At 70.5% G+C, this 114,719-nt stretch carries 100 protein-coding genes and 1 pseudogene (2 of these 101 only partly in view); 54 read left to right on the top strand and 47 right to left on the bottom strand.

Annotated features, from left to right (window positions below; genetic code table 11):
• Positions 1-814, top strand: the 3' portion of a protein-coding gene (locus OG385_RS33510) for an MFS transporter (RefSeq protein ID WP_266861493.1). Its footprint begins 521 nt before the window's first position; only the last 814 of its 1,335 coding nucleotides appear in the window; its start codon lies off the left edge, out of view; its stop codon occupies positions 812-814.
• A gap of 58 nt (positions 815-872) precedes the next feature.
• A complete protein-coding gene (locus OG385_RS33515) occupies positions 873-2,342 on the top strand; it encodes an FGGY-family carbohydrate kinase (protein ID WP_266861494.1) in 1,470 nt (489 codons plus the stop codon).
• Between the two features lie 84 nt (positions 2,343-2,426).
• Here OG385_RS33515 and OG385_RS33520 read toward each other — a convergent pair whose 3' ends face one another.
• Positions 2,427-2,864, bottom strand: coding sequence for a protein-tyrosine phosphatase family protein (locus OG385_RS33520; RefSeq protein WP_266861495.1), 438 nt, complete (start codon positions 2,862-2,864; stop codon positions 2,427-2,429).
• Between the two features lie 173 nt (positions 2,865-3,037).
• Here OG385_RS33520 and OG385_RS33525 point away from each other — a divergent pair, with 173 nt between their 5' ends.
• Entirely contained in the window at positions 3,038-3,661 is a 624-nt protein-coding gene (locus OG385_RS33525; protein ID WP_266861497.1) for a TetR/AcrR family transcriptional regulator, read from the top strand.
• Between the two features lie 74 nt (positions 3,662-3,735).
• On the opposite strand, the gene OG385_RS33530 is transcribed toward OG385_RS33525, so the two are convergent.
• Positions 3,736-4,965 carry an aromatic acid exporter family protein gene (locus OG385_RS33530; protein ID WP_266861499.1) on the bottom strand — a complete coding sequence of 410 codons (1,230 nt, stop codon included), beginning with the start codon at positions 4,963-4,965 and terminating at the stop codon, positions 3,736-3,738.
• A gap of 301 nt (positions 4,966-5,266) precedes the next feature.
• Here OG385_RS33530 and OG385_RS33535 point away from each other — a divergent pair, with 301 nt between their 5' ends.
• Together OG385_RS33535 and OG385_RS33540 are read left to right on the top strand one after the other, a co-directional pair.
• Positions 5,267-6,301 (top strand): cytochrome c oxidase assembly protein, encoded by a 1,035-nt coding sequence (locus OG385_RS33535; RefSeq protein ID WP_266861501.1) that lies wholly within the window; start codon positions 5,267-5,269, stop codon positions 6,299-6,301.
• Positions 6,302-6,482: 181 nt separating this feature from the next.
• Positions 6,483-6,842, top strand: a complete 360-nt coding sequence (locus OG385_RS33540; protein WP_266861503.1) for a hypothetical protein — start codon at positions 6,483-6,485, stop codon at positions 6,840-6,842.
• A 33-nt stretch (positions 6,843-6,875) separates the two neighbouring features.
• Here the strand turns inward: OG385_RS33540 and OG385_RS33545 are convergent, their stop codons facing one another.
• The gene (locus tag OG385_RS33545; RefSeq protein WP_266861504.1) at positions 6,876-7,634 is read right to left on the bottom strand and encodes a DeoR/GlpR family DNA-binding transcription regulator; all 759 of its coding nucleotides are present in this window, start codon (positions 7,632-7,634) and stop codon (positions 6,876-6,878) included.
• A gap of 322 nt (positions 7,635-7,956) precedes the next feature.
• Between OG385_RS33545 and OG385_RS33550 the strand changes: the two genes are divergently transcribed.
• The 6 genes from OG385_RS33550 to OG385_RS33575 all read left to right on the top strand — a co-directional run bounded on the left by OG385_RS33550 (position 7,957) and on the right by OG385_RS33575 (position 14,581).
• Positions 7,957-8,799 (top strand): endo alpha-1,4 polygalactosaminidase, encoded by an 843-nt coding sequence (locus OG385_RS33550; RefSeq protein ID WP_266861506.1) that lies wholly within the window; start codon positions 7,957-7,959, stop codon positions 8,797-8,799.
• Between the two features lie 192 nt (positions 8,800-8,991).
• Positions 8,992-10,323, top strand: a complete 1,332-nt coding sequence (locus tag OG385_RS33555) for an ABC transporter substrate-binding protein (RefSeq protein WP_266861508.1) — start codon at positions 8,992-8,994, stop codon at positions 10,321-10,323.
• 13 nt (positions 10,324-10,336) lie between these two features.
• Positions 10,337-11,290 carry a carbohydrate ABC transporter permease gene (locus OG385_RS33560; protein WP_266861510.1) on the top strand — a complete coding sequence of 318 codons (954 nt, stop codon included), beginning with the start codon at positions 10,337-10,339 and terminating at the stop codon, positions 11,288-11,290.
• The gene (locus OG385_RS33565) at positions 11,287-12,183 is read left to right on the top strand and encodes a carbohydrate ABC transporter permease (protein ID WP_266861512.1); all 897 of its coding nucleotides are present in this window, start codon (positions 11,287-11,289) and stop codon (positions 12,181-12,183) included. Before OG385_RS33560 ends, OG385_RS33565 begins: the two co-directional genes overlap by 4 nt.
• Before the next feature lie 134 nt (positions 12,184-12,317).
• Positions 12,318-13,274 (top strand): carbohydrate kinase family protein, encoded by a 957-nt coding sequence (locus OG385_RS33570; RefSeq protein ID WP_266861514.1) that lies wholly within the window; start codon positions 12,318-12,320, stop codon positions 13,272-13,274.
• The gene (locus OG385_RS33575) at positions 13,271-14,581 is read left to right on the top strand and encodes an alpha-glucosidase/alpha-galactosidase (protein WP_266861516.1); all 1,311 of its coding nucleotides are present in this window, start codon (positions 13,271-13,273) and stop codon (positions 14,579-14,581) included. The genes OG385_RS33570 and OG385_RS33575 overlap by 4 nt, the downstream gene beginning before the upstream one ends.
• Positions 14,582-14,692: 111 nt before the next feature.
• Here OG385_RS33575 and OG385_RS33580 read toward each other — a convergent pair whose 3' ends face one another.
• The 3 genes from OG385_RS33580 to OG385_RS33590 form a co-directional block, all read right to left on the bottom strand.
• A complete protein-coding gene (locus OG385_RS33580; RefSeq protein WP_266861518.1) occupies positions 14,693-15,460 on the bottom strand; it encodes a GNAT family N-acetyltransferase in 768 nt (255 codons plus the stop codon).
• Positions 15,457-16,377, bottom strand: a complete 921-nt coding sequence (locus OG385_RS33585; protein WP_266861520.1) for an NADP-dependent oxidoreductase — start codon at positions 16,375-16,377, stop codon at positions 15,457-15,459. Before OG385_RS33585 ends, OG385_RS33580 begins: the two co-directional genes overlap by 4 nt.
• Before the next feature lie 194 nt (positions 16,378-16,571).
• Complete coding sequence (locus tag OG385_RS33590) at positions 16,572-17,414, bottom strand: DUF1206 domain-containing protein (protein WP_266861522.1); 843 nt, start codon at positions 17,412-17,414, stop codon at positions 16,572-16,574.
• Between the two features lie 227 nt (positions 17,415-17,641).
• On the opposite strand from OG385_RS33590, the gene OG385_RS33595 reads away from it, so the two are divergent.
• The gene (locus OG385_RS33595; RefSeq protein ID WP_266861524.1) at positions 17,642-18,790 is read left to right on the top strand and encodes a serine hydrolase; all 1,149 of its coding nucleotides are present in this window, start codon (positions 17,642-17,644) and stop codon (positions 18,788-18,790) included.
• Positions 18,791-18,936: 146 nt separating this feature from the next.
• Here OG385_RS33595 and OG385_RS33600 read toward each other — a convergent pair whose 3' ends face one another.
• Positions 18,937-19,797, bottom strand: coding sequence for a D-alanyl-D-alanine carboxypeptidase family protein (locus OG385_RS33600; RefSeq protein ID WP_266862158.1), 861 nt, complete (start codon positions 19,795-19,797; stop codon positions 18,937-18,939).
• Positions 19,798-19,970: 173 nt separating this feature from the next.
• Here OG385_RS33600 and OG385_RS33605 point away from each other — a divergent pair, with 173 nt between their 5' ends.
• The 4 genes from OG385_RS33605 to OG385_RS33620 all read left to right on the top strand — a co-directional run bounded on the left by OG385_RS33605 (position 19,971) and on the right by OG385_RS33620 (position 24,552).
• The gene (locus OG385_RS33605) at positions 19,971-20,720 is read left to right on the top strand and encodes a YqjF family protein (RefSeq protein ID WP_266861526.1); all 750 of its coding nucleotides are present in this window, start codon (positions 19,971-19,973) and stop codon (positions 20,718-20,720) included.
• 98 nt (positions 20,721-20,818) lie between these two features.
• On the top strand, positions 20,819-21,484 hold the full coding sequence (locus OG385_RS33610; protein WP_266861527.1) for a TetR/AcrR family transcriptional regulator: 666 nt from the start codon (positions 20,819-20,821) through the stop codon (positions 21,482-21,484).
• Complete coding sequence (locus tag OG385_RS33615; protein WP_266861529.1) at positions 21,481-22,245, top strand: SDR family oxidoreductase; 765 nt, start codon at positions 21,481-21,483, stop codon at positions 22,243-22,245. The genes OG385_RS33610 and OG385_RS33615 overlap by 4 nt, the downstream gene beginning before the upstream one ends.
• A gap of 267 nt (positions 22,246-22,512) precedes the next feature.
• Positions 22,513-24,552 carry an NB-ARC domain-containing protein gene (locus OG385_RS33620; protein ID WP_266862160.1) on the top strand — a complete coding sequence of 680 codons (2,040 nt, stop codon included), beginning with the start codon at positions 22,513-22,515 and terminating at the stop codon, positions 24,550-24,552.
• Between the two features lie 77 nt (positions 24,553-24,629).
• Here OG385_RS33620 and OG385_RS33625 read toward each other — a convergent pair whose 3' ends face one another.
• Complete coding sequence (locus OG385_RS33625) at positions 24,630-26,813, bottom strand: phosphocholine-specific phospholipase C (protein WP_266861531.1); 2,184 nt, start codon at positions 26,811-26,813, stop codon at positions 24,630-24,632.
• Between the two features lie 446 nt (positions 26,814-27,259).
• Between OG385_RS33625 and OG385_RS33630 the strand changes: the two genes are divergently transcribed.
• Positions 27,260-27,586: a (2Fe-2S)-binding protein gene (locus tag OG385_RS33630; RefSeq protein WP_266861533.1), complete on the top strand. Its 327-nt coding sequence runs from the start codon at positions 27,260-27,262 to the stop codon at positions 27,584-27,586.
• Positions 27,587-27,749: 163 nt separating this feature from the next.
• Here OG385_RS33630 and OG385_RS33635 read toward each other — a convergent pair whose 3' ends face one another.
• The gene (locus OG385_RS33635; RefSeq protein ID WP_266861534.1) at positions 27,750-28,445 is read right to left on the bottom strand and encodes an SDR family NAD(P)-dependent oxidoreductase; all 696 of its coding nucleotides are present in this window, start codon (positions 28,443-28,445) and stop codon (positions 27,750-27,752) included.
• Between the two features lie 152 nt (positions 28,446-28,597).
• On the opposite strand from OG385_RS33635, the gene OG385_RS33640 reads away from it, so the two are divergent.
• Positions 28,598-29,464, top strand: coding sequence for an XRE family transcriptional regulator (locus OG385_RS33640; RefSeq protein WP_266861535.1), 867 nt, complete (start codon positions 28,598-28,600; stop codon positions 29,462-29,464).
• Between the two features lie 123 nt (positions 29,465-29,587).
• Positions 29,588-30,658: a 3-oxoacyl-[acyl-carrier-protein] synthase III C-terminal domain-containing protein gene (locus OG385_RS33645; protein WP_266861537.1), complete on the top strand. Its 1,071-nt coding sequence runs from the start codon at positions 29,588-29,590 to the stop codon at positions 30,656-30,658.
• Positions 30,659-30,664: 6 nt separating this feature from the next.
• Here OG385_RS33645 and OG385_RS33650 read toward each other — a convergent pair whose 3' ends face one another.
• Positions 30,665-31,345, bottom strand: coding sequence for a class I SAM-dependent methyltransferase (locus OG385_RS33650; RefSeq protein WP_266861538.1), 681 nt, complete (start codon positions 31,343-31,345; stop codon positions 30,665-30,667).
• Positions 31,346-31,637: 292 nt separating this feature from the next.
• On the opposite strand from OG385_RS33650, the gene OG385_RS33655 reads away from it, so the two are divergent.
• Positions 31,638-34,865 (top strand): GH92 family glycosyl hydrolase, encoded by a 3,228-nt coding sequence (locus OG385_RS33655; RefSeq protein ID WP_266861540.1) that lies wholly within the window; start codon positions 31,638-31,640, stop codon positions 34,863-34,865.
• A 25-nt stretch (positions 34,866-34,890) separates the two neighbouring features.
• On the opposite strand, the gene OG385_RS33660 is transcribed toward OG385_RS33655, so the two are convergent.
• From OG385_RS33660 to OG385_RS33695, 8 genes are all read right to left on the bottom strand, one after another.
• Positions 34,891-35,166 (bottom strand): DUF2087 domain-containing protein, encoded by a 276-nt coding sequence (locus OG385_RS33660; RefSeq protein ID WP_266861542.1) that lies wholly within the window; start codon positions 35,164-35,166, stop codon positions 34,891-34,893.
• Between the two features lie 143 nt (positions 35,167-35,309).
• On the bottom strand, positions 35,310-36,308 hold the full coding sequence (locus tag OG385_RS33665; protein WP_266861544.1) for an NAD-dependent epimerase/dehydratase family protein: 999 nt from the start codon (positions 36,306-36,308) through the stop codon (positions 35,310-35,312).
• A 57-nt stretch (positions 36,309-36,365) separates the two neighbouring features.
• Positions 36,366-36,632, bottom strand: a complete 267-nt coding sequence (locus OG385_RS33670) for a hypothetical protein (RefSeq protein WP_266861545.1) — start codon at positions 36,630-36,632, stop codon at positions 36,366-36,368.
• Positions 36,633-36,702: 70 nt separating this feature from the next.
• Positions 36,703-38,973 carry a DUF4838 domain-containing protein gene (locus OG385_RS33675; protein WP_266861547.1) on the bottom strand — a complete coding sequence of 757 codons (2,271 nt, stop codon included), beginning with the start codon at positions 38,971-38,973 and terminating at the stop codon, positions 36,703-36,705.
• A gap of 14 nt (positions 38,974-38,987) precedes the next feature.
• Positions 38,988-40,049, bottom strand: coding sequence for an aliphatic sulfonate ABC transporter substrate-binding protein (locus tag OG385_RS33680; RefSeq protein ID WP_266861549.1), 1,062 nt, complete (start codon positions 40,047-40,049; stop codon positions 38,988-38,990).
• The gene (locus tag OG385_RS33685; RefSeq protein WP_266861550.1) at positions 40,046-40,837 is read right to left on the bottom strand and encodes an ABC transporter ATP-binding protein; all 792 of its coding nucleotides are present in this window, start codon (positions 40,835-40,837) and stop codon (positions 40,046-40,048) included. The genes OG385_RS33680 and OG385_RS33685 overlap by 4 nt, the downstream gene beginning before the upstream one ends.
• Before the next feature lie 2 nt (positions 40,838-40,839).
• Positions 40,840-41,616, bottom strand: a complete 777-nt coding sequence (locus tag OG385_RS33690) for an ABC transporter permease (RefSeq protein WP_266862162.1) — start codon at positions 41,614-41,616, stop codon at positions 40,840-40,842.
• Between the two features lie 116 nt (positions 41,617-41,732).
• Positions 41,733-43,220: a sulfatase-like hydrolase/transferase gene (locus tag OG385_RS33695; RefSeq protein WP_266861551.1), complete on the bottom strand. Its 1,488-nt coding sequence runs from the start codon at positions 43,218-43,220 to the stop codon at positions 41,733-41,735.
• A gap of 252 nt (positions 43,221-43,472) precedes the next feature.
• Between OG385_RS33695 and OG385_RS33700 the strand changes: the two genes are divergently transcribed.
• Positions 43,473-44,765, top strand: coding sequence for an ROK family transcriptional regulator (locus OG385_RS33700; protein WP_266861552.1), 1,293 nt, complete (start codon positions 43,473-43,475; stop codon positions 44,763-44,765).
• Complete coding sequence (locus OG385_RS33705) at positions 44,762-45,736, top strand: formylglycine-generating enzyme family protein (RefSeq protein ID WP_266861554.1); 975 nt, start codon at positions 44,762-44,764, stop codon at positions 45,734-45,736. Before OG385_RS33700 ends, OG385_RS33705 begins: the two co-directional genes overlap by 4 nt.
• Positions 45,737-45,775: 39 nt before the next feature.
• Here the strand turns inward: OG385_RS33705 and OG385_RS33710 are convergent, their stop codons facing one another.
• From OG385_RS33710 to OG385_RS33720, 3 genes are all read right to left on the bottom strand, one after another.
• Complete coding sequence (locus tag OG385_RS33710) at positions 45,776-48,064, bottom strand: FUSC family protein (protein WP_266861556.1); 2,289 nt, start codon at positions 48,062-48,064, stop codon at positions 45,776-45,778.
• A gap of 87 nt (positions 48,065-48,151) precedes the next feature.
• On the bottom strand, positions 48,152-49,792 hold the full coding sequence (locus OG385_RS33715; protein WP_266861557.1) for an APC family permease: 1,641 nt from the start codon (positions 49,790-49,792) through the stop codon (positions 48,152-48,154).
• A 357-nt stretch (positions 49,793-50,149) separates the two neighbouring features.
• Positions 50,150-50,638, bottom strand: a complete 489-nt coding sequence (locus OG385_RS33720) for a hypothetical protein (protein WP_266861558.1) — start codon at positions 50,636-50,638, stop codon at positions 50,150-50,152.
• Between the two features lie 566 nt (positions 50,639-51,204).
• On the opposite strand from OG385_RS33720, the gene OG385_RS33725 reads away from it, so the two are divergent.
• The 3 genes from OG385_RS33725 (at position 51,205) to OG385_RS33735 (ending at position 54,218) form a co-directional block, all read left to right on the top strand.
• Complete coding sequence (locus OG385_RS33725) at positions 51,205-51,969, top strand: GntR family transcriptional regulator (protein WP_266861560.1); 765 nt, start codon at positions 51,205-51,207, stop codon at positions 51,967-51,969.
• Positions 51,970-52,236: 267 nt separating this feature from the next.
• Positions 52,237-53,664, top strand: a complete 1,428-nt coding sequence (locus tag OG385_RS33730) for an MFS transporter (RefSeq protein WP_266861562.1) — start codon at positions 52,237-52,239, stop codon at positions 53,662-53,664.
• Between the two features lie 80 nt (positions 53,665-53,744).
• Complete coding sequence (locus OG385_RS33735) at positions 53,745-54,218, top strand: VOC family protein (RefSeq protein ID WP_266861564.1); 474 nt, start codon at positions 53,745-53,747, stop codon at positions 54,216-54,218.
• 15 nt (positions 54,219-54,233) lie between these two features.
• Here the strand turns inward: OG385_RS33735 and OG385_RS33740 are convergent, their stop codons facing one another.
• Positions 54,234-55,283, bottom strand: coding sequence for a GlxA family transcriptional regulator (locus OG385_RS33740; RefSeq protein WP_266861566.1), 1,050 nt, complete (start codon positions 55,281-55,283; stop codon positions 54,234-54,236).
• Between the two features lie 129 nt (positions 55,284-55,412).
• On the opposite strand from OG385_RS33740, the gene OG385_RS33745 reads away from it, so the two are divergent.
• A complete protein-coding gene (locus OG385_RS33745; RefSeq protein WP_266861567.1) occupies positions 55,413-56,051 on the top strand; it encodes an HD domain-containing protein in 639 nt (212 codons plus the stop codon).
• 71 nt (positions 56,052-56,122) lie between these two features.
• Here OG385_RS33745 and OG385_RS33750 read toward each other — a convergent pair whose 3' ends face one another.
• The 4 genes from OG385_RS33750 to OG385_RS33765 form a co-directional block, all read right to left on the bottom strand.
• Positions 56,123-56,992: a hypothetical protein gene (locus OG385_RS33750; protein WP_266861568.1), complete on the bottom strand. Its 870-nt coding sequence runs from the start codon at positions 56,990-56,992 to the stop codon at positions 56,123-56,125.
• Positions 56,992-58,260 (bottom strand): VWA domain-containing protein, encoded by a 1,269-nt coding sequence (locus OG385_RS33755; protein ID WP_266861570.1) that lies wholly within the window; start codon positions 58,258-58,260, stop codon positions 56,992-56,994. Before OG385_RS33755 ends, OG385_RS33750 begins: the two co-directional genes overlap by 1 nt.
• A 134-nt stretch (positions 58,261-58,394) precedes the next feature.
• Positions 58,395-58,967 carry a hypothetical protein gene (locus tag OG385_RS33760; RefSeq protein WP_266862164.1) on the bottom strand — a complete coding sequence of 191 codons (573 nt, stop codon included), beginning with the start codon at positions 58,965-58,967 and terminating at the stop codon, positions 58,395-58,397.
• 126 nt (positions 58,968-59,093) lie between these two features.
• Positions 59,094-59,912 (bottom strand): methyltransferase domain-containing protein, encoded by an 819-nt coding sequence (locus OG385_RS33765; RefSeq protein ID WP_266861571.1) that lies wholly within the window; start codon positions 59,910-59,912, stop codon positions 59,094-59,096.
• A gap of 336 nt (positions 59,913-60,248) precedes the next feature.
• On the opposite strand from OG385_RS33765, the gene OG385_RS33770 reads away from it, so the two are divergent.
• Positions 60,249-61,610, top strand: coding sequence for an NAD(P)/FAD-dependent oxidoreductase (locus OG385_RS33770; RefSeq protein WP_266861572.1), 1,362 nt, complete (start codon positions 60,249-60,251; stop codon positions 61,608-61,610).
• 27 nt (positions 61,611-61,637) lie between these two features.
• Here OG385_RS33770 and ligD read toward each other — a convergent pair whose 3' ends face one another.
• Complete coding sequence (ligD, locus tag OG385_RS33775; RefSeq protein WP_266861573.1) at positions 61,638-62,663, bottom strand: non-homologous end-joining DNA ligase; 1,026 nt, start codon at positions 62,661-62,663, stop codon at positions 61,638-61,640.
• A gap of 74 nt (positions 62,664-62,737) precedes the next feature.
• Between ligD and OG385_RS33780 the strand changes: the two genes are divergently transcribed.
• From OG385_RS33780 to OG385_RS33800, 5 genes are all read left to right on the top strand, one after another.
• The gene (locus tag OG385_RS33780; RefSeq protein ID WP_266861575.1) at positions 62,738-63,802 is read left to right on the top strand and encodes an ATP-dependent DNA ligase; all 1,065 of its coding nucleotides are present in this window, start codon (positions 62,738-62,740) and stop codon (positions 63,800-63,802) included.
• Positions 63,803-63,934: 132 nt separating this feature from the next.
• Positions 63,935-64,423 (top strand): MarR family winged helix-turn-helix transcriptional regulator, encoded by a 489-nt coding sequence (locus OG385_RS33785; protein WP_266861577.1) that lies wholly within the window; start codon positions 63,935-63,937, stop codon positions 64,421-64,423.
• A gap of 275 nt (positions 64,424-64,698) precedes the next feature.
• Entirely contained in the window at positions 64,699-64,902 is a 204-nt protein-coding gene (locus OG385_RS33790) for a cold-shock protein (protein WP_164265153.1), read from the top strand.
• A 374-nt stretch (positions 64,903-65,276) separates the two neighbouring features.
• The gene (locus tag OG385_RS33795) at positions 65,277-66,821 is read left to right on the top strand and encodes a DEAD/DEAH box helicase (RefSeq protein ID WP_266861579.1); all 1,545 of its coding nucleotides are present in this window, start codon (positions 65,277-65,279) and stop codon (positions 66,819-66,821) included.
• 211 nt (positions 66,822-67,032) lie between these two features.
• The gene (locus tag OG385_RS33800) at positions 67,033-67,566 is read left to right on the top strand and encodes a cupin domain-containing protein (RefSeq protein ID WP_266861581.1); all 534 of its coding nucleotides are present in this window, start codon (positions 67,033-67,035) and stop codon (positions 67,564-67,566) included.
• A 79-nt stretch (positions 67,567-67,645) separates the two neighbouring features.
• Here the strand turns inward: OG385_RS33800 and OG385_RS33805 are convergent, their stop codons facing one another.
• Positions 67,646-68,530: a glycoside hydrolase family 19 protein gene (locus OG385_RS33805; RefSeq protein ID WP_266861582.1), complete on the bottom strand. Its 885-nt coding sequence runs from the start codon at positions 68,528-68,530 to the stop codon at positions 67,646-67,648.
• Positions 68,531-68,728: 198 nt separating this feature from the next.
• Between OG385_RS33805 and OG385_RS33810 the strand changes: the two genes are divergently transcribed.
• On the top strand, positions 68,729-69,490 hold the full coding sequence (locus OG385_RS33810; RefSeq protein WP_266861584.1) for an MgtC/SapB family protein: 762 nt from the start codon (positions 68,729-68,731) through the stop codon (positions 69,488-69,490).
• Between the two features lie 180 nt (positions 69,491-69,670).
• Here the strand turns inward: OG385_RS33810 and OG385_RS33815 are convergent, their stop codons facing one another.
• The 3 genes from OG385_RS33815 to OG385_RS33825 all read right to left on the bottom strand — a co-directional run bounded on the left by OG385_RS33815 (position 69,671) and on the right by OG385_RS33825 (position 71,469).
• Positions 69,671-69,859 carry an antitoxin gene (locus tag OG385_RS33815; protein ID WP_266861586.1) on the bottom strand — a complete coding sequence of 63 codons (189 nt, stop codon included), beginning with the start codon at positions 69,857-69,859 and terminating at the stop codon, positions 69,671-69,673.
• 109 nt (positions 69,860-69,968) lie between these two features.
• Positions 69,969-70,613 carry a DUF6629 family protein gene (locus tag OG385_RS33820; RefSeq protein ID WP_266861588.1) on the bottom strand — a complete coding sequence of 215 codons (645 nt, stop codon included), beginning with the start codon at positions 70,611-70,613 and terminating at the stop codon, positions 69,969-69,971.
• Between the two features lie 151 nt (positions 70,614-70,764).
• Positions 70,765-71,469, bottom strand: coding sequence for a YoaK family protein (locus OG385_RS33825; RefSeq protein WP_266861590.1), 705 nt, complete (start codon positions 71,467-71,469; stop codon positions 70,765-70,767).
• Between the two features lie 313 nt (positions 71,470-71,782).
• Here OG385_RS33825 and OG385_RS33830 point away from each other — a divergent pair, with 313 nt between their 5' ends.
• Both OG385_RS33830 and OG385_RS33835 read left to right on the top strand, forming a co-directional pair.
• The gene (locus OG385_RS33830; RefSeq protein ID WP_266861592.1) at positions 71,783-72,778 is read left to right on the top strand and encodes a PRC and DUF2382 domain-containing protein; all 996 of its coding nucleotides are present in this window, start codon (positions 71,783-71,785) and stop codon (positions 72,776-72,778) included.
• A 231-nt stretch (positions 72,779-73,009) separates the two neighbouring features.
• Positions 73,010-73,444: an SRPBCC family protein gene (locus tag OG385_RS33835; RefSeq protein WP_266861594.1), complete on the top strand. Its 435-nt coding sequence runs from the start codon at positions 73,010-73,012 to the stop codon at positions 73,442-73,444.
• A 120-nt stretch (positions 73,445-73,564) separates the two neighbouring features.
• On the opposite strand, the gene OG385_RS33840 is transcribed toward OG385_RS33835, so the two are convergent.
• The 6 genes from OG385_RS33840 to OG385_RS33865 all read right to left on the bottom strand — a co-directional run bounded on the left by OG385_RS33840 (position 73,565) and on the right by OG385_RS33865 (position 80,820).
• Complete coding sequence (locus OG385_RS33840; protein ID WP_266861596.1) at positions 73,565-74,104, bottom strand: ATP-binding protein; 540 nt, start codon at positions 74,102-74,104, stop codon at positions 73,565-73,567.
• Between the two features lie 335 nt (positions 74,105-74,439).
• Entirely contained in the window at positions 74,440-76,281 is a 1,842-nt protein-coding gene (asnB, locus tag OG385_RS33845) for an asparagine synthase (glutamine-hydrolyzing) (protein ID WP_266861598.1), read from the bottom strand.
• Between the two features lie 665 nt (positions 76,282-76,946).
• Complete coding sequence (locus OG385_RS33850; RefSeq protein ID WP_266862166.1) at positions 76,947-78,209, bottom strand: hypothetical protein; 1,263 nt, start codon at positions 78,207-78,209, stop codon at positions 76,947-76,949.
• 260 nt (positions 78,210-78,469) lie between these two features.
• Positions 78,470-79,243, bottom strand: coding sequence for a Clp protease N-terminal domain-containing protein (locus OG385_RS33855; RefSeq protein ID WP_266861600.1), 774 nt, complete (start codon positions 79,241-79,243; stop codon positions 78,470-78,472).
• Positions 79,244-79,343: 100 nt separating this feature from the next.
• Positions 79,344-80,285: a DUF6397 family protein gene (locus OG385_RS33860; protein ID WP_266861602.1), complete on the bottom strand. Its 942-nt coding sequence runs from the start codon at positions 80,283-80,285 to the stop codon at positions 79,344-79,346.
• Positions 80,286-80,406: 121 nt separating this feature from the next.
• Positions 80,407-80,820: a roadblock/LC7 domain-containing protein gene (locus OG385_RS33865; RefSeq protein WP_266861604.1), complete on the bottom strand. Its 414-nt coding sequence runs from the start codon at positions 80,818-80,820 to the stop codon at positions 80,407-80,409.
• A gap of 154 nt (positions 80,821-80,974) precedes the next feature.
• Between OG385_RS33865 and OG385_RS33870 the strand changes: the two genes are divergently transcribed.
• Positions 80,975-81,403, top strand: coding sequence for a PPOX class F420-dependent oxidoreductase (locus OG385_RS33870; RefSeq protein ID WP_266861606.1), 429 nt, complete (start codon positions 80,975-80,977; stop codon positions 81,401-81,403).
• 183 nt (positions 81,404-81,586) lie between these two features.
• On the opposite strand, the gene OG385_RS33875 is transcribed toward OG385_RS33870, so the two are convergent.
• Positions 81,587-82,123 (bottom strand): DUF4383 domain-containing protein, encoded by a 537-nt coding sequence (locus OG385_RS33875; protein ID WP_266861608.1) that lies wholly within the window; start codon positions 82,121-82,123, stop codon positions 81,587-81,589.
• A 236-nt stretch (positions 82,124-82,359) separates the two neighbouring features.
• Here OG385_RS33875 and OG385_RS33880 point away from each other — a divergent pair, with 236 nt between their 5' ends.
• Both OG385_RS33880 and OG385_RS33885 read left to right on the top strand, forming a co-directional pair.
• Positions 82,360-82,968 carry a class I SAM-dependent methyltransferase gene (locus tag OG385_RS33880; RefSeq protein WP_266861610.1) on the top strand — a complete coding sequence of 203 codons (609 nt, stop codon included), beginning with the start codon at positions 82,360-82,362 and terminating at the stop codon, positions 82,966-82,968.
• Between the two features lie 200 nt (positions 82,969-83,168).
• A complete protein-coding gene (locus OG385_RS33885; protein WP_266861612.1) occupies positions 83,169-84,041 on the top strand; it encodes a hypothetical protein in 873 nt (290 codons plus the stop codon).
• A gap of 125 nt (positions 84,042-84,166) precedes the next feature.
• Here OG385_RS33885 and OG385_RS33890 read toward each other — a convergent pair whose 3' ends face one another.
• Positions 84,167-84,349, bottom strand: a complete 183-nt coding sequence (locus OG385_RS33890; protein WP_266861614.1) for a hypothetical protein — start codon at positions 84,347-84,349, stop codon at positions 84,167-84,169.
• Between the two features lie 77 nt (positions 84,350-84,426).
• Positions 84,427-85,488 (bottom strand): acyl-CoA desaturase, encoded by a 1,062-nt coding sequence (locus OG385_RS33895; RefSeq protein ID WP_266861616.1) that lies wholly within the window; start codon positions 85,486-85,488, stop codon positions 84,427-84,429.
• Between the two features lie 273 nt (positions 85,489-85,761).
• Between OG385_RS33895 and OG385_RS33900 the strand changes: the two genes are divergently transcribed.
• The 11 genes from OG385_RS33900 to OG385_RS33950 all read left to right on the top strand — a co-directional run bounded on the left by OG385_RS33900 (position 85,762) and on the right by OG385_RS33950 (position 103,121).
• Entirely contained in the window at positions 85,762-88,677 is a 2,916-nt protein-coding gene (locus OG385_RS33900) for a DEAD/DEAH box helicase (protein WP_266861618.1), read from the top strand.
• Positions 88,674-89,951 (top strand): SWF or SNF family helicase, encoded by a 1,278-nt coding sequence (locus OG385_RS33905; RefSeq protein WP_266861620.1) that lies wholly within the window; start codon positions 88,674-88,676, stop codon positions 89,949-89,951. Before OG385_RS33900 ends, OG385_RS33905 begins: the two co-directional genes overlap by 4 nt.
• 424 nt (positions 89,952-90,375) lie before the next feature.
• A complete protein-coding gene (xylB, locus tag OG385_RS33910; protein WP_266861622.1) occupies positions 90,376-91,821 on the top strand; it encodes a xylulokinase in 1,446 nt (481 codons plus the stop codon).
• Positions 91,822-91,956: 135 nt separating this feature from the next.
• Positions 91,957-93,534: an APC family permease gene (locus OG385_RS33915; RefSeq protein WP_266861624.1), complete on the top strand. Its 1,578-nt coding sequence runs from the start codon at positions 91,957-91,959 to the stop codon at positions 93,532-93,534.
• Positions 93,531-94,547: an acetamidase/formamidase family protein gene (locus OG385_RS33920; protein ID WP_266861626.1), complete on the top strand. Its 1,017-nt coding sequence runs from the start codon at positions 93,531-93,533 to the stop codon at positions 94,545-94,547. The genes OG385_RS33915 and OG385_RS33920 overlap by 4 nt, the downstream gene beginning before the upstream one ends.
• A gap of 58 nt (positions 94,548-94,605) precedes the next feature.
• Positions 94,606-95,208 (top strand): N-acetylmuramoyl-L-alanine amidase, encoded by a 603-nt coding sequence (locus tag OG385_RS33925; protein ID WP_266861628.1) that lies wholly within the window; start codon positions 94,606-94,608, stop codon positions 95,206-95,208.
• A gap of 75 nt (positions 95,209-95,283) precedes the next feature.
• Entirely contained in the window at positions 95,284-96,537 is a 1,254-nt protein-coding gene (locus OG385_RS33930; protein WP_266861630.1) for a GAF domain-containing protein, read from the top strand.
• Positions 96,538-96,686: 149 nt separating this feature from the next.
• Complete coding sequence (locus tag OG385_RS33935) at positions 96,687-98,156, top strand: aldehyde dehydrogenase family protein (protein WP_266861632.1); 1,470 nt, start codon at positions 96,687-96,689, stop codon at positions 98,154-98,156.
• On the top strand, positions 98,153-99,745 hold the full coding sequence (locus OG385_RS33940; protein WP_266861634.1) for an APC family permease: 1,593 nt from the start codon (positions 98,153-98,155) through the stop codon (positions 99,743-99,745). Before OG385_RS33935 ends, OG385_RS33940 begins: the two co-directional genes overlap by 4 nt.
• 99 nt (positions 99,746-99,844) lie before the next feature.
• Positions 99,845-101,422, top strand: coding sequence for a GMC family oxidoreductase (locus OG385_RS33945; RefSeq protein ID WP_266861636.1), 1,578 nt, complete (start codon positions 99,845-99,847; stop codon positions 101,420-101,422).
• A 175-nt stretch (positions 101,423-101,597) separates the two neighbouring features.
• The gene (locus OG385_RS33950) at positions 101,598-103,121 is read left to right on the top strand and encodes an aldehyde dehydrogenase family protein (RefSeq protein ID WP_266861638.1); all 1,524 of its coding nucleotides are present in this window, start codon (positions 101,598-101,600) and stop codon (positions 103,119-103,121) included.
• Positions 103,122-103,453: 332 nt separating this feature from the next.
• Here the strand turns inward: OG385_RS33950 and OG385_RS33955 are convergent, their stop codons facing one another.
• The gene (locus OG385_RS33955; RefSeq protein WP_266861640.1) at positions 103,454-103,591 is read right to left on the bottom strand and encodes a hypothetical protein; all 138 of its coding nucleotides are present in this window, start codon (positions 103,589-103,591) and stop codon (positions 103,454-103,456) included.
• A gap of 541 nt (positions 103,592-104,132) precedes the next feature.
• On the opposite strand from OG385_RS33955, the gene OG385_RS33960 reads away from it, so the two are divergent.
• The 4 genes and pseudogenes from OG385_RS33960 to OG385_RS33975 all read left to right on the top strand — a co-directional run bounded on the left by OG385_RS33960 (position 104,133) and on the right by OG385_RS33975 (position 107,712).
• Positions 104,133-105,617 (top strand): UDP-N-acetylmuramoyl-L-alanyl-D-glutamate--2,6-diaminopimelate ligase, encoded by a 1,485-nt coding sequence (locus OG385_RS33960; RefSeq protein ID WP_266861642.1) that lies wholly within the window; start codon positions 104,133-104,135, stop codon positions 105,615-105,617.
• 217 nt (positions 105,618-105,834) lie between these two features.
• A pseudogene (locus OG385_RS33965) lies at positions 105,835-106,022 on the top strand (pentachlorophenol monooxygenase); the annotation flags it as partial.
• Positions 106,023-106,273: 251 nt separating this feature from the next.
• Entirely contained in the window at positions 106,274-106,429 is a 156-nt protein-coding gene (locus tag OG385_RS33970) for a hypothetical protein (protein ID WP_266861644.1), read from the top strand.
• A 125-nt stretch (positions 106,430-106,554) separates the two neighbouring features.
• Positions 106,555-107,712: a DUF2332 domain-containing protein gene (locus OG385_RS33975; RefSeq protein WP_266861646.1), complete on the top strand. Its 1,158-nt coding sequence runs from the start codon at positions 106,555-106,557 to the stop codon at positions 107,710-107,712.
• A gap of 54 nt (positions 107,713-107,766) precedes the next feature.
• Here OG385_RS33975 and OG385_RS33980 read toward each other — a convergent pair whose 3' ends face one another.
• The 4 genes from OG385_RS33980 to OG385_RS33995 are packed head-to-tail and all read right to left on the bottom strand — an operon-like array spanning position 107,767 to position 112,002.
• Entirely contained in the window at positions 107,767-108,561 is a 795-nt protein-coding gene (locus OG385_RS33980; RefSeq protein WP_266861648.1) for an enoyl-CoA hydratase/isomerase family protein, read from the bottom strand.
• 32 nt (positions 108,562-108,593) lie between these two features.
• Positions 108,594-109,649, bottom strand: coding sequence for a TIGR03617 family F420-dependent LLM class oxidoreductase (locus OG385_RS33985; RefSeq protein WP_266861650.1), 1,056 nt, complete (start codon positions 109,647-109,649; stop codon positions 108,594-108,596).
• Entirely contained in the window at positions 109,646-110,791 is a 1,146-nt protein-coding gene (locus OG385_RS33990; protein ID WP_266861652.1) for an acyl-CoA dehydrogenase family protein, read from the bottom strand. The genes OG385_RS33985 and OG385_RS33990 overlap by 4 nt, the downstream gene beginning before the upstream one ends.
• Positions 110,788-112,002 carry an acyl-CoA dehydrogenase family protein gene (locus OG385_RS33995; RefSeq protein ID WP_266861654.1) on the bottom strand — a complete coding sequence of 405 codons (1,215 nt, stop codon included), beginning with the start codon at positions 112,000-112,002 and terminating at the stop codon, positions 110,788-110,790. Before OG385_RS33995 ends, OG385_RS33990 begins: the two co-directional genes overlap by 4 nt.
• 461 nt (positions 112,003-112,463) lie before the next feature.
• Between OG385_RS33995 and OG385_RS34000 the strand changes: the two genes are divergently transcribed.
• Positions 112,464-113,633 (top strand): thiolase family protein, encoded by a 1,170-nt coding sequence (locus OG385_RS34000; RefSeq protein ID WP_266861656.1) that lies wholly within the window; start codon positions 112,464-112,466, stop codon positions 113,631-113,633.
• A gap of 207 nt (positions 113,634-113,840) precedes the next feature.
• On the opposite strand, the gene OG385_RS34005 is transcribed toward OG385_RS34000, so the two are convergent.
• Both OG385_RS34005 and OG385_RS34010 read right to left on the bottom strand, forming a co-directional pair.
• Positions 113,841-114,611, bottom strand: a complete 771-nt coding sequence (locus tag OG385_RS34005; protein WP_266861658.1) for an SDR family NAD(P)-dependent oxidoreductase — start codon at positions 114,609-114,611, stop codon at positions 113,841-113,843.
• Positions 114,611-114,719 carry the 3' portion of an enoyl-CoA hydratase-related protein gene (locus OG385_RS34010; protein WP_266861660.1) on the bottom strand. It continues 677 nt past the right edge of the window, so 109 of the gene's 786 nt are visible here — the last part of the coding sequence; the start codon falls outside the window, past its right edge; it ends in the stop codon at positions 114,611-114,613. The genes OG385_RS34005 and OG385_RS34010 overlap by 1 nt, the downstream gene beginning before the upstream one ends.

Genomic DNA, 114,719 nt, shown 5'->3' on the forward strand with positions numbered 1-114,719 from the left:
CGTCACCAACCCGCTGTTCGGGAAGTTCGGCACGCTGTGGATCGCACTCGGCGTGATCGCCGTGGGCGGGGCCTTCTGCCTCTTCGGGGTACGCGAACGCACCGGGTTCTCGCGGCTGGCGCCGCCCGGCGTCCGGCCGGTCCAGTCGCTGACGCGCAGCCTCTCCATCGCGTGGACCCATCCGAAGGTCACCGTCGGCTGCGTCGTCCGCATCATCAACACGGCGCCGCAGTTCGGTCTCTGGGTGATCCTGCCCGCGTTCTTCACCGACGAGATGGGCTTCACGGACGGCGACTGGCTGCGACTGCTGTCGATCATGTTCGCCACCAACATCTTCTTCAATCTGCTCTTCGGAGTGGTCAGTGACCGCATCGGCTGGCGCACCACCATCGGCTGGTTCGGTGCGGTGGGCTGTGCGCTGAGCGTCCTCGCGCTGTACTTCGTGCCGAAGCTGCTGACCGGGAACTACTGGGTCGCGGTCGGTGTCGGCATGGTCTACGGCGCCACGCTCGCCGGGTTCGTGCCCATCTCCGCGCTGATGCCGTCGCTGGCACCCGGGAACAAGGGCGGCGCGATGGCCCTGCTCAACCTGGGCGCGGGCGGCGCCGCCTTCGTGGGGCCCGCGATCGTATCGCTCTTCCTCGGTCCGCTGGGCCGCGACGGAGTGGTGCTGATCTTCGCCGGTCTGTATGTCGTCGCTGCTCTCCTGACGCTCTTCCTGAAGCTGCCGAAGGCGTCCGAGGAGGCCATCCAGCAGGGCAAGTCCCTGCACGATGCCGCCGGCGACGAACCGCTCACCGCCCCGGCCACCTGACCCGCGTAACCGCACACGCCTGCCTGCCTGCCTGCGTACGAAAGGACCCTTCCCGCAGATGAGTTCCGCCACCGGCGCCCGGCCCGCGCCCGTCCCGGTCGTCGTGGGCGTCGACGTGGCCACCGCCGCGGTCCGGGTGGTGTGCGCCGACGCCCACGGCCGGGTACTCGCCGAGGCCCGCGTCCCGATCGCCCCGCCGGAGCGCCACGAGGGCGGCCGCAGCGAACAGGACGCCCGGTCCTGGTGGCCCGCGACTTCGGCCGCTCTGCGGAAGGCGACCGCGGCGCTGCCCGGCGGCGGCCGTGAGGTGACCGCCGTCGCCGTGTCCGCCACCTCGGGGACCCTGGTGCCGGCCGGTCCTGACGGGGAGCCGGCCGGACCGGCCCTGATGTACGACGACCGGAGCGCCGCAGATGTCAACGCCCGCGCCCAGGAGCTGGGCGCACCACGCTGGCGGGCGCTGGGGCTGACGGTCGGGCCGACTGCCGCGCTGGGGAAGCTGGTGGGGTGCGCGGCCCGCGCCCTCCCCGGCCAGTTGGTGCTGCATACCCCGGACCTCATCGGCCTCAAGCTCACCGGGCATCCGGTGGCCACCGACTGGAGCCATGCGCTGAAGTCCGGCTACGACCCGCGCGCCGGCGAGTGGGCCACCGAGGTCTTCGACGCGTTCGATGTGCCCTCCCGGCTGCTGCCCGCCGTCCAGGCCCCCGGCACACGGAGCGGGACGGTTTCGGCGCGGGCCGCCGCCGATACCGGGCTGCCCGTCGGCTGCGAGGTCCGGCTCGGGATGACTGACGGCTGCGCGGGCCAGATCGCCACCGGCGCGGTGGACCCCGGCCGGTTCGTCGGCGTGCTGGGGACGACGTACGTACTCAAGGGCGTGACCCGCGAGCTGGTAACCGACCCGGCGGGCGCCCTGTACAGCCATCGCCACCCGGACGGCTGGTGGCTGCCGGGCGGCGCTTCGAACACGGGTGGCGAAGCCGTCGCCCGGGTGGAAGCGGCCCGGCTGCCGGGTCTGGACGCGGCGGCGCAGGCGCGCGGTCCGGCCGGCTGTCTCGCCTACCCGCTGCGCCGCGAGGGCGAGCGGTTCCCGTTCGTCTCCGGCGCGGCGCGCGGCTTTCTCGTCGGTACACCGCGGGACGAGGCGGATGAGCACCGGGCGGCGCTGGAGGGAGTGGCCTTCCTGGAGCGGCTGGCTGTGGAACGGGTGCAGGCACTGGGGATCGAGGTGCGGGGTCCGCTGTACGCGGCGGGCGGCGGCAGTCGCAGCGCCGTGTGGAACAGCATCCGGGCGACGGTGCTCAACAGGCCGCTGAGCGTGGCGGAACGGGCCGAGACAGCGTTCGGCGCAGCCCTGCTGGCCGCATCGGGCACGCTCCATCCGGACCTTTCCGCGGCTGTGACGGCGATGGCGGGCGCGGGTCGGACGGTCGATCCGGTGGAGCGGGAGCGGGCCGCGCTGGATGCTTCGTACGAACGGTTCGTCACCGAACTGCGGTCACGGGGGTGGCTGGGTACGGGATGAGTGCGGCTCCGGTGCCGGCACGCGGGCCGGGCCCGCTGCACTGCCCTGCCGGGCTGCCGACTTGCCCGGCGTCCCGGCACCGTACTACCGGAAGCGGCGGACGAAGCGGCGCTGCCAGATGGTTTCCACGGCGTGCGGGTTGTAGTGCTCACGGACGTAACCGACGGCATCGGCCGCCGGCACTCCGTCCAGTACGGCGAGACACGCGAGAGCCGTACCGGTGCGGCCGCGGCCGCCGTGGCAGGCGACCTCGACGCGCTCGTGCGCCGCTCGTTCCCATGCCTCGCGCAGGGCGCCCGCCGCGGCCGCGCGGTCAGCCGGCAGCCGGAAGTCGGGCCAGCGGATCCAGCGCGACTCCCAGTCGACGGCGGCAGGTTCACGGCCCAGCAGGTACAGCGCGAAGGTGGGTGTGAGGCCAGCGGGGAGCGGCCTGCTCAGCCCCCGCCCCCGGACCAGGCGGCCCGACGGCAGTCGCAGTACGCCCGCCGCTGACGGGTCCCAGGTCTCGACCGGTTCCGGCACCGCACCTCCATGGATCGGATCGGGCCGCCCCGCAGCGGCACCGCGTACGGTCCATCTTCCCACCGCCCGGCCTAGTCGCAGTCTTGATGCCCGTCTTGTTCCCAACCGCCGGTCGGGGTGAAGTGCTCCCCTGAGCGCCTGCTCGGTTCGGGTCCCTGGGTCGGGCTGAATATTTGACTGATGCGTCAGTCAGCTCTGCCGCGCCAGGCCTTGTCACGGAGGAGGACCGCAGGGAAGCGATCCTGGAGGCCACCTGGCAGTTGATCGCCGAGCGCGGGTTCCACGCCGTGCGGGTCTCGGACATCGCTCGCGTCTGCGGCACGAGTACCGGCACCGTGCACTACTACTTCCCGGGCAAGAGCGATGTGCTCACCGAGGCGCTCAAGTACTGCGTGGAGCAGGCGTTCAACCGGCAGAGCGTCGAGCTGCGCCGTATCACCGGCGCCCATGAGCGGCTGCTCAAACTGATCGACATGCAGCTCCCACGGGTGGGCTTCATCCTCGACGAGTGGTCGATCTGGCTCCAGTACTGGGCGGAATCAGTGGTCAGACCCGAATTCCGGGCCGCGCACAACGAGTTCTACGCCCGCTGGCAGGAGACCGTGATCCGGATCGTGCGGCGCGGGCAGTCACAGGGCGTGTTCCGGGCGGAGGTGGATCCGGAGAACGTCGCGCTGCGGCTCACCGCGCTGACCGACGGGGCGGCGATCCAGGTACTCACCGGGGCGCCCCGGATGACGACGACCGTGATGCGGGAGCTGCTGGTCGACTTCGTCCAGCGGGAACTGGGGGCGTAACGGAGCCGGGCAGTCCGGCGCCATCGAGGGCGTGCAGAACGGGCACCGGCGGTCGGTTCCGAGTCCTGTGCGGGTCAGATCTCGGCGCGGATCTTGCGGGCCACCGCGGTCCCGCGCAGCCGGCGCACGGCAGAGGCGAGCTGCGGATGGCGTTCGCCCACCTGCACGGTGCGGCGGTCCAGCTCCTCGGTGAGCCGCTCGGCACGCTTCTCCACGTCGAGTTCGTCCAGGATGCGGTCGACCTCGGCCAGCAGTGCTCCGTGCAGCTGCCACTGGCGCGGGTGCTGCTGCACGTTCTCCAGGAGGAGATGGGCGACCCGGTCGCGGGTGACCCCGGCGTCCTCAAGTGCGGCCGTCAGCCGGGCCTCGGCGTCCTGGGCGCTCTGCGCGACCGGCGTGGTGATCAGTACGGCGAAGCTCTCGACAGCGTCGGCGAGGTCCCTCATCAGCGCCTGCAGGGCCGAGGCCACGTCGTCCGGGAAGAGCGGCTCGTCGGTGCGCTCCTTCGCCAGGTCGGTCATCGTCCGGGTCAGCACCCGCAGCACGACGGCGCAGATCTCCAGGGTGTCCAGACCGGTGCGCAGCACGACGCGCGACAGCAGCCCCTGGCGTACCCGGGGGTTGAGCAGCAGGCTCTCCTCGGCCTGCCGGAGCGACGCGTCCACCTCGACGATGTCGTGGTCGAGCCTGCGCGCCTCGTGCAGTCGCGCGGCGGCCTGTTCGACCGGGGTGTGGCCCTCCGCCTCCGCGCCGATGGCGCGGAGCATCCTGCCCATCGACTCCGCCATCTCCTCGATGGAGCTGCCGGCGGACTGGACCCAGACCGGCGGTGCCAGCAGCAGGTTGAAGAGCAGTCCCACACCCGCACCGATCAGCGTCTCCAGAATCCGGTCCCAGGCGGTGGCGGCCACCTGGGAGACACCGAGCACCAGCATGGAGCTGATGGCGACCTCGGGTACGAACTCGTACACGCGCACCAACCGCCCCACGATCAGCCCGGTGAAGATCGTCACGCCGAGACTCCACCAGGTCAGTCCGACGAGCGTGCTGAAGCCGCTGGCGAGGAGCACTCCGACGACTACGGCGTTCACCCGCCTGACCCCCGTGGTGATGGTCGAGTAGAGCGTGACCTGGACCACGAGCAGGGCGGTCAGCGGTGCGGTGAGCGGTGCGTGCTGCGGCAGGGCCACCAGCGCGACCACGTACGCGATGACCGCGGCCGCCGTGGACCGGAGCGTCTGTGCCCCGATGGGCTCCACCGTCCGCTGGACGAGCTTGACCACGGGTGCGGACACATCAGGCATTCCATGTTCCTTCCTGCGCGGGTGGTGCCTCCGTGCACCCCGGCGGCGGCGCGCCCGTCCACACACGACAGCGGCCAGTGTGACGGCGCCCGGTACCGACGCGCCGACAGGCGCACCGGGGTGTCGCGGCGGCCGGGCGGGGAGGGAGCGGGAATCATCGGCGGGACGCCGCGCACGGAGCGCGGGCGGGCGGGTGACTCGCGGGGCGCCCCGGACGGAGGCGCCCGATGCCACGGGACTACCGTGGTACGGCCCCCACGGCGGTCTTCGCGGGCGGGTGCGAGAGGTAAGGATGTCTGGAATGAACCTGCCGGATCTGACCTTTTCCCGGTTCCCGGCCATGTGGCAGCTCGACGGTCCGGCTCTGCTGCTGGTCCTGGTTCTGGGCGGGCTCTACGGCTGGGGGGTGGTGCGGCTGCGGCGGCGCGGCGAGCAGTGGTCGACGGGCCGTACGGTCGTCTTCGCCCTGCTGGGTCTCGGCACGATCGTGGTGGCCACGATGTCGGCACTCGCCGTCTACGACGAGGTGCTGTTCTGGCCGGCCGCCGTGCAGAACATCCTGCTCGACCTGATCGCCCCGCTCGGCCTGGCGCTGGGCGACCCCCTGTCGCTGGCCTGCCGTGCTCTGCCGGAGCGCGCGTCGGCGCGGGTGCGCCGTGCGGTGACCGGCAAGTTCGCCCGGCTGCTGGCCTTCCCCCTGGTCAGTTCGCTGCTGGTCCTGGTGTCGGAGCTCTGTGTGTACTTCACGCCGTACTTCGAGACGGCGCTGCGCCATGGGGCGCTGCACCAGCTCATGTATCTGCAACTGCTGCTGGTCGGGTGTCTCTTCGTGCTGCCGGTCCTCACCGAGGAGGCGCTGCTGCCCAGCTGGTGCAGCCATCCGGTACGGGCCGCGATGGTCTTCTTCGACGGGCTCATCGACGCGGTCCCCGGCATCGTGGTGATGACCAGCGGCACCCTGATCGCGGGCACCTGGTACAGCCGACACTCCCCTTCCTGGGCCCCCGGCGTGCAGCGGGACCAGCAGATCGGCGGCGGTGCGATGGTCACGCTCGCCGAACTGGTCGGGGTGCCCTTCCTGCTGGTGATCTTTGCGCAGTGGGTCCGCTCCGAGCGGGCCAGGACGGTGGCACTCGACCGCCGTCTGGACGCCGAACTGATCCCCGCCGCACCTCGCGCCACACCGGTTCCGTCCGACACCTCGGCCGCGTCCCCCGTGGCGTCGGCGTCCGGGATCGCCGCGCAGGAGGACCCGGCCGAGCCGGAGCGGGTCCGTCCCTGGTGGGAGTCCGACGGCGGAATCGTCGGTGACCGGATGCGCCAGGGCCGCCCGTAGCCACCCCGGCCCGTAGCCACCCCGCCGGTGCCGGCCTCTCGGCGGCAGGCATGACCAGCGGTTTCCCGGACAGATATAACGCGGGCGACGGCCTTCAGCAGCACCACGTACCGGGGTGTGCCATGCGGCTGCGGACCACCGCGGCCGGATCACCAGGTCAAGAGGGGTATGGGGCAACGGGATGAGTTCTGATCAGGACCGCGGGACAGGGCGGGGCAGCGGTGACGCGCAGTCGCCCACCGACGAGCAGCGGGCGGGCTGGCATTCCGTACGGCAGCGTGCCGAGGGCCTCACCCATCACCAGGCGAAGGCGGCCCTCGAAGCGGCCCGGCAGACAGTTGAGGCGAACTCGCGGCGCGACGGCCCCCGGCGGGAGCACTCCCGTGCGGAGGCGGAGGTCGAGGAGTGGGAGCGGATCACGGAAGCGCTCGCCGATCACGCCGGGCGCTACGACCCCGATGCCGATCCCTTCGTCCAGGGGGAGCTGGCCGGCCAGGCCGACCGGGAGCCGGGCCTGCCGTCCGAAAACAACGCCGCCTGACGGCCAGGACGCGCCGGGGAACGCGGGACCGTGTCAGGCGACGGTCACGGGGACCCCGGCCTCGGAGATCCGTGCACACTCGCGTTCCGGTGCCTCCCGGTCGGTGACCAGATGGTCGACGGCGGACAGCGGGCAGATCTTCGCGAAGGTGGTCCGTCCGATCTTCGAGTGGTCCGCGACGACGACCGTCCGGCTGCTGTTCGCGGCGAACGCCCGGTCCGTCGCCGCTTCGAGCTGGTCGTACGTCGTGCAGCCCTGCGCCGCGCTGATGCCGTCCACGCCCAGGAACGTCATGTCCATGTGGTAGTCGGCGAGCGTCTTCTCGGCGATGGGACCCACGAGTTCATAGCTCTCGGTCCGCGCGTTGCCGCCGATGACGACCAGCGTGACGTGCTGGTGCAGGACGAGTTCGGCCGCGATGTTCACCGCGTTGGTGACGATGGTGACGGGGCCCCGCTCGGCGAGGAGGCGGGCGATCTCGGTGGCGGTGGTGCCCCCGGTCAGCCCGACGACGGCCCCTTGCGGCACCAGCGCGGCCGCCGCCGTGGCGATCGCCTGCTTCTCGGGCCTGCTGCGCTCCGCGCGGTACTGCACCGGCACTTCCAGGCCGATGCTGCCGACAGCGGCCCCGCCATGTGTGCGGCGCAGCAGATTCAGCGCGCTCAGGTGCTGGAGGTCGCGCCGGACCGTTGCCCCCGAGACACCGAGCAGGCCGGTCAACTCCCCGACATCGACGCTGCCCTTCACGGACACATGCTCAAGTATCCGCGCATGGCGCTCAGTTCTCAGCATGGAGTGAGCATATCCCTGCACAAGATGAGCACATCTCTGAGCGAATGACGCAACTCCGCCCCGCTCCGGACCGGTCGGCGCCCTCTAGGAGCCGGTCGGAGCACCCCCGACTGAGCGAATGTGCGCACCAACTGCTCAGGTTCGCGCTCTTGACATGGTGATTCCTGCTCGATTTACTGCGATCAACGCCGAGTTCGAGCATTCGGCGCCAGAGGTACGCCTAGCCGGTGGGCGGCTCACAAGCCGCAAGCCCGGACAAAGTCGCCAGGATCGCTGTCAGCGTCCGAGGCGGGGACGTACCCCCTCCATCATCTGGAGCTCGATGATGATCACCACTCCCGCAAGGCCGCGCCGGCTGTCCCTGTCATCGGCACGCCGGGCCGCCGCTGTCGCGGCGGTCACCGCTGCGGCTGCCGTCCCGCTGCTCGTGCCGGCCGGCGCCTCAGCGGCCTCCTCCCCCGCCCTGCCGCCGGTGCATGCAGGCTTCGACTACCAGATCGGCGGGGCGTACACCCCGCCGTCCAGGGTGAAGGTGGTCAGCCGTGACCATGAAGCCTCTCCGGCCGCCGGTCTGTACAACATCTGCTACGTCAACGCCTTTCAGGCCCAGCCGGGCGCCGAGAAGGACTGGGACTCCGATCTGCTGCTGCGGAAGGCCAACGGCGACGTCGTCTACGACAAGAACTGGGGTGAGGCGCTGCTCGACCTCCGTACCGCCGACAAGCGCCGGCGGGTGGCCGAGAAGGTCGACGGCTGGATCGACGGCTGCGCCGACAAGGGTTTCCAGGCCGTCGAGCCCGACAACTACGACAGCTACACCCGCTCGTCGAAACTGCTGAGCGCCGCCGACGCCGAGGCGTACATCACCCTGCTCTCCCAGCACGCGCACGACCGCGGCCTGGCCATCGCGCAGAAGAACACCTCGCAGCTGTCCGGCGACCGCGCGAAGACCGGCCTGGACTTCGCCATCGCCGAGGAGTGCGGCACCTGGGACGAATGCGGCGACTACACCGACGCGTTCGGCAGCAACGTGATCGTGATCGAGTACACGGACAAGGGCCTGTCGAAGGCCTGCACGGGCTGGGGTGACCGGCTGAGCGTCGTCGAACGCGACCTGGACGTCTCGCCCAGCGGCAGCAAGGGATACGTACGCAAGACCTGCTGACACCCCACTTCCCCGGTGCGCCCCCCTCGAACACGGCGCACCGGGGTCGCTCCCCCGCCTTCCTGCCTTTCCGTGCTGCGTCTGTCGTCCGTCCTCTCCCGGTCCTGCCGTCGCGCGCACATACCCGGCACGTCCGTCCCCGCAGCCCCGATGCGGTGCCCCGGCGTGCCCTGATTCCCCCTGGAGGTCCCGATGGCTGTCGGCCATCACCGCCACATCGGTCCCTCACGCCGTACGGTGCTGCGGCGTGGCACCGGCCTGGCGTGTGCCGCTTCGGCCGCGCTGACGCTGCCCGGTTGTGGCGCGAGCACCGATGACGGCGTCGGAGCGGACGGACGGGTCACGGTCGAGCTGTGGCACGGCCAGACCGACACCGGCCGTATCGCGATCGAATCGCTGATAGCCGATTTCCAGCGGACCCACCCGCACATCCGGGTCGACTCCGGCGGAGGCGTCCTGGCCGACTCGATGCTGCAGAAGGTGACAGCTGCGCTGGCCTCCGGCTCGTACCCGGATGTCGCCTACGTCTTCGGATCGGACCTTGCAGGAGTCGCACGCAGCCCGCAGGTCGTCGACCTGACCGGCGCCGTGCACTCCGGACCGGTCCCCTGGAGCCAGTTCTGGGCCCCCGCGCGCGAGGCCGTCACGGTGAACGACCGGGTACGGGCCGCGCCGGCACTGCTCGACTCGCTCGCCGTGGTGTGCAACAAGAAGCTCTTCCGCGACGCCGGTATCCCGCTGCCCGAACCCGGCTGGACCTGGCGGGAGTTCCAGGAGACCGCCAAGCGCCTCACCGACCACCGGCGGGGTGTCTTCGGCACCGGATGGCCGGGGGTGGGCGACGAGGACACCGTGTGGCGGCTCTGGCCACTGGTGTGGGACCTGGGCGGAGAGGTGATCGCGCCGAACGGGCACAGCATCGGATTCGCCGATGCCGGTGTGCGGGCGCTGGAGACAGTGGCGGGGCTCGCCCGCGACCGTAGCGTCTACATCGACCCCAAACCGGGCACCGAGCAGATGTACCAGGTCTTCCAGTCGGGCCGGATGGGCATGGTCGTCACCGGACCGTGGCAGCTGCCCGACATCATCCAGGCAGGCGTCGAGTATCAGGTGGTGCCGCTGCCGAGCTACAGCGGCAGACCGGTCACCATCTCGGGACCCGACACCTGGACGGTCTTCGACAACGGCTCCGCCCGCGTCCAGGCGGCACGCACCCTGGTGAGCTGGCTGATGGAGCCGGACCAGGACGTGCGCTGGGACGTCCGGGCCGGGAGCCTGCCGCTGAGCCGGCGTACCCAGAGCCTGCCGCTCTGGAAGGCCAAGGCCGCGAAGACCGAGGGGCTCGCGGTGTTCACCAAGGCGCTGGAGTCCGCCCGGGTGCGGCCCGCGCACCCCGCGTACCCGCAGATCTCCCAGGCGCTGGGAGAGGCGATCGTCGCCGTGCTGCTCGGCCGCAGTACACCCGCGAAGGCTCTGCGCCGCTGCGCGGACGATGCCAACGCCGCCCTGCTCATTCCGCGTTGAGGAGGCTCACGCCATGCCCGGTCTGCCCGCCCCGCTCACTCTCTCCGATCCCGGCCACGAACGGCAGCTGCGCGCCCGGCGCCGCCGGCGCCGCAGCGAATCGGCCACCGCCTGGGCCTTCATCTCCCCCGCGGTCCTCGTCATCCTGGGACTGAGCGTCGTCCCGGTCATCTGGTCCGTGCTGCTGTCCTTCCAGGCCGACGACCTGGTGACACCGAGCCGCTGGGTCGGCCTGGACAACTACCGTGCGCTCACCAAGGATCCGCACTTCAGCCAGGCCGTGTGGAACACCCTGGAGTACACGGGGCTCTACGTGCCCCTGTCCATGGTCCTCGGGCTCGCCCTGGCCCTCGTGCTCAACCGGCGCATCAGACTGGTCGGCCTCTACCGGACGCTGATCTTCGTACCGTTCGTCATCTCGGCGACGGCGCAGGGAGTGCTGTTCTCGTTCATCCTCGACCCGCAGTTCGGCGCCGCCAACTCGGTCCTGCACGCCCTCGGGGTCTCCCCGCAGGGGTTCCTCACCGACCCGGGACAGGCGCTGCTGGTCCTGGTGGCGATCTCGCTGTGGAGCGGCACCGGGTTCTGCGTCGTGGTCCATCTCGCCGCCCTCCAGGACGTACCGCAGTCCCTGATCGAGGCCGCGCGTCTGGACGGCGCCGGCCGGCTGCAACTGCTGCGACATGTCGTCCTGCCGGCTCTGACTCCGGTCAATGTGTTCCTGCTGCTGTGGCAGACCATCAACGCCCTGCAGGTCTTCGACCTGGTGTACGTGACGACGAAGGGCGGGCCGCTCGGCTCCACCACGGTGATCGTCTACTTCATCTGGGAGCAGGCCTTCAAGAACTTCACCGCCGGCTACGGAGCGGCGGCCGCGTACGTCCTCGCGCTGGCCCTGCTCGTGATCGCCGGAGGGACGCGCGTGGTCCGGCGGCGCCGACCCGCCATCGAAGGAGCCGTCCGATGACCGTCACCTCTCCGCTGCCCCCGCGCACCGCCCGTCCTGCCACGGTGGCGGCACCGCCCCCGCAGCGGAAGCCGGGCCTGCGGCTGCCGTTCAGCGCCTGGCATCTGCTGCTCGCCCCGCTCGCCCTGCTCTTCGCGGTGCCGATGATCTGGCTGCTGCTCAGCTCCGTGATGAGCAACGCGGAGATCAACAAGTTCCCGCCCGCCCTCTGGCCCTCGGGAATCCATCTCGGCGGCTACCGCTATGTGCTGGGCAACGCCATGTTCCCGCGCTGGTTCGCCAATTCACTGATCGTGTCCGCGGTGGCGGTGGCGTCCAATCTGCTGTTCGGCTCGCTCGGCGGGTACGCGTTCGCCCGGATGCGGTTCGGGGGTTCCCGCCTGCTGCTGGGGCTGATGCTGGCCACGATGGCGATCCCGTTCCAGCTGACGATGATCCCCACGTTCCTGGTGATGAAGCGCCTCGGCCTGATCGACACCCTCGGCGCCCTGATCGTCCCGTCACTGGTCACGCCGTTCGCGGTGTTCCTGCTGCGGCAGTTCTTCCTGTCGCTGCCCAGGGAGTTGGAGGAAGCCGCGTGGATCGACGGCTGTTCACGGCTGCGGGTCCTCTTCCTCATCGTGCTGCCGCTGTCACGGCCGGCGCTGAGCACCGTGGCCGTCCTGACGTTCCTGTCCACCTGGAACGATCTGACCTGGCCGCTGATCGCCATCAACCACGACACCCAGTACACCTTGCAACTCGGCCTGACGACCTTCCAGGGCCAGCACCACACCCAGTGGGCCGCCGTGATGGCCGGAAACGTGATCACGGTGCTGCCGGTACTGCTGGCGTTCCTGGCGGCGCAGAAGACCTTCATCCAGTCCATCACGTCGAGCGGTCTCAAGGGCTGAAGCCCATCTGAACTCCGCTGCCCCGCAGCCGGGTTCGTCGCGGGCCCCGCAGCCGCGTCCGGACACCCGGCCCCGCTGACCGCTCACGCCTCCCGACCGCTCCTTACCTTCTCACCGCGACTCCAGGAAGCCGTATGCCGCACTCTTTCGACCTTCTCGTCATCGGGGACGCCAACCCCGACGTCATCCTCGGCCCCCTCCGTGCGCCTCTCGCCTTCGGGCAGCGCGAGCAGCTCGTCGACACGGGCGTCCTCACGCTCGGCGGCTCCGGCGCCATCATGGCGTGCGGGGCCGCCAGGCTCGGCCTCAGCGTCGCCTTCGCCGGACGCGTCGGGGACGACGACGCCGGGCGCTTCGTCCGGGGCGCCCTGGCCGCCCGGGGCGTCAACACGGACGCCCTGGTCAGCGACCCGGAACTGGCCACCCCGCTCACCGCGGTGCTGACCGAAGGCGACGACCGGGCCATCCTCACGGCGCCCGGCACCCTGGGCGCGACCTGCGGTGACGACATCCCCGACGCGCTCCTCGCCAACTGCCGCCATGTGCACGCTGCCTCGTACTTCCTGATGCCGGAGCTGGCCCATGCGCTGCCCGGTCTGCTGCGCACCGCACGTGGCCATGGCGCGACCACCTCGCTGGACACCAATGACGACCCGTCCGGGGAGTGGCGGCCGGCCGGTCTGAGCGAGGTCCTGGCGGTCACCGGCATCCTGCTGCCGAACGCCCGGGAAGCGCGTGCACTGGCCGGTCCCCCGGCCGGTTCGCTGGACGAGGCAGCCGCCCGGCTGGCCGCTCAAGGGCCACTGGTCGTGGTGAAGGACGGGGCCGAAGGGGCTCTCGCCCACGACGGCAGCGTCCTGTCGCGCACCCGCGCGATACCGGTCAGGCCGAAGGACACGGTCGGCGCGGGCGACAGTTTCGACGCCGGGTTCGTCGCCGCCTTCCTGGCAGGTCTGCCGACCGCCCGGGCCCTCGAACTCGCCGCGGCCTGCGGCGCTCTGTCCACCCGCGCCCATGGCGGCACCGCCGCGCAGCCCACCTGGGACGAAGCCGTCGCAGCCGTCACCGACAACGGAGAGAACCACTCATGACCACCACGAAGATCGCGTTCATCGGCGCCGGAAGCGTCGTCTTCACCCAGGGGCTGCTGGCGGACCTCTTCGCCTTCCCCGAGCTGACGGACGTCCACATCGCCCTGCACGACATCGATGCGGAGCGGCTGGCCACCGCCGACGGCGCCGCCCGCCACATCGCTGCCGAGCGGGGCGCGGCACCGCGGATCACCTCCCACGCGGAGCGGCGTGCGGCCCTGGACGGCGCCGACTTCGTCATCAACATCGTCCAGGTCGGCATGGGCGAGGCCACCCGTACCGACTTCGAAGTGCCCGCACGCTACGGCCTGCGGCAGACCATCGGCGACACACTGGGCATCGGCGGCATCTTCCGCGCGCTGCGCACCTTCCCCCTCCTCAAGTCCCTCGGCGAGGACATCTCCGAACTCTGCCCCGACGCCTGGCTGCTCAACTACACCAACCCCATGGCGATGAACATCCAGTACCTCACCCAGGCCACCGGACTGACCCGCGTCGTGGGGCTGTGCCACTCGGTGTACTGGACCATGCGGGACCTCTCCGACCTGGTGGGCGTCGCGTACGAGGATGTCAGCTACCTCGCCGCGGGCGTCAACCACCAGGCGTGGGTGCTCCGTTTCGAGCAGGGCGGTACGGACCTCTACCCCCGGCTGGACGCCCTGGTGGCGGACGACCCGCAGCTGCGCCGCCGGGTCCGGGTCGACATGTACCGGCGCCTGGGCCACTATCCGACGGAGACCAGCGAGCACTCCGCCGAGTACGTGCCCTGGTATCTGCACCACGCCGACGAGATCGAGCGGCTGCGGCTGCCGGTCGGCGCCTATCTGGGCATCGTCGACGAGAATGTCGCGGAGTACGAGAAGACGCGGGCCGCCCTCGCGTCCGGGGCGCCGCTCCCCGTCGAGGGAACCATGGAGTACGCCCCGCAGGTCATCCACAGCATCGTCACGGGCACCCCCCGCACCGTCTACGGCAATGTGCCCAACCGCGGGCTCATCGACAATCTCCCCGCTTCGGGGACCGTCGAAGTCCCGTGCCTGGTCGATTCACTGGGCGTGCAGCCCACCCGTATCGGTGCGCTGCCCGCGCAGTGTGCCGCACTCAACCGCACGTATCTGAGCGCGAACGACCTCGTCGTCCGCGCCGCTCTGTACGACGAGCCGCGCCATGTCCGGCAGGCCGCGATGACCGACCCGGCGACCGCCGCGGCCCTGCCGGTCGAACGGATCTGGGATCTGTGCGACGACATGGTGCGGGCCCACGGCGATGCGCTTCAGCCGTCGCTGCGCGCCGTTCTGGGCCACTGAACCCGGGGCCCTTTCCGTTCGGATCAGGCCGCCGGCAGGGCACGGAGCCCCTGCCGGCGGCCGGACCGGGCGGTACGGGACCGGGTGCGGCGAGGCCGGGTTCTGCGGGTCTCAGCGCAGCGCAGTCGTCCGCGCGTCCGGGGCCTCGGTCCCGGACGCGGCCGCTGCCTCGGCGAGGTGCTTCGGCACGAGCGCCGAGAGGAACTCGGGCCGCCGGCGGAGCCGGAACCCCAGGGACTCGTACAGCCGGACGGCGTTCGTGTTGGACGCCGCTGCGTGCAGGAACGGTGTGTCGCCGCGCTCCCTGATCTCGTGCGAGAGGGCGTGTATCAGCCGGGTGCCGAGGCCCTGTCCGCGGGCGGACTCATCGGTGCAGACCGCGCTGATCTCGCTCCAGCCGGGCGGCCGCATCCGCTCACCGGCCATGGCGACGAGTCTGCCCCCGTGCCGGATCCCGAGGTAGGTGCCGAGTTCGACCGTGCGCGGCAGGAAAGGGCCGGGGCGGGTGCGTTCGACCAGGTCGAGCATCTCGGGCACGTCGGCGGGTCCGAGGCGTACGGCCTCCGGGTCGGGCGCCGCGGCCACCCCGTCGTCGACGAGCTGAACGCCCGGCGCGTGGAAGACGACCTCCCAGTCGTCCGGCGGCGGCTCGTGGAACGCGGTGAGGGTCACCACCCCGCCGGGTCCCGCGAGTGCGGCGACGTCGGCCCAGTCCGCGGCGTCGGGGGCCTCGGGCGTGGAGAACCAGGTCGCCACGCCGGCCGGATAGCACAGGACGCGGCCGCGGGAGCGCGCGAAGCCTGCGTGCGGGCCGGTCAGCGCGTTGCGTACCGGATTGTCCAGGGGGTGCGCCGCGGCTGCCGGGTGCGGGACGCTCATCCGGCCACCTCGATCACGATCTTGCCCCGGGTGTGCCCGCCCTCGACGGCGCGCAGGGCTTCGCCGGCCCGTTCCAGCGGGAAGGTCCGGGTGACGCAGGCCCGCAGGGCGCCGTCGACGGCGAGGCGTGCCACGGCGTCGAGGACGGCCGCGTTGCGGGCGCGGACGACCGCCGCGCCGCCCAGCTTCACCACCAGTTCCTTCCCGCCCGCGCTGATGACCCTCGTCCGGTCGGCGACCAGCCCGGCCACCTCCTCCAGCGCCTCGCCGCCGACGAGGTCGAAGACGGCGTCGACACCGTCCGGGGCGGCTGCCCGCACCCGGTCCGCCACGCCGGGGCCCGAGGGGACATGCACAGCGCCGAGCGCCTCCACGAACTCCTTCTTCTCCGCGCTCGCGGTGCCGATGACCCGCACGCCGAGGTGACGTGCGATCTGCACGGCGGCCACGCCCACCCCTCCGCCGGCTCCGTTGACCAGCAGCGTCGAGCCGGGCGCCGGCTTGAGCTGCTCCACTCCGTCGTACGCGGTGGCCGCCGCGACCGGGAGGGCCGCCGCTTCGGTGAACGGCAGCGCGTCGGGCTTGTGCGCGGTGACGGCGACGGGCATCAGCGTGTACTCGGCGTACCCGCCGGTCACCGGGTTGCCGAAGACGGCCTGCCCCGGCTCGAATCCCTCGACGCCCGGTCCTGTCGCCACCACGGTCCCGGCGGCCTCGCTGCCGAATACCTCGGGGAACGACGGCTCCTCGCTGCCGGGCCTGCGGAATCCCGTACGGAGTTTCCAGTCCACCGGGTTCACTCCGGCCGCCCGGACGGCGACGAGCACTTCCCCGGGGCCCGGGACCGGCATCTCCAGCTCGGCCTGAGCCTCGGCCTCGGGGCCGCCGTTACGGGTGAATACGTACGCCTTGGGCATGAACTCCCTCACTCCGGATCAGGGCACCGGCACTGCGCGCTGCCGGTGGCTTCTCCTGCGAAAAGCCCATTCTGCCTGCACGTATTCCCGGGGCTCCAGGGTGTTCACGAGGCCGCAATACAAGGGGCCCCGCAACGCGAGAAGGCCTTCGGCGGGCAGCGCCGCCCCTGCGGGCCGGCGGCGGTGCACCGGCCTCAGACCTTGCGCCACCGTGCGTTCGCCATGGAGAACGCGCCGAAGGCGGCCAGGCCGATCGCCACCAGCACCAGCAGCCACGGCCCCGCCGGGGTGTCCGCGAACGAGCGCAGGGTGTCGTCCATGCCCTTGGCCCTGCCGGGCTGGTGGCTGACGGCCGCGGCGACGGCGAACCCGCCCGCGGCAGCGAAGATGATGCCCCGGGACGACCCGCCGAACACGCCGGTGACGTCGACGACGCGGCGGGTGTTCCTCGACATCCCGGACATCTTGAGATGCTTGCGGTACTTGCGCATGACGGCCCGGGCGGCGATCCACAGCCCGGCACCGGCCACGACGACCCCCGCGATGCCGACGATCCACTGACCGCCCGGCCAGCCGAGTGCCGTCGCGGTGACGTCCTCGGACTTCTTGTCCGTCGATCCGCTGCCGCTCCCGCGGTCCCCGGCCGCGTAGGAGAGCACGGAGTACGAGACGAAACCGTAGAAGACGCAGCGGCCCGCCGCCATGGCCCGTTTGCCGGGCTTGCCGCCGTCCGGTCCTGCCTGGCCGAACAGCGCCTCGGACAGCCGCCAGACAGCCATGCCGAGCAGCGCGATGCCCAGGACCCAGAGGAGGATGTGTCCGAACGGCCGGTGCGCGATCTCGGCGATGGCGCCACCGCGGTCCGCCTGCGCTCCGCCGCCGTCGGAGAACGCGATCCGTGCGGCCAGCACACCGACCAGGACGTAGATCACTCCCCGCGCGGCGAATCCCGCTCGCGCCCCTGCCGCGACCGCGGTGCTGTCCGCCGCTCGCTTCGCCTGTCTGCGACCACGTGCTGATGCCGTACCGGTATTCATGCTCTACCGGTTGCCCCGTGACCGGCCGCCGAAGCCTGGGCTGCGGACTTGCTGCAAGCCATGTGCTGCGGGCTGCGGGCTGCGGGCTGCGGGCTGCGGGCTGCGGCGGAGCACGGCAGACTTCATCGTGTCCGGCCGATGGCTTTCGGACCGATCGCTTTCCGACCGATGACTTTCCGCCGCGCACCGGGTCTCCCATAGGACCGCACGCTCACGAAGGTGGCCCGATGACCAACTTGCCGGCACTTCTCACGACGTACGTCGACGCGGGGACCGTCCCCGGCGCGGTGGCCCTGGTGGCCCGCGGCGACGGGGTCGAGGTCGGAACGGCCGGCTTCTCGGACACCGGGGGCACGTCCCCGATGGCCAGGGATTCCATCTTCCGCATCGCCTCGATCACCAAGCCGGTCACCGCGGCAGCGGTGATGATGCTGGTGGACGAGGGCCGTATCTCCCTCGACGAGCCGGTCGGGCACCGGTTGCCGGAGCTGGCTTCGCTCTCCGTCGTGCGCACACCGGACAGCCCGGTCGACGATGTGGTCCCCGCGGCACGGGCGATCACCGTGCGGGATCTGCTCACCTTCCGCGCGGGATACGGGTTTCCGTCCGACTTCTCGCTGCCTGCGGTCGGGCTGCTGTTCAGCGAGCTGCGGCAGGGGCCACCGCAGTCGGAGGCGGTCCCGGCGCCGGACGATTGGGTGGCCACGCTGTCCCGCATTCCCCTGCTGCACCAGCCCGGTGACGCCTGGCTGTACAACACCTGTTCCGACATTCTGGGGGTGCTGATCGCCAGGGTCTCCGGTCGCTCGCTCCCCGAGTTCCTGGCCGAGCGGCTCTTCGAACCCCTCGGGATGACCGACACGGGATTCGAGGTCCCGCCGGCCGAACGCCACCGGCTCGCCGACTTCTACCAGCCCACCCCGGACGGCCTCGAACCGGTCGCCTCGGCCGACGGTGAGTGGAGCAGTCTTCCCGCGTTCCCGTCCGGCGCCGGCGGACTGGTCTCGACCGCCGACGACTGGTACGCCTTCGCCCGGATGCTGCTCGCCGACGGCGCCGCGGGCGGACGGCAGCTGCTGTCGCCCGATTCCGTGCGGCTGATGACCACCGATCACCTGACGGCCGAACAGCGAGCCGCCTCCACGCTCTTCCTGGAGGGCCAGGGGTGGGGCTTCGGCGGGTCGGTCGATGTCACGGACGCCGATCCGTGGAACGTGCCGGGCCGCTACGGCTGGGTCGGCGGCTTCGGCACCGCGGCGCACATCATCCCCTCCACCGGTACGGTCACGATCCTGCTCAGCCAGGTGGCGATGACGGCGCCGACCCCGCCCCCGCTGATGCGCGACTTCTGGCGGTACGCGGCGGCCGGTGCCTGAGGCAACACGCCGCAGCGCTCAGAGCCCACGGCCGGGACGCCTGACACGTACACACCTGGCACGTACACACCTGCCGCACATACGGATGGGGCCTGTGCGCGACCGCGTGGCCACGCACAGACCCCATCTGCGTTACCTGCGAAGGGCTACTTCTTGAAGGCGTAGTCCATCAGCTTCTTCGCGTCCGCGGTGCGGTTCGCCTCCGAGGAGGACGCGAGGACCGTACCGATGACGGTCTTGCTGCCGCGGGTGGCGGCGAAGACCAGGCAGTACTTGGCCTCCGGGCCCGACCCGGTCTTGAGGCCGATGGTGCCCGAGTAACTGCCGAGCAGTTTGTTGGTGTTGGTCCACGACATGTAGCGGTAGCCACCGCTCTTCGTCGTGACCTTCTGCTTGGTCGACTTCGTCTTCACGACCGTGCGGAAGGTGGAGTACTTCATCGCGTTGCTGGCGAGCTTCGTCAGGTCACGCGGGGTCGAGTAGTTGGCACCACTCCCTATGCCGTCGAACGAGTCGAAGTGCGTGTTCTTCAGGCCGAGCGTCTTCGCGGTGGAGTTCATCTTCCCGATGAACGACTTCACTCGCGCCGCCCGGGTGGAACCGCTGCCGAACTTGTCGGCCAGCGCGTACGCCGCGTCACAGCCGGACGGCAGCATCAGGCCGTACAGCAGTTGCCGGACCGTGACCTTGTCGCCGACGATCAGCCGGGCCGACGACGCGTTCTTGGAGACGATGTAGTCGCTGTACGCCTTCTGGACCGTGACCTTGGAATCCAGGTTGAGGTTCTTCTGTCCGAGCACCACCCGGATCGTCATGATCTTGGTGGTGGAACCGGTGGAACGGCGGGTGTCCGCAGCTTTGGTGAAGAGGGTCTTCGCCGTGCTGTTGTTCATCACGAAGCCGCCCTTGGCGACGATCGTGGGCGCTTTCGGTGTGGCGGCCTGGGCCGAGGCGCCGAACGCCCCAGCGGTCGACACAGCGCCTGCGGTCACGACGACCACAGACATGCGTCTCATGCCCTTGATGCCAATGTTCAAGATGAAATCTCCAAATGCCGCTTCAGCGCGGCCTCATGCGAGTGCCGCTCGCACGTGAGACGAATGAAGGACCCCAAAGGATGCGGGGGCGCGCGAGAAATTTTCCGGGCGCCGCGCTGCCGCGATTCTGCCATGCTGACGGCGTGCCGTACGGACCAAGCACACCCGAACCCATCACGGCCGACCCGCCCCGCGCGGAGCCCAGGCCGCTCCTCACCCAGGCCTGGCTGGATCTGGCCTTTCTGCACTGGGCGGCCGACCCTGCGGATGTGGCCCCGCTGCTGCCGCCGGGCACGTTCCCGGACGTCCTGGACGGGGTGACCTACGTGGGGCTCGTCGCCTTCCATATGCACCGGACGGGATTGTTCCGGCTGCCGGGGGTGCCGTATCTGGGATCCTTCCCCGAGACCAATGTGCGCCTGTACTCCGTGGACGGCCGGGGGCGGCGCGGCGTGGTGTTCCGCTCGCTCGACGCAGCACGCCTCATTCCGGCGGCTGTCGGGCGAACGGCCTTCCGGCTGCCCTATATGTGGTCCCGGATGACCGTCGACCGCGAAGGGGAGACCCTCACGTACACCAGTCGCCGGCGCCTGCCCGGCCCGCGCGACGCACACAGCCGGATCCGGATCCGGATCGGGGAACGCGTCCGGGAGCCCAGCGGTCTTGAGCACTTCGTCACCGCGCGGTGGGGGCTGCACACGAGCCTTCTCGGCCACCCGCTGTACCTGCCGAACACCCACCCCCGCTGGACGCTGTACCGGGCGGAGCTGACCGGCTGCACCGAGAACCTCGTCGCGCCGGCGGGGCTTCGCACGCCGGCGGGCGAACCCGTCAGCGTGCTCTACTCACCCGGCGTCCAGGTGCGTTTCGGACGCCCCGAACGCGCCGGCTGAAGCGCCCGGCCGCCCCGCCGGACCCTCCAAAACATCCGTGGCATATGCACTGACCTGGTCGTTCGCCATTTAATAATGGTCAGCATTAGAATAGCCGCATGGCGAGGACATCAGGGCCCGAGACCCGGGAGAAACTGATCCGCGCGGCCGAGGAGATCTTCGCCGCGCAGGGCGTCGACGGCGCACAGCTGCGCGACATCATCCGGCTGGCCGGACAGAGCAACCCATCAGCCGTGCAGTACCACTTCGGTTCACGCGCCGGTCTGCTCGACACCGTGATGGCCGGGCGCCAGCGGCGTACCGAAGCCGTCCTGGCAGAGCTGATCGGCGACGGCGGGCAGGATCTGCGCGGGCTGCTCGCCGCCCTGGTCGCCGCCGAGGCCACCGAGCTGCGCACCGAGCGCGGGCAGCGCTGCTTGCAGGTCTCCGCGCAGCTCAGCCACCAGAGCGGCGTACGCACCGGCATCCCGCACCCGACGCTCGAAGGCACCGTCTACTGGCAGCTCATCGGCCGGCTGGCCCAGTGTCTGGAAGCGCTGCCCGAGCCGGTCCGGCTGGAGCGCGTGGATCTGGCACTGACGCTGGTCGGCGCCGCGATGGCGGACCGCGCCCGCCAGTGTCTCGCCGGCGCCGAACCCCTCACCGGCGAGCCGCTGTTCCTCGCCGACCTCGTCTCGATGACGGCCGCCCTGCTGACGGCCCCCGTACCGCATGAAGCTCCGGACGGAGCCGATGCCCGAGCAGAACGAAGGAATGAGTCATGAACGAACTCACCGGAAAGACCGTCATCATCACCGGCGGCGCCCGTGGACTGGGCGCCGAGGCCGCCCGCCAGGCGGTCGACGCCGGAGCACAGGTGGTCATCACCGACGTCCTGGACGAGGAGGGCGCGGCCACCGCTGCCGAACTCGGCTCGCAGGCCCGCTTCCTGCACCACGACGTGACGTCCGAGGAGGACTGGGCGCGGGTCGTCGCGTTCGCGACCGCCGAGTTCGGCGGGGTCGACGGGCTGGTCAACAACGCCGGCATATCGACCGGTGCGTATCTGGAGACCGAGTCGGTGGAGAACTTCCGCCGGGTACTCGACATCAACCTCACCGGTGTCTTCATCGGGATCAAGTCCGTCATCCCCGCGATGAAGGCCAGCGGCAGCGGCTCGATCGTCAACATCTCGTCGGCCGCGGGCCTGATGGGCCTGGCGCTGACCGCGGGCTACGGCGCGTCCAAGTGGGGCGTACGCGGTCTGACGAAGATCGGCGCCGTGGAGCTGGGCACCGAGCGGATCCGGGTCAACTCCGTGCACCCCGGGATGACCTACACCCCGATGACCGCTTCGGTCGGCATCCAGCAGGGTGAGGGGAACTACCCGAACACCCCGATGGGCCGGGTCGGCGAGCCGCCGGAGATCGCGGGCGCCGTGGTGTTCCTGCTCTCCGACGCCGCGTCGTACGTCACCGGGGCCGAGCTCGCCGTGGACGGCGGCTGGACCACAGGACCGACCGTCAAGTACGTCATGGGCCAGTGAGCCGGTGACGGCATGAGCCGCTGTCCCGCCGGCGGAGAACCCTGATGCCCGCCGGCGGGACAGCTCAGGGCGCGGCACCTGCGCCACCCTGCGCGGAAGGCATGTTCCACTCTGCCGGGTACCTGGGCAAACCGCGGGCCGATGCCGACAGATCAGGCCAACTCCGGTTCATGATCTGATTGTTCACGATTCACAATCGGCCAATTCTGGCCGTTCCTCGTCGGGCGTATCGGCCAGGGATCGCCCCGGGTCCAAGATGTACCCGTGGTGGGATACCTTCCCGTCGTCGCGACCAGTTTCGTCGGCAGGACCGGCGAACTCCGCGGTGCGGCACGGGCACTGGAGAAGCACCGGCTGGTCACGCTCACGGGCGGCGGCGGGGTCGGCAAGAGCCGGCTGGCGCTCCGCGCTGCCGAACGGGCCGACGGGCGGTACGCCGACGGGGTGTGGTGGGCCGACCTGTCGCACCTCTACGACGACCGGCTGCTGATCGGCACGGTCTCCGACGCCGTCGGCCTCCTCGACCACGACCTGGCCCGCCCGGTCGAAGCGCTGTGCGAACGGCTGGCCGACCGCAATCTGCTGCTGGTCCTCGACTGCTGCGAGCGGGTCCTGGCAGCGTGCAGCCACCTCGTGGGCGCACTGCTCGACACCGCACCGGGACTGGCCGTGCTCGCCACCAGCCGGGAGCCGCTCGGCATTCCCGGCGAGTACGTCCTGGACGTGCCGCCGCTCGCCGCCGGCGGCGAGGGCGAGGAGGCCATGCGGCTCTTCCGCGACCGCGCCGCCGCGGCCGCGCCCCGCCTGTCGCTCGACTCACCGGACACCGCGGCGGCTGCCGCGGCCATCTGCCACCGGCTGGAGGGCATCCCGCTCGCCGTCGAGCTGGCCTGCGCCCGGCTCGCGGAGAACAGCGTCGAGCGGATCGCCGAACGGCTCACCTCCCGGCTCGACTTCCTCAGCGAGCCCGAAGGCCGCGTATGGCCCCAGCGGCACCGGGCGCTGCGTACCGCCATCGGCTGGAGCCACGAGCTGTGCGCCCCGGCCGAACGGCTGCTGTGGGCGCGGCTCTCCGTGTTTCCGGGAACCGTCGACGAGGCCGACGTACAGGCCGTCTGCTCGGGCGGACCGCTCGACGCCGCGGACATTCCCGCGCTGCTGGAGCGGCTGGCCGCCCAGTCCGTGCTGCAGCGCGACGGCACGCGGTACCGGATGCTCGACACCCTGCGTGAGTACGGCGCGATGTGGCTCGGGGAGCTGGGCGAGCAGCGGACGCTGGCCCGCCGGCACGCGGTGCACTTCGCCGGTCTCGCGCGCCGGGCCCACAGCGGATGGCTCGGCCCCCGGCAGGTCGACTGGTACCGCAGGATCGCCGAAGCCGACGCCGATCTCTGTGCCGCGCTCGACCACCTCATCACCGATGACCCGGAGCGTGCGGTGGAGATGGCGGGGTGCACCGGTCTGTTCTGGAGCTGCTGCGGTCATCTGCAGCGGGCCCGCGACTTCCTGGAACGGGCCCTCGGCCTGGAGACCAGCAGGGGCACTCACCGTACCCGCGCCCTGTGGGCCCTCGGGATCACGCTCACGCTGCAGGGCGACCACGAGAGCGCCCGCGGGCTCGGCGAGCGGTGCAGCGTCGCCGCCTGGCACGACCGCGACACGGAGTCGATGCTCTCCGCGGCCCATGCCGTCAGCTTCAACTACCTGATGATGGGCCGCCCGCAGACCGCGCACGACGTCAGCGACCACGCGCTGCGCAGTCTCCCGGGCGACCCGCTGGACGCGCCCTCGCAGATGCGGTGCCGGGTGATAAGAGTCTTCGCGCTCTCCGCCCTGGGCCGCCTCGACGAGGCGTACGAGGACGCCACGGAGCTGCAGCAGCTCAGCCTGCGTTACGGCGAGTACTGGGCCCGCGCCTACGCCGACCACCAACTCGCCCTGATACACCTGCTGCAGGGCAGACCGCAGGAGGCGGAGAGCCACGCGCGCTCGATGCTGTCGGGCAAACACCAGCTCCACGACAGTCTCGGCATCGCCCTCGGGCTCGACCTGCTCGCCGGGGCGATCGCCGCGCGGGGCGACGGCGTGGAGGCCGCGCGCACGTCGGGTACGGGGCATGTCTACTGGCTCATGATCGGCCACCCGCGCCGCGGCACCCCGGAGTTGGGGGTGATCCGTGAGGTCTGGGAACGCCAGGCCCGCGAGGCGGCCGGGGCCCCGGCCTATGAGCAGGCCTACCGCCGCAGTCTGACGGGGGACGCCGAGACCGGCCTCGTCCGCGCGCTCCAGGGGGAGCTGCCCGGGTGACCCGCCCGGGGCGGCCGGTTCCCGTCCGGCCGCCCCATTGCCGTGCCCCTGCTGGGCCGCGCTCGGGCCGGCGGCCGTCAGGCGCGGTGCGGGCCCGGGTCGCTGCTGCTCGGGCGGCCGTTCTCCAGATGGGCGGACCAGCGGCGGCGGAATCCGTGGTCGCCACGTCCTGTTCCGGTGACCGAGCCTGTTCCGGTGACCGAGCCCGCCTCGGTGACCGAGCCCGCCTCGGTGACCGAGATGTCGTACCAGCCGGAGTGCTCACGGACCGGCAGGGTGACCTCGGTGGAGGCACCGGCACGCAGCCGGTGCGATGTGCCGTTCCCGCGGCCGTAGGCATCGGCCACCCGGACCGTACGCGCGGTCCGGCCGCGGTTGGAGACCCTGATCCGTACGCTCTCGCCGCCGCGGTGCGTGAAGGTGGCACGCAGCGCGTCGTCCGATGAACCCGCGAACTCGCAGAGCGTGCCGTTGGGGCCGTAGGCGGAGAGCTGGTACGCACCGCCGGTGGGACCGGTCCGCCAGTAGTCGCTCAGGGTGTCCCCGGCGGAGACGGTGTACCGGCGCGGTGCCGCCTGCGGCTGCTCACGGTCGTAGACGTAGAACGCCGCACCGGCCCGCCCGCGGTTGGCGAACTCCAGCTGGAACCGCCCCTTGTGCGCCTCGCCCTCATTGACCTGTACGTCGTACGGCAGCGCGCGGGCGCGGCGGACTCCGGGTTCCTGTTCGGGCAGGTGCTGGACCGGTGGCACCTGGTACGGCTTGCCCGACGAGACGATCGGAGCGGGGACCTGGAGGGAGACGGGCGCGGGGTCGGCGCCGGAGAAGTCGAGCGCCGAGGTGAGGTCGCCGCAGACGGAGCGGCGCCAGGCGCTGATGTTCGGCTCGTGGATCCCGAACCTGGCCTCCAGGAACCGCAGCACCGATGTGTGGTCGAAGGTCTCCGAACACACCCAGCCGCCGCGCGACCAGGGTGAGATGACCAGCAGCGGCACCCTCGGACCCAGACCGATCGGCTGGAGGCCCCCCGGGTCGGCGCCGGGGACCAGCGGGCTCATCTCGCCCGGGTACTTGCCGAGGTCGAGGATCTCGTCACCGAGGCTGCGGACCAGGTCGCGGGAGACCATGCCCTGTGCACCGGGGGCGCTGCCGACAGGCGGCATGGGCGGTACCACGTGGTCGAAGAGGCCGTCGTTCTCGTCGTAGTTGACGATGAAGACCGTGCGGCCCCACACCTCGGGGTTGGAGGTGAGTGCTTCGAGGACGAGGTTGATGTAGGTGGCGCCGTCGGTAGGTGACGCGGACGGGTGCTCGGAGTACTTGTAGGGCGGGACGATCCAGGACACCTGGGGCAGCGTCCCGTGCTCCACGTCGGCGCGCAGCTCCTTCAGCGTGTGGTCCGACGCCCCCTTCTCCACCAGCGGTCCGGTGGCGCCCTCCGCGACCTGGTACTGCTCGAAGAACATCAGCGAGTTGTCGGTGTAGTTGTCCGTGGGACTGCCCGGCTCGCCCGTGCCGCCCTGGTACAGCTTCCAGCTGACCTTCGCGGCCTCCAGCCGTTCCGGGTACGTGGTCCAGGTGTAGCCGTTGGTGTTGTTGCGCTCGCCGAGCCCGGGGCCATTGGCGCTGCGCCCGTACACATTGCGCGGGTCGCAGGTGCCGCTCCACAGGTAGATCCGGTTCGGCGCGGTGTCTGCGTGCACCGAGCAGAAGTACGAGTCGCAGATGGTGAACGCCTCGGCCAGGGCGTAGTGGTAGAGCAGATCCTGCCGCTTGAGGTGGCCCATGGTGAGGGCGTCCTGCTTCTGGTTCACCCACTGGTCGTGGCGGCCCTCGTTCCAGGCGAGGTGTCCGCTGCTCCAGCCGTGGTCGGTGCCCGCCTGGTACTCGGTGGTGTTCCTGGGGTCGATGTACCAGGGCAGTACCTCGGTCGCGGAGTCCGGCAGCCCGCGCGCGTTGTAGCGCGCGGTGTGCGTGCCCGCGGCCGGCTGGTTCCATACGGGTCTGCCGTTGGGCAGCAGCGCGGGGCGCGGATCGCCGAAGCCGCGTACACCTCGGAGGCCGCCGAAGTAGTGGTCGAACGAACGGTTCTCCTGCATCAGGATCACCACATGGTCGACGTCCTTGATGGACCGGGTGCGGGAAAGGGCGGGCATGGCCATGGCCTTGCCTATCGCCCCCGGGAAGACCGAGAGTGCGGCGGCCGATACGGCGGTCGCGCCGCCTGCCTGGAGGAAACGCCGACGATCAAACGTGGCCATGTGGCTGCAACCTTCTGTTGGCAACAAGGGGATTTCGAACACGTCCGATCATTCAGTGCCGCATCCCCTGCTGGGTATCCCTCCGGAGACCACCGGGTGATCGACCGGCCAACTCTGTGTTCACCCGAGCCCGGACGGGCAGGCCCCTGTTCTGCGGGAATGCCGCCGGGCCGTGAGCAATCAGGCATCGCGGCCCTCGCGGGAAGCCGCTGCGAAATCCGTCGTGGACGGTGGCGGCCGGCCCCGATCCAGGGCAATCCATGATGAATTTCCGCGCAGAAAAGGCTGATTCCGCCGGGACTTATTCGATATCGGCTGGTGCGCGGCGAGACGCCCGATCCACACCATCGATTTTTGCCCAAGCTGTGTCCGAAACTATTCGTTCACCCTGCTCAGCGCCTCTGAGATCTCGACAACGGCACATCCACGCCCATAGCGTCTCGCCCATGACAACCCCCCCGGATGACCGGAGGTTCCGGCGTGAGATGGCCGTGGCCCACAGGTCTGGATGGCATCTCATCGACTTGCTCAGCGCACTCCCTGAGCCAGGCGATTCACTGATGGTGACTGTCCTGGGCGAGCCCGTCGTCGTCTGCCGCAACGCCGCCGACGGAGAGCTTGAGGCATTCCGGTGCCTGCGACGACCACGTGGCGCGCCGCAGCCCGTCCGGTGCGTCATACGATACGGAATGATCTTCGTGAATCTCCAGCAGAACGATCACGAAGACATATCGACCGAGACCCTTCGAACGGTTACCCCCCAGAGCGCCTGAGGCGAATCCCCCGTCACAGCAGATCGCCCGGGCGCTCTCCCCGGACAGCGGCGCCACCGTGACCTGAACACGGTGGCGCCGCTGCGGTTTTCCGGCTCACCGGCAGAGCGCCGGGCCGGAATGCCGGTGCCGTTCCCAGAGACGGCACCGGCTGGGCAGAAAGTCAGGAAACCATGAGCAGACGGCTTTCCACTCCGATGTACTCGCCATTGACCCCGTCGGCGTCGGGCGACGCGAGCAGCTTGACGTTCTTGGCTGCCGCGGCCACCAGCGACGCGTCGACCCGCGTCTGCCAGGCGGATGCCGGGTGCGTGGTGCCGCGTACCGAAACACGCTGACCCAGAGGTGAGTTGAGAGTGACGACGTTGCAGGTGATGCCGTGAAATGCCTCGTCGCGGGCCATCCGGCTGACGAAGCCGCGGAGCGCCGCCTCGGACGTACTGCCGAACTGCCTGGCGGAGAGGCCGTCCTGGGCGGACGTGCAGAGGAAGATGATGCGCCCCTGCCCGCTCGCCCTGAGGGCTGGCACGGCCCTGCGGATCAGCCGGAAGGTGCCGATCATCCGGTTGTCGGCGACGGAGACGAACCGGTCGTCCCTCAGCATCAGATCGCACGACAGATCGATGGAGGCGATGACGATGCCGACGGGCCCGTGCCGCTCCTCGACGAGAGCGAGCGCCCCGTCGATCTGCGACTCGTCCGTCACGTCACACGCCACAGTCAGGTCCGGCCCCGCGGGTGCGTGCGGGCCGGAGTACATCGCGGCGACACGGTCACCGCACTCTTGCAGCGCCTTCGTGATCCCCTGGCTTACCTCACTGTGTCCATCGACGATGAGCACGGACCGCTGGGATGGCATTGCAAGTCCCCTACCTTTCGCGAATGCAGCAGACACTCTGCATTGTTCACCTGCGACAGATCAGAGTCTCGCGGCCATCGACCGCTCTTTCCACGCAAAAGACTTGCAGATAATTGTGGACCCGCCGCCCGGCGGGCAGTTACGGGGGAAATGTGACACTCTCTACCCAAGATGCGGCAGCCCTGCGCACGTTGCTGGAGAGCCGCCGGGCCGCCATCGCGCCCGAGACCGTGGGCTATACCGAGCGGAGCGGAGCCGGCCGTCCGGTCAACGGACTGAGCCAGGAGCAGATCGACACACTGACACACCGGGCCCGTGGCACCTACGGACGGCTCATCAACGGACCGGAGCACCGGCCCAATCCGACGTACCTCGGCGATCTGGCACGGCTACTGAGAATGACGGAGCAGGAGTGGACAACGCTCTACTGGCTGACCCGCCGCGAAGTGCCCGCTCCGCTCCACAACACCTCAGGCATGGAAGTCCCCGGGGCCTGGAAGGCCGTGGAGCTGATCCACGGCGTCATGGCCTATGTGGTCGACTCCGCCTGGAATCTGATCACCTGCAACAGGGAATACCACGAGCTCTTTCCCGGCGGAGAGGCTCCACAGAACGCCCTGATGTTCATGGCGGTCCATCCCGAACGGCACGCCTTACTGCTGGACTGGGAGCGAAGCTGGGCGCCCTTCGTGCTCGGCCAGTTGCGGCGGGCGACCCAGGAACGCCCGGACAACAAGGATCTGGCTCGGATCGAGGAGTACGTACTGCACGATCCGGTGGCAGGTCCGCTGTACGAAGCAACCCCCTTCCTGGCACTGCCATTTCCGGATGGTGCACAACGCCCGGTTTGTCACCCCCAGTTGGGCGAAGGGATGGTGAGCATCTCCGCGGCGGAGCCGGTCACATCACCGGGCTCCCGGCTGATGCTGCTCGCCTTCCGGCCCGGACCGCCCAGCGAGCACCGCAGGAACCCAGACTTGCGTGCAGCGCACAACCTCATTGATTTATTGGACACTTGATGGACGATCACACGACCCCTATCCGGGGTTAACGGGTGATCAGACTGCGGGACTTTCGTGAAAGATGGATCGCACTGGCGTACGTTGTTCGTACATGTAATCGAGCATTAATGGGAGCTGCCCATGCCCGCCTACGTCAGCCGCCCCGCGATCGTTCTGCCGGAGTTCGAGGTGAGCACCCGGGACATCATCGACGACATCGCGCGGAACCACCCGGACGACCCGCGACTGAAGGTGTACGAGCGGGTGATCGACAACCTCCAGGTGGACAACAGGTACTTCGTGGCCCCGCTGGACTCGCCGATCATCTCGGGGAACGCGGAGGTCACGGAGCGGGTGGGCACCGGCTTCGGCCACGCGGCACGAATGGGCGAGCAGGCCGCGCGGAAGGCCATGGCGCAGGCGGGTGTCGAGCCGTCGGAGATCGGCGCCATCGTCACCTCGCACGCCACCACCTGGGGCATTCCGGGGCACGATGTGGTGCTCAGCAACGCCCTCGGGCTACCTCTGCAGGCCCGGCGCATCGCGCTGACCACGGTGGCCTGCGCCGGCGGAATCCAGGCGCTGATCCGTGCCTTACAACTGGCCGCCGCCGAGCCGGGTACGAAGGTCCTCGTGGTCGTCTCCGAGGTGCTCAGCTCCATCTACAACCACCGGGACACGACGATCCAGAGCATGATCTACAAAGCACTGTTCGGGGATTCCGCGGGCGCCTGCGTCGTCTCGACGACGCCTCCCGACGGGCCGGGAATCCGTATCGAGGATCCGGTGAGCGCGAACGCCTTCGAAATGCGGCTGCCCGACACCGAGGATCTGTACAGCGGGAAACTCGACACCAGTGGGATCCACTTCGACAGCACGAAGGCCGGCCAGAAGGGCGCGGCGGATTCGATGCCCTCCGTCATCGACTGGCTGGACCACAAGGTGCCCGACTGGGCCATCATCCATCCCGGGAGCCCCGGCATCATCACTGATGTCGCCAAGAGCCTCGGGCTCGCCGAGGAACACACCCGGCACTCGCGCGCCGTTCTGGCCGAGATGGGGAATCTGGGCGGGGTCAGTGTCCTGGCCGTCCTGGACAAGCTGCATTCCGCGCCGCCCGCGGCAGGCGAGTCGGGCGTCGCGGTGGCCTTCGGTCCGGGATTCGTCACCGCGGCCCTGCGCTGTTCATGGTCGGTGCCCGCCGGTGACTGACGGAGCTCACAGCGGCTTGCGTGCCCTGACGCCCAAAACGACAGGGGTGGGCGCCCCGTGCTCGGTGAACCCTTCCAGCACGAGTCCCGCGTTCAGAAAGGCCTGGAACAGGCGGGGCAGCGGCAGATGCCCCGCCCCCACCTTGTCCCGCAGGCCCTGACCGGTCCAGGACTCGGTGGTCCAGCGGCTGTCGAGGTAGCCCGGCCGGAGCAGCACCGCGTCCGGGTCGCTCCGGTCGGCGAACCCGCCGCAGAAGCAGGGGTGGACGCCGATGTGTACGAACACCCCGCCGGGCCGCAGCACCCTGGCGACCTCACCGAGCACCGCCGCGTAGTCGGGCATGTCGGTATGGACCATCACCGCGACGGCCGCCGGAACCGCGCCGTCCAGGACGGGCAGCCGCGCGGCGTCGGCCTGCGCGACGGGCAGCCGGCCGCGGGCATGTGCCAGCATCCCGGCCGAGAGATCCACCCCGACCGGCGTCCAGCCGAGACCGCGCACCCGGTCGGCATGGATGCCGGTGCCACAGCCGACTTCGAGGCAGACACCGCTTCCCCCGCCGAGGAGCCCTGCCAGCTGACCGCCCAGGGCGCGGGGATTGCCGTCGGAGGTCCCGGCGTCCCGGGCGCCGAGGAAATCCCGCTCGTACCAGTCGGCTATCCGGTCGTATGCCGCTTCCGGCGCCATGTGCGTACCTCCTTCGGCCGTTCCCGCTCCGGCTGTCGCCCGGTGCGGCCGCCGACTCGTTCCCTGCCCTCGGGCACGGCCCCTGCCCCCGATTCCGCCCCGGGCGCAATCACCCTGCCGCCCCTCCCCCACAGCCAACTCACAGCCTGGAACGGCGACTGACGGGACGTCGCCACTGTGGCGGGCGCGGCCGGAAGCGGCCTTGCCGATCCTTCCGCCCTCTTGACCGGGCACGGTCAGCTACCTGAGTGTGTGGTGGGCCCGGCCCGCACCCCATTCGCAGGAGGTACACGTGAGACGTTGGAAGACTCGCGGCGCGGTCGCCGCAGTCGCGGCGCTGCTGTTCGCCGGAACAACAGCTCCGGCATCAGCCGCCTCGACAACGTTGTCCAACGCCGCCGCCCCACCGGGCGCACAGCTCGTCGACGACCCCGCCGACTACGTGGACCCGCTGATCGGTACCGGAAGCGGCGGCTCCACCGTGGGAGAGATCAACAACTTCCCCGGTCCCGCCACCCCGTTCGGCATGATGCAGTTCTCGCCCGACACGGTCGGTTCGTACGCCGGTTACCAGTACCACAGCGACACCCTGCGCGGGTTCAGCGTCGATCACGCGTCGGTCGGGTGCACCGCCTTCGGCGATGTGCCGATCCTGCCGGTGACGGGCGACGTCGGCTCGGCGCCGTGGGACAGGACCGAGCACTTCTCGCACACCGACGAGAAGGCGGAGCCGGGGTACTACGCGGTCACCCTCACCGACTCGAAGGTACGCGCCGAGCTGACCGCCTCGACCCGCACCGGGCTCGCGGCGTTCACCTTCCCCAAGGGCGCGGACACGGCGCAGGTCCTGGTCAAGGGCGGCGCGAGTCTCGCGGGCGACAAGCGGGCCGATATGCACGTCGTCGGCGACCGGCAGGTCACCGGCTCCGCCACCACCGGGAATTTCTGCGGCAAGGGGAACGAGTACACCGTTCACTACGCCATCACCTTCGACCGCCCCTTCACCGCCCACGGCACCTGGGACGGCAAGACGGTGTCGAAGGGCAGCGACACGGTGAACGCGCCGAAGGCCGGCGCCTATCTCACCTTCGGCACGGCCGGGACCAGCACCGTGCGCGCCAAGATCTCCATGTCGTACGTCTCGGTGGACGGCGCCAAGACCAACATGGCGTCCGAGGTGCCCGGCTGGAGTCTCGACAAGCTCCGCGAGCAGACCCGCGACCGGTGGTCGTCGGCGCTGCGCAAGGTCCGCGTCGCGGGCCGGGACACCGGTCAGCTGAAGACGTTCTACACCTCGCTCTACCACTCGCTGATGCACCCGAACACGTTCAATGACGTGGACGGGCGCTACATCGGCTTCGACAACAAGGTCCGCGAACTCCCCGATGGCCGTACGCAGTACGCGAACTTCTCGGACTGGGACACCTACCGCTCCCTCGCTCCGCTCCAGGCCATGCTCTGGCCCAAGGAAGCGAGCGACATGGCGCAGTCCCTGGTCAACGACGCCGAGCAGGGCGGCTGGTGGCCTCGCTGGCCGTTCGCGAACGGCTACACGGGACAGATGACGGGCGACAACTCCGTGGCGCTCATCGCCAATCTGTATGCGTACGGCGCCCGGGACTTCGATCTCAAGACGGCGCTCAAGTACCTGGTCAAGGGCGCGACGACGGTGGACAGCACGCCCGGCGCCTACCATGAGCGCCCCGACATCGCCAACTACGTCGAGCGGGGCTACGCGCCGAACAACGACGCCTCGCGCGGCGACCACCAGCGCGTCGGCGGCTCGGTGACGCTGGAGTGGGCGATCGACGACTTCTCCATCGCACAGCTCGCGACTGCGGCCGGGGACAGCAGGACGGCCCGGCAGTTCACGCTCCGCAGCCAGAACTGGCAGAACATCCTCAATCCCGCGACCGACTACCTCCAGCCGCGCGGTGAGGACGGCCGCTTCCCCGACGGTCCTGGCTTCCAGCCGCCGCCGGAGGGCAAGTTCGGCCAGGACGGCTTCGACGAGGGCAACGCCGCCCAGTACAACTGGCTCGTCCCGCAGAACACCGCGGGCCTGATCACCGCCATGGGCGGCCGTGACGCGGCGTCCCAGCGCCTGGACACGTTCTTCACCAAGCTCAACGCGGGCCCCAACGAGCCGTACATGTGGGCGGGGAACGAGATCGACTTCGGGGTGCCGTGGGTCTACGACTATCTCGGGCAGCCGTGGAAGACGCAGAAGGCCGTCCGGGATGTGGCCACCACGCTGTTCACCCCCACGCCGGACGGCGAGCCGGGCAATGACGACCTGGGCGCCCAGTCGTCCTGGTACGTCTGGGCCGCGCTCGGTGTGTACCCCTCGACGCCGGGCACATCCGATCTGGCCGTGCACAGCCCGCTGTTCGAGCGGGCCGTGCTCGATCTGCCCGGCAAGGGCAGCGATCTGGACATCCGCGCCCCGAAGGCGTCGGCGAGCACTCCGTACGTCCACGATCTGAAGCTCGACGGCCGCGACTGGGAGCGCACCTATCTGCCCAGGTCGGCGGTGTCCCGGGGCGGTCGGCTGGACTTCACCCTGTCCGGGACGCCCGACACCCACTGGGCGACATCGGCGGCGGCAGCGCCTCCGTCGTACCGCACGGGCGAACGGTCCTTCCTGGCGAACGCGACCCCCAACCAGGTCACCGCGGCGCCGGGCGGTGAAGGCGCCGACGTCACGGTCGACGCGCAGCGCCTCGCCGGACGGGAGCACAGCCTGACCGTGACCGCTTCCCCGCCGAAGGGTCTGACGGTGTCCGCGGCCACGAAGCAGCTCAAGCTGGACAAGGGCACCGGTTCGGGGAGTGTCGCCCTGACCGTCGAGGCGGGAGCGAAGACGCCCGATGGCTATTACGAGGTTCCGCTGACCGTACGGGGTGCCGGGAAGGGCGACACCGTACGGCTCTCCGCGATCGTGCTGGTGGCGGCGGACGGCAGCCCGGCTGCCGCGTACGACAACACCGGGCTCTCCGACGACGCGGACCATGGGCAGGCCGATTTCGACGGCGCGGGCAACAGCTACTCGCGGCAGGCGCTCGCCGCAGCGGGTCTGAAGGGCGGAGCGCGGATCGAGGCGTCGGGTACGTCGTTCGTGTGGCCGGCGGCTCCGCAGGGGCGCCCGGACAATGTGGTCGCGGACGGCCAGACCCTCGATCTGTCCCGGAGCGCCGTGGACGCGAAGCGGCTGCTGTTCGTGGGCTCGGCCACCAACGGGGATCATCAGGACAGCGCCGAGGTGACCTTCACCGACGGCAGCACCGGCACGGCTGATCTCTCGTTCGGTGACTGGACGCTGCCGGGCGGCGGTTCGGATCCGGTCTTCGGCAACACGCTCGTGGCACGGGCCGCGCACCGGAACCAGTCGGGCGGCACCGGCGGCGCGGCGGACGTCTTCGCCACCGCGCCCTTCAAGGTCCCGGACGGGAAGCAGATCAAGAGCGTGACGCTGCCGAAGAACGCACAGCTGCACGTGTTCGCCGTCGGTCTCGGCTGACGGGCCCTGCGGAGCGGAGGAGCGCCTACCGGCCTCGCCGGTAGGCGCTGCCGTCCCTGGACCGGGTCAGCAGGCCCGCCACCACGAGGTAGCGGCGGAGCGCCGCGCAGTCGTCGTGCACAGTGCGCAGTGCGTCGTTGACCTCGGGCTCGGTGTACTCGCGGTCCCGCTCGAACAGGGTCTCCGCCAGGTGGCCGAGCAGCTGCTCGCGGCGCGCGGCCTTGCGGGGGATCGCGGTGAGGCGGCCACGGGAGAACAGCGACATGACCCCGTGCGAACTGCTGGATACGTTGTCGGGCATGGCCGGAAGCCTCCCGCGCCGGACGGGCCCGGGCAACGCCTTTTCCGGCGTTACCGCTGTGCGCGGGCCCGAGAGCCGGGGCTCCCGCCATCTGCGGTTCCGCCGACGGTGGTTCGGGGAGTCGTGGTTCCGCTGTCCGTGGTTCAGCCGGCTGTGATTCCTTCGGCTGTACGGGCGAGCAGTGCCTCTTCCTCCTGGACCGGGTAGCCGCGGTGGATGGGAGGTTCGCCGCGTTCGCGGTCCCAGGCCAGGACATCCGCCGCGGTGACCTCCAGCGGTGTCGCGGGCAGGCCTGCCGCGCGGGCCCTGGCAGAACTGCGCTGCTGCGTGGGCCAGTTGGGGCGAACCAGGGGGAACATCCGGGCCCCCGCCTCCGGGGGCACCTGCACGATCTCCACCTCGGTACCGGCGACCCGCGCGCAGGTCTCGATCAGCCCGCCGAGCGTGGTCGGCTCGGCGGGGCCGACCGCGTGGAACACACCGGGCCGGTCGTCCGTGAGCAGGCGCACCACGAGACCGGCCAGGTCTCGGGAGTCGATGATCTGCACGGGCTGCGCCGGGTCGGCGGGCAGAGCGATCCGCCCGCCGCGTGCGGCCCGGCGCACCCAGTACGTGAAGGTGTCCGAGGGGTCGTGCGGTCCTGCGACCTTTCCGGGGCGCACGACCGTCGCGCGGGTGCCGTACCGGGCCAGGACGTCGTCCTCGCAGGCCACCTTGGCGGGTCCGTAGGTGTCCTTGTCCAGCAACTCGGTGCTGTGCACGTCGCGCACCGGTGTGCGGCGCGGTGTGTCCTCGTCCGAGCCGGGCTCCACCCCCGAGCGCCGGTACACCGCGTGGCTGGAGATGAACAGGTACCGTCCGCACCGGTCCCCGATCGCGTCCATGGCCTGGCCGACGTGGCGCGGGACGTATCCGCTGACGTCCACGACTGCGTCCCAGTGGCCGTCGCGCAGCGCCGCGTAGTCGCCCGTGTCGCGGTCGCCGATGAGCCGGGTCACCCCGGTCGCCCCGGTCCCCTCGCGGAAGAGATCCGCCCCGGTTCTTCCCCGTCCGAACAGGGTCACTTCGGCCCCGGTGCGGAGGGCCTCCTCCACGATGGCGCGGCCCACGAACGACGTACCGCCGAGTACAAGAAGGTGCATAACTGCCCAGTCTATCGGCGGCACCCAACGAGGGTGGCACCGTTTCCGGTTGCCGCCTCATGGGGTGTCGCCCTGCCAGTCCCACAGCAGCGCTCCGGCCACGCGGGGGCCGTACCGCGCGTGGCCGCCGGGGCCGTGGGAGCCGATCTCGGTCGCGAGGGCCGCTCCGTCCGCGAGGCTCGGGGCCGGCCGGCCGGTGACGTCGAGCAGCAGGCCGTCGAGCGGTCCGCCCACCAGTTCCCGGTAGTCGCGCCCCGGCCGCGGGCCCGGGTCGGGGTCGTCGTGGTCCGCGCCGTACACCCGGCGCCAGGTCTGTCCGTTCATGCGGTTCAGCATCTCAGCCACCACTGACAGCCGGCCCGGTGCGACGCTGAACCGCGAGCGGGCTTCCCTCTCACTCCACGGTGAGATCGACGTGGGCCGGTGTCAGCCGGGTGCCGTCCGCCAGCCGGAACTCCAGAGTGATCCGCTGTCTCCCCGTGGCAGCGTCCGCAGTGGCGCGGACGGCCACCCGCTCCGATGCGCTCCTGGTCCCGTCGGCCCGCAGGCTGCCGCTCGCCGGGACCGGCCGGACGCCGTCGGGGCCCGACGCGGTCCACCGCACCGTGTGGCCGGTGAAGTCGACGTCCTGGGCCACCACCGTCAGTGTGACGACCGCTCCCCCGCGCTCCAGGGGCAGCAGCCCGGGAACACCGAACCCGGCTGCCGGGGAGGCGTAGTTGTCCACGACCTCCTGGCGGACTTCCGCGTCGTCGTAGGGGATGTCCGTACCGTACCGGCGCAGCCAGGTCTGGACGTTCGGCAGCACCACCCCGTTGAACCGGTTCCGCAGCAGCAGGGTCCGGTAGGCCTCCCGGGCCGCGTCCAGTTCGGCGGAGCCGTCCGGGACGAGTCCGATCCGCAGGTCGGCGCGGGCGACGTCGATGCCCAGGCCCAGCCGGGAGATCACGGTGCGCGCCGCGGCGCTCCCGGCCTCGCCGGCGGCTCTTCGCAACACGGCCCCCGCGCGGTCGTAACGGTCGAGCAGAGCGGCCGCGCCCACGGTGTCGGGGTCGGTGCGGGTGAGGTCGTAGTACTCGCGCATGGTGCCTTCCGCCCGGGGGCCGAAGCGCGCCCGGAGGTAGCCGTCCGTGTAACCGGCGGCGTCCAGGCCGTTGTCCCAGGCGAGCGCCGCGAACAGGCTCTGGACATGTTCGTAGGTGATCCAGTCGGCGGGCTCGCTGTACATTCCGATGCCGTTCACACCGAGGTGCGACTCGAAGCGGACGTCGCCCGCGATGGTGGCGAGGGGGTGCACGGGCTGGCTCCGCCAGCGGTAGCGCCGGTAGTACTCGTACATGGCAAGCGAGCCGCGGAACCCGGTCCGCCAAGCGGTCAGGGCTTTGGCGAAGCCCGCGTTGGCGGGCACGGCCGGGTCGTCGAGCGGTCCGTCGTAAGTGCGGCTGTACGGGGCGAAGTCGACGATGACCGCGGGGTCGGACGCGTAGTCCGGATCCGGCGGCTCGATGGTGGAGTTGTAGGCGATGCGCTCGACGCGTACGCCCGGCAGCTCCGCACGGAGGGTCCGGGCCAGCTTGTTGACGACCACCGACTCGGCGTTCGCCGGATTGCCGTACCGGTCGAGGATCTCCTGCTGGAACCGGCCGACGTCCGGCGGCCAGCAGTCGAAGACGGTGATCTCCGGACGGTCCCGCAGGAAGGCGACCACCTGGGCGATGTACGCGTCGAGGGCCTCGGGGTTGTAGATGTCGAAGAGGGGGCCGCCGGATGTGTAGTACTGGGGGTACTTCTCCGGGGGCAGGAAGCTGTCGTAGCCGTGCCCGCCGGTCTCGATCCGGATGCCGCGCCTGGTGGCCTCGCGGCGCAGCACGGTCCGTACGCTGTCGTACGTGGTGACGCCGAGGCCCAGGTAATTCGCCGGGTGGACATAGGTGTTGAGCCGGTTCTTGGCCATCCAGTCGAGCAGCGGGGGCAGGCTCTCGGCGGTGTGGCTGTAGCCCTCCTCCGCGTACTGCCGCCGCAGCTCCCGGCCGGGCCGGTCGGTGAGGCGGACGGCGGGCAGCGCCAGGGTGCCCGCGGTCGGGATGTGCTCGCTGTGGCCTTCGTACGCGGGGAAGGCGGGGGCGAAGAACCGTACGCCGAGCCGTTCGAGCAGCGCGTACACGGCGTAGAGCGCGGCGCGGTCCCCGGCCCCGGTGAGCAGGGCGTCCCGGTGGTCGCCGAGGAGGGTGAAGGAGTCCTCGGGCGCGCCGGCCAGTTCCCGGCCCGCTTCGGTGAGCCGGGCCGCGGGGATCGCGGTCGAGGGGCCGGTGCCCGCGCGCAGGGCCACCAGTCCGGTGACCGCGTCGGGCAGGGAGCCCGCGGCGGGGGGCGTCGCGGCGCGCACCGGCAGCCGGACGCCGGTGATCCGCCGTATGTAGTCGCGGAGTTCGGTGGCGGCGAACCGCGCGCTGCCCTCTCCCCACCACAGCACGGTGGCTCGCGCACGGCCGCCGGAGACGACGGGCAGGGAGGCCGCGGTGTCGGGTGCGGTGGCTTCTCCGGGAGCGGCCGCGGCCGCGGGAGGGACCGCGGCCGGTGCCAGGACGGTCGCTCCCGCGAGCCCGGCCGCCCCGGCCAGGAATCCGCGCCGCCGGACCCCGCCCGCTGCCCTGTCTTCGGCCATGTCGCGTCCTGAGCTCATCTGTGGTCCGCCTTTCCGGCCGATGCGTACAGGTCACCGAGGTAGTAGTCCTTGGCCTTCTCCGGCTTGGGCAGCTTCTTCATCTGTACGAAGAGATCCGAGAGCTGGTCGAGCCAGCCGTCGACCGTGCCGTTCCGGCTGAGCTTCGTCAGCTCGGCGGAGGAGAGGATCTTCACGTGGTCCGTCGACCCCTTGAGCTGCGCAGCGGGGAGTCCGAGGAATCCGGCCGCGACCGACTCCGACTGGGCGGGATGCCCGGCGATCCAGTCGTCGGCCTGCTTGAGGACCCCGGTCACCTTCCTGACGAGCGCCGGGTTGCCCGACGCCAGCCGGGGCTGGGCGACGAAGACGTTGGGGAAGGTCAGCCCGGGGTAGTAGTCCTGCGTTCCGCTGATCTCCCGGAGGCCGGGCACCTTCTTCTTGATCGTGTCGATGAGCGGGTACCAGGTGGCGGCGGCGTCGACCTGGCCGGACGAGAAGGCGGTGACGACGGTGGAGGCGTCCATCGCGACCTTCTTGACGTCGGTGGGCTTCAACCCCGCCTTGCGGAGCGCCAGATCGAGGATCATGTCGCCCGATGTGCCTTCGGCGACGGCCACCTTCTTGCCCTTGAGGTCGGCCGGTTTCGTGATGCCGGAGCCGGGCCGGGCGATGACCCGGTCGGCGAGGCCCAGCATGTTGACGGAGACGATGGGGGCGCGGCCCGATGCCGGCAGCCAGAGGGCGCCCGGGCCGAGGTACCCGAAGTCCAGATCGCCCGAGCCGAGGGCCTGTACCTGGAGCGGGCCGTTGGTGAACACCTTCAGTTCGGGCTTGAGGCCCGCCTTCTTCCAGAGGCCCTGCTTCTGCGCGACGGCGAGCGCGGCGGATCCGCTGTAGTCGGCGATATAGCCGAAGGTGACCTTGTTGCCGTGGCCCGACGCCGCCGATGAGTCATTGCCGCAGCCGGACGCGGCGGCGACGAGCAGCAGAGCGGTGAGCAGGCCCGCGGCGCGGCGGCCGACGGCGCGGTTCCTCTTCGTGGTGCTCTTCGTGGTTCTGTTCGTGCTTCTCTTCACGAGGCGAGTCCTTCGAGTGGGGCCGGTGGCGCCGGCTGGTGGTGCACGGCGTGCCACACCTGGGCGCGGAGTTCGGCGAATCCGGGCGACAGGCGCTGTTCCTCGGTGCGCGGGTAGGGCAGCGTGACGGGGATGACGGTGTGGATCCGCCCGGGGCGCGCGGCCATGACGACGACGCGGCTGCCCAGGTAGACGGCCTCGTCGACGTCGTGCGTGATGAACATGACGGTGCGCCGGTCGCGGCTCCAGGTGTCGAGGAGCGAATCCTGCATCCGGACACGGGTCAGCGAGTCCAGGGCGCCGAAGGGCTCGTCCATGAGGAGGACCTTCGGGTCGACCGCATAGGCGCGGGCGATGGCACAGCGCTGCTTCATACCGCCGGAGAGAGTCTTGGGGAGCGCGCCGGCGAAGTCGGTGAGACCGACGAGCTCGATGACCTCCCGTGCTCTCCGGCTGCGTTCGGCCTTTCCGACACCGGCGACCTTGAGGCCGTACTCGACGTTGGCCGTGACGGTCATCCAGGGGAAGAGCGCGTACTGCTGGAAGATGACGCCGCGTTCGGGGGCAGGTCCACGGACGGGTACGCCGTCGACGGTGACTTCGCCGCCGGTCGCTTCGAGGAGCCCTGCTGCGATGTTCATCAGGGTGGACTTGCCGCACCCGGACGGTCCGACGACGGTGACGAACTCACCGTCCTCGATGTCCAGGCTGATCCGGTCCAGAGCCAGGAAGTCGCTGTCCTGCACCGTGAAGTGCCGGGTGACACCGGAGAAGTTGATGGTGGGCATGGTTACCTCCGTTCCTGCCAGTGGGTGAGCCGTCGCTCGGCGAGGAGCAGCAGCCGGTCCATGACCAGGCCGATCGCTCCGATGGCGATGAGCTGGACGAAGATGGTGGGCAGGTCGTAGTAGAGCTGCGCCTGCTGCATACGGAAGCCGAGTCCGCCCTGCGCGGCGATGAGTTCGGCGGCCACCACGGTCGCCCAGGAGGCGCCGAGCCCGATCCGCATGCCGACCAGGATGAACGGGGCCGATGCGGGGACCACGATGCCGGCGAAGACCTGGTGGTCGCGGGCACCGAGTACCCGTGCCGCGTTGACGAGGGTGACATCGACGGCGACGACGCCCTGGAAGGTGGAGACGACGCAGGAGAGGAAGGACGCCAGGAAGATCACGAAGATCTTCGGGGTCTCGCCGATGCCCATCAGGACGATGGCCAGCGGGATGATCGCGAGCGGCGGCACCATCCGGAAGAACTGCAGCCATGGCTCGATCAGCCTGCGGACGAGCGGGTACCAGCCCATCAGGAAGCCGACGGGTACGGCGAGGACGACGCCGATGACGTAGCCGATGAGGACGCGTTCCAGGCTGGCGCCCGCGTCGGAGAACAGGGTTCCGTCCGCGATGAGCTGTCCCGCGCGCCGTGCGACGGAGACCGGTCCGGGGAAACCGTCGATGCCGCTGTTGGCGAGGACAGTCCAGGCGAGGAGCCCCAGTGCGGCGGAGGCGACCCCGAGCAGTACGGAGGTGAGCCGGCCCGCACCGCGCGCCCGGCGCCCGCGCTCCACCCGCGCGGCGCTCCTCGCGTCATGCGCGCCGGACGCATCGGGAGCACCGGATGATCCTGGTGAGCCGGGAGCGCTGCGAACTCCGGGTGCGCCGGATCCGGGCAGCAGTTTCTCCTTCACGCCACTTCCTCCGCGACCCCGTCGACATCCGGCGCGCGGTCGCCGCCGATGTCGGCCATATAGCTCATCCAGCTGTAGGCGGGATCGCCGCGGCGCAGCAGTTCGCGGTAGAGGCGGACGGTGAGGTCGCGCCGGATGCCCGCGTACGCCGGTGCCTCGTACACGTTGTGCAGTTCGTGCGGATCGGTCTCCAGGTCGTACAGCTCGTGGACGCTCTCCGGGTTGTGGACGAGCTTGTACCGCCGGTCGCGGAGCATCCGCTGCGCGTACGGGAAGTGGTGGCCGTGGAATTCGGCGACGATCTCGTCGCGGGTGTCCCCGGATGGTCCGCCGTGCAGCAGTGGCAGCAGGCTCTGCCCGTCGCACCGGTCGGGCAGCGGCGCTCCGGCCAGTTCGAGGATGGTCGGGTTGAGGTCGATGAGGTTGGCGAAGGCGTCGCAGACCTGGGCGGGAGCGCCGGGCACCCGGGCGATGGCGGGGATGCGGTAGATGTCCTCGTACATCGCGGGGCCCTTGTCGTTCAGCCGGTGGGCGCCGGTGAACTCGCCGTGGTCGGCGGTGAAGAAGACCGCTGTCCCGTCGCGCAGACCGTGGTCGTCCAGCGCCGCCAGGATCCTGCCGACCTGGTGGTCGATCATGGTGACGTAGCCCCAGTAGACGGCGATGAGCTTGCGCCAGGCGGCGGCGTCGAACCCGTCGGACGACCAGTACGCGCTGTACTGGCGCTGCACTGCGGGCTTCCCGGCGAAGGTCTCCGCCATCGAAGCGGGCAGTGGCACGTCGTCGGGGTCGTACATGTCGTAGTAGTGGTCGGGGATCAGATACGGCAGGTGCGGGCCGTACCAGTGGCAGGACAGCATGAACGGTCTGCCGGTCGCCTTCCAGTCGGCCGCGTACCGGTCGAGCAGGCCGAGGGTCCGGTCGGTGAGGAACGCCTCGATGGTGGCCTCGGGGGGCTGCTGGAGGCGGCCGGCGATCAGGTGTCCGCGGCCGGTGCCGTTGGCAGCCGCGCCGAAGACGGGCTCGGTGACGGCGAAGGGCGGAAAGCCGTTGTCCTCCAGCCACTTCTCGTACGAGGGGTGGTGTACGGGGTTGAGCGCACCGGGCAGGTGCTCGCCGTCCATCCCGTAGAACTCGGGCCCGCGCTCCCGGCCGATGTGCCACTTGCCCGCGTGGCCGACCTGGTAGCCGTGGTCCATCAACTGGCGCCAGAGCATCGGGCTCTCGTCGTCCAGCTCGTCCTTGCTGCCCCCGTTGCGCTCGGGGTTGTTCAGCATTCCGTGGCGGAACGGGTGGAGGCCGGTGGCGAGGGAGGCACGCGCCGGTGTGCAGATCGCGGTGGGTGTGTAGAAGCGGTCGAAGCGGGTGCCCTCCGCCGCCAGGGCGTCCAGGGCCGGGGTCTTCACCAGGGGGTTGCCGTAGCAGCCCAGGGTGTCGACCCGGTGTTGATCGGTCATCAGGAACAGGACGTTGCGCGGAGCCATGGGCTGGCCGCCCTTCCGGTGGAGTCGTTCATGACGCGGTGTGCGGGGTGCCGGTGTGCCGTGTTGCGGTGTGCGGTGGGCCGGCATGTGTCGTGCCGGTGGGTTCCGTGGTGGGCAACGGATGTCGTACGGCAGGCAATTGCCGGGAACTGTAGGGACGCCGGGTTTTTTACGTCAACCCTCGGGAATAAATTGCGTGTGAATTCTTCCGCCGCGTTGACAGAATCCGGTTGACCGGCAGACCATGCGTCCATGACGGAACCGACCGATGCCTTGCAGCGCCTCCGCAGGGCCAATGAAGCCGCCGTCCTCGGCGAGCTGCGCCGCTCCGGCGCTCTCAGCCGTGGCGAGCTGAAGGCGAGGACCGGTCTCTCCCGTACCACCCTGTTCGCGATCGTCTCCGACCTGCTGGAGCGCAAAGCGGTCGTGGAGCAGCCCGCGGCGGACTCCGCGCTGCCCCGCGGACGTGGCAGGCCCGCCCTGGAGATCTCGCTCAACGCGCGCGGCGCCGAGCTGATCGGTATCGACCTCCAGCGCAACCGGATCCATGTGGTCATCGCCAACTGCGCCCATGAGGTGGTCGGCCGGTTCAGCGCCCCGCTGCCCGTGGGCAGCGGTCCCGCCGAGCGGGCCGAGCAGGCGATCGCGGCGGTCGCGGAGCTCGTACGCCGGGAGGGGATCAGCCTGGCGCCCGTCGAGGGAATCGGCCTCGGCCTGCCCGGTTTCGTCCAGAACCCGGCGTCCGGGGACCCGGACCGGAAGACGCCGTTCGCCCAGCACGTCGCCGCGGCGCTCGGCAGCCACTTCGGTGTGCCCGTCGCCACCGAGAACAACTCACGTCTCGCCGCACTGGCCGAAGTCACCTGGGGTGCGGCCCGGGGCCACGACAACACCGTCTTCCTCGCCTGGTCGCACGGGGTCGGCGGCGGGCTCGTCGTGAACGGTGTGCTGGTGCACGGCGCCCACGGCGCGGCCGGCGAGATCGGCCACACCAGCTGCGATCCCGAAGGACCGGTCTGCCACTGCGGCGGCCGGGGGTGCCTGGAGGGGGTCATCCGGATTCCGGCGCTGCTGGCCGCCTGCGCGGAGCGCGGTGTGGCGGTCGGCGACGCGGCCGGGCTCATCGCGCTCGCCGCCGGGGGCCAGCCGGACGTGGCCGCCGTGCTGCGCGGCGCGGCCACCACCGCGGGCCGGGTCCTCGCCGCCCTGGCCGCCCATGTCGACCCCGAATGCATCGTGGTCTACGGCGAACCGGCCGTACTCGACGCACTCGTACTGGCCCCGATCCGCGAGCAGCTCGCGACCCTGTCCCTGCCGTCCGCTCCCCGTACCATCACCGTGTGCGGTTCGGCCCTCGGCGCCGACGCGGCCGCACTCGGCGGTGTGGCGCTGCTGCTCCGCACCACCGGCCAGAACGTGGACGAACTGCTCGACCGGCCGGTCCCCGGCACGGCCGGGCAGGATGAGTACGGGCCAGGCCGGGCCGGCCGGGCCGGAGCAGAGACCGCGGTGAGCGGTGCAGACAGCAAGGAGAGCGTCCGATGAGTGCGTGCTGCGGACCCGCGCGGGAATCGGCCCCGGCCCCCGGCGCCATCATGTCCCCGTCCGCTCCCCCGGCGGACTTCGCCATACCCGAGCGCCGCCCCGCCGATGTGCTGCGCGGCATGGTGCCCGTCCCGGGCGGGCCGTTCCTGATGGGCGGCGACGACGCCGACGCGTTTCCGGCCGATGGTGAGGGGCCGGTCAGGGAGGTGGCCGTCGGCGCGTTCCACATCGACGCGGCGTGTGTCACCAACGGCAGCTTCGCCGCCTTCGTGAAGGCGACCGGATACCGCACCGAGGCCGAACTCATCGGCTGGTCCTATGTCTTCGGCTCCTTCGTACCCCCGCAGGCGCGCCACGCGGTGCTGCCGGGCACCGTCCCCGGAGCGCCCTGGTGGCGAGCGGTGACCGGTGCGTACTGGCGCGCCCCCGAGGGTCCGGGCTCATCGGTCGGGGACCGCCGGGGCCACCCGGTGGTCCATATGTCCTGGAACGACGCGAACGCCTACGCCCGCTGGGCGGGCAAGCGGCTGCCCACCGAGGCCGAGTGGGAGAAGGCTGCCCGCGGCGGGCCGGCCGGGCTCCGCTTCCCGTGGGGCGACGAGCTGACGCCGCGCGGCAGGGACCGCTGCAACATCTGGCAGGGCGACTTCCCCGTACGGGACCCCCGTGCGGGCGGCCGCGCGGGCACCGTCCCGGCCACCGCGTACGCCCCCAACGGCTACGGGCTGCACAACACTTCGGGCAATGTCTGGGAGTGGTGCGCCGACCGTTTCAGCCCCGACTGGCACAGCGCCGACCGCCCGGAGACGCGTACCGACCCCACCGGGCCGCCCACCGGTGAGAACCGGGTGCTGCGCGGCGGTTCGTACCTCTGCCACCGTTCGTACTGCAATCGCTACCGGGTGGCCGCCCGTACCTCGAACACACCCGACAGCACGACGGGCCACGGCGGGTTCCGCTGCGCACTCTGAGGGGTGGCACCGCGGCGGCCCCGGTACGGGCCCGCCCGGTCAGGCCGCCTTGCGCTCCTTGCGCTCCTCGCGGGCCGCGACCGGCACGTCGAGGGTGCGGGCGAGGCCGACCACTCCCTCGTCGAGGCGCTGCAGATGCCGCAGGACGCGGTAGGTGACCGTGCCCGACCGGAGCACTTCGGACGAGCTGCTCTCCAGCATGGCGGCGATGCTGGCGCCGGACTCGACCTCGCCCGCGGCGTTCTCGTCCGCCACCCGGGCCACGATCACGTCGATGTTGTGCGCGATTCGCACGCCGGACCGCTCCAGCCGGGGATCGGCCGCGATGGTCTTGCTGTACGGCACCAGCTCGGCCGTCGCGGCGAGCGAACGCGCGTGGTACGCACAGGTCTCCAGCACCGCCACCAGATAGCGGGCGGTCTGCCGCCGCACCCGCAGCGGCGTGATGGGGTGCGTCAGCGGCTGGGTCGAGCGGCGCAGATCGTCCAGGGCGGTGTCGAGATCGCGCGCCATGTCCAGGAGGTCGACCGGGGGGCCGCCGCTGAGCTGGGACACGGCGGCCGACGCGACGTCCCGCAGCCTGGCCAGCACCGTGGCGAGCTCCTCGTCGGTACGGCGGTCGGTGTGCACCGGGAGCACCAGCACGGCCGCGATGATCCCGCAGGCGGCGCCCAGCGCCGTCTCCTCGATCCGCAGCACCAGCACGGAGAAGCTGTAGGTGTTGAGGAGTGTGTAGAGCAGGCCCAGCATCGCCGTGACGAAGAAGGACATCAGCGCGTACGAGAGGGGCGCGGTGAAGAACATCCCGAAGATGAAGAGCAGGACCAGGGCGAACGCGGTCCAGGTGTGGTTGCCGACCAGCCCCGCGAGAGCGACACCGGCGACGACACCGAGGACCGTGCCGAGCAGCCTCCGGTAGCCCTTGACGAGGATCTCGCCGGTGGACGCGGTGTTGAGGAAGACCACCCAGCAGGTCAGGACTGCCCAGTACCAGCGCTGGCTGGACAGGAACTCGCCGCCGATGATGGCCAGCGTCGAGCCGACCGAGACCTGGAACGCCGTCCTCGTGGTGCGCCGCTGCAGTCCGGTGCGGTCCTCCTCGGTCTCCTCGGCGCGGACGATGGCCACGTCCTCGGCCTCGAACTCCTCGCGGGAGCGGGTCGTTTCAGGAGTGTCGTCCGATTCGTCCTGCGGCCCGTCCAGCGCGAGCCGCAGCCCGAGCACGGAGCGCGCTGCCTCACCGAGTCCACGGAACACGTCCTGCACGGCGAGCGAGGCGCGCGGCAGATTCTCCTCGTCCCGGTAGCCGAGCAGCCTGTTGCGGAGATGGGCCAGGGCCGTGCCGCGCTCGTCGGGGGCCAGCCGGGTCACCACCAGATGCAGCGCGTTCAGATCCCGGCGCAGCAGGGCTGTGATCTCGTCCGTCCCGCCGATGCCTCCGGCGTCGCCGTCGGCCTGTGCGGTGGTCGCGGAAGCCGGGACCGGTGCGTTCGGCAGATGCAGGGTGAGGGTGTCCGCGCGTTCCGCGCTGCGGGCGTTGAGCAGCAGCATCCCGAGACGCTCGGCGGCGATCTCCGCGTCCGCGATCCTGCGCTGCACCAGCGCCGCCGCTGCCGGGTCACTGGTGCCGGTCTCCAGCTGGCCCTGGATCATCAGCGCCGTCTGGTGCAGCCGTGCGGTGCGTCCGCGCAGATCGTCGAGGATCTTGTCGAGCTGCGCGGGGGTGGCGTCCAGCAGCTCTATGTGGGTGGCCACCAGTTGCGCGAGCCGAGCTCTGAAGGCCTCGCGCAGCCGGCCGAGGGTGCGCTCGGGTGTCTCGGGCACGACGGCGAACCGTACGACCGCGCTGCTCGCGAAGGCGATGGCCAGCGTCAGATACAGCGAGGGCAGAGTGGCGACCGTGGCGTGCACGAACAGCGAGATGAAGTAGACCTGGAACCCGATCAGCCCGAGCGCAGTGCCGCGGTCACCGAAGCGCCGGGAGTAGACAGCCCCGAAGATCAGCAGGACGAAGAAGATGTCGCCTGCGATGACACGGCTGTTGAGCAGCGCCCCCAGAGACATCGACGTGAGGGCGACGGGGAGGGCGAAGCCGAGCGTGATGGCCTGGCCGCGTACGTCCTTCTCCCTGATCGCGAAGGTGGAGACCATGGCCGCCATCGCCCCGGCGACGAGGAGGGGGACGGCTGTGTGGAACAGCGCGAGCACGATGAGCGCGAGCCCGATCGCCGCGACGGTCCGCAGCCCCGCCATCAGTCGCAGGAATCCCGGGTCGGATGCCGCGTAGCGGTCCCAGGTTCCGGTCCGTGTCCGCCGTGTTGCTGCCATCGCGCTGCCGTACTCCCCTGTTCTCCGGCCCTGGTCCGGTTACGCCCCCCAGCATCGCATGGCCGGGTTCTCCGGGATCCGAGCAGGTCAGGGGCGGATCGGATCGGGCAGTCCGGGAGCACTCCCGGGATCGGCGTCGGGGTGCGCCCTGAGGTGGCCGGCGCCCGAGCGGACCGCCCACCCGAAGACCGCCAGTGAGACCACGGCCACCACCGCCGAGTCGTACGGGGCCGGCAGCCGTCCCGATCCGCCGAAGCTCCCGAGCCAGGACAGCAGGGTCAGCGCGGCCAGATAGAAGACCAGCCAGGCTCCGCTGCGCAGTTCGTCGCGCGGGGACGGGCCTTCGGTGCCGCGCCGCAGCATCAGGAACAGCGGAACACCCGCGAGCACCAGCGGCAGCGCGAGCCGCAGGTCGTGCCAGCCCGACCAGAAGACGAACTCGCCCGACACCATAAAACTGACCGGCGCGATCCAGCGCACTCCGGGCACCCGGCCGTCCGCCCGCGGCACTCCCCGCTCCCGGTCGTGCGCCCGGAACACCGCGGCGGCGACCGCGGATGCCGCGTAGATGAGCAGATACATGTCGCCCATGACGCTGACGATGTCCTGCCAGCCGCCGAACGGCAGCATGAAGACGACGATGACGGCGAGATTGAGCAGCAGCGCCCGGTGCGCCGTTCCGGAGCGGGGATCGATCCGCATGAAGAAGCGGGGCAGCAGGCCGTTCTTGGCCAGCGCGTAGGTGTGCCGGGCGTCGATGGCCACTCCGACGTACGCCGAACCGCCCGGGGAGAGCACCGCGTCCGCGTAGAGCAGGGTCGCGAGCCAGTGCAGGTTGAGTACGAGGGCGAGCTGGCCGAAGGGCGAGTCGAAGTTGACGCCGTGCCAGCCGTGGCCCAGCAGGGAGTCGGGGACGGTGAAGAGGAACGCCAGCTGGAGCGCGAGGTAGACCAGGACGGCCAGCGCGATCCCGGTGAGTACAGCGGCGGGTACGGTCCTGCGCGGATTGCGGGCCTCGCCGGAGAAGTCGAGGGGCGCCTGGAATCCGTTCACGGAGTACACGATGCCGCCGCCGGCGAGGGCGGTGAGGCAGGCCGCGTAGCCGTACGGTGCGAAGCCGCCGTGGTCGGTGAGGCGGCCGGAGTGGGTGCCCGAGAGGAAGAGGGCGATCACGGTGACGACGGGGATGACGACCTTGAGGACTGACACCAGGTTGTTCAGCCGTGCGAACACGCGCACCGCGAACCAGTTGAGCACCGTCAGCAGCGCGCTCAGCGCGGCGGCCACGCCGAGGCCGGTCGCGGTGAGTCGGCCTCCGTGGTAGAGGCCGGGCAGGTAGTGCGCCGCGTACTGCATGATGGCGCTGATCTCCGCGGCCGTGCCGCCGACCGACAGCAGGACGGACCAGCCGATCACGGTGCCGACCAGCCGCCCACTGGCGTACAGCGGCCAGCGCACGGTGCCTCCGCCCTCCGGACGGGTCGCCCCGAGCTCCACCATCACCAGCGCGACCAGGGCGCACAGCGCACCGGCGGCGATCCAGGACAGCAGGGCGGCGGGCCCCGCGGTCTGGGCGGCGTACAGGGCGGCGAACAGCCAGCCCGAGCCGAGGATGTTGGAGAACCCGATCGCTGTCAGGCCCCAGAACCCGAGGTCCATGCGGAGCCGGTACTCCTGGGAGAGTGCGGCCGGGACGGCACGTGCTTCCGGTGGCTGGTTCTGCGGCACGTGACACGTCTCCTCGCCTGCTGCGTGACCTTCGGGTGCCCAGCGTGCCACGCGTTACTGCGGACGTAGCCGTAGTCGGGAGATTGCCGCGCTGCGTGATCAGCGGGTGCCCGTACCGAATTCACCTCGGCGGAGCGTCGGGAGGGAATCACAGGACGGGATTCAAGGGGCGGGGAGAACCGGAGAGTGCGCGAAGCGGGCGGTATTTCCGGTTTCCAACCCGGAAGCACCATGAGGGAATTCCTGAACACACCGAGCGCGGTGCGGAATGGCAGGCTGTTCGCGGAATCCGTAGTGCCTCCCGCATGGGCCTGCTCATACGCTCAGGCGCTGATCACCTGTCTCTGGATACCTGTCTCAGAAAACGAACGGACCGGGAGACTGCGCCGTCGTGGCGTTGCAGTCGATACTCACGCCGAAGATGGTCATGGACAGCGCGGTACCGCCGGTGTACGAGTCGAGGCTGTCGCCGGCGGCGACCGTTCCGGTGAGCGGGCCGATGGTGACGGCGGAGCCGGCCGGGAGGTCCGGGTTCTTCGTCCCGGAGAACACGGTGGTGCCGCTGCCGTTCTTCGCGAGGGTGAGGGTCGCGGCCATGGAGTCCGCGCCGACATGGACGGGGGTGGTCACTGCGGAGGTCAGGGTGATCGTCGCCGCCGTGCCGCTCTGGGTGGCGGTCAGCGTGGCCGAACCGCCGCCCCAGGTACCGCAGTCGTACGTGGCTGTCGCCGTCTGCGGCGTCACGGCTGACGCCGATGAGGTGAAGCCGAGGCCCACCACCGCCGCCGCTCCCACAGCGACTGCCGCACGCAGGACGGCTCTGCTGCTTCTGCTTCCGTGCCTCATAAGTCTTCCTTCCTTCAGTTGAGTTGACCTTTCGGGCGTACCGATACCCGTCGCATTTCCCTCCCGGGCGCTCGCCGATTTCCCGGCAGCTTTCCCGGTCGGTTGCCGGAGAGAATTACTGACTGCGTTCTCGGACACAGTCCGGCCGGGGGCCGGATCCGGTCCGGTACCAAAGTCATCTGACGAGCCGTCGGATGCCGTTGTTCATTGATGCGCGGGTGGCAAGTGATTACAAGAGACACGGCCTTGATTCTTAACAGCACCTCACCCCTCAATGGCACCAGAACAAGCCAACCCGGACCGCCGAGAAGGCCGGGAACGATCCGGGGCGGTCCGGGAGCGGTCCGGGAGCGCCGGCCCCCAGGATCACCGGCCGGTGGCGGATCCCGGTGGCGGATCCCGGACCCGGCAGCGCATTACCCCAGGTCCAGGCATCATCGCAGGTCAAAGGTGGTGGCGTAACAAGGGCGAAATATTCTGGACGTAGCTTGGGCGACCGGTGGTGAACGGCACTGCCGGGCCACGCCGCCAGGTGTGGGTCGTGCGAGGAGAACGGGAGCGGCGCCATGGAACACACCTCGTCGGCCTCTTCCGAACCTTCCCCCGCACGGCGGGCCGACCGGGCCCGCAACGTCGCCGAGGTGCTGCGGCAGCAGGCCGCCGCGGGCCTGTACCCCACCGGTTTCCTGCCGGACGAACGCCTGCTGTCGAAGGACTTCGGCGTCTCCCGCAACACGGTCCGCCAGGCCCTGCTCATCCTGCGGGACGAGGGCCTTGTCGAGCGCCGGCGGGGTGTGGGGACGGTGCTGCTCAACCGCAAGCACTCCCATCCGCTGGAACGGCTGGCCGGACTGGCCGAAACACTGAAGTCGCACGGCACGGTCGACAACGAGGTCAGGGCCGGCGGCACGGTCGTCCCACCCGCGCAGGTCGCCCGCCGCCTCTTGGTACCGGACGGTGAACCGGTGGTCCGCCTGGAGCGCCTGCGGCGCCTGGACGGTATGCCGCTGTCCCTGGACCTCACCTATCTGCCGGTCGACATCGGGCTGCCGCTCCTTGACCTCGACCTGCGGAACCAGGACGTGTTCGCGCTCATCGAGCAGTCCTGTGGCCAGCGGCTGGGCGCCGCTGAGGTGACGGTCCAGGCCGTGAACGCCGACCCCCACACCGCACAGATCCTGGCGGCGCCCGTGGGGACCGCCCTGTTCGCGGTGGAGCGCCTCAGCAGGCTCGCGGACGGGCGGCCGGTGGACCTGGAGTTCCTCTCCGTACGCGGCGACCGGCTCACGCTCCAGGCCGATCTGCACCGCACCGGCCCAGCCGCCGGCTGACGCCCACGCTTCTCCCTCCCCTCGACTCCCCTCCCCTACCGCCTAAGCCCTCCCCCCCCCTCCTTGCCAAGACCGTTCGGACGCTGCTCCGGTCTGCTCTTCCCACCTGTCCGTTCCGCCCCGCGGGTGCTTGACGCGCCCGCCGACCAGGAGGGTCCCGTGCCCCGTTGCCCGGCCGTCCCCGAGCCTGTCCGGCCTCAGTCCCGGCCTCCGAGCAGCCGTACGACCGGCCGCAGGACGGCCGGATCACGCGCGACCGTCGTCGTCATGTGTCTGTGCGTCACCCTGGTGGTGGGCATGGTCTCGGCCGTCAATCTGGCGATCCCCTCGCTGTCGGCCGGCTCGCTGCACCCCTCCGCTGCGTCCGTGCTCTGGGTCGTCGACGGTTACGTGGCCGTCTTCGCGTGTCTGGTCGTTCCAGCGGGTGCGGTGGCCGACCGCATGGGCCGCAAGGGCGTCCTCCTCACCGGCCTCGGTGTGTTCACTCTGGGCTGTGTACTGGCCGCCGCGGCACCCGATGTGGGGGTGCTGATCGCCGGACGGATGCTCAGCGGTGTGGGGGCCGCCGCAGTCCTGCCCACCACCCTGGCGCTCATGGTCACCGGCGCTCCCGATCACCGGCGGTCGCGTCTCATCGCGCTGTGGGCCTCCATGACGGGACTGGCCGCCGTGCTCGGAAACGTCGGCGGCGGCGCGGCGATCCAGAGCGGATCCTGGCGCTCCCTGTTCCTGTACGCGGCCCCCCTTGCCCTTGTAGCCCTGCTGCTGGCGGCCTGTGTCGCCCCCACGTCGCCCCGTCTCGCCCGGCCGGTCGGCCCGGTCAGCGCTCTGCTGCTGACCCTTGGCTTTCTGGCCCTGCTCTTCGCCATCGTCTCCGGACCCGAACAGGGCTGGGGCAGCGGACAGGTCCTGGGCGCCTTCGCCGCCGCAGTCGTCCTGCTGGCTCTCTGGACCGTCCACGAACTGCGGGAGGAGCACCCGATCCTCGATCCCCGGCTGCTGGCCGGCCCGGCCGTGCGGGCGGGCGCCGTGGGCATGGTGTCCGTCTTCCTCGGCATGTTCGGCCTGTTCTATCTGAACGGCCAGTACCTCCAGTACGTCAAGGGCTACTCCGCCCTCGGGGCCGGTGTCCGCCTGCTGCCCATGGCCGCCGCCCTGCTACTGGCCCCGCGCTGCGCGACGGCGCTCAGCCACCGTCTGGACCGGCGGACCGTCATCAGCCTCGGACTGCTCGTCCTGGCGGGCGGACTGTGCACCGTCTCGCGGGTCGGCCCGGACACCCCTTATCCGGTGTACGCGCTCGGGGCGGGGCTGACAGCGGCCGGGTGCGGGCTGGCCACCCCGCTGCTCTCCGAGACCCTGATGTCGGCCCTGCCGGCTGACCGGGCAGGGCTCGGCTCCGGGCTGCAGAGCCTGACCCGCGAACTGGGCAGCGCGCTCGGTGTGGCCCTCACCGGCACCCTGATCACCGCGGGCTTCACGGCCAGGCTGCCCGCTGCCCTGCGGGGCCCGGACGCGCCCACCACAGTGGCCGGCGCCGAGGGCATGAGCGCCGGTCCGGAGCTGCACCGGGCCGTGATCACCGCCTTCACCGACTCGCTCAGCACCAGCATGCTGGTGCTGGCCGGTCTGGTCCTCGCCGCGGGCGCTCTCGTCCTCACCTGGCTGCCTGCGGAATCCCCCGTACGGACCTGAGGCCCGGCGATGAATTCCGGTCCGGGCGACAGTCAGTACAGACGCAGAAGCGGATACGACGACGACCGCAGGAGAGTCCCATGCCCAGGATCACCCCCAACCTCTGGTTCGACACCGAGGGCGAGGAGGCCGCCGCGTTCTACGTGTCGGTGTTCCCCCGCTCGGAGATCAAGCACGTCACGCACTACACCGCGGCCGGGCCCCGGCCCGCGGGCACCGTACTGACCGTCGACTTCGTCCTGGACGGCCAGGAGTACACCGCGATCAACGGCGGTCCCCAGTTCACCTTCGACGAGGCCATCTCGCTCATGGTCAAGTGCGCCGACCAGGAGGAGATCGACTACTACTGGGCCAAGCTGAGCGAGGGCGGCCAGGAAGGACCGTGCGGCTGGCTCAAGGACAAGTACGGGGTGTCCTGGCAGGTCGCGCCCACCGGGTTGCACGAAATCCTCACCGACCCCGACCCCACGCGCGGCGAGCGGGCGATGAAGGCCGTGTTCGGCATGAAGAAACTGGATCTGGCCGCGATCCGCGCCGCCGCCGACCGGGCGTAGTTCCGAACGGGACGCCTACGGTTCGGAACGGTGCACGGAAGCCGGGCCGTCCGGCGCACACCCCGGATCAGCCGGCGGCACCGCATCGCGCCGCTGCGCCGACCGGAAGCGCTGCTGGTAGGTCCGCGGAGACACCCCGAGGCGCGATACGAACGCTCTCCGCAGGGTCTCCGCACTGCGGTACCCGGCCCGTCCGGCGGCCTCGCCGACCGTGTGGCCCGCGTCCAGCGCGCGTTTGGCGGTGTCGAAGCGCACCGACTCGACGTAGCGCGCGGGTGTGGTGCCGAGTTCCTCGCGGAAGAGCCGGGTCAGATGGCGTGGGCTCAGGGCCGCCCGCGCCGCGAGTTGCGCGATGGAGTGTCCGGCGGCCGGATCGGCGAGCACCGAGTCGAAGACCGTACGCAGCGCCGACGTCTGCGGCCGGGGCCCCTGGAGCGCCGGTGAGAACTGCGACTGGTCGCCGGGCCGCTGGAGGAACACGACCAGCGACCTGGCGACCTGGCGTGCCATGTCCTCCCCGTGATCGTCCTCCAGCAGCGCCAGAGCCAGATCGATACCGGCCGTGACACCGGCCGAGCTGAATGTCGTGCCGTCCCGGACGAAGATGGCATCGGGCTCGACATCGATCGCGGGATACGCGCTGCGGAGCAGCTCGGTATGGCGCCAGTGCGTCGTGGCACGGTGTCCGTCCAGGAGGCCGGCCTCGGCCAGGATGAAGGCACCCGTACAGATCGAGCAGACCCGGCCGGAACGGGCGGCCAGTGCGGCGACGGCATCGCGCAGCGCGTGGCTGATCGGGTACGTCGGGAGCGCGTCCCCGCCCATGACCAGCAGGGTGTCGTAACCCAGGCCGGTCCGCGCGGCGTCGGCGTCGACGGGGATCCGCATCCCGGTCGACGCGAGCACTTCTGCGCCGCCGACGGCGCACAGTTCGAGCGCGTAATCGGCTCCCATCCGGTTCGCTTCGCTGAAGACCTCGCTGGGGCCGGCGACATCGAGAAGTTTCACCCCGTCGAAGACGACGACCCCGACCCGGTGCGGGCCGGGGCTCCCGGCGATGGTCATAGAGGCTCCTCGGGAGGGTTCTGCGTCCGGATTCGTGCGGAGTGTGGCCGACCACGGGGAGCGCGGCACCCCTGGCCGGCCCCACGCTATAGGTACCGAAGCAGGCGGCCGAGACCAACGGAGACCACGATGACCGAGACGATCGCGGGGATCGCCATTCCCGACACCGCACTGGCCCGCGAGGCCACGGAACTGGTCCGTGAGGCCGCCGGACCGCTGCTCTTCGACCACTCGCGCCGGGTGTTCCTCTTCGGCTCCCTGAAAGGGAGGCGGCGGGGGCTCACCCCGGACCCGGAGCTGCTCTACGTGGGGGCGATGTTCCACGACCTGGGGCTGACCGAGCGCCACCGGCGCACCGACCAGCGGTTCGAGGTCGACGGCGCTGATCTCGCCCGGGACTTCCTCCTGGAGCACGGCCGCAGCGAGGCGGAGGCCCGCGCGGTCTGGCTTGCCATCGCGCTGCACACCACCCCCGGCATCCCCGGGCACCTCGATCCGGAGATCGCTCTGGTCACCGCGGGCGTGGAGACGGACGTCCTCGGGCTGGACCTCGACGAGATCACCGCCGAGCAGATCGCGGCGGTCACCGGCGCCCACCACCGGCCCGACTTCAAGCAGCGCATCCTGCGGGCCTTCACCGACGGGATGAAGGACCGGCCCGACACCACCTTCGGCACCATGAACGACGATGTGCTCGCCCACTTCGTACCGGGCTTCACCCGGCAGGACTTCGTGGACATCATCCTCGACTCCGCCTGGCCCGAATAGCGCCGCGCGCCGCCGGGTCCCCGTCCGGCGCAGACCGCGCCGGACGGGGACCACTGCCTCAGGCCCTTGTCTCAGGCGATCGGCGGGCGCCGGTAGGACGACCTGCCGGGGCCGCGTGCCATCGAGTATCCGGCGACACCGGCGAGCGCGCCCAGCACTCCGCCGCCCACGGTCCAGATCCAGCGGTCGGACCACCAGCCGGACGACCAGCCGTCCTCCGGTTCGGCGGCAGTACCCGCGGGCGTCGCCGTGTCCGACGCGTCCGCCGAGTCCGAGGTGCCGGAAGTGTCCGACGGGGACGATGAGGCGTCCGGAGCGGTGACCGCTGTCAGCGGGGAAGAGAGCGAACCATCCACGGCATGTGCTCCGCCGCTGCCGGACGACGTGGCCACGACATCGGCCTGCACCGGCAGCCCGAGGTCCTCCTGCGGAAGGTCGAGGACCGTCAGCCGGATGTAATAGCTGCCCGGCAGCGGGTCGTTGGCCCAGGGCTCCGCCCAGGACCGGACCGTACGCAGATGGCAGGTCATGGTGACGGACGCGGCATCCGCTGCCGCCACCCGGGTCTGGCTGCCGTACTGGCACGACTGCCGCCTGCGCAGCCCGTCATAGACATCGAGCTGCCAGGTCGAGGCACCGTGGCGGGCCGAGGCTTGCGGCAGCTTCACGGTGGCGTCGACCGTGGCCGACTGGCCCGCGTCGGCGGGGAAGACCCAGTACAGGTAGTCGCCCGTCGAAGCGCTCGCGGTGGCGTGCTGCCCCTGCCGGACGGCGGTCGCCGTACGGAATGCCGTGCCCGCCTGGGTCGGCGCGCCGCTGCTGTCCGCAGAGGACGACGGGGCCGGAGACGGCGTCTCCGTGTCAGCCGCTGCTGTCCCGGCCCCGCCGAAGAGAGCCAGACCGGCCAGGACGGTGAGCGGGAGTATCCGGTTGATCCGCATCAGTTGGTCCTCCCGGCGAAACGCAGGCGCGAAATCCAGCCCCACAGCACACCTGCGACCAGGCCGGTGAGTGCCAGGACGCCGAGCAGCCACCAGCCGCGGCCGAGCCCGAAGGCGGCCACGTCGGATGCCTCGTGGGGTGCGTCCACGACGGCGATGTTCAGTTCGACGGGCAGGCCGGGCGTGGTCTTGACCGAGGGAGGCGCCGAGAAGGAGTTGCTGACCTGGAGGCAGACGGTCTCCGCCGCGGTCTGTGCGTCGTCCGAGTCGACGGACGGCTTCGGATAGCGCAGGCCCGTGGAGATGGCGTCGGTGCGCCCGGTGCCCGATTCCTGCCCTCGTACGATCTCCCGCCCCTGGACGGTCAACGCCCGGAGCAGTACGCCGTAGTCGTTGTTGACGGCCCGGTCGGCGGCGACGCTGACGGAGGCACGCAGTTCCTGACCGGGGCGGACGTCCACCCGGTACCAGCGGTGCTCGGCGAACCTCTCCCGGTCGCTGTAGAGCCCGGCCTTGAGCTGCGGGGCGTTCGTGCAGGTGTCCGTACCCTCGGTGGCCACCGGTGTGGCGACCGGGTCGGCCGCGCGGTCCACCAACTGCGTGACGCGCCCGGAGAGTTCATTGGTGTGGCGCACCGCGGTGTAGGTACCGCCGGTGGCGTCCGCGATGCAGGTCAGCTGCTTGCGGGTCTTGGCATCGGGCACCAGGCCCAGTGTGTCGATGACGAGGTGGATGCCCTGGGCGGCGATGTCGCGTGCCACCACGCACGGGTCGAGCGGCGCGCAGGTGTCCTCGCCGTCGCTGATGAGGACGATACGGCGGGTGGTGTCACCGCCCTTGAGGTCCCGGGCCGCCGCCTGGAGGGCGGGTCCGATCGGCGTCCAGCCGGTGGGCGCGAGCGTGGCGACCGCCGTCTTGGCCTCGGTCCGGTCGAGTTGTCCCACCGGGTAGAGCTGCCGGGTGTCCTTGCACCCGGTCCTGCGGTCGTTGCCGGGGTAGTTCGCACCCAGCGTGCGTATGCCCAGCTGCACCTCTTCGGGCACCCCGTCGAGCACTTCGTTGAACGCCTGCTTCGCCGCCGTCATCCGCGAGCCGCCGTCGATGTCGCGCGTCCGCATCGAACCACTCACGTCGAGCACCAACTCGACCTTGGGCGATGGCTTGTCGGACGGTTCATCGGCAGCGGCGGCGCCGGTGGGGAAGGTTCCGACGACCAGGGCAGCCAGGAGCGTGCACACCCCGGCCGCCAGCCGTTTTCTCATGATCATCACCGGATCGTACGGAGCCTTCCCCCATATCTCCAAAACGGTTCCCGGCAAGGGGAGTTCGGACCGAGCAGGCCGGTCGGCCGAATCCGTACGAGACCTGGAACCCGGTGCGAACCGGTTGGGCCAGGACCCGGTTACGCCAGGACCAGAACGGCAGCCGTGGCCGCGCCGAGCGAGGCGCCCGCGACCGTCTGCGCGACGGAGTGGTACGCGAGCGCGACACGGGACCAGCAGACCGCGGCCACCATGACGTAACCGGCGGTCCACCACGGCGCGTGGACGGCGGCCAGCATCGCGACGACCGCCGATGCCACCGCCGCGTCCACACTGATCTTCCATACGGTGTTGACCGCCAGCAGGACCACGGTCATCGCCCAGAGGGCGAGCATGGCCAGCAGAATCCCCCGGGGCGCGCCGCCGGCGATCATCAGGGCGGCGCCGGTACCGACCGAGCCGAGGATGACGAGGAAGATCGGGGCGCGCTGCCTGCGGTCGACCACATGCCGGTCGCCCCAGGTGCCGCGCCGGCGCTCCCACTCGATGAACGCGGCGGGGACCAGCCCCGCGCACAGGGCGCCGAGCAGCCCCCAGGGGATGCCGGTCCAGTCCCCCGCAGCCGCGATGCCGATACCGGGCATTCCGGCCAACAGGACGTTACGCGGCTGGAGTACGTCGGTGACGGTACGGGCCACGGCGGTGCTCGTCATACGGTGATTCGCCCCCGGCACAGCGACGTGGCGGTCCCTCACGGCAGCGGCGTCGGTGTCGGTGTTCATGGATCCGCACGATACCGGCGGGCGCGCCGGGGTGGCGTCGCGGCGTCGGCGGCGGGCTCAGGCGGGCCGGTGCGCGACGACGCCGAACATGGTGACGGACATATGCAGCGCGCTGTGCTCCGCGGCCGCCGTGAGGTCCGCGTACAGCTGGTCCCGCTGCTGCTCCGTGATCAGTTCGCGCTTTACGGCTGTCTCGCCGAGCATCCGGATGATGGGCCAGTTGACCTTCCGGTGGTCCTGGATGAGCGCCTGCGAGCCGAGGTCGTCGATCTCCAGCCCCACAGCGGCCAGTTGGCCTGTCAGTCTGCGCCCGGCCTTCGGGTTGGCCGCCACCGTGAGGGCGCCACCGGTGAGGACCGCCACCACCTCCGGGTCTCCGGGGTGCAGGATCGTGGTGGCCCAGTCGGTGTCGAGCAGGGCGACCCGCCCACCGGGCCGCAGCACGCGCGCGATCTCCGCGGCCGCCCTGTCGGGTTCCGCGAGGTGCTGGAACACCCGCTCGCACCAGACGACATCAAGGCCGGCGTCCTCCACCGGGAGCGCGTAGGCATCGCCGGGCACGAAGCGGGCACTGCTCCGTGCTTCGGCCGCACGGCGCTCGGCGACCTCCCGCAGTCCCGGGTTCGGCTCCACCCCGGTCGCCGCGCCGCTGTCGGTCACCGCCGCCGCGAGCACCTGGGTCTCCGAACCGGTCCCGGCCCCGATGTCGAGCGCGCGCTCGCCCGGGCGGGCGGCCAGCGCGTGGTGCGCCCACTCCCGCAGGCGGCGCACGCCCGCGCTCGCCGCCTGCGCATCCAGCGCTCCGACCAGCCGGTCGGTGGCCGAAGGTGTGATGTTCTCCGAGTAGAACGCCGATGTCGGCCGCGAATCCCCCATGCCCGCCACTCTAGGACCTCTGCCGGCGGACCGGCGCAGCCTCAGCCGGGCCCACCCGCTCAGCCGAAACTCACGCGCTTCTGCCAGGGCGTCATGAGATCCACGGTAGACAGCGCCGCCGAAAGCGGGCCCCGACGACACAGCGCCTTCGGCCGGACGCGCTCCGTGCCCGGCGGAGCCCTTCTGCGGGGTTCAGCAGGCGGACTCTCCTCCGGCCCGCGAAGATGGGCTGTGCCGGGCAGCGGTCAGGGCGCGATTCACACGTGCCGTCACCCGCCCCACGGGGCAGGCGGGAGGGGACGGATGACCGGGCAGACCTGAGAAGGGACGAACACCGTGGGACGACCCAGGATTCTCGTAGTGGGCGCCGGCTTCGCCGGAGTGGAGTGCGTACGCCGCCTTGAGCGGCGACTCATCCCCGGCGAGGCCGAGATCGCGCTTGTCGCGCCCTTCTCCTACCAGCTCTATCTGCCGTTGCTGCCCCAGGTCGCCTCCGGCGTTCTCACCCCGCAGTCGGTCGCCGTGTCGCTGCGCCGAAGCCAGAAACACCGCACGCGGATCATTCCCGGCGGGGCCATCGGGGTCGACACCAAGGCGAAGGTCTGTGTCATCCGCGACATCACCGGTGAGATCGTCAACGAGCGCTACGACCAGATCGTGCTGTCCCCGGGCAGCATCACCCGTACGTTCGACATCCCCGGCCTCGTCGACAATGCGCGCGGGATGAAGACGCTGGCCGAGGCCGCGTACATCCGCGACCATGTGATCGCCCAGCTGGACCTGGCGGATGCCAGCCACGACGAGGCGGAGCGGGCGTCCCGGCTCCAGTTCGTGGTGGTCGGCGGCGGCTACGCGGGCACCGAGACGGCCGCCTGTCTGCAGCGCCTCACCAAGAACGCCGTGAAGCACTATCCGCGCATCGATCCGAAGCTGGTCAAATGGCATCTGATCGACATCGCTCCGAAGCTGATGCCGGAGCTCGGCGACAAGCTCGGGCGCAGTGCGCTGGAGATCCTGCGCGGACGCGGCATCGAGGTCTCGCTCGGGGTGTCGATCGCCGAGGCCGGTCCGGACAAGGTGACGTTCACCGACGGCCGGGTCCTCCCGTGCCGCACTCTGATCTGGACAGCGGGTGTCGCGGCGAGTCCGCTGATCGCCACTCTGGGCGCCGAGACGGTACGCGGACGCCTCGCGGTGACACCTGAGATGACGGTGCCGGGGCTCGACGGGGTCTACGCCCTCGGCGACGCCGCCGCCGTACCGGACCTCGCCAAGGGGGACGGCGCGATCTGCCCGCCCACCGCACAGCACTCGATGCGCCAGGGCCGGAAGCTCGCGGAGAACATCGTGGCGTCGCTGCGTCATCAGCCGCTCCAGCCCTATGTCCACAAGGATCTGGGTCTTGTGGTCGACCTGGGTGGCAGGGACGCCGTTTCGAAGCCGCTCGGAATCGAGCTGCGCGGCCTGTCGGCGCAGGCGGTGGCCCGCGGCTACCACTGGTCGGCGCTGCGCACCAATGTCGCCAAGACCCGGGTGATGACCAACTGGATGATCAACGCCATCGCCGGGGACGACTTCGTACGGACCGGTTTCCAGTCGCAGAAGCCCGCGACGCTGCGGGACTTCGAGTACACGGACTCCTATCTCACCCCGGAGCAGGTGCGTGAGCACACGGCGTCCATGACCGCCCGCGGCTGACGCGTACCGTCCCGGGGGCGTCCCCGGCTATGCGTCGTGCTCCGAGTCGTGCCTGGCACGGCTCGGCTGTACGCGTTTGGGCTCACCCGGCATCTTCGGGTACTCGGGCGGATACGGAAGGTCGCCCAGGCCGCGGTCCCGTTCGTCCCGGTCGGCCAGTTCCAGCAGGGCGTCGAGGCGGAAGCGGTGGTCGTCCATGTCCGCGTGCACGTCACCGAGGTCGGCGTAGCGGTCCCGCATGGAGGCGATGTCGAAGTCGGCGGGGTGCACGCTGCCGACCTCGTCCCAGCGCAGTGGCGCCGACACCTGGGCGCGCGGATGGGGGCGGACCGAGTATGCGGAGGCGATCGTGCGGTCGCGGGCCGTCTGGTTGAAGTCGACGAAGATGCGCTCGCCCCGCTCCTCCTTCCACCAGGCCGTGGTCACCCGTTCCGGCATCCGCCGCTCCAGTTCGCGCCCGCAGGCGATGACGGCCCGCCGCACTTCCGTGAAGGTCCACCGGGGCTCGATGGGCACGAAGAGATGGAGTCCACGGCCGCCGGACGTTTTGGGCCAGCCGCGCAGCCCGCCGAAATCGTCGAGTACGGCGCGCAGTTCATGGGCCGCGCGCACCGCGTCGTCGAAGTCGGTGCCCGGCTGCGGGTCGAGATCGATCCGCAGTTCGTCCGGGTGGTCCGGATCCTGACGGCGCACCGGCCAGGGGTGGAAGGTGAAGGTGGCGAACTGCGCGGCCCAGAGCACCGCGGCCGGCTCGGTCGGGCACATCTCGTCCGCGGTACGGCCGCTGGGAAAGGTGACGGTGCCGGTGGGGATCCAGTCCGGGAGGTTCTTCGGCGCGCGCTTCTGGTAGAAGGACTCGCCGGCCAGCCCGTCCGGGTAGCGCTGGAGAGTGGTGGGGCGGTCCCGCAGAGCGCGGGTGATGCCCGCGCCGACCGCGATGTAGTACTGGGCGAGATCGAGCTTGGTGAAGCCCCGTTCCGGAAAGTAGATCTTGTCGGGACTGGAGAGCCGTACCGTCCGCTCCCCCGCTTCGAGCTCCACTGCTGCACCCATGCGCGTCACGCTAAGCGCCGGGTGCCTACTTCGCATATCGGGCGGTATGTGGCGTCCGGCGGCAGAATCCGAGTATGGATCTGCCTGTTCTGCCGCCCGTCAGGCCCATGCTCGCCAAGTCCGTGAAGAAGATCCCGCCCGGTATGCAGTACGAGGGCAAGTGGGACGGTTTCCGGGCGATCGTCTTCCGGGACGGCCCGGAGGTCGAACTGACCAGCCGTACGGGCAAGACGCTCACCCGGTACTTCCCCGAGCTGGCGGAAGCGCTGCTGCGCAACCTGCCCCAGCGGTGCGTCCTGGACGGCGAGATCGTCATCACCCGGGACGGCCGGCTGGACTTCGACGCGCTCACCGAGCGGATCCATCCCGCGGCGTCCCGGGTGAAACTCCTCGCCGAACAGACCCCCGCGTCGTTCATCGCGTTCGACCTGCTGGCCCTGGGCGACGAGTCGCTGATGGCGACGGGCCAGGCGGCCAGGCGGGAACAGCTGACCTCGTCGCTGGCCTCAGCCGGGCCGCCCGTGCATGTCGCGCCCGCCACGACCGACGCGGATGTGGCCGAGGACTGGTTCCGCACCTTCGAGGGCGCCGGCCTCGACGGCGTGGTCGCCAAGCCGCTCGACCTGCCGTATCTGCCCAACGAGCGCGCGATGTACAAGATCAAGCACGAAAGGACGGCAGACGTCGTCGTGGCGGGCTACCGCCTCCACCGGTCCGGCCCGGTCGTCGGGTCACTGCTGCTGGGCCTGTACGACGGCGAGGGCGCACTCCAGCACGTCGGCGTCTGCGCGGCCTTCTCCATGAAGCGCCGCGCGGAACTCGTCACCGAGCTGGAGCCCCTGCGCATGGAGTCGGCCGCCGGACACCCCTGGGCGGCGTGGGCGGAGGAGGCGGCGCACGAGACGGCGCGGCTGCCGGGAGCGCCCAGCCGCTGGAGCGGCAAGAAAGATCTGTCGTGGATTCCACTGCGCCCCGAGCGGGTGCTCGAAGTGGCCTACGACCACATGGAGAACGGCGCACGATTCCGGCACACCACCCAGTGGCGCCGGTGGCGCCCGGACCGGGAACCGCGGAGCTGCACGTACGCACAGCTGGAGGAACCGTCCGGTCCGGGGCTGGCCGACATCCTCAACGCCTGACCGGTCCCGGCTCCAGCGGGACTGTTACTTGCGGACGCCGCTTAATTGCAGGCGCGCTATAGTTGTCGGCGCGGAGGCACCGGCACGCCGGGTCGACAACGGCCCGGGTGGCTCCCGCCGAAGGAGGCACCGATGACAGCGAAGGACCCGGGGATGACCGCCCTGAGCCAGAGCTGGTGCGCCCTCTCCCTGCTGCACGGAAGGATCGAGGCGCACATCGAGCGCGCGCTCCAGGCGGGCCACGGGCTGAGCGTGCGCGAATACTCGCTGCTCGACGTCCTGAGCCGCCAGCACGACGGGGAGGGCGGCCATCTGCAGATGAAACAGGTCGCCGACGCGGTGGTCCTCAGCCACTCCGCCACCACCCGGCTCGTCACGCGGCTGGAGGACCGGGGACTGCTCTCCCGATACCTCTGCCCCACCGACCGGCGCGGCATCTACACCGACGTCACCCCGGCGGGGGCCCTGCTCCTGGAACAGGCCCGCCCCACCAATGACGCGGCCCTGCGCGCCGCCCTCGACCGGGCGGCGGCCGATCCGGAGCTGGCACCGCTCGTCAGGGCGGTCGAAGCGCTGAAGACCGTCCAGGCTGCCGAAGCAGCGGAGGCCACTGTCATTTAATTTCCGCCCTGCGGGAATAACGGCGCGATGTGTTGATTTTCAGCGATCCGAGCACCCACCAAGAAAATCTGCCCCACATCGCGGTGCTCAGCGTGCTACTGTCGTTACCAGTTGCAGTTGTGGTTCCCAAAGACTTCAAGTGCTCTCACTGGCTTTCTGTGCCGGTGGGCGCACTTTTGTATTTCCGGTGTATTCCGGACGTGGTAATCATCGCGGCGACGTGGGGTTCGCACAGTGCGGGCCTCCGGGCATTTTGCCCCGAAGGAGAGTTTCACATGGCATCTGGCACCGTTAAGTGGTTCAACGCGGAAAAGGGTTTCGGCTTCATCGAGCAGGAGGGTGGCGGCGCTGACGTCTTCGCCCACTACTCGAACATCGCCGCCCAGGGCTTCCGCGAGCTCCAGGAAGGCCAGAAGGTGACCTTCGACGTCACGCAGGGCCAGAAGGGCCCGCAGGCCGAGAACATCGTTCCCGCCTGACGCATGACACGCAGCTGGGGCCCGCACCTTGGGGTGCGGGCCCCAGCTCGTTGCTTTGTTCGGGCTTCGACCGGTTCCCTGTTACGGTTCCGGAGAGGGCCCGTTCCCAGGTGCGCACCGCGGCCCCGCTGGGGCAGGGTGCGCCGCCCGTCGCCTCCACAGGACGGACGAGGGCCCGCCTGACCCCCTATGCGCCGGTACACCAGCCGCCTCTGTTCGGCAGTTTCCGGCCGTTTCGAACTCACCGCCCCGGCTTTTCTCCGATCTGCCCGGCCTTGATTTCGCTCTTTACTTCGGCTCGTTCTTGCGATTCTTCGGCCTCTTGTCCGCTGCCGAGAATTCCTCGATACGTGCCACATCGAGGAAGGATCCGCATGGACCGCACAGCACGCACGAACGACCGTTACGCACGTACCCGCAGCGGTGGTGGCGCAGGTTCCGGCAGGGGCGGCTTCCGCTCCCAGGCGCAGAGCCGCTCGGGCGGCTCCGGCCGCTCCGGCGCGCCCAGCCGCTCCGGTGGCCGCGGCCGCAGGCCCGCACCGCAGGGCGAGTTCGCACTGCCTGTCACGATCACACCGGCGCTGCCCCCGGCCGCCTCGTTCGCCGACATGGAGCTGCCGCCCGAGCTGCTGAAGATGCTCACCAGCCTGGGGATGAACGAGCCCTTCCCGATCCAGTCCGCCACGCTGCCGAACTCGCTGGCAGGCCGGGACGTCCTGGGACGCGGGCGCACCGGATCGGGCAAGACCCTCGCCTTCGGCCTCGGCATGCTCGTCCGTACCGCCGGACAGCGCGCCCAGCCGCGCCAGCCGCTGGCCCTGGTCCTCGTGCCCACCCGCGAGCTGGCCCAGCAGGTCACCGACGCGCTCACCCCGTACGCCAGGTCGCTGAGGCTGCGGCTGGCCACCGTGGTGGGCGGTATGTCGATCGGCAGGCAGGCAAGCGCGCTGCGGGGCGGCGCAGAGATCGTCGTCGCGACCCCCGGCCGGCTCAAGGACCTCATCGAGCGGGGCGACTGCCGCCTCGACCAGGTCACCATCACGGTGCTGGACGAGGCCGACCAGATGGCCGACATGGGCTTCATGCCGCAGGTCACCGAACTGCTCGACCAGGTGCGCCCCGACGGACAGCGCATGCTGTTCTCGGCCACCCTGGACCGCAATGTCGACCTGCTGGTCCGCCGCTATCTGCACGACCCGGTGGTCCACTCCGTCGACCCCTCGGCGGGTGCCGTGACCACGATGGAGCACCACGTGCTGCACATCCACGGGTCCGACAAGTACGCGACGACCACCGAGATCGCCGCCCGTGACGGCCGGGTGCTGATGTTCCTCGACACCAAGCACGCCGTGGACCAGCTGACCAAGCACCTGCTGAACAGCGGCGTACGGGCCGCCGCGCTGCACGGCGGGAAGTCCCAGCCGCAGCGCACCCGGACCCTCGCGCAGTTCAAGACGGGCCATGTCACCGTGCTGGTCGCCACCAACGTCGCGGCCCGCGGCATCCATGTCGACAACCTCGACCTGGTCGTCAACGTCGACCCGCCCAGCGACCACAAGGACTATCTGCACCGGGGCGGCCGTACGGCGCGCGCGGGAGAGTCCGGCAGCGTCGTCACCCTCGTACTGCCCAACCAGCGCCGTGAGATGAGCCGGCTGATGGCCGACGCCGGAATCACGCCGCACATCGCCCAGGTGCGGTCCGGGGAGGCCGAGCTGAGCCGTATCACCGGCGCCCAGGCGCCCTCCGGTGTCCCGGTCACCGTCTCCTCACCGGTCGCCGAGCGCACCAAGGGCAGCCCCTCGTCGGCCCGCGGCCGACGCAGCCGCCCCGCCCAGGCACGCCGCACGGCGGGTGCGCCCCGCGGCCGCTCCGGCAATCCGCCGCAGCAGTCGTCCTCGTACAAGAACGTCGCCTGACCGAAGCCCCGTACCGGGTGACCTGCTGATCGCCGCTCCGCACTGCGCGGGGCGGCGATCGGGCTTTCCGGGGTGTCCCGTCCGGGCCTCCGCGGCGGAGCGCCGGCGTTCCGGAACCCACCGGGCAGCGCCGGACGATTCTTGACTTACCGTTGTCCGCCTCTCTACGGTCGGCGCCTGGAACCGGTCCGTACCGACGAGCAGGAATCCCATGGCCCCGCACCCCCCTCCGCCCGCCGACGGCGCTTCCGCGGCAGGACACGACGCGTTCCACCCCGACTTCACCCCCGGGGACGCCGACCGGAATCCAGGACCGCTGCGTGCCAGGCTGCACCACGTACGCGCCGGGTCGCTCGACGGCGGGACCGCGCAGAGCGGTGGTATGCAGCGGTTCGCCGCGATCAGTGGGAAGACCGTCGGTTCGGAACGCATCTGGATGGGCGAGACGCATGTCGCGCCGGACACGGCGTCCTCCGACCACCATCACGGGGCGTCGGAGACAGCGATCCATGTCGTCGCGGGACACCCGGAGTTCGTCTTCCTCGACGACGCCGGCGGTGCGCCCGAGGAGGTGCGGATCCGGACCGGACCGGGCGACTACGTCTTCGTCCCGCCCTATGTGCCGCACCGCGAGGAGAACCCGAGCCCCGACGAGACCGCTGTCGTCGTCATCGCCCGGAGCACTCAGGAGGCCGTGGTGGTGAACCTCCCCGGGCTGTACGTGCTGGGTGAGCCGCCTGCCTGATCACAGACCTGCGGGCCGGCGGGGCGGGGCGCTCACCGCGCGCCACGCCCCACCGGCGCGTTCCTTGGGTCTCCGCGGGTCAGCAGCTGAGGTTGGACCCCGGGGTGGTGCCCAGGATCTGGACGAAGCTCTGGTAGCTGTCGATCCGGCTCTGCACCTGCGCGGGGTTGCCGCCGTCGCATTCGATGCTGCCGTTGATACTGCGGATGGTCTGGCCGAAGCCGGCGCCGTTGACCATGGCGTTGTGCGGGGTCATCGTGCCGGGGCCGGTCTGGGTGTTCCAGTACCAGAGGCCGGTCTTCCAGGCCACGGCCGGGTCGGTCTCCACCAGGCTCGGATTGTTGAGCAGGTCGATGCCCAGCGCGTCGCCCGCCGCCTTGTAGTTGAAGTTCCAGCTGAGCTGGATCGGTCCCCTGCCGTAGTAGGAAGCCTGGCCCGCCGGGCACCCGTAGGGCTGTGACGTGTCGCAGTAATGGGGGTAGTTGGAGGTGTCCTGCTCGACGACGTAGACGAGACCGCCGGTTTCGTGGCTGACGTTCGCGAGGAACGCGGCGGCCTCCTGGCGCTTGACCGTGTCGCTGCCGGTGTTCGCGAAGGCGGGGTAGGAACTCAGCGCCGCGGTCAGCCCGCTGTAGGTGTAGAAGGAATTGCGGTTCGGGAACATCTGGTTGAACTGCGCCTCGCTGACGACGAAGTCCGAGCCGGCGGGCGGCACGCTGCCGCCGTCACCGCAGGCACCCTGGTCCGACCAGACATCGGCGGAGCCGGGGGTCTCGTTCTGGGTCCACCATTTCGCCGACCAGTTGTGCCCGTTGTACGAGACGGCCAGTCCGCCCGTGTAGACGGAGGAGGAATTCCAGGCCGAGGCACAGGTCGCGGCCGAGGCCGGTGTCATCGGCAGGAAGACAGCGAATCCGATGGCCGCCAACAGGGCGGTGAGCAGAGCCATGAGGCGTCGTGACACGTGATCACTCCTTCGCGCGGCCATCGGGACAACGATGTCCGCTTGTGGGGGTGAAGGCACTCAAGCCCGATTGGTCTGGACCTGTCAAGAGGGCGTTCGGATACTGGTGCACGGTGCGGTGAGCCGTGGCGGCCACAGGCCCCAGCAGGTGAGGCCGTAGGGTCGGAGATGTTGTTCCAGCACGGTATGGAGGGTCTGTTGCACGCTGTAGCCACGCCCCTGTTCGACCCCGGCGCGGGCCAGGGAGCACGTCAGTTCGCCGAACTGGGCCTGGCCCTGCTCCTGTCGACCCTCATCGGCGCCGAACGGGCCACCCGGCAGAAGAGCGCGGGACTGCGCACCCACACCCTGGTCGGCGTGGGCAGTGCCCTGTTCATGGAGGTGTCGCAGCACGGGTTCAACGCGGTCCTCGCGCTGCACAACGTCTCCTTCGACCCGTCACGGGTCGCCGCCCAGGTCGTCTCCGGCATCGGCTTCATCGGCGGCGGGCTCATCTTCGTACGCCGGGATGCCGTACGCGGGCTGACCACCGCGGCCACGGTCTGGCTCACCTGCGCCATCGGTATGGCGTGCGGCGGCGGGCTGCCACTCCTGGCCATCGGCGCGACCGCGGTCCATTTCCTGGTCGTCCACGGATACTCCTGGGTGACGCGGCGCATCCCCTCGATCGCGACCATGGAGCAGACCCGCCTCCATCTCGCGTACACGATCGGCACCAGTGTGCTGACGAGGATCCTGGAGCGGGCAACCACCGAGGGGTTCCAGGTCGTTCAGGTGCGGGTGGACCGTGCGGACGACAAGGCGCCCGAGGACACCGAACTCAGACATGACGAGGCGGGGACGGCCTTCGTCCACATCGACATCGAGGGGACGGGCAGCGTCCATCAGCTGGTGGCGGAACTCTCCGAGTTCGAGGGCGTGCTGAGCGTCTCGTCCATCAAGGGCGAACTCGCCGAGTGATCCAGAGCCGGGCGTACGGCGCCCGGTCTGCTTCTCACTTGCGCGCGGCGGTTCCGGCCGGTTCTGGCCGGTTCTGTGGCGGGAACGCAGCGGCCCCGGGCGGTGAGGCCCGGACTTGCCGGGCCTCACCGCCCGGGGCCGGAGCCGCCATGAGCAGCGAGCGAGATGTGTGGGGCGTGGTCAGGACTGGGGCGGGTCGTTCTGGTCGCCGCCGAGCCGGTGCTTGAGCTGGTCCTGGCCGGTGTCGACCTGGCTCTTGTACTTGTCGCCGGTCTTCTTGTCGACGGCGTCTCCCGCCTTGTCGACCCCCTTCCCGACCTGGCTTTCGTGGCCCTTCATCATCTGCTTCAGCTTGTCCATCATGGACATGAGTCGTCCTCCTCGCAGCGGTTCCCCCTCCACTCCAGGGTGTGCGCACTCGGCCGGGTCCGCATCCCGGCCGGGGTGAACAGCGCCGGATCCGCCGTCGGGCGCCGCTTCAGGGGGTACGGATTCCGGCGGCACGCGCGGTTCTTCCGGGGCCCCGGCGGACCCAGCCGACCATGAGGACCGCGCTGACGGCGGCGAATGCGCACCAGGTGGAGACGTATTCGAGCTTCCAGAGCAGGAAGCAGATCAGCGCTCCCGCGCCGACGACCGCACCGAGGAGCCTCAGCAGCGGATCCGCGGTGAGCAGCAGGGATCCGACAGTTGCCAGCAGATATCCGGCGACGACGAGTGCGGGAAGCGGCAGGTCGACCACGTATCCGACGGTGTGACCACGGACTTCGGCGGAGACCGGACGGTCGGCGATGCAGAGCGCGAGGACGGCAGCGGTGACGAACCCGGCCGCAACGGGCAGCAGCAGGCGGCGGCGTACCGGGCGCGGCGCGGCGAGCAGTACGCCGCAGGGCACCCAGAGGGCCAGCAGGGGCAGCGCGATGACGGCCCATGCCGTGGTGGCAGGCCCGGTGCCACCGCCGGAGTGCCAGACCTCCGCCTCGATGACCTGATGGATTCCGAGGAGCAGGGGCAGCGCGGCCAGCGGAAGATCCCGCGCCCGGCGCACCTGTGCCAGACAGGCCACGCCGACCACCGCGATACCGGAGCCGACCGCCAGGTCGGCCGTCGCGCTCCAGCACATGGCGCCTCCTGGGCCTGGGCCTTCGGAATCGGTTACGGGAACGAGGGCCGGAGCCCGGTTGTCCGAGGGTGTCGGTCAATTCCGGTTGGTCAATTCCGGTTGATTGGTTCCGCTTGGTTGGTTCCGGATTGGTTGATTCGGGGCGGCCCTCTCAGGGGTCCGGTCCGCGCGGTCCGGCCGACAGGGCGAGCGCCAGGGCTCCGGCGGCGCACAGAGGTGGCGGCAGAGCCGCCCAGGCCGGTGCCCAGGTCCGGAGCGCGGCGGCGCCCACCGCGCCGGCGAGCAGTGCGGCGAGCCTGCTCCCTGCCGGGCGTCCGCCCGACGGATCGGTCAGCAGGGAGCTGAGGGTCCCGGTGAAGTACGTCGTCGGGGCGCCGGTGGGGCCCGCGGCGAACATGGCGGCTGTCTGCAGGCCCATCGCCACCGACAGGACGGCGATCAGCGCCGCACGCCCGTCGCCGTCCGGGTGCCCCCCGACGGCCGCCCAGGCCACGCCCACGGCGGCGAGGAACGCGACCTCGACGGTGAGACAGACGAACACCCCTCGGCTCCAGTCGGCGCCCGATTCGTCACCGGCGGGGCCCACATCCGTACGGGCACCGCCGCGGGTACGGCAGAAGCGGCCCGCGATGACTACGGCGAGCCCGAATCCGGCGAGCGCGACCAGCGGATACACCGCGTCGCCCGGCGATCCGCTGCCCAGACCGATGGCCATGAGGATCAGGTTGCCGGTCATCACACCGGCGAATACATGGCCGAGCGCGATGAAGGCGAGCGCGTCCACGGCACCGGCCGCGGCGGCCAGCAGGGGCAGCACCGCGACATCGGACAACCTGGCGGCGCGTGTCTTCAGCAAGATCGACCTCCGGATCCATGCTCGCCGCATTCACCGGCCCGCACAACGGCACCGGGGGCGATCGCCGGGGGACGGAGCGGGCCGTACCCCGGAGTCCACCACGGCCCATTCACTCGAATGGCGTAACGGGTCGCCATCTTCGCGAGGAGGGCGTCAGGGCGCGCCGACCGCCCTCCCCGGGCTTTCCGACAGTCGGCCAGGTCCATTCGTGTTGCCGGGAGGCGGGAATGAGCACCCGATGGAAGAACGCGTGCAATCCGCGGGCGGGGCCGTCCGAGCCTCTGCCGGACCACGTACAAGGGAGTGATCACAGATGGCAGCCGACTTCCGCAGCCCCGATGAGCTGACCGGCCTGATGGTCTACGACATCACCGGGGACAAGATCGGCGGCGTCGAGCAGGTCTACCTCGACGACCAGAGTGGCCGCCCCGAGTGGGCGACCGTGAAGACCGGCCTGTTCGGCACCAAGGAAACCTTCATCCCGCTCGAAGGTGCCCGGCGTGAGGAGAACGCCCTGCACATCCCCCACGCCAAGGAACTCGTCAAGGACGCCCCGCGGCTCGACGCCGAACAGCACCTCGATCTCGCCCAGGAGCAGGAGCTGTACCAGCACTACGGGCTCACCCACCCGGGTCAGTCCGCCGGTGCCCCGGAAGCCGCCGGAGCGGCCGGTGCGGCCGGTGCCGCGGGGGCTGCCGGAGCCGCGAACCGGAAGGCAGCAGGTCCGCTGCACGGTGAAGCGGCGGACACCGCGGGCACCCGGGGCACGGCGAAGGCAACCGGCCGGACGACCGACATGAGCAGCCGTGAGACACGGGGCGGCATGGGCAGCATGTCCAGCGGTTCCGAGACGACCGCCGGTGCGCGGGGTGTCCCCGCTGGAGTGGGCTCCCGTGCGGCCATGAACGAGAACGAGGAACTCATACGCTCCGAGGAGCAGCTGCGGGTCGGGACCGAGGAGCATGTCTCGGGCCGTGCGCGGCTGCGCAAGGTGGTGGTCACCGAGAACGTGACGACCACCGTCCCGGTCAGCCACGAAGAGGTCCACGTCGTACGGGAGCCGATCAAGGACGGCGACCGCTCGACCGCGGGCCGTGCCCGGATCGGCGAGGCGGAGTCCGAAGTGATCCTGCACGCCGAGCAGCCCGTGGTCAGCAAGGAGGCCGTGGCGGTCGAGCGGGTGCGGATGGAGACCGAGAAGGTCACCGAGCAGAAGGAAGTCTCCGCCGAGGTCCGCAAGGAGGAGATCCAGTACGACGACGGTCACACCGCGAAGGAGCGTGGTGACATGGAGGGAACCGGCAACTGAAACCGCGGCCCTGCGCGTTCCGGACGCGGCCGGGGCGCGGTCGGCCCAGGCCGGCAGAGGGTGGTGTGTCTCCACGGGGGAGACACACCACCCTCTGCCGTGTCCGGGAGCGGAGCCGGGTGGCCGCCTACGCTGAGGCGGGTTCTGCCGCAGCGACGGCGGTCCGCCGCGCTGTGACCGACAACCAGGGAGCCCCGCCGCACATGGTCAGCCATCCGGATGTCCGCCCCCATGGGTGAGTTCCGCATCGAACGTTGCAGCGCGCTGCCCCCGGAGGAAGCCTGGCGGCGCCTCACCCGGTGGGAGCTGCACGCCGCCCATGTGCCGCTGACCCGGATCACCGTGGTGACCCCGGGCCCGAACAGGGTGGGGACCAGGTTCGTGGCACGCACGGGGGCCGGCCCCGCGGGGTTCGACGACCCGATGGAGGTCGTCCGCTGGGAGCCGCCGCGCCCCGGGCAGCCAGGCTTCTGCGATCTGGAGAAGCAGGGCAGGGTGGTGCTGGGCCGGGCCTCGATCGAAGTGCGCCCCGAGGGGTGCGGCTGTCGTGTCGTGTGGCGCGAGGAGTTGCGGATCGCGAGGCTGCCGGGGGTGTTCGACGAACTCACCGCACGGTCGGGACAGCTGCTCTTCGGCCGTGCGGTGGCCGGGCTGCTCCGGGACTGACCGCTCGCAGTGCGGCCCCTTCGGGCACCACGCGTGCCCTGCGCGGCCGAACTGCCGGCGCAGGGCACGGTGGAACCGGTGCCGTCCTGCGGCGCCGGGCGCCGCAGGACCGTGGTGGCGTCAGGAGCCGGCGTCCACGAGTTCCGCGAACCGGACATCCTCGGTACGCCCCTGCGGCAGCCCGGACGGCTCCGCGACGACGAGGCTGCGGGCCGCCGTCGAGACGGCGGGAAGGGGATTGCGGGGCTCAAGCGGGCTGCCGGTGGCGGCCTGGGCACGGATCGTGAACCAGACCACCTTGCCGTCCTCGGTGGCATGTGTACCCCAGCTGTCGCTGAGGGTGGACACCATCGGCAGGCCACGGCCGTGGGTGACCAGCGGGCTGGCACAGCGCAGCTGCGGCAGTCTCGGGCTGGTGTCCAGCACGGCCGCGGTCAGACTGCGGCCGGTCCAGCGCAGTTCCAGGGTGCAGCGTTTGTCGTCGCCCGCGTGCAGATGGACGTTGGTGAGCAGTTCACACACGCCCAGACTGACCGGCTGGATCAGCGCATCGAGCTGCCAGTGGCGAAGATGCGCTGCGACGATACGCCGGACCTGCGGCACCCTGTCGGGTGTTGCTTCCAGGTCCAGTACGTACTCGCGGGATGCTTCAGTGATCACGACTGCGTCTCCTCATCAGGGTGGGCGGCGGTGTGCCGGCCTCACCTCGTCTGACATGACAGCCCCGAGGACACCGAAAGTAATCGGATGGACACACTATGACTTCCACCAGGGTCACCCCATCCGGGTGAATTCGCAACGCGCAGCGGTGGCACCGGCCTGACCTGGCGCTTTACCACCCCACCCGGAGGCCCTCGCGCGAAGGGGGCCGGCAGTGGCGGTCGTGGCACACGAACGGGCGGGTGGCCGCACAGCTTGCGCAGCTGCGGCCACCCGCCCGGAACGGCTCAGGAACGAACGTCTCCGGAGCACGTCGGGAACGGCTCAGGAACGGCTCAGGAGAGCGTCAGCTCCGGCTTGTAGAGGTCCAGCCAGAGTGCCAGGTCGAGCGTGCGCTCCAGGCCGCGCCGGGAGGCCTGGGTGATCTGCGGAACGTCCCGGTGGGCCGCCCGGCGCACCCGGTCCGCGTCGACCAGGTCGAAGATCGGGTGGGAGGGCTTGGCCAGCAGGTCCTTGGCGTGCCCCTGGAGGGCGATGGCGTACTTGGGGTCCTGGGTGGAGGGGTACGGGCTCTTCACCCGGTCATAGACGGACTTCGGCAGCACGTCCGCCGTCGCCTCCCGCAGCAGGCTCTTCTCCCTGCCGTCGAAGGACTTCAGGGACCAGGGCGTGTTGTACACGTACTCGACCAGCCGGTGGTCGCAGAACGGCACCCGGACCTCCAGGCCGACCGCCATGCTCGCCCGGTCCTTCCGGTCGAGCAGCACCCGCACGAACCGGGTGAGGTGCAGGTAACAGATCTTGCGCATCCGGAACTCGAAGTCGCTCTCGCCGGCGAGCCGTTCGATGCCGGCGACGGCCCCGGCGTAGCTGTCCCGGATGTAACCGGGCAGGTCCAGCTTGGCGGTCAGGTCCGATCGCATGACGTCGGAGTCGTCCCCGAAGTGTTCCGAGAAGCGCACCAGCCAGGGGAACATCTCGGCGTTCCTGGCCTCCTCGTCGAAGAACTGGAGGTATCCGCCGAAGACTTCGTCGGCCGACTCCCCCGAGAGCGCGACCGTTGACTGCTCCCGGATGGCCTTGAAGAGCAGGTACAGCGATGCGTCCATGTCCCCGAAGCCCATGGGCATGTCGCGTGCGGTGATCATCCGGGCGCGTACGTCGGGGTCGGCCAGCGCGTTCGAGTCGAGCACGATGTCACGGTGGTCCGTGCCGGAGGCCTGGGCGACATCGTGGACGAACGGGGTGTCCGGCGTGCCGCGCAGTTCGTCGGCGACGAAGTTCTCGGCCTGCCCGACGAAGTCGACGGCGAAGCTGCGGACCGTCTCGCCGGTCTCGGCGAGCTGGCGGGCGGCTATCGCAGTCATCGCGGAGGAGTCGAGGCCTCCGGAGAGAAGCGTGCAGCGGGGCACGTCGGAGACGAGCTGCCTGCGGACGATGTCGTCGAGGAGCGTACGCACATGGGCGATCGAGGTCTCCTGGTCGTCGGTGTGCGGCCGGGTCTCCAGGGACCAGTAGACGTGCCGGCGCAGTCCGCCGTGGTCGACAGTGACGACCGTGCCGGGCTCGACCTCGTGCATACCCTCCCAGAACCCGTGACCGGGAGTCTTGACCATGGCGAAGAGCTCGCGCATGCCGCTGAGGCCGACTTTGGCGCGGGCCAGCGGGTTCGCGAGTATCGCCTTGGGCTCGGAGCCGAAGAGCACGCCGTCCGGCGTCGGGTAGTAGTAGAAGGGCTTGATGCCCATCCGGTCACGGATCATCACAAGCTTCTGGTGACGGCTGTCCCAGACGGCAAAGGCGTACATGCCGTTGAGCCGCTCGGCCACCCCTTCGCCCCACTCCAGATAGCCGTGCAGCACGACCTCCGTGTCGGAATCGGTGACGAATCGGTGCCCGCGGCCGGTCAGTTCACGGCGGAGCTCGGTGAAGTTGTACGCCTCGCCCGAGTAGACGATGCCCACCTCGCCCCGGTCCGTCTCGACGGTCATCGGCTGACGCCCGCCGGGCAGGTCGATGATGGCCAGCCGGCGGTGCCCGAGACCCGCGGGACCGCTGATCCAGGTGCCACGGTCGTCCGGGCCACGGCAGGCCATCGTCTCGGTCATTGCATCCAACGTCTCGGACTCGGACCGCAGATCACGGTCGAAAGAGACCCAGCCGGTGATCCCACACATGTGATTCCTCCTGCTTCCGACCACGGCCGGAGCCTCGAACCCCCGCGTTGATCAGCGGAAATACGGGCGAACTGGGCTGCCGGACCGGATCAGTTGTAATCAGCACCTATATGACGAGCGTGAGTCACACGACTGCATGCAGTCAACGCATGGTTAACGCAAGCGCCGCCCCCTACCCAGGCATTTCGGCCGTTCGGGGTTCGCGGTGGCTGTGTGCCCGGCGGGCAGAATCCCTGCCATGCCCGCCTCGCGGCTCTGGTTCCGACCAGCGGAACGACAAGATCAAGCCACAGGCAAAGACTTCATCAATCCCGGGCGCCGGCTCGTTTCAGCACTGATCCGGGCGCCGACCGTCCGGTCGACGCCCTTCGGAGGAAGTCCGTACTGCCCGTTGCGCCGGGCTTGTTCGCGGGAGAGGTGCAGCGCCCGCCACGGCGGAGCGGGACGCCCTCACCCGGCCCCCTCACCCGGCCCCCTCGCCCAGCCTTGGCCCAGCCCCGCAGGCCCCGGTCAGCAGGACGGGGCTGCGTGCCTACGGGGCCTGGAGGCGTACGGGGGTGTGGGGCCCGCCGAGCGCCTATGGAGCCGACGCGCCTGTGGGGCCGGCGGAGTTGTGAGGTCAGCGGGTAAGTCGGCGCTCCCGGGGCTTGGTGGTTTCCGCCGTTCTATGCCTGATGCGCTGCGCCAGGGGTGCGGATCTGCAGCTGCTCCAGGCGCTGTTGCAACAACTGGAGCGCCCCACGCTGGCGTCCGGGGACCCGGCGGCGAAGCTCGACCAGATCCGGGGCGAGAGTACGGACGCGTGCGGAGTCCGGTATCTGCTCCCACTCGTGGTGCGCCCGGTCCACCGCGGCCTCGACCTCGGCGTCGTCGACGGCCTGGCCGCTCTGCAGACGGGCGCCCGCGGCCATCAGCCACAACTCGCAGCTGCGCCCCGCGTCCCCGGCGAGATGGGCGAGGTCGGCCCGCACTTCGAGCCAGTGCAGGGCCTGCGCCGAACCCGGCCCGTGGGCGCGCATCGCCTCGCTCTCCCAGGCAGCGGCCGCGGCGGCGGCTTCGGTGTGCCGTCCGGCGCGCGCCGCCGAGAGGATCGCGGGGTGCGGATCGGAGGCGGGGTCCGGCCCGGCGGCCCGGACCACAGCTGCGGACACTGCGGGGGCCGGTGCCGGTGCCGCCGCACCGCCGGGGGCGGCGGTGCGGCTGGACCGGTCCGGGGCCGGGGCGGTGTCCCGGCCCGCCTGCTGCGGGACGTGGGCCCGTTCGTGCTCCGTTACGAGGCCGGGCACCGCGGCCGTCGGAACGCCCGGTCCCGCGCCGAACAACAGGGCTCCATCGGATCCACCCTGGGCCGCGGCCAGTTCGTGGAGCTGGTCCAGCGGCGGCCTCGCTCCGGTGCGCCAGATCTCGGCCATGGCTTTCAGATAGCTGGGCCCGAGCGTGGTGCGGCGCCCGGGAGGCGGTGCGACCCGCCCGTACAGCCGTACGCCGGGACCGAGGCCGAAGCCTCCGTGCGCCAGTTGCTCCCAGGTTTCGGAGTCGGCCACCAGGTCGACGACCACGGTCGTCGTGCCGGGCGGCCGCACGGCGAGTTCGGTCGCGAGCCAGTGCCACGGCAGGCCGCTGTAGCGCACGGTGGCAGCCGTGGTGCGGGCGAGGGCGAGGTGCACCAGCCGCTGCTTGCGGTCGAGTTGCAACTGGCCCGCGATATACAGATGGAGCGGCCCGGGAGCAGCCGCGACGGCACGCAGTCGTGTCAGGACCGTCTGCGGATCCATGGGGTCCGCGAGTTCGACAACGGTCGCGAGCGCGGTGCCGGTGAGTGCGCTCGGGGGCACCGCCGCGAGCGTCGCCAGCACGGAGGTCGCGTCGGTCAGACGGCCCTTGCCCTCCGGTGCGGCCGCGAGCAGCAGCGCGGTCCCCGGTGTCATATCGTCCCCATTGATCACACCAGAACCGTATCCGGTAGGAGGTGTGATCAGTACCGCAGCCGATTGCTTCGTTGGCGGCCAAGGCTACGGCCCCCTCGGAGAGCCGGACTTCACCATGCCCGCCCCGCGCAGCGGAGTACGCCCGGTGGCGAACGCACGGCGGGCGCCTCCTCCCATACCGCCCGGTGGCGCCCGCCGCGCGCCGCTGCTTCAGCCGGTCAGGGTGGACAGCAGCCGCCGGGGTCCGACCCCGGTCCGGATCACTTCCCTTCCCGGCCGGCCGTGTTGTCCGCCAGCACCTGCGCGACACCGGCCGTGTTGGCCGCCAGCACCTGCGCGACATAGGACTCGGTGGCCGCCTTGCTGATGCCGAGGCCGGACAGTGCTCCCGCGCCGTCCTCGAACTCCAGCAGTGCGAGCAGGATGTGCTCCGTTCCGATGTAGTTGTGGCCGATCCGCAAAGCCTCCCGGAAGGTCAGTTCCAGCACCTTGCGCGCTGCGGCGTCGTACGGGATCAGCTCGGGCACCGTCTCCGCCTCGGGCGGCAGTGTGGCGGTGACCGCCTCGCGTACGGCGTCCAGCTGGGCACCCTGCGAGATGAGCGACTGCGCGGCGAGCGCGTCGGGCTCGGCCAGGAGCCCGAGGGTCAGATGCCCGACACCGATCTCGGCGTTGCCCGCGGCGCGGGCCTCGTCCTGCGACGCTGTCACGACGCTCTTCGCGCGCGGCGTGAAGCGGTCGAATCCCTGACTGGGGTCGAGGGTCAGGGCTTCGCCGGCCCCCTTGGGCACGAAGCGCTTCTGTGCGGCCTGCCGGGTCACCCCCATGCTCTTGCCGATGTCGGTCCAGGACGCGCCCGATCGCCGCGCCTGGTCCACGAAGTGGCCGATCAGATGGTCGGCCACTTCGCCCAGGTGGTCGGCGGCGATGACCGCGTCGGTCAGTTGTTCCAAGGTGTCGGAGTGGACTTTTTTGATGGCTTCGATCAGGTCGTCGAGCCGGACCGGATGAGCCGCAGGGACTGGATTCACCATGTGACAACCTTAGGTTGACAGTAGAGCGACCGTCAACCATGGGTTGTCACTTCATGGCGCCGGTGCGTGACGTCGGTGCACGGGCCTCAGTGCACAGGTGTCAGCGCACCGTGCGGCCGCCGCTCCCCCCAGAGGCCCCACCCGGCTCCCGGCGACGCCACTTCGCCATCAACACCCTTGCCCGGACGCCGACTTGCGGTCGGGACGCCGGAGGGGCCGGGCAGACACCCTCACCCGGTCGCGGGGCGTCCAGGCTCGCGCGCGCCTCCTCAAGAGCCAGAATCAGACTCGTCCTGCACCAGAGGATCTCGTCGGGATCGTCCGGCGACAGCAGACGGTCCACCACCTCCCGTGCTGCCGGGGAGTCCGGGCGCACAGCCACCGGTTCCGGCCGGAGCCTGTTCAAGTACGCGCGCTCGTACGGATCATCGACCACTTCCGCCAGCTGGGCCGGATCGAGCGCACCGGCCAGCACGGCCGCCCGGGCCCAGGCGCCTTCCGCCCGCCGCAGCAACAGCGACTGCCGGCGGCCTCGCCAGTTCCGCGCGCGCCAGTCCTCCCCCGCCTCCAGCCTGCCGCGCAGTTCTTCCGGGGTCCGGCCCGTGAGCAGCGCGGGCTGGTTCACCGCGAACTCCTCGACCTCCACGGCGAGATACATCCAGACGACGGCCCGGTAGCGGTTCAGACGGAACGAGACGGGCGTGAAGCAGCCGGCGCGCGCCAGCCTGGTGAACCGGGCCGGGCTGACACCGATGAGCTCGGCCGCCGCGGCCGTCCCGACCGTCCTCACCCGCTCCCGCAGAGTGTCCGGAAACCCTTCTGTCGCCCTCAGCCGGTCAGCCTCCTCCGGGATGACCCGGCGCCGCGCACCACCCGCGTCCGCCGTGACCCTGATGTGGCCGAGCTGGACAGCCAGCTCGAACTCAGCCCGCCTCAGGCCCAGTTCCCTGGCGGCCCGACCGAGAGTCAGCGCCTTCCCGGCACTCCCGGTCGTGACGGTCGTGACGGCCCTGCTGTCGTGGTCAGCTTCGGTTACAGCCATGATGCCCTCCCCCGTGAGGAACGAATACTCTCTGTAATCAGAGTAGCCGGGAGGGGCCCACCGCCCGACCGGCCTGTGGATAACTCCGCAAGCCGGCCGGACTGCGCAGGTCAGCGCGGCGTCACCAGGTCGCGGACGACGTGTCGTCGGGCTGCCTGGCGGCGACCGCAAGGTGCTCCCCGACCCGGTTGACGAGCAGGGTCATCTCGTACGCGATCTGCCCGATATCGGCCTCGGCCGTACTCAGGACGGCGAGACAACTGCCGTCGCCCGCCGCTGTGACGAAGAGGATCCCCTCGTCGAACTCGACCATCGTCTGGCGGACGCCGCCCGCGTGGAAGTGCCGTCCCGACCCTTTGGCGAGGCTGTGCAGGCCGGAGGCCACCGCGGCCAGATGCTCCGCGTCCTCCCGCGCCAGTTCCTTGCTCACCCCGGTGACCAGTCCGTCGTTGGACAGCACCAGCGCATACCGGACGTGCTCGACCCGGTTCGTCAGGTCGTCCAGCAGCCAGTCGAGTCCCTTGCTCAGCGCCATGTCCCGGCCCTCCCCCTTGATTCAGTTCCCCTGATCCTGTTCCCCGGCCCCGCGAACTCCGGCCAGCCTTCACCACAGCCGCGCTCCGGGCAAGGAGACGCGTTCCGGGTGGGTTCGGTTCGCGACGCGGCCGTCCACGGCCGATGATGCTGTCATGGCACAGCAGATGACCGAGGAACAGTGGCGGGCATTCGTCTCGCACTCCACGCGCACCGGCAAACTCTCGACCGTACGCGCCGACGGGAGCCCGCACATCGCACCGATCTGGTTCGTCCTGGACGGGCAGGACCTGGTGTTCAACACGGGCAAGGGCACCGTCAAGGGCCGCAATCTGGCCCGCGACGGACGCGTGGCCCTGTGCGTGGACGACGATCGCCCGCCGTTCTCCTTCGTCGTGCTGCAGGGGCACGCGACGCTGAGTGAGGATCTGGCCGAAGTAGGGCACTGGGCCGGCCGGATCGGCGCCAGGTACATGGGCGAGGAGCGCGCGGCGGAATTCGCCGAGCGCAATGGCGTACCGGGCGAACTCCTCGTCCGGGTGCGCATCGAGAAGGTACTCGCACAGGCCGCCGTGGCGGACTAGGCCACGTCAGGCCGATCTTCGTGGATCAGGCCGCGGCGTCCGGTACGGTGCCTCGCACGGCGGAGGATCGCCCCCGTACTGGACGTACCGGGGTGACTCCGACAACGCGTCGAGGTGCCGTGCCAGGCGTCGCGGGCCCGCGAAGACCGGCCGGACAGGGCCTAGCGCAACCCGGCGCCCGCGTCAGTGCTGCGCGGCAGCCTGGCGTGCGCGCCGCTCACGCTTCTCGTGCCGGGCGCGCCAGTACGGGTTGTCGTGCGGAAGGCTCCCGGACACCCGGCCGTACATCCCGAACGTCATCAGCAGAATCCCGACCACAAAGCTGAACAGGACGTTCTGAAGGTGGAAGGCCAGGAAGTTGGCGCTCGTACCGATCAGGGCGAGGTTGACGAACCCGCTGAGGATGAAGGCCACGCCGATGACCATGTTGAGCATCGATGAGATGTTCCCGCCGATCACGGCGCCCGCCATCAGGATCAGGCCGATCACGATCGACAGAACGCTCAGTGCACCGTTGGTGTTCAGGCCGGCGACCATGTCTCCGCCGGTGCTGAAGAACCCGATCTTGTCGATCACGCCGAGTATCCCGAAAGCCAGCAGGACAAGGCCCATGAGACCGGCCCCGAAGCGGTAGACCCGGCTCAGTCTGTGGTCGACCGGCAGATGTTCGTCCAGGACGAAGCGGCTCCGGGGGGCGTGCACGGTATGGCTCGTAGCCATCTCTGATCCTCCTCCGTTCCGGAGGCATCCCACCCCGGTCGGTCGCACAGGATCCATACGATGGGTCGAAATGCCCCATTTGCTGCTCTTTATGATATTCGATGCCGCGCTATATGGGGATGGGAGCCGCCGCAGAGCCGGCGCTCGGCCGCACTGAGCCCCGGCCCGCAGCCGGACCCCGTACGGGTATCCGAGGTGGAGGCATCCGGGAGACGCGGCCGGGGGATCATCTCCTCATGACCGATGACCACACACATGTGCAGGAGTTCTTCGGGGCCCGGGCCGCCGGCTGGGACACCCGCTTCCCGGACGACGGACCCGCCTACGCCGCCGCCGTCGCGGAAATGGGGCTGCGGCCAGGTGACGCCGTTCTGGACGCCGGCTGCGGTACGGGGCGGGCGCTGCCCGCGCTGCGTGGGGCGGTCGGGACAGCGGGTTACGTCATCGGGGCCGACCTGACGCCCGAGATGCTGGCGGCGGCCGTGCGTGCGGGGCGGCACCGCGAAGCCCAGCTGCTGCTCGCGGATGTCGCACGGCTGCCGGTGCTCACGGGGTCGCTGGACGCCGTGTTCGCCGCGGGGCTGATCGCGCATCTGCCCCAGCCCGAGGACGGGGCACGGGAGTTGGCCCGCGCCGTCAAGCCCGGTGGCCTGCTGGCGTTGTTCCATCCGATCGGCCGGGCGGCGCTGGCGGCCCGGCAGGGGCGTCGGCTCACCGATGACGACCTGCGCGGCGAGGGGCCGCTGCGGACACTGCTCGCCGCCTCGGGGTGGCGGATGACCTCGTACACCGATGAGCCCGACCGGTTTCTCGCGCTGGCCGTGCGCGACGACCAGGGAAGCTAGGTCCTGTCGGGCCGGTGTCGCGGCAGCCAACGTCTGCCCCTCACCGCACCCGGGCCGTGTTCCAGCGCGACGACGGGCGCCCCCTCCACCGGTGCAGCACCGAGCCTCCACAAGCGGAGCCAATTCATCCGATCTACCACTCGACGCTGGCGTTACTGACTGGTTAGGGTGCGCCGACGACTGATCAACAGGAGGCTCCAGTGACGGGGACGGACGATGCCGGCGACGACTCGCTGTATGTCCTGACTGCGGTATTGCTGACCCCAGCACAATTCCCGAGTGTGCTCGGCGACGACTTCCCTTCGGCGTGCCACTCGCTCGGGATCACTCCGCGTCCCGACGGATACGGCATGGTCCTGGGCCAGGACGGCGCGGGTGCGCGGTGGACCGTGGTGATCGACGATGTGTCGCTGGTCGCCGTGGCCATCGCATCCTGGGACTGCGGTATGGAGTACGACCTGTCGCCGGACGACCGGTCGATCGTCGCCTCGCTCCCGGGATGGCCGCTCGACGTTGCGGTCGCCGCGCCGGGGATACCCGCGCCGCACGACCCCGAGGGGCTGCCCGACGGCGGTCCCGTACCGCTCGCTCCCCCTCCCGCGGACATCTGGGGGCCGGCGCAGCGGCGGCTGGGTGCCGACGAGATCGCGCTGCAGTGGGCGCAGTGGCGTGAGCAGATCGGCGACGACGAGGCCTTCGTACCCGTCGACTCAGGAGAGTCCGGAGAACCCCGAGAAGCAGGAGCCCCCGGAGAAGCCACAGGGGCCACAGAAGCTGGAACGTCGTCGGAGCCCGGGGAGAAGCAGCCGAGCCCGGCCCGTCGTGTGATCGACGAACTGCATGCCTATCTGAACACACCGCCACCGCTCGGGCGCATTAGGTCGGCCTTCGCGCCGGAGGGCGCCCGCACGCTGCGCGCGGACGGGCCCGGCTGGTCGCTGGTGGCCAGGACCGACGACATGGCCTTCGTACTCCTCGACGACCAGCCCGGCGACGTGGTGCCGATCGGCCGGGGCCCCGCCCTGCCGGAGCTGCTGAAGAGCCTGGAGAAGCTGGCGGTACGCCCGGCCTGACCGGCCCGGCGGCTCGCCCGGCCCGACAACCGGGACCGCCCGCAGCCGATCCGCGCATGCCGCGCGCAGCGCCGCATACGGGCCCCGGTGAAGATGCGGTGCGCATCCCCACCGGGGCCCGGCAATCAGCGGCCTATCTCCTTACGAGTGATCCTCCGCAGCCTCCTGCGCTGGCTGGGGTCGAGCAGCAGATACGCCACGACGGGCACTCCGACCAGCACCAGCAGCCCCGGTAGGAATCCGATCAGCATCATCAGGATGATGCCGGCGACCACGCCGCCGACGGCGATCATTGCGGGCTTGGACATCAACGCCTCCTCAGCGGCTGATGCCGCTCTCTGCCTGTGAAACGCGCGGGGAAGCCCCACTGTTCCGCTCCGTACCGCTACGCCGCGCGCAGCGGCGCTCCGACCTCGTGCATGTGGGTCAGCGCCTGCCGGTAGGAATCGATCAGGGATGTCTGGGCGTACGGCATTCCCAGCGACCGGCAGTGCTCGCTCACCAGGGACTGGGCAAGCCGCAGATGGGGCCTGGGCATGCTCGGGAAGAGATGGTGCTCGATCTGGTAGTTCAGTCCGCCGAGGAACCAGTCGGTGAGCAAGCCGCCGCGTACGTTGCGCGAGGTCAGCACCTGCCGCTGCAGATGCCTCCAGCGCTCGCCGTCGGAGTCGGGCATCTCCATGCCCTTGTGGTTCGGGGCGAACGTCATCCCGAGGTGCAGCCCGAACAGTGCGTGGTGCACCAGGGCGAAGACGACCGCCTTCCCCGGGGACATGACCGTGAGCAGGAGCGCGGCGTACCCGGCGAGGTGCACCAGAAGCAGCAGGGCCTCGACAGCCCGCTCGCGGCCCGGCTGACGGCAGCCGTCCTCCTTCTCCCGGGACAGCACCGTCTGGAAGCCGTAGACCTTCAGGGCGATGCCTTCGAGCAGCAGCAGAGGGAAGAAGAGCCGTGCCTGGTTGCGGGTGAGCCAGCGGGACAGGCCCTCGCGCTCGGCCGCCTGCTTCTGCGTCCAGACCATGACCCCGACGCCCACGTCGGGGTCCTTGTCTACGTGGTTGGGGTTGGCGTGGTGACGGTTGTGCTTGTCGTTCCACCAGCCGTAGCTCATACCGAGCAGCAGATTGCTGTGGAAGAAGCCGACAGCCCGGCTCACCCTGCGGTCACCGGACATCTGCGCGTGTCCGGCGTCGTGCCCGAAGAAGGCGGTGCGCGACCAGAGGACGGCCAGCGGAAGGGCCAGCACGAGGGTCCACCAGGAGTCACCCACGAGGAACATGCCGGCGATCGTCGCAGCGAGGGCCAGCAGGTTGGCGCTCATGCTGAGGATGTACCAGCCGGTGCGCCGCTGCAGGAGCCCGTGAGCCTTCACCGCCCTCAGGAGGGGGGCGAAGTCGCTGCCCGTCTTCTGCTCGGATTCCACGAGCAGCGAGGCGGTCTGTGGCATGTCGGTCTCCGGTCTGTTGGCCCATGCGCTGACCTCATGAAACGTATGGTTTCGGGACTGCGGGGACCATGGCACCACCACCCGGCCGAGGCAGGGGGACAGCCCCCGGCCAGGACAGGGGGGTCACCCCCTGGCGAGGGGGTGGTGCTACCACCACCGTGCGCCGGAGCAGGCCGCGCCGCACAGTGACGGCGTCACCGGCGGCCCCTCGGCATGAGGTACCCTCGGCGATCCCGGCCCACAGTAGTCAAATTTGAGGAATGCGCTATCGCTGTGCAAGGACTCCCCACGGCAACGCTCTCCGAGATCGCCCAACTCTCCCGCTGCTCCGCGGTCTTCCTGCCTGCGGACCCGGCACGTACCGGAAGGGTCGCCTTCTGGCACCCCGATGGCAACGAGCCGCCCACGAGCCCCGGCTCCATGGAGGAGCTGCTCGTCGTCGGCGGCGACACACGCCCGTACCCCGTACGGGCGACTGTCCTGACGGTACAGGAAGCCCTGCCCGTTCTCACCCGTGGCCGTGGCGGTGCACACGCGTCAGCAGCTGTCACCTTCTGGGGATCGGCCGCGTTGCTCGCTCTCCAACTCGCCGCCCGTGGGCGGCTGCTGCCGGGTCTCAGCGCCGACGGCTACGAGGCGTGGCGGGCCGGCCCCCTGGACGCCGCCGATCTGGTACGCGTACGGGAACTCGCCGCGGCCATGCCGCCCACCGCGCACGCGGTGCCGCTGGACCCGGCGGCGGACCCCGTACGGCTGCCCGCACCCGAGGAGTTGGTGCGCGCCTTCCTGGACGCCGTGGCGGACGGGCTGCCGCGGACGCCCGCCGCGTCCTTCGCGGCGGGGAGCCCCGAGTTCGCCGCCGCCGAACCGCGGAAGCTGCCCGGGCAGCAGGCCTGGGCCGCCGATGTCGCGGCCGGTCAGGACGCGGGTGTCCGCATCTCCTTGCGGGTGGAGGTGACAGGGCTCTCCGGCGCGGATACGGAGATGGGCGACGGGCCGGCTTTCCGGGCCGTTCTGCAGATGCACGGTGTCAGCGACCCCTCCCTGACGGCCGACGCCTCGGACGTCTGGTCGGGCTCGGCACCCGGCTTCGGGCCGCGTGCCCGGATGGACGCTCTGCTCGCCCTGCGCCGGGCCGCCCGCGCCTGGGCGCCGCTCGCACCGCTCCTTTCGGCCGCTGTTCCCGACGCGGTCGAACTCGCCGACGAGGAGGTCGCCGAACTGCTCGGCGAAGCGGCGCGGGCGCTCGCCGCCGGAGGAGTACGGGTGCACTGGCCCCAGGAGTTCGCCCGCACGCTGACCGCTCGGGCCGTCATCGGCGCGGACGACGACGCCCCCGATGCCGCAACCGATCCCGCTGCCTGCGCTGCGACTGATGCCGATGCCGGCTTCGTACGCACCGCGGACAGGCCCGCGACGGACCTGCCGTCCATGCTGTCGGCCGACACCCTGCTCGCCTTCAACTGGCGCTTCACGCTGGGCGATCAGACGCTGAGCCGTGCCGAACTCGACCAGCTCGCCGAGGCCGCCAGGCCCGCCGTGCGGCTGCGCGACCGCTGGGTGCTGGTCGACCCGGAGGAGATACGGCGCGCCCGCGACACCCGGGGCCGCACCATCGCTCCGATCGAGGCGCTGGGGGCGGCGCTCACCGGCACGACGGAAGTGGACGGGCGGCAGGTGGAGGTCACCGCGACGGGCCCGCTGGCCCGGTTGCGCGACCATCTCGGCGACCCGGAGGGCACCGGGCAGCAGACGATCGGGCAGCCCGCCACTCTCGAAGCGGCCCTGCGCGACTACCAGTTGCGCGGACTGAACTGGCTGCACCGGATGACCTCGCTCGGTCTCGGCGGCTGCCTCGCCGACGACATGGGGCTCGGCAAGACCATCACCCTGATCGCCCTGCATCTGCACCGGCAGAGCGACAAGGACTCGGCGGGCCCCACCCTGGTGGTCTGCCCGGCCTCCCTGATGGGCAACTGGCAGCGGGAGATCGAGAAGTTCGCGCCCGGCACTCCCGTACGCCGCTTCCACGGTGCGGCACGGAGCCTGGAGGGCCTGACCGACGGCGAGTTCGTCCTCACCACCTACGGCACCATGCGGCTGGACGCCGAGCGGCTGGCCGGGGCCATGTGGGGGCTGGTCGTCGCCGACGAGGCGCAGCACGTGAAGAATCCGTACTCCGCGACGGCCCGCCAGCTGCGGACCATCGGCACCCGCGCCCGCGTGGCGCTCACCGGCACCCCGGTGGAGAACAACCTCTCCGAGCTGTGGGCGATCCTCGACTGGACCACGCCCGGTCTGCTGGGCAGGCTGGGCGGATTCCGTACGCGCTACGCCCGGGCCGTCGAGGGCGGGAAGGATCCGGCCGCGGCGGAACGGCTCTCCCGGCTGGTCGCGCCGTTCCTGCTGCGCAGGCGCAAGGCCGATCCGGGCATCGCGCCCGAGCTGCCGCCGAAGACGGAGACCGACCGGGCGGTGGCGCTCACCAGGGAACAGACCGGTCTGTACGAGGCCGTGGTGCGGGAGACGCTCGCGGAGATCTCCACCGTGGACGGCTTCGCCCGCCGTGGTCTCGTGGTGAAGCTGCTGACCGCGCTGAAGCAGATCTGCAACCACCCCGCGCAGTACCTCAAGGAGGAGGAGCCCCTCATCGAGGGGCGCTCGGGCAAGGTGGAGCTGCTGGACGAACTACTCGACACGATCCTCGCCGAGGGCGCGGGTGTGCTCGTCTTCACCCAGTACGTGCGGATGGCGCGGCTCATCGAACAGCATCTGACAGCCCGTGGGGTGCCTACCCTGCTGTTGCACGGCGGGACGCCGGTTTCCCGCCGCCAGGACATGGTGGACCGCTTCCAGGCCGGCGAAGTGCCGGTGTTCCTGCTGTCGTTGAAGGCCGCGGGCACCGGCCTCAACCTCACCCGGGCCGGCCATGTGGTGCACTTCGACCGCTGGTGGAACCCGGCCGTCGAGGCCCAGGCCACCGACCGCGCGTACCGCATCGGGCAGACACAGCCGGTCCAGGTACACCGGCTGATCGCCGAGGGGACCATCGAGGACCGGATCGCCGACATGCTCGACCGTAAACGCGAACTGGCCGACGCGGTGCTCGGGGCGGGCGAGGCCGCACTGACCGGGCTGACCGACGCCGAACTGGCGGATCTGGTGGAACTGCGAGGGAGTGCACGATGAGCGGTACGGACGCACCGGAGCGCACCTTCGCCGCGCTCGCACCGGCCCAGGGCCGCGCTTTCGCCAGGACCTGGTGGGGCCTGGCCTGGCTGAAAGCCCTGGAGGACACCGCTCTTGACGGGCAGCAGCTGAAGAAGGGCCGCAGATACGCCCGCGCGGGCGCCGTCGGCGCGGTGTCCGTACGGCCGGGGCGGATCACCGCCGTCGTGCAGGACCCGGACTCCACGCGGTACCGCAGCGATGTGCTGCTGCAACAGCTGAGCGACCAGGAGTGGGACCGGTTCCTCGACATGGCGGTCGAGAGCGCGGGGCACATCGCGGCGCTGCTGGACCGTGAGATGCCGCCGCACCTGGTCGAGGACGCCGCCGCTGCCGGGGTGGATCTGCTGCCGGGGCTCGGGGATCTGGAACCGGAGTGCTCCTGCGACGCGTGGGACCACTGCCCGCACACGGCCGCGCTCTGCTATCAGGTGGCACGCCTCCTCGACGAGGATCCGTTCGTGCTGCTGCTGATGCGCGGGCGAGGTGAACGGGAGCTGCTGGACGAGCTGCAGCGACGCAGCGCGGGGAGGGCGGCCGGCCCGGAGAGTGCCGGGGCAGGCGAGGAGGATCGCGAGCCGGGGGGCGTACGGGCCGACGAGGCGTTCGCCGCTGCGGACACGCTGCCGCCGCTGCCCGAGCCGCCGTCGGTCCCGGACGCGCCGGGCCGGCCGCCGTCCCTGGACACGGAGACGGGTCCGGCGCCGGGCCTGGACCCCGGTGCGCTGGAGTTCCTTGCGGAGGACGCGGCCCGCAGAGCGTCGCTCCTGCTGGCCGAAGCGCTCGCTCCGGACCATGAACACCAGCCGCCGGCCGAGGAGTTGACGCCGGAGCAGGACGCCGTACGGCTGGCCGCGGCGACCACGGACGCGCGGATATCGGCCCGCCTCGCCGCGGGTTCGGGCCGCGAGCGCGCCGAGCTGGCCCTCGCCGTCCGGGCCTGGCACTGCGGCGGCGCGGCGGCGCTGTCCGTACTGGAGGAGCGGTGGACGCCCGGCGCAGAGGGACTGTCGCGGGCACGCGCACAGCTCGACCAGGCGTGGGATCAGGGGGACAGTCCGCGGTTCGACCCGACCGGGAACCGCTGGACGGTGGTGGGGGCCGGCGCCCAGCTGCGCTACGGGCAGGACGGCCGCTGGTGGCCCTACCGCAAGGAGCGGGGCCGCTGGACTCCTGCCGGACCCGCCGATCCCGACCCGGCGGCCGCGCTGGCCACGGTGACCGACGACGAGTGACAGAGCAGCAGTTGACCGGGCGGGCAGCGGGAGCGCGGGCTGCTCGGGAGATCGGAGGGGGCGGCCTTGAGGGGAAGTCCGGAGGGGGCAGTCCTGAGGGGAGCGGGGCGTCGGACACCGGCGCACGCGACCATGATCCTTGCGCGCCGGGAACACGGGTCCGCGCACCCGCCCGCCCGGGCGATTGAACGAACAGCCTGACCTGCGGCAACGTAGTCCGGGCCGGTTCAGGGGGGCGGATTGCGGCTGCGCTCCCCCGTCCCGGGTGCACCGATCCGCGGTTCGAGCCGCGGATCGGTCCGCAGTCCGAAAGGTCAACACCGCTCGGCCGACGACCTATTTCGTCATGAGGCCTAACAAATTAGTATCCAGGGCGCCGCCGGAACGCCGGCCGGCGCCCGGCCCCTCAGAGCGGAGCAGATCGATGACAGCACCCGAAGGCCCCCTGGTCATCGGCGTGGACTCCTCCACCCAGTCGACCAAGGCGCTGGTCGTCGACTCCGCGACCGGCGAGGTCGTCGCGCACGGCCAGGCCCCGCACACCGTCACCGGCAACGACGGCGCGCGCGAGAGCGACCCCGAGCAGTGGTGGCGGGCGCTCACCGACGCGCTCCAGCAGTGCGGACCCGCAGCGGTCCGGGCCGCCGCCATCTCGGTCGGCGGACAGCAGCACGGGCTGGTGACCCTGGACGCGGCCGGCCGGCCCGTGCGCCCGGCGATGCTGTGGAACGACGTCCGCTCCGCACCGCAGAGCGAGCGCCTCATCGGGCAGTTGGGAGCCAACACCTGGGCCGGGCGCACCGGGAGCCTGCCGGGGCCTGCGATGACCGTCACCAAGTGGGCCTGGCTGCTGGAGAACGAACCGGACGCGGCCCGCGCCACGGCGGCGGTCCGGCTGCCGCACGACTACCTCACGGAGCGACTCACCGGCCGGGGTACGACCGACCGGGGCGACGCCTCGGGCACCGGCTGGTGGGCCACCGGGACCGAGGCGTACGACGAGGAGATCCTCCAGCTCGCGGGCCTCTCCCCCGACTTGCTGCCCGAGGTCGCGGGTCCGTCGGATGCGGCGGGCACCGTGCGCGCACTGCCCGGTCTGCCGCTCACCCCGGGCACCGTGGTGGCGCCGGGCACCGGTGACAACGCCGCGGCGGCGCTGGGCCTCGGGCTGCGCCCCGGCCGGCCCGTGCTCAGCCTCGGCACCTCGGGCACGGTGTACGCGGTGTCGCGGCAGCGGCCCGTCGACCCCTCGGGCACGGTCTCCGGTTTCGCCGACGCGCGGAGCGACTGGCTGCCGCTGGCCTGCACCCTCAACTGCACCCTGGCGGTCGACCGGATCGCCACGCTGCTCCAGCTCGACCGGGAGGCCGTCGAGGCGGGCGGCGGCTCCGTGGTGCTGCCCTTCCTCGGTGGCGAACGCACCCCTCATCTCCCGCACGCCGCAGGCCTGATGTACGGGCTGCGCCACGACACGACAGGCGGCCAGCTGCTCCAGGCCGCCTACGACGGCGCGGTCTACGCGCTGCTCGCCGCCCTGGACCGGGTCCTGGACCAGGACGCGGACCCCGGAGCGCCGCTGCTGCTGATCGGCGGCGGTGCCCAGGGCGCCGCCTGGCGGGAGACCGTACGGCGGTTGTCGGGGCGGCCCGTCCAGGTGCCCGTGGCGAAGGAGCTGGTGGCGCTGGGCGCGGCGGCCCAGGCGGCGGGGCTGCTGCTCGGCGAGGACGCCACCGAGGTCGCACGCCGGTGGGACACCGCGCGGGGCCCCCGGTACGCGCCGCTCGCCGTGGACGAACCGGCTCTGCACCGGATCGGGGCCACGCTCTCGGACGCGGACGCACTGCTGCGCGGGAAGGAGCACCGCGAGTGACGGTCCCGTGCGCCGGCCGTACGGAACAACTCCCTTACGGTGCGGGCGCATCGGCCCCTTCCTCCCCTCCCGCGTCTGCCCGTACGGTATGGCGCGCGGGGCTCGTGCCGGTCGACAGACACCAGGAGTCGGAGAATGCCGAGAGAACCGGGAGAGCCGGGAGGACCAGGAGAACCAGCTCCAGGGCTGCGACGCGACGCCATCGGGCTGCGCGAGGTCCTCTTCCAGAGCATCACCGCCATGGCTCCCGCGGCGGCCGTCGCGGCGTCGATCCCGTCGGGCGCCGCGTTCGCGGGCGGCAGCCTGCCGCTGTCGGTGCTGGTGGCGCTGGTCGCCTGTCTGTTCACCGCTTCGTGCGTCGCAGAGCTGGCACGGCAACTGCCCGCCGCTGGCTCGGTCGCGACGTACTCCGCGCAGGGCCTGCACCCGGCGGTCGGCTTCCTGGTCGGCTGGGGTTATGTCTTCGTCGAGGCGCTGGTGCCCGCCCTGCTGCTGCTCCAGCTCGGCTTCACCACGGCGGGCACCCTGCACCAGGAGTGGCCCTCGTACCCGACGGCCCTGTGGTGGCCGTGGTCCCTGGCCGGAGCGGTGATCATCGCCCTGGCCGGGTTCTACGGTGTCCGGGCATCGGCCCGCTTCGGCACGGTGCTCGGCGTCTTCGAGGTGCTTGTCCTGCTGGTCTTCGCCGTACTGCTGATCGTGAAGGCCGGGGACGCCAACACCCTTTCGGTGTTCGGCACTTCCCACACCGCTCATGGCTACACCGGGGTCGGCGGTGTCTTCGCCGGGTCCGTCTACACGGTGCTGGCCTTCTCCGGGTTCGAGGCGGCCGCGCCGCTCGCCGAGGAGGCACGCGATCCGCGGCGCACCATGCGGCGGGCGGTCCTCGGTGCGGCGCTCGCGATCGGTCTGTTCTACGTCCTGACCACCTATGCGATGTCCGTGTACTTCGGCCCCGACCGGTTCGCCGGGTTCGGCGTTTCGGGTGCCGCGTCCTGGGAGGGCGTGGCGCGCGCCTCGTTCGGGCTCTTCTGGGTGCTGCTCTTCCTCGCGATCGTCAACTCGACCGTCGCCAACGCCAACGCGTGCGCGAACGTGTCGACGCGGACCGCCTTCGCGCTGGGGCGGATCGGCGTGTTCCCGCGCCGGTTCGCCCGTGTCCATCCGCGCCACCGCTCCCCGGTCACCGGGGTCGCCGTGCAGTTCGCCGTCGCGGTGGCCGCGGTGCTCGGACTCGGTCTCGCGTACGGCCCGGAGACCGCTTTCGCGCTGCTCGCCACGGTCATCGTCACGGTGGTCATCGGCGTGTACATCGTCGTCAATCTGGCTTGCGCGGGATACTTCCTGCGGCGCAGGCGCGACCTGTTCCGCCCGGTGCCGCATCTGCTCTTCCCGGTGCTGGGCATCGCCGCCTTCGTCCCCGCGCTCCTGACGGCGGCCGGGATCCCGGCCTTCGACTTCGTCTCCACGCTGAAGCCGCCCGTCTCGTACGCGGGGCCGGTCGTCGGCGGCTGGATGCTGGCCGGCGTGGTGGTGCTGGCCGTGCTGGTGCGCAGGCATCCCGGGCGGCTCGCGGAGACGGGCCGGGTGCATCTGGACGGGCCGCCGGACCCCGCCGGAGTCCACAGTCCGCAGGAGAGCGGCGCCCCGACCGGGAAGGGCGCCGCCATGACCGGCAACACAACCGATGAGACAGGAGAGTTACCCGCATGACTGATCCGCGCATCCTGACGGTGCGGCCCGGCGAGGGAGAGTACGCCTGGACGTTCGGCGGGGCGGCCCCGGTGGCACGCATCGCGCCCGGCACCGTCCTTGATCTGTTCACCGAGGACTGCTTCGCCGGCCGGGTGCGGTCGGAGAAGGACCTGGTGTCCGAGGTTTGCGAGTTCCCCTTCCTCAACCCGCAGACGGGCCCCTTCCACATCGAGGGCGCCGAGCCCGGCGACACGGTGGCCGTGCACTTCGTATCGGTCGAACCGGCCCGCGACTGGGCCGCGTCGACGACCGTCCCGCTCTTCGGCGCGCTGACCTCCACCCACACGACGGCCACCCTGCAGCCACCGCTGCCCGAGGTCGTCTGGATGTGGGAGCTGGACCGGGAGCGGCGCACCTGCCTCTTCCGGGCGCGCGACAGCGACTTCGAGATCGCCCTGCCGATGGACCCGATGCACGGCACGGTCGGGGTGGCCCCGGCCAATCTGGAGGTGCGCTCCGCGCTGGTGCCCGACGCGCACGGCGGGAACATGGACACCCCGGAGATGCGCGCGGGCGTCACCTGCTACCTCGGGGTGAACGTCGAGGGCGCGCTGCTCAGCCTCGGTGACGGGCACGCCAGGCAGGGTGAGGGCGAGACCTGCGGGGTGGCCGTGGAGTGCGCCATGAATACCGTCGTCGTGGTCGAACTCCTGAAGGGCGTGGCGACGCCGTGGCCCCGGCTGGAGTCGGACACCCATCTGATGTCGACCGGCTCGGCCCGCCCGCTGGAGGACGCCTTCCGGATATCGCAACTGGACCTGGTGCAGTGGCTGTCACGCGACTACGGGCTGTCCGAACTGGACGCGTACCAGCTCCTCTCCCAGGCGGGCGAGGCCCCGCTCGCCAACGTCTGCGACGCCAACTACACCTGTGTCGCGAAGATCCGCAAGGAATGGCTGCCGTCCGGAGAACCGCACCGCGGTCTGCACCGTCATCTCAGGGAGACGGCTGCGGTACTCCCCCGGCCCTGACCTCAGCCTGACCGCACCGCCACAGACGTACCCGTTCCCCCCACCCCAGGAGAGCCAGATGGCACGCAACGGATCAGGTCCCAGCCGCAGACGGCTGCTGCAGAGCGCGGCGCTCGTGGCCACCGCGAGCATCCTGCTGCCCGCGACCGACGCAGAGGCCGAGAGCGCGTCGGACACCGACTACCCGACCGCCCACTGGATGCCCGCATCCACCGCCAACTACACGGCGTCCACCCGTCCGTCGGCGTACAAGATCGACCGGGTGGTCATCCACGTCACCCAGGAGACCTTCACCAACACCCTGGCCATCTTCCGGGATCCGGCGAAGGCGGTCACCGCCCACTATGTGGTCCGCTCGTCCGACGGATACATCGCCCAGTGCGTCCGGGAGCACGACATCGCCTGGCACGCCGGGAACTGGGACTACAACACCCGCAGTATCGGCATCGAGCACGAGGGCTGGGTCGACAAGCCCGAGTACTTCACCGACGCCCTGTACGAGAAGTCGGCGGCGCTCACCGCGTCCGTCTGCGACCGGTACTCGATCCCCAAGGACCGCACCCACATCATCGGGCATGTCGAGGTCCCGGGCACCGACCACACGGACCCCGGTCCGCACTGGGACTGGGTCCGCTACCTGCGGCTGGTCAACCTCGCCTGACAGGACGCTTGCCCGGTCCCGCCGCCGGGGCGACGATGGCCGTGTCCGGTGCACCGCAGGGCCGGGGAGGCCGAGTTGACCGACACATGGGTGGCTCTGGAGGCAGGGGCCGATCCCGCGCGGCGCCGCAGGGCGCTGCGCGGAGCGTACGAGTCGTTCGCGGCCGCGGGGCGGGTCGAGCGCCCCGTGCGGGCCGTGGTCGCGGAGTCCTGGCGGCGCTCGGCCCGCGCACGGGTCAGCCGCGAGGGGACGGCGCACGTCGAGCTGTCCGACGACGGGCTCGCCGCGTACCGGGACAGCCATCCGCTGGCCCGGGTGATGCCGCTGTTCCGCGAGCTGATGGGTGCCTACGCGATGGACGGCGAGCATCTGCTTGCGGTGTGCGACGCACATGGGCGGCTGCTCTGGGTGGAGGGGCACGCGACACCCCGCAGACAGGCGGGGCTGATGAACTTCGTACCGGGGGCGCGCTGGGCGGAGGCGGCGACCGGGACCAACGCGCCCGGCACCGCCATCGCCGTGGACCGTCCCGTGCAGGTCTTCGCGGCCGAGCACTTCCAGCGGCCCGTCCACCCGTGGACCTGTGCCGCGGCGCCGGTCCACGATCCGGGCACCGGGCGGCTGCTGGGCGCCGTGGACATCACCGGCGGCGACCGGCTCGCCCATCCGCACAGCCTGGCCTTCGTCAGCGCGGTCGCACGGGCCGCCGAATCGCAGCTCGCACTGCTCGCGCCACCGCCCTCAGCCGGATCCGTCCAGCTGTCGGTGCTCGGGCGGGACGCGGCACTGCTCGTGGTGGGCGGCCTCAAGTACGGGCTCAGCCGACGGCACAGTGAGATCCTCACGGTGCTCGCCCAGCACCCGGAAGGCGTCACCGGGGACGAACTGCTCGTCGAGCTGTACGAGGACGAGACGGTCACCCCGGTCACTCTGCGCGCGGAGCTGTTCCGGCTGCGCGGGCTGCTCGGCCCTGAGCTGCTGCGGTCGCGTCCCTACCGGCTGGCCGATCCCGTCGACACGGACTTCGCGGGGGTGGCACGGCTGCTGGCGTCCGGGGCAGTGACCTCGGCGATGAACGCGTACGCCGGTCCGCTGCTGCCCGCGTCGCGGGCGCCCGCGGTGGTCCGGCTGCGCCGGCGGCTCGCCGACCAGCTGCGGGAGGCACTGATCGCACGCGGGGATCCGGGGCTGCTCGCTGACTGGGCGTACAGCCCGTGGGGCGAGGACGACCTCCCCGTCTGGCGGGCGCTCGCCACCGCGCTGCCCGCCCGGCAGCGGTCGTCCGCCGTGTCGCGGGTGCGCGAACTGGACTCCTGGCAGGGTTCCTGACCACTGCTCGCTTCCCCCGGCTGCCTCGCCCGTACTGCGCGGAGGCCCGGTGCTCCCTACTGTCGGTTGGTAAAGCACTGTCGGTCGGTAAAGAACCGCCGACGGAGTGTCCACGCGCAAGCCGGACGCCCAAAACCGGAGGAGTCCACATGCCTGAGCTTTTCATCGGCGGGACCTGGACGGCCGCCGCTGACGGGGGGCTCCGCGAGATCCACTGCCCCGCCGACGGCACGCTGGTGGCGACGGTCGACGAGGCGGGTCCGAGTGACGCGTCGGCGGCGATCGCCGCGGCGCGTGAGGCGTTCGACAACGGTCCGTGGCCCGCCACCCCGGCCGCCGAGCGGGGTGCCCTGCTGCTGCGGGTCGCCGCCCTGATCGAACGCGACCAGGACACGCTCGCCCGCGCCGAGTCCCTGGACACCGGGAAGCGGCTCGTGGAGAGCGAGTACGACATGGCGGACATCGCCAACTGCTTCCGCTACTTCGGCAATCTCGTGGCGGCCGGCGGCACCGACCGGGTGGTCGACACCGGGGACCCCGGTGTCGACAGCCGGATCGTGCACGAACCTGTCGGTGTGTGCGCGCTGATCACCCCCTGGAACTATCCGCTGCTGCAGACCGCGTGGAAGGTCGCGCCGGCGCTCGGCGCCGGCAACACCTTCGTACTGAAGCCGAGCGAACTGACCCCGCACACCGCCATCTTCCTGATGCGGCTGCTGACCGAGGCCGGGCTGCCGGACGGGGCGGCGAATCTCGTCCTGGGCACCGGACCGGCCGTGGGCGCACCCCTCACCGAGGACCCGCGGGTCGACATGGTGTCCTTCACCGGCGGGCTGGTCACCGGACGCCGCATCATGGCCGCCGCGGCCCCCACCGTGAAGAAGATCGCCCTGGAACTCGGCGGCAAGAACCCCAACATCGTCTTCGCTGACGCGGAGTACGAGAGCGCCGTGGACTATGCCCTGACCGCCGTGTTCCTCCACTCGGGCCAGGTCTGCTCGGCCGGCGCACGGCTGCTCGTCCAGGACGAGCTGCACGACCGGTTCATCGAGGACGTGGTGGCCGGGGCGCGGGCCATCCCACTGGGCGGCCCCTTCGACGAGAGCGCGCGGACCGGTCCGCTGATCTCGGCGGCCCACCGCGAGAAGGTGGAGGCCTATGTGGCGGCCGGCATCGCCGAGGGCGCGGTGCTCCGGTGCGGGGGCGCACGGCCGGAGGACCGGGCGCTGGACTCCGGTTTCTACTACCTGCCGACGGTGCTGGACGAGTGCACCCCGGGGATGTCCGTGGTGCGTGACGAGTCGTTCGGCCCGGTCCTGACCGTCGAGCGGTTCCGCGACGAGGACGAAGCCGTCGCTCTCGCCAATGACACGGTCTACGGGCTGTCCGGCGGGGTCTGGTCCCAGGACGTCGGCCGGGCCCACCGGGTGGCGTCCCGGCTGCGGGCGGGCACCGTGTGGATCAACGACTTCCAGCCGTACGTACCGCAGGCCGAGTGGGGCGGAATGAAGCAGTCCGGTTTCGGGCGCGAGCTGGGCCCCGCAGGGCTCGCCGAGTATCAGGAGGCCAAGCACGTGTGGCGCAATCTGTCACCGCGTCCGCTGAGGTGGTTCGAGTGAACCGGAAGGGCGCCGGCGGATCCGGCGGGGACGGCACCGCGCCGGATCCCGGGAGCGAGGCCCGCACGCAGAGCCAGGACGACGACGACTCGCTCTCGGCGTTCGGCTACAAACCCGAACTCAAGCGCACCCTCGGCAACTTCCACACCTTCGCCGCCGGGATCAGCTACATCTCGATCCTCACCGGTACCTTCCAGCTGTTCTACTTCGGTGTCAGCTTCGGCGGGCCCGCCTACTGGTGGTCGTGGCCGATGGTCTTCATCGGCCAGCTGATGGTGGCCCTCTGTTTCTGCGAGCTGGCCGCCCGGTACCCGGTGGCGGGCTCGGTCTACAACTGGGCGAAGAAGCTCGGCGGCCCGCACATCGGTTGGCTCGGCGGCTGGATGATGCTGACCGCGACGATGGTGTCGCTGGCTGCCGTGGCACTCGCGTACCAGATCACGCTGCCGCAGATCTCGTCGACCTTCCAGTTCGTCGGGAACGGCAGCGGCAAGACCGACGCGGCGGAGAACGCCGTCCTGCTGGGCAGCGTCCTGATCCTCTTCACCACCCTGGTGAACGCCTTCGGGGTCAAGCTGATGGCCAGGATCAACTCCGCCGGTGTCATGGTCGAGCTGATCGCGGCCGTCGTCCTGATCATCCTGCTGGCCGCGCACATCACCCGGGGGCCCTCCGCCATCACCCAGACGTACGGCATCGGTTCGGGGCAGACCCTGGGCTACCTCCGGGCGTTCCTGACCGCTTCACTCGCCTCCGCGTATGTGATGTACGGCTTCGACACGGCGTCCTCGCTCGGCGAGGAGAGCGTGGATCCCAGCCGGAACGCCCCGCGGGCGATTCTGCGGGCCCTGTTCTTCTCCTTCCTGCTCGGCGGGCTCATCCTGCTGTTCGCGCTGCTGGCCGTGCCCAGCCTGACCTCGAAGAAGCTGGCCACGGACGGTCTGCAGTACGTGGTGCTCTCCACGCTCGGCTCGACGATCGGCCAGATCGTGCTGTGGTGCGTGGTCATCGCCATCACCGTCTGCGAGCTCGCGGTGCACGCGGCGGGCATCCGGCTGGCGTTCGCGATGGCCCGCGACAACTGTCTGCCGGCTTCGTCACTGCTCGCCCGGGTCAGCCCGCGCTTCAAGACCCCGGTCCTTCCGGCGATCATCATCGGCATCGTCGGTGTCGTGATCCTGGTGATCAACATCAACCAGCCGCAGATCTTCTCGGTGATCACGAGTATCGCGATCATCATGATCTACGTGGCGTATCTGCTGGTCACCACCCCGATGCTGATCCGGCGTCTGCGCGGTACCTGGGAGCCCGCCGAAGGGCGCTTCACGCTCGGCCGGTTCGGACTCCCCGTCAACATCTTCGCCGTGCTGTGGGGCTTCGGTATGTCGCTCAACCTCGCCTGGCCGCGCAGCGCCGTCTACAACGCGACGGGCCCGCACCACTGGTATCTCCAGTGGGGTGCGTTCGTCTTCATCGGGATCGTCGGCGGCGGCGGGTTCGCGTACTACTGGTTCATCCAGCGCAAGAAGACCGGCGTACTGGACGCGCACCGCGCCGTCCTGGAGACCCCGGAGCCGCCCGGCGTCTGAACCAGCCGCCCCCCCTGCACCACTGCCCCCTTGCACCACTGCCCCCACCAGTCCTTTCTCTCCTCCTCCCCCCGCCGGAACCCCTGATCTGGAGCAGCCATGTCCGAGGAAACGCCCGAGCGCCCCGACGCCAGCCGGGCATACGACTACGTGGTGGTGGGCGGCGGTACCGCGGGCGCGGTCGTCGCCGCCCGGCTGAGTGAGGACCCCGCGGTCACCGTGTGCGTACTGGAGGCCGGTCCGTCGGACGCGGGCGACGACAACGTGCTGCGGCTCGACCGCTGGATGGCCCTGCTGGAGTCCGGGTACGACTGGGACTACCCGGTGGAGCCGCAGGAGAACGGCAACAGCTTCATGCGGCACGCCCGGGCCAAGGTGCTGGGCGGCTGCTCGTCGCACAACTCCTGCATCGCCTTCTGGGCACCGGCCGAGGACCTCGACGAGTGGGGCGCGCTCGGCTGTACGGGATGGAGCGCGGCGGACTGCTTCCCGCTCTACCGGCGGCTGGAGAGCAATGACGCGCCGGGTGACCACCACGGCCGCTCGGGTCCTGTGACCATCCGTACCGTTCCGCCGGCCGACCCCTGCGGTGCGGCGCTGCTGGACGCGTGCGAGGAGGCCGGGATTCCCCGTACGCCCTTCAACACGGGGACGACCGTGGTGCGCGGGGCGCACTGGTTCCAGATCAACGCCCGTGCGGACGGCACCCGTTCGTCGGCTTCGGTGTCCTATCTGCACCCGGTGCTCGCCGACCGGCCGAATCTGGAGATCCGGACCGGCCTCCAGGCCAAGCGGCTGCTCTTCGACGCGGACCAGCGGTGCACCGGGGTGGAGTACCTGGAGCCCGACACGATCCACAGCGGCTCGGTGACCGCGCGCCGCGAGGTGATCGTCAGCTGCGGGGCCATCGACTCGCCGAAGCTGCTGATGCTGTCGGGCATCGGACCGGCCGGGCATCTGCGCGAGAGCGGGGTCGGCGTACGGGTGGACTCCCCCGGTGTCGGCTCCCATCTCCAGGACCACCCGGAGGGCGTGATCATGTGGGAGGCGAAGCAGCCCATGGTCACCTCCTCCACCCAGTGGTGGGAGATCGGCATCTTCTCCGACACCGAACCGGATCTGGACCGGCCCGACCTGATGTTCCACTACGGCTCGGTGCCCTTCGACATGAACACCTACCGGCGCGGCTATCCGACGACGGACAACGCGTTCTGCCTCACACCGAACGTCACCCGGGCCCGCTCGATGGGCACGGTCCGTCTGCGTACCCGTGACTTCCGCGACAAGCCCCGCGTCGATCCGCGCTACTTCACCGACGAGCACGACATCCGGGTGATGACCTACGGGCTGCGGCTGGCACGGAAGATCGTCTCCCAGCCCGCGATGGCCGAATGGGCCGGTACGGAACTGGCGCCGGGGGCCGCCGCACGCTCCGACGACGAGCTGTTCGCGTACATCCGCGAGACCCACAACACCGTCTACCACCCGGCGGGCACCGTCCGGATGGGTGCGGCCGACGACCCGGACTCCCCCCTCGACCCGCAGCTGCGGGTGAAGGGTGTCACCGGGCTGCGGGTGGCCGACGCGTCGGTCATGCCGTTCCTGCCGACGGTGAATCCCTGCATCACCACCATGATGATCGGCGAGAAGTGCGCCGACATGATCAAGGGCGGCTGATCGGAGGGCGGTTGATCAGGGGGCGGTCGATCAGGGTCCGGCCCGCCGCGACGCAGGCCCGCGCGGTCGCGCACACTCCCCCGCCGTCGCAACGTGGTTGCAACGTCGTGGTCCCTACCCTCGGCTCCGAGCGCCGTCCAACGGCGGGCGGCGCGGATTCCGGGAGGCCACTGACATGACCCGTTACGCAGCACCGGGCACCGAGGGCGCGATCGTCTCGTACGAGTCGCGCTACGACCACTGGATCGGCGGGGAGTTCGTCCCGCCCGCCCGCGGGCAGTACTTCGAGAATCCGAGCCCGGTCAACGGCAGGCCGTTCACCGAGATCGCCCGCGGCACCGCCGAGGATGTCGAGCGCGCCCTGGACGCGGCACACGCCGCGGCCCCCGGCTGGGGCCGGACCGCGGCAGGTGACCGGGCCACGGTCCTCAACCGGATCGCCGACCGGATGGAAGCGCACCTGGAGGAGCTGGCGGTCGCCGAGAGCTGGGAGAACGGCAAGCCGGTCCGCGAGACGCTGGCCGCCGACATCCCGCTGGCCATCGACCACTTCCGCTATTTCGCCGGCGCGCTGCGCGCCCAGGAGGGCACGCTCAGCGAGCTCGACGACGACACCGTCGCGTACCACTTCCATGAGCCGCTCGGCGTGGTCGGCCAGATCATCCCGTGGAACTTCCCCATCCTGATGGCGACGTGGAAACTCGCACCGGCTCTGGCCGCGGGGAACGCGGTGGTCCTCAAGCCCGCCGAACAGACCCCGGCCTCCATCCACTTCTGGATGAGTCTGATCTCCGATCTGCTGCCGGCCGGTGTGGTCAACATCGTCAACGGCTTCGGTTCGGAGGCGGGCAGGCCGCTGGCGTCGAGTCCGCGGGTCGCGAAGATCGCGTTCACCGGCGAGACCACGACCGGGCGGCTGATCATGCAGTACGCCTCCGAGAACATCAAGCCGGTCACGCTCGAACTCGGTGGCAAGTCACCGAACATCTTCTTCGACGACGTGTGGTCGGCGGACGACGACTTCCGCGACAAGGCACTCGAAGGCTTCACGATGTTCGCGCTCAACCAGGGCGAGGTGTGCACCTGTCCTTCGCGTGCGCTGATCCAGCGCGGTCACTACAGCGAGTTCCTGGAGGCGGGCATCGCCCGCACCCAGCAGATCCTGCCGGGGCACCCGCTGGACACGGACACGATGATCGGCGCCCAGGCGTCCAACGACCAGCTGCAGAAGATCCTTTCGTATCTGGACATCGGCCAGCAGGAAGGCGCGAAGATCCTCACGGGCGGACAGCGGATCGAGTACGACGGTGAACTGGCCGGCGGATACTACGTACAGCCGACGATCTTCGAGGGCGACAACAGGATGCGGGTCTTCCAGGAGGAGATCTTCGGCCCGGTCGTCGCCGTCACATCCTTCTCCGACTTCGACGACGCGATCAGCACGGCGAACGACACGCTGTACGGACTCGGCGCGGGCGTATGGACCCGGGACATGAACACCGCGTACCGCGCGGGCCGCGCCATCCAGGCGGGCCGTGTCTGGACGAACTGCTACCACGCCTACCCCGCGCACGCGGCCTTCGGCGGGTACAAGCAGTCCGGTATCGGGCGGGAGAACCACCGGATGATGCTTGACCACTACCAGCAGACGAAGAACCTGCTGGTGAGCTACTCCCCGAAGAAGCTGGGCTTCTTCTAGAGCCTCAAGCTGCCCCCTTGCGTCGCGGTCGCCGCGGTCGCCATCGAGTGAATGCGTGTCGAGGTGACCGCTCTCGCCGCCTCGTCGTAGCCGCCCGCCCTCTGATGTTCACCGGGCCCTCAGGAACACTGTGCGGGCGTACGCGTCGAAGGCGCCTGACCTGGCCCTTTGCCCGTCAGGCGCCTTTCGCGCACAGGAGCCTCGTTGGCTCCGGTCCAACGCTGGAAGAGCTCGCTGCTCGGTTCCTGGAATGAGGCCTGCCGACGGGGATGGAGACGGCCCATGAACGCGTTACGCTGATGCGATTGCCGCGTCCTACGCGGCGGGTTGTCTCAGGCTTCGCGTACGTACACGGTCGGTTTGTGGCCGTTCTGCGCCTGCTGCGCTCGTTCGGCCATCATTCCCGCGAACGTTTCGAGCCGGGAGGTGGCGAACGCCTGGTCGTCGGTGTCAGTGCCGGTGATTGTCATGATGACCGTGCCGACACGCAGCACCGTGTAGACGCCACCTGGACCATTGGTGCCGGCGGGAGAGGACCAGGCCGACCTCTCGTCACCGATCGCGACTCCGGTTCCGCCGAGACGACACACCCACCATCCAAGATCAGGGCGGCACTTCGGGAGATCGCCCGCCCGGCCGGACGTACACTCCCTACATGGGTCGCACATGTGCAGTGAGGGAGTGCCGGTTTCAGGCCGCTCATGCCCTGTGTCCGGCCGCCGCACATGCGACAGCCGTCAATCCGGTGAACATGCCGGCGGCCTGCTGCCGCGCGCTGCACGGCCACGGCTAGCGATTCCGGGCAGTTCTCAGCGCTGATCTCGGCTTGATCGTTCCGCCTTGCTGTCTGCGGAACCCGTTCCCCGCCTCTCCCCCCTCCTTCTCCTCTGCCACCGCACTGTGGCTGTCCTCGCCCCAATCTCCTGCTCCGTCACTCCTTGGCGCCCTGTGCGCCACCTGCGCGCCGACTGCCGGACGACCGGCAGCCGGTGCATTTCCGAGAGGACCCCTGTGAAGTTGAGCGAGCTGCTCGCCGGGCACGACCATGAAGTCCTTGCGGGCGATCCGGAGACGAGGATCACCGCGGGCGCGTGCTTCGACGCTCACCGCGCCGCTCCGGGATCCCTCTTCATCGCGGTACCCGGTCACCGCGAGGGTGGCCCGGAGTCGGTCGGACCGGCTGTCGCACGCGGCGCGGTGGCGGTACTCGTCGACTCCGCGGCACCACCACTTCCGGCCCCGACCTGGGCGTCGGACGCGGGCGTGTGCGTCGTGGCGGTGCCGGACACGCGCAAGGCGGCTGCGGCCGTCGCCTCCCGGTACCACGGCGAGCCCGGACGGCAGATGGACATGGTGGCCGTCACCGGCACCAACGGGAAGACGTCGGTCTCGTACATGGTCGAGTCGGTGCTGAGGATCGCCGAGCGCGCCAGGGTGGGGGTCATCGGGACGGCGGGCAGCCGGATCGGCGACGAGCTGATTCCGATGCCCAGGTCGGTACTGACGACCCCGGAGTCGCCGGACTTCCAGTATCTGCTCGGGTGCATGCGCGACCGCGGTGTCGCCACCGTCGTGCTGGAGGCCACGTCGATGGGTCTGCTGACGCACCGTCTGGACCACTCATTCATCGACGTAGGGGTGTTCACCAACCTGACGCAGGATCACCTGGACGACCACGGCACCATGGAGAACTACCGGGACGCCAAACTCCGTCTGTTCCAGGGACTGTGCCGGCGTGCGGTGGTCAACGCCGACGATCCGCTCGGAGCGGCCATCGGGGCGATGATGCCCGGCGCGGCCGTCACGTACGGCATCGACGCAGAGGCGGACTACCGGGCGACCGACCTCACCATGGACGCGGTCGGCACCCGCTTCACCCTGCACCACGCCGGCCACAAGTATCCGGCCGCGATCCCCCATCCCGGACGGTTCTCCGTCTCCAACGCACTGGCCACTGTCGCCGCCTGCCACCTCATCGGGCACGATCTGGCCGGACTGGTCGACGCACTTGAGCTGATGCCCCCGATCCCGGGAAGGTTCGAACGCTACGAGACCCCGGACGGCACATCCGTCATCGTGGACTACGCACACTCACCGGACTCGCTGGAGAAGGTGCTGACCACCATCCGCGGCTACGTTTCGGGCCGGGTCATCACCGTCTTCGGCTGTGGCGGGGACCGGGACGTCACCAAACGCGCCCCGATGGGGAAGATCGCCGGCACCTACTCCGATCTGTGCGTCCTGACCTCGGACAACCCCAGGAACGAAGACCCCCGGGCGATCATGGACCAGATCGTCCCGGGTTTGATGGCGAGCGGCACCACCTTCGAGCGGTTCGCCGACCGCCGCCGGGCGATCTCCTTCGCCCTGTCCGCCGCCGGGGACGGCGACATCGTCCTGATCGCGGGCAAGGGCAGCGAGCCCTACCAGATCGTCAACGAAGAGCTGCTCCCGTTCAGCGACATGGCGACGGTACGGGAACTCGCCACGCGGTAGGGGCCCGGCCCGGCTCGACGCCCGGCCGGCTGCGGCGCGCTGTGACGGGCGTCGGCAAGGGGCCGTCTGCCGCGCAAGCGGAGCAGGCCCGAGCACGGCCGGGGTGCGGCCGCCCAGGTCCCGTGCACGGCTCACCGTCCGCGTGCTCCGGGGCGACGATGGCGGGGAGACCGGTCCTGGGCACAGGCTGGAGCGCCGTTCCGCTGCGCGGCCAGCTGATCTGGACTGGGATCTGCCGTACGGGTACGGCGTACGGTCCAGCCATCTGGCCGACGACGGCTCGATGACCTGCTGGTCCGTATCCCGCTGCCCGCAACGGGCCGCTACCGGATGTCGGCGCTGGACCCGCCCGACTCTCCACCCGAACGGCCGGCACCGCGCCCTGCCCGCCTCTCCCGGATGCGCTGATCCTCCGTCTTCCGTATCAGCCACCGCATCGTCGACCGCCTCCCGGTACCTCATGGCGGTCTCCGTACCGGGGTGGACACTGCGGGAGGTACGGACGCGGCTCCTGCGCCTGAGCGGCAACGAAGCTGCCGCGTGGACCGGCCCCTCCTGACCTGCGGGCTCCGGCCCGACGAGCGTATTGGTCCGTTCGGCTGCACACTGAGGAACAGTGCAGAGCAGATGGTCCCTACTACCTCCGTGAGGGTTCCATGGTGTTCATAGCCCTATGCCTCCCCGTCCTCATGATGCTGCTGATGCTCGGGATGGACGCTTTCGAGAACTTCATCTCCCGGCCGTCCCCTGCGTCGCTGGAAGCCGCCAAAGATCTCCCGGCCCAGCAACCGGCTCGGCAGGAGCTGGACTGACGGGGAACCGCAGTACGCGCGCGGTGTCCCCAGGACGGCGCCCGGAAGGGCCTGTCCGGAGTCGTGATCAAGGTATGTGGCTCCGTTCGGGCGTCGGGAGCCCTTCAGGACGGTAGAAAAGTCCTGTGACACGAGATGAGCAGCCTCCAGGGGCAGCGGAAGCCGAACGGCTCCAGCGGCTGTTCCGGTTCTTCGGCGCGACACAGGGTGCCGGCCGCTCCCCCGTGTACGAGACCCTCAGCGAAGGCGTCGCGGGTGACCCCAGCCTTCTCGCTCTTCTTCTCGATACGCCGGAAGAGCAGCGCCGCCCCAGTCTCCTGTTCGCTGCGGTGAACCTGCTTCTCGCATCACGCCGAGGCTCGGAGCTGGCTGCCTACTACCCCATTCATGGTGGGCGCCGGGCGGTCGACGACCAGCTGGTGTCGACGTTCGCTGCTTTCTGCGGCCGGCATCGCGACGAGCTGGCCTGCCTTCTGTCGCAGCGGTCCACCCAGACCAACGAGATCCGCCGATGTGTCGCCCTGCGCCTCGGTGTCGATCACGTACACCGCCACTGGCCGGGTCCCGTCGCCCTTGTCGAAGTCGGCGCCAGTGCCGGGCTCAACCTGCTGTTCGACCACTACGACTACCGCCTCAACGGCGAAGCGACAGCCACGCCCCCTGCGTCCTCGGTTGTCGTGTCCTGCGAAGTCCGTGGCTCATCCGGCGCCGACATCCTCCGGACGGCACCGGAGATCACCCGGCGCATCGGCATCGACCAACGTCCGGTCGACCTGTCCGACCCCGATGCCCGAGCCTGGCTGGAAGCGTTCATCTGGCCCGAGCAGATCGAAGAACTCGCCACCCTGCGGGGCGCCATCGACCTCGCGGCGTCCACCGCGGCTACGAAGGTGGTGACGGGCGAAGCAACCATGGACACCGCTCGGATACTCGCCGAGCTGCCGGGCCGTGAGCCGGTGGTCGTGTTCACCGCGTCGCTGCTCAGCTACCTCACCACCCGGGCCCGATCCCTCTTCGTCGCCCAGCTCCAGGAAGCCTCCCGCCTACGCCCGGTGGCATGGGTCTTCACGGAGGCACCCGGTTTGCTGGCGACCACCACACTCGACCTCCCTGCTCTGCGTGGCCCCCTCGCTCGGCGCAACTCCCTGTACGTGGTCGGAGCCAGCCTCTGCGGTGACGGTCAACGTCATGATCAGTTGCTCGGCCTGGCCGACCCCTACCTACGCTGGTTCTCCCCGGCCCGGGACCCCTTGGACGACTTCCCATGGATGCCGCCGGACTGAGCAGGGGCGGCCGGTCCCGTGCGATACGGGTGCGCCGGGCGCGGGGCCCCGGGCTCACTGGCCGGTGAACACCGGAGCACGTTTCTCCAAGAAGGCGGCGCGGGCCTCCTTCGCGTCCTCGGAGTACGCCGCGTGAGCGATCCTCCGTGCCTCGCGGGGCAGGTAGCCGTCCAACGGGAGCCTCACCGCGTCGTCCAGGTTCCGCCGGACACCGGCGACCGCGAGTGGGGCCGCCGCAGCCAGCCGCTCCGCCACGGAGCCCGCTGCGCCGGCCAGCTCATCGGCTGCGACGGCCGCGGTCACCAGACCCACGGACAGCGCTTGTGAGCACGTGAGTTTTTCCGGGAGCAGCATCAGTTCACGGGCCCTGGCCGGGCCGACGGCCTGGGTGAGCAGCCAGCCGATGCCCAGGTCACCGGTGAGCCCGACCGTGAGGAAGGCGGTGTTGAACACCGCGTCGTCGGCCGCGTACCGCAGATCGCAGGCCAGGGCGAGCGACATCCCGGCACCGGCGCAGCCGCCGCGGATCAGGGCGACGGACGGCTTGTCCCACTCCCGCAGCAGGCGCACCGCGCCCGCCACCTGTACGAGTCGCCGCTCGTCCGCCTCCCGGCCCTCACCCGTCAGCACCCGGCTCTCCGGAGCTCCGGTCAGGTCGGCGCCGACACAGAAGTCGTCGCCGGCACCGGTGAGTACCAGTGCCCGCACGGCCGCATCGCCCGCCGCACGCTCCAGCGCGGCGCGCAGCTCCTCGAAGACCCGCATGCTGACCGCGTTGCGGCGCTGCGGCCGGTTGATCGTGACGGTGGCGACAGCGCCCTCGACTTCGTAAAGCACGGTTGGACCCATGGCGTACTTCCCTTCCCGGGAGAGGTGGTCGGTCAGCTCCGGATTCCGTCGAGGATGTCGAGCGCCAGTGCCGGGTCGGATTGGGCAGCGAGCGATACCGACACCCGGTGGTACACACCGGTGTAGCGCTCACGGACGAGCCGGCCCGCCTCGGCCGGGGTCTCGGCGACCACGGCGAAGGCGTTCAGGACGTCGGCGTCGATGAGCTGCCCCATCTCCTTCCAGCGGCCCTGCAACGACAGGGTGTGCAGTTCTTCCTGGAGTGCGCCCCAGCCGTGGTGCTCCAGCACGGGCCGGTACGCCGGCGTGGAGCCGTAGAAGGCGATGCGCTCGCGAATGCCCGCGAGGGAGTGCCCGTACTCCTCCTCGGTGCGGCCGGTCACGGTGAGGACGCTGCCGGTGATCTCGAAGGGCCGCGTGGTCCAGGGTGCTCCATCGGCCGTGGCCTCGGCACGGGCCTCCAGCACGCCGGGAGCGAGCTGCTCGGTGATGTACGGCACTGTGCTGAAGGGGTGGCAGATCACACCGTCGCCGACCGCACCCGCCGTGGCGGCCATCCGTGGACCGACGGCCGCGATGAGTACGAGCGGCTCGCCCTGTTCCAGCGGGCCCGGGTCGAACAGCGGATTCATCAGTGTGTGCGTGTAGAACTCGCCGCGGAACTGCAGCTTTTCGCCGGTCTGCCAGCTGTTCCAGATCGTGCGGGTCGCGCTGACGAACTCCTTCATGCGGGCCGCCGGGCTGGACCACGGCATCGCGAAGCGGCGCGTGATGTGCGCCTTGATCTGCGAGCCCAGGCCGATCACGGCGCGGCCGCGGGAGAGCTGCTGCAGCGTCCATGCGCTGGAGGCCAGAGTCATCGGGGTGCGGGCGAAGGCGATGGCCACGCCGGTGCCGACCTCGATGGCCGAGGTGCGGGAGGCGGCGACGGCGAGGGGCTGGAACGGCTCGTGGGCGGTCTCCGACATGAGGATCCGGTCGACCCCACGCCGCTCGGCGGCCACCGCTGCCTCGATCACCTCTGACGGAGCGCCGATCGCGGTGGTGTCCAGCTTCAGCGGTCCCGGGGTGTGCGGAGTGACGGTCATCGTGCGGGTTCTCCTTGTGGGTGAGCCGCGGACGCGGCGTCGAGTCCGGCGAGCCGCGCGACGCGGGCCCGATGTGCGGACAGTGGACCCAGCAGGGTCTGCGCGGCGCGAGCCCGCCGGAAGTAGAGGTGCGCGGAGTGCTCCCAGGTGAACCCGATGCCACCGTGCACCCGAATCGTGCCTTCGGCGCACCCGTCGAGGGCGTCGACGCAGGCGATGAAGGCGTGTGCGCTGTCCAGGGGTTCGGGACGACCGGCAGTGTCGAGCGCTGCGACCGCGGAGCGGAGCACCACGCCCGCTGCCTCCGTCCGGGCCCACAGGGAGGCGAGCCGGTGCTTGACCGCCTGAAATCCGCCGATCGGCCGGCTGAACTGGTGCCGGGTCAGGGCGTAGGCCACCGCATCCTCCAGACAACGACGGGCAGCGCCCAGGCACTCGGCGGCCACTGCGAGGGCCGCGTGGTCGAGGGCCGCACGCAATGCGGCCTCCGCGGCGGGGCCGGCTGCGACCTGCTCGGCGGAGGTGCCCGAGAGCATCACCACGGCCTGACGTCGAGTCATGTCCAGGCCTTGCAGCGGAGTACGCGCCAAGCCGTCGGTGGCGACGGCGAACAGCCCGACCTCGTCCCCCGTACGGGCCGGGACCAGCAGCAGGTCCGCGTCGGCTCCGTCCAGCACCGGCTCCACGGCGCCCGTCAGCGTCCAGGAGCCGGCAGCGTCGCGGGCCGCGGCTATCGGGGAGGGAGCTCCGTCCATCCCCGCGAGGGTCGCCACCGTGCGGCCCGCTGCTATGTCCGGCAGGAGCCGGGCGCAGACCTGTGGGTCCCCGATGGCCGTCAGGGCCGCGGCGGCGGTCGTGCTGGACAGCAGAGGGCCGCCGTACAGCGCTCGCCCGGCCTCCTCGAAGACCGGCAGCAGATCACCGGGCCCGAAGCCCGCTCCGCCGTACTCCTCGGGCACCTGAAGCGCGAACACCCCGATCGTCTCCGCGAGTTCGCGGTGCGTTGCCGGGTCGAAGCCCTCACGCCGCTCCATCCGGGCGCGCACCTGCCGCTCGTCGCAGTGACGCTCGAAAAGCTTACGGACAGTTGTGGCCAACTCGGCGCGCTCGTCTGTCAGTTCACTCAGCGGATACGGAATCACTGCTGCCCCTCCCGGGTACGGACGAGGTCGCGGAACGGGACGCCCCGCTCGACCGAATGCTCACGCGGCAGACCGAGCACCCGCTCGCCGATGGTGTTGCGCTGGATCTCGTCGGTACCGCCGCCCATCGCCATCCCGGGCGCGTCCAGCACCCAGAAGGCGGCGTCCGCGGCCAGGGTGTCGTCGCCCGCCCAGGTCGCGCCCGCGCCGAGGGCGACGTCGGAGGCGAGACGGGCAGCGTGCAGGCCGTTGGCGGTGCGCAGCAGCTTGCCTACCGATGTCTCGGGTCCTGGCTCGGCCCCTGCCAGGGTACGTGCGGCGATCCGGCGACTGACCAGGGCTGCGGTCCGCTGGCCGAGGAAGGCGTCGAGCAGCCGTTCGCGGACCACGGGATCGCTGTCGCGCCCGCCGTGCCGGGCGAGTTCGAGCAGCCTTTCGTACGGGATGGGGCGGCGTGGCGAGCTGTCGTCTCCGCGCGAGACTCCCACGCGCTCGTGGCCGAGCACCGCGACGGCGGCCGGCCAGCCTTCCCCGGGACGCCCGACGAGCCGGTCGGCGGGCACCCGCACCTCGTCGAAGAAGACCTCGTTGAACTCGCAGTCACCGGACATCTGCCGGAGCGGCCGCACCTCCACGCCAGGGGCGTCCATGTCGACGAGGAACATCGACAGGCCATGGTGTTTCGGCGCTTCGGCGTCGGTACGCGCCAGGAGCAGGCCGAGTCCCGCGTACTGGGCATAGGAGGTCCACACCTTCTGTCCGGTGACCAGCCAGTCGCCGTCCTTCGTGCGCGCCGCGCGGGTACGTACTCCGGCAAGGTCCGAGCCCGCCTCGGGCTCGGAGAACAACTGGCAGCAGATCATCTCGCCGGACAGCAGTCCCGGTCCGAACTCCCGGGCCAGGTCGTGGGCGCCTCGGCCGATGAGGCTGGGCACCACCAGGCGGGCGCCCACCTGGAATACCCGGTCCTCGCCGGGGACGCTCCCTGCCGACTCCTCAGCGAAGATGCGCTCCTCGGCCTCGCCGAGTCCCTGGCCGCCGAATTCGGCGGGGATGCCCAGGCCCGCCAGACCCGCACGGTGCAGGGCTGCGCGGTAGGCGCGAGCGCGCTCGGCGAAGCCGGTCACCCCGGCCAGGGCCGGGGGCAGCGCGGTGTGGATGAATTCCCTGACATGGCTGCGGAATTCCGCGGGCCAGGCTCTCTCGGTCACGTCACGCGACTCCTGATTCGTGGCGGGGTACCGGCTCATCGTAGGGACCTCACGGCCAAAAGTTAATCATTGATAACTCGGCCAACCAGGCTTACCACCTCAGGGGCTCCCGGGCCGCCGATCACTCGCGGGCACAAGCCCGGGCACACGTGGCACGGCTCACTTGACCGTAGAGTCGGCGCTTGCCATGCCCGTCCGACCCACGCTTGACAGTAGACCCCCTGAACGCAAAAGTGAATACTTGATAACTCGCATCAGGAGATTGTCGGCGGAAGCGGAGATTCGCACTCCGCACCCCCGGAGGCCCTCCACCACTGGTCCACAGTCAGTGCCGAGCCCAGAGAGCTCGGAACGGCCTGCCACACATGCGAGAGGGGGGCCGCCCCCACCCCGTCCGCCTTCCTTCCCTCAGTACACCCTCACCCTCACCCTCACCCTCACCCTCAGCAAGGAGATTCCCCATGCGACGAGACGCAGTGATCGTCGATGCCGTACGCACCGCCGTAGGCAAGCGCAACGGCTCGCTGTCGACGATGCACTCGGCCTCACTCTCCGCCCACGTGCTCAACGCCCTGGTCGAACGCACCGGTCTCGAACCGGAGTTGGTCGACGACGTCGTCTGGGGCTGCGCCGGAGCCGTCGGCATGCAGTCCGGCTGCGTAGGCCGCGCCGCGGTGCTGGCCGCCGGCTGGCCCGAGTCCGTACCCGGGCTGACCGTCGACCGGCAGTGCGGCTCCTCGCAGCAGGCCGTGCACCAGGCGGCGGCCGGCGTCATATCAGGCCAGTACGACGTGGCCGTGGCCGGCGGAGTCGAGATCATGAGCGCGGTTCCGCTGGGAACCGCCCGTATGGAGGGCCGCTTCGGCGAGCCCTTCGGGCCTGATGTGTGGGAGCGCTACAACGGCGTCCGCTTCAACCAGGGTACGGGTGCCCAGTTGATCGCTGACGAGTACGGCATCTCCCGTACCGAGATGGACCAGCACGGCGTGGACTCGCACGCCCGCGCACTCCGAGCGATCGGCGAGGGCCGCTTCACGCATCAGATCGCCCCCATCCGCGTCACCAACGCCGAGGGCACCACCAGCGTCTTCGATACGGACGAGGGCGTGCGCCGAGGCTCCACACTGGAGACGCTGGGCGGCCTCAACCCCGCCTTCCGTGAGGGCGGGAGCATCACCGCAGGCAACGCTTCCCAGATCTCCGACGGCACCGGCGCCCTGCTCATCACCACCAGCGAAGTCGCCGAGCAGCAGGGCTGGACGCCGATGGCCCGTATCCACACCGCTGTGATCGCCGGCACCGACCCCGTCACCATGCTCAAGGGCCCCATCCCGGCCACCGCGAAAGCCCTGAAGAAGTCCGGCCTGGTCCTCGACGACATCGGCGTCTTCGAGATCAACGAAGCCTTCGCCTCGGTCACCCTCGCCTGGCTGCGTGAGACCGGGGCCGACTACGCGCGCATGAACCCCAACGGAGGTGCCATGGCGATCGGCCACCCCATCGGCGGCTCCGGCGCCCGCATCATGACCACCCTGGTCCACCACATGCGCGACAACGGCATCCGCTACGGCCTGCAGTCCATGTGTGAAGGCGGCGGTATGGCCAACGCCACCATTCTTGAGCTGTTGTGACGTCCCCTCACGATGCAGGAAGCCCCCCGGCCCAGTGCGGGCAGGGGGGCTTCGCCCGCGGATCAGGCGTTCGGCAGGACCTGGCCCGGTCCCGGCTCGGGGTCGGGCACGGTGACCACCTCGGGAGCACTCCCGAACGCGTGAAACCTGACAGCTTTCATCTGCAGGGGCCTCCGTGTCTGGATCGTCCTCCGCTCCGGCAACCGGTCAACGCGCGGAGTACGCCCCGTCGACCAGGTGGTAGCTGCCGTTGATGAAGGACGCGCGGTCGGAGAGCAGGAAGACGATGAGCTCCGCCACCTCATCGGCGGTGCCCACCCGCTGGACCGGCGCCAGACCGGCCGCATGGTCGCGGGCCGCCTCGCCCGCGCGGGTCATCATCGGGGTCTCGATGAAGCCGGGGCCCACGGCGTTGAAGCGCACACCCTGTGTCGCGTATTCCAGGGCTGCGGTCTTGGTCAGACCGATCACGCCGTGCTTGGCGGCGGTGTACGCGCTCGACGCGATACGGCCGTTGATGCCCAGAATGGAGGACACATTGACGACGGCGCCGCCGCCGGAGTCCAGGATGACGGGCAGCGTGTAGCGCATCGAGTGGAAGACGCCGTCCAGGTTGGTGGCGATCACACTGTGCCATGTGTCCAGCGCGTACTCGCCGAGAAGTTCCCTGCGCCCGGTAATGCCCGCGCTGTTGACGACCAGGTGCAGTCCGCCGAGGCAGTCCGCGGCTTCCTCGACTCCGACGCGTACCGACTCGGGGTCACCGACGTCCATCGGAATCGCCAGGGAGCGCGCTCCCCTTGCCGTCAGCTCGGCAGCGGCTTTGCGGCCGCCTTCCTCGTCGAAGTCGGCGAGGGCGACGGCCGCGCCACCGGCGACCAGACGCCGGGCAGTCGCCAGGCCGATACCTGAGGCTCCGCCGGTGATCAGGGCGGCCTTGCCCTGGAACTCGTGCGCGTAGTCGACCGGACTGGCCATCAATCGTTCACCCACCCCGTGTACTTCGGCTCGCGACGCTCGAAGAAGGCAGTAACGGCTTCCTTGGCGTCGGGGTAGGCCGACAGCTCGCCGGAGAGTCCCTGCTCG

The sequence above is a fragment of the Streptomyces sp. NBC_01306 genome (assembly GCF_026340465.1).
Classification (GTDB): domain Bacteria; phylum Actinomycetota; class Actinomycetes; order Streptomycetales; family Streptomycetaceae; genus Streptomyces.

Excerpts from the sequence above, each read along its gene's own strand:
- OG385_RS33515 (WP_266861494.1), top strand. The coding sequence starts at position 873 with ATGAGTTCCGCCACCGGCGCCCGGCCCGCGCCCGTCCCGGTCGTCGTG.
- OG385_RS33530 (WP_266861499.1), bottom strand. The coding sequence starts at position 4,965 with ATGCCTGATGTGTCCGCACCCGTGGTCAAGCTCGTCCAGCGGACGGTG.
- OG385_RS33535 (WP_266861501.1), top strand. The coding sequence starts at position 5,267 with ATGAACCTGCCGGATCTGACCTTTTCCCGGTTCCCGGCCATGTGGCAG.
- OG385_RS33540 (WP_266861503.1), top strand. The coding sequence starts at position 6,483 with ATGAGTTCTGATCAGGACCGCGGGACAGGGCGGGGCAGCGGTGACGCG.
- OG385_RS33545 (WP_266861504.1), bottom strand. The coding sequence starts at position 7,634 with ATGCTGAGAACTGAGCGCCATGCGCGGATACTTGAGCATGTGTCCGTG.
- OG385_RS33550 (WP_266861506.1), top strand. The coding sequence starts at position 7,957 with ATGATGATCACCACTCCCGCAAGGCCGCGCCGGCTGTCCCTGTCATCG.
- OG385_RS33555 (WP_266861508.1), top strand. The coding sequence starts at position 8,992 with ATGGCTGTCGGCCATCACCGCCACATCGGTCCCTCACGCCGTACGGTG.
- OG385_RS33560 (WP_266861510.1), top strand. The coding sequence starts at position 10,337 with ATGCCCGGTCTGCCCGCCCCGCTCACTCTCTCCGATCCCGGCCACGAA.
- OG385_RS33565 (WP_266861512.1), top strand. The coding sequence starts at position 11,287 with ATGACCGTCACCTCTCCGCTGCCCCCGCGCACCGCCCGTCCTGCCACG.
- OG385_RS33570 (WP_266861514.1), top strand. The coding sequence starts at position 12,318 with ATGCCGCACTCTTTCGACCTTCTCGTCATCGGGGACGCCAACCCCGAC.
- OG385_RS33575 (WP_266861516.1), top strand. The coding sequence starts at position 13,271 with ATGACCACCACGAAGATCGCGTTCATCGGCGCCGGAAGCGTCGTCTTC.
- OG385_RS33580 (WP_266861518.1), bottom strand. The coding sequence starts at position 15,460 with ATGAGCGTCCCGCACCCGGCAGCCGCGGCGCACCCCCTGGACAATCCG.
- OG385_RS33585 (WP_266861520.1), bottom strand. The coding sequence starts at position 16,377 with ATGCCCAAGGCGTACGTATTCACCCGTAACGGCGGCCCCGAGGCCGAG.
- OG385_RS33590 (WP_266861522.1), bottom strand. The coding sequence starts at position 17,414 with ATGAATACCGGTACGGCATCAGCACGTGGTCGCAGACAGGCGAAGCGA.
- OG385_RS33595 (WP_266861524.1), top strand. The coding sequence starts at position 17,642 with ATGACCAACTTGCCGGCACTTCTCACGACGTACGTCGACGCGGGGACC.
- OG385_RS33600 (WP_266862158.1), bottom strand. The coding sequence starts at position 19,797 with ATGTCTGTGGTCGTCGTGACCGCAGGCGCTGTGTCGACCGCTGGGGCG.
- OG385_RS33610 (WP_266861527.1), top strand. The coding sequence starts at position 20,819 with ATGGCGAGGACATCAGGGCCCGAGACCCGGGAGAAACTGATCCGCGCG.
- OG385_RS33615 (WP_266861529.1), top strand. The coding sequence starts at position 21,481 with ATGAACGAACTCACCGGAAAGACCGTCATCATCACCGGCGGCGCCCGT.
- OG385_RS33625 (WP_266861531.1), bottom strand. The coding sequence starts at position 26,813 with ATGGCCACGTTTGATCGTCGGCGTTTCCTCCAGGCAGGCGGCGCGACC.
- OG385_RS33630 (WP_266861533.1), top strand. The coding sequence starts at position 27,260 with ATGACAACCCCCCCGGATGACCGGAGGTTCCGGCGTGAGATGGCCGTG.
- OG385_RS33635 (WP_266861534.1), bottom strand. The coding sequence starts at position 28,445 with ATGCCATCCCAGCGGTCCGTGCTCATCGTCGATGGACACAGTGAGGTA.
- OG385_RS33645 (WP_266861537.1), top strand. The coding sequence starts at position 29,588 with ATGCCCGCCTACGTCAGCCGCCCCGCGATCGTTCTGCCGGAGTTCGAG.
- OG385_RS33650 (WP_266861538.1), bottom strand. The coding sequence starts at position 31,345 with ATGGCGCCGGAAGCGGCATACGACCGGATAGCCGACTGGTACGAGCGG.
- OG385_RS33660 (WP_266861542.1), bottom strand. The coding sequence starts at position 35,166 with ATGCCCGACAACGTATCCAGCAGTTCGCACGGGGTCATGTCGCTGTTC.
- OG385_RS33665 (WP_266861544.1), bottom strand. The coding sequence starts at position 36,308 with ATGCACCTTCTTGTACTCGGCGGTACGTCGTTCGTGGGCCGCGCCATC.
- OG385_RS33670 (WP_266861545.1), bottom strand. The coding sequence starts at position 36,632 with ATGAACGGACAGACCTGGCGCCGGGTGTACGGCGCGGACCACGACGAC.
- OG385_RS33675 (WP_266861547.1), bottom strand. The coding sequence starts at position 38,973 with ATGGCCGAAGACAGGGCAGCGGGCGGGGTCCGGCGGCGCGGATTCCTG.
- OG385_RS33685 (WP_266861550.1), bottom strand. The coding sequence starts at position 40,837 with ATGCCCACCATCAACTTCTCCGGTGTCACCCGGCACTTCACGGTGCAG.
- OG385_RS33695 (WP_266861551.1), bottom strand. The coding sequence starts at position 43,220 with ATGGCTCCGCGCAACGTCCTGTTCCTGATGACCGATCAACACCGGGTC.
- OG385_RS33700 (WP_266861552.1), top strand. The coding sequence starts at position 43,473 with ATGACGGAACCGACCGATGCCTTGCAGCGCCTCCGCAGGGCCAATGAA.
- OG385_RS33705 (WP_266861554.1), top strand. The coding sequence starts at position 44,762 with ATGAGTGCGTGCTGCGGACCCGCGCGGGAATCGGCCCCGGCCCCCGGC.
- OG385_RS33710 (WP_266861556.1), bottom strand. The coding sequence starts at position 48,064 with ATGGCAGCAACACGGCGGACACGGACCGGAACCTGGGACCGCTACGCG.
- OG385_RS33720 (WP_266861558.1), bottom strand. The coding sequence starts at position 50,638 with ATGAGGCACGGAAGCAGAAGCAGCAGAGCCGTCCTGCGTGCGGCAGTC.
- OG385_RS33725 (WP_266861560.1), top strand. The coding sequence starts at position 51,205 with ATGGAACACACCTCGTCGGCCTCTTCCGAACCTTCCCCCGCACGGCGG.
- OG385_RS33730 (WP_266861562.1), top strand. The coding sequence starts at position 52,237 with ATGTGTCTGTGCGTCACCCTGGTGGTGGGCATGGTCTCGGCCGTCAAT.
- OG385_RS33735 (WP_266861564.1), top strand. The coding sequence starts at position 53,745 with ATGCCCAGGATCACCCCCAACCTCTGGTTCGACACCGAGGGCGAGGAG.
- OG385_RS33740 (WP_266861566.1), bottom strand. The coding sequence starts at position 55,283 with ATGACCATCGCCGGGAGCCCCGGCCCGCACCGGGTCGGGGTCGTCGTC.
- OG385_RS33745 (WP_266861567.1), top strand. The coding sequence starts at position 55,413 with ATGACCGAGACGATCGCGGGGATCGCCATTCCCGACACCGCACTGGCC.
- OG385_RS33750 (WP_266861568.1), bottom strand. The coding sequence starts at position 56,992 with ATGCGGATCAACCGGATACTCCCGCTCACCGTCCTGGCCGGTCTGGCT.
- OG385_RS33755 (WP_266861570.1), bottom strand. The coding sequence starts at position 58,260 with ATGATCATGAGAAAACGGCTGGCGGCCGGGGTGTGCACGCTCCTGGCT.
- OG385_RS33760 (WP_266862164.1), bottom strand. The coding sequence starts at position 58,967 with ATGACGAGCACCGCCGTGGCCCGTACCGTCACCGACGTACTCCAGCCG.
- OG385_RS33765 (WP_266861571.1), bottom strand. The coding sequence starts at position 59,912 with ATGGGGGATTCGCGGCCGACATCGGCGTTCTACTCGGAGAACATCACA.
- ligD (WP_266861573.1), bottom strand. The coding sequence starts at position 62,663 with ATGGGTGCAGCAGTGGAGCTCGAAGCGGGGGAGCGGACGGTACGGCTC.
- OG385_RS33780 (WP_266861575.1), top strand. The coding sequence starts at position 62,738 with ATGGATCTGCCTGTTCTGCCGCCCGTCAGGCCCATGCTCGCCAAGTCC.
- OG385_RS33785 (WP_266861577.1), top strand. The coding sequence starts at position 63,935 with ATGACAGCGAAGGACCCGGGGATGACCGCCCTGAGCCAGAGCTGGTGC.
- OG385_RS33790 (WP_164265153.1), top strand. The coding sequence starts at position 64,699 with ATGGCATCTGGCACCGTTAAGTGGTTCAACGCGGAAAAGGGTTTCGGC.
- OG385_RS33795 (WP_266861579.1), top strand. The coding sequence starts at position 65,277 with ATGGACCGCACAGCACGCACGAACGACCGTTACGCACGTACCCGCAGC.
- OG385_RS33800 (WP_266861581.1), top strand. The coding sequence starts at position 67,033 with ATGGCCCCGCACCCCCCTCCGCCCGCCGACGGCGCTTCCGCGGCAGGA.
- OG385_RS33815 (WP_266861586.1), bottom strand. The coding sequence starts at position 69,859 with ATGTCCATGATGGACAAGCTGAAGCAGATGATGAAGGGCCACGAAAGC.
- OG385_RS33820 (WP_266861588.1), bottom strand. The coding sequence starts at position 70,613 with ATGTGCTGGAGCGCGACGGCCGACCTGGCGGTCGGCTCCGGTATCGCG.
- OG385_RS33830 (WP_266861592.1), top strand. The coding sequence starts at position 71,783 with ATGGCAGCCGACTTCCGCAGCCCCGATGAGCTGACCGGCCTGATGGTC.
- OG385_RS33835 (WP_266861594.1), top strand. The coding sequence starts at position 73,010 with ATGGGTGAGTTCCGCATCGAACGTTGCAGCGCGCTGCCCCCGGAGGAA.
- asnB (WP_266861598.1), bottom strand. The coding sequence starts at position 76,281 with ATGTGTGGGATCACCGGCTGGGTCTCTTTCGACCGTGATCTGCGGTCC.
- OG385_RS33850 (WP_266862166.1), bottom strand. The coding sequence starts at position 78,209 with ATGACACCGGGGACCGCGCTGCTGCTCGCGGCCGCACCGGAGGGCAAG.
- OG385_RS33855 (WP_266861600.1), bottom strand. The coding sequence starts at position 79,243 with ATGGTGAATCCAGTCCCTGCGGCTCATCCGGTCCGGCTCGACGACCTG.
- OG385_RS33860 (WP_266861602.1), bottom strand. The coding sequence starts at position 80,285 with ATGGCTGTAACCGAAGCTGACCACGACAGCAGGGCCGTCACGACCGTC.
- OG385_RS33865 (WP_266861604.1), bottom strand. The coding sequence starts at position 80,820 with ATGGCGCTGAGCAAGGGACTCGACTGGCTGCTGGACGACCTGACGAAC.
- OG385_RS33870 (WP_266861606.1), top strand. The coding sequence starts at position 80,975 with ATGGCACAGCAGATGACCGAGGAACAGTGGCGGGCATTCGTCTCGCAC.
- OG385_RS33875 (WP_266861608.1), bottom strand. The coding sequence starts at position 82,123 with ATGGCTACGAGCCATACCGTGCACGCCCCCCGGAGCCGCTTCGTCCTG.
- OG385_RS33880 (WP_266861610.1), top strand. The coding sequence starts at position 82,360 with ATGACCGATGACCACACACATGTGCAGGAGTTCTTCGGGGCCCGGGCC.
- OG385_RS33890 (WP_266861614.1), bottom strand. The coding sequence starts at position 84,349 with ATGTCCAAGCCCGCAATGATCGCCGTCGGCGGCGTGGTCGCCGGCATC.
- OG385_RS33895 (WP_266861616.1), bottom strand. The coding sequence starts at position 85,488 with ATGCCACAGACCGCCTCGCTGCTCGTGGAATCCGAGCAGAAGACGGGC.
- OG385_RS33905 (WP_266861620.1), top strand. The coding sequence starts at position 88,674 with ATGAGCGGTACGGACGCACCGGAGCGCACCTTCGCCGCGCTCGCACCG.
- xylB (WP_266861622.1), top strand. The coding sequence starts at position 90,376 with ATGACAGCACCCGAAGGCCCCCTGGTCATCGGCGTGGACTCCTCCACC.
- OG385_RS33915 (WP_266861624.1), top strand. The coding sequence starts at position 91,957 with ATGCCGAGAGAACCGGGAGAGCCGGGAGGACCAGGAGAACCAGCTCCA.
- OG385_RS33920 (WP_266861626.1), top strand. The coding sequence starts at position 93,531 with ATGACTGATCCGCGCATCCTGACGGTGCGGCCCGGCGAGGGAGAGTAC.
- OG385_RS33925 (WP_266861628.1), top strand. The coding sequence starts at position 94,606 with ATGGCACGCAACGGATCAGGTCCCAGCCGCAGACGGCTGCTGCAGAGC.
- OG385_RS33935 (WP_266861632.1), top strand. The coding sequence starts at position 96,687 with ATGCCTGAGCTTTTCATCGGCGGGACCTGGACGGCCGCCGCTGACGGG.
- OG385_RS33945 (WP_266861636.1), top strand. The coding sequence starts at position 99,845 with ATGTCCGAGGAAACGCCCGAGCGCCCCGACGCCAGCCGGGCATACGAC.
- OG385_RS33950 (WP_266861638.1), top strand. The coding sequence starts at position 101,598 with ATGACCCGTTACGCAGCACCGGGCACCGAGGGCGCGATCGTCTCGTAC.
- OG385_RS33955 (WP_266861640.1), bottom strand. The coding sequence starts at position 103,591 with ATGACAATCACCGGCACTGACACCGACGACCAGGCGTTCGCCACCTCC.
- OG385_RS33970 (WP_266861644.1), top strand. The coding sequence starts at position 106,274 with ATGGTGTTCATAGCCCTATGCCTCCCCGTCCTCATGATGCTGCTGATG.
- OG385_RS33980 (WP_266861648.1), bottom strand. The coding sequence starts at position 108,561 with ATGGGTCCAACCGTGCTTTACGAAGTCGAGGGCGCTGTCGCCACCGTC.
- OG385_RS33985 (WP_266861650.1), bottom strand. The coding sequence starts at position 109,649 with ATGACCGTCACTCCGCACACCCCGGGACCGCTGAAGCTGGACACCACC.
- OG385_RS34000 (WP_266861656.1), top strand. The coding sequence starts at position 112,464 with ATGCGACGAGACGCAGTGATCGTCGATGCCGTACGCACCGCCGTAGGC.
- OG385_RS34005 (WP_266861658.1), bottom strand. The coding sequence starts at position 114,611 with ATGGCCAGTCCGGTCGACTACGCGCACGAGTTCCAGGGCAAGGCCGCC.